Origin of the sequence: Maribacter litoralis, from assembly GCF_902506355.1 — a bacterium.
Lineage (GTDB): Bacteria > Bacteroidota > Bacteroidia > Flavobacteriales > Flavobacteriaceae > Maribacter > Maribacter litoralis.
In genome coordinates this window covers 1,414,044-1,529,386 of the sequence record NZ_LR733271.1, presented here as the reverse complement: position 1 = coordinate 1,529,386, position 115,343 = coordinate 1,414,044, and the positions used below count along the sequence as shown (strand labels likewise).

The window sequence follows — 115,343 nt, the reverse complement described above, 5'->3', positions numbered from 1 at the left end:
GTGCCCAAGCAAACCTTTACCGAAGACGGTTTTGAAAGTCAGTTAGGGGTAAACCACTACGGTAATTTCTTATTGCAGGCATTGTTATATCCGCGTATAGAGGAATCTAAGGGGCGTATTGTTACCGTGGGCAGTATGGGGTATAATTTAGGAATCAAGACCATACAGTTCGATGATATGAACTGGGACAAGAACTATAGTCCAAACGGAGTTTATAGCCAAAGTAAATTGGCGCAGATCATGACGGTTTACGAATTACAGGATAGATTGAAAAAGGCGGGTAAAACAAGTGTAAAAGCATATGCCTGTCACCCAGGTGCTTCATCTACATCGCTCATTAAAACCAGTGGAAGTTTGTTGACCAGGTTCATTTGGCAGATCATGAAACTGACACCCATGGTACAATCTGCAGAAAAGGGGGCGTACCCAGAAATTATGTGTGCTACAGAACCAGATTTGGATCAAGAGGCTTTTTACGGACCAACAGGTAAAAATTATTGGACAGGTCCGGTTGGGGAATGCAAATTAGAACCTCACGCCAAGGACAAACCCGTCATGGAAAAACTGTGGGAAGTTTCAGAAGAAGCCGTTGGTTATGAATGGGAGGTGTAGTATTTAACTAATAATGAAATAGGAATAAAATGAAGAGGATAAAAATTATAGGTATAGTTGCACTGTGGTTAACATCGATCAATGTTTTTACACAAAGCCGAAACTGGAAAACAGAAACCGCTAAAGACGGAAAAACGACGGTAAAATATGAATTGGTAAAAGAGGATGAAGGCACCCACTTTTATTACATTGCCCAAACCACGGCCAACGTTACCCTAGATGAACTGGACAGCTATTTTTCTAATACGAACAATCACAAAAATTTCTTGGAGAGAACACCGATTACTCAGGAAATTGAGAAAATATCGGAACAAGCGTGGTTGGCATATTATTATTTTGATGCCCCATGGCCAATGGCCGACAGCGATATTGTGATAAAGATTGATCGAGTAAAAAAAGAGGACAAACTAGTGTTTACGGCAACGGCAGCATCAAGTGACTATAAACAAGATGATGTAAAAAGAATGTCTAACTACAAGGTGGTTTATGAATTTGAGAAGGTGGATCAAAACACCACAAAGATCACCTACAATGCAGATTACATTCCGGTAGGGTCCGTACCCAATTTTTTGGCAAAAACGTGGTTTCCAGAAGGACCTGCAACTATTGTAAAGAATATAGGATCAACGAAATAAGTGTATTGATCAGGTATTAATTTTAATTTAGTAGAATAGATTAGTTAAAACATAAAGCTATGGATATATTAAAAGCAGCAACAGACTGGGCAAAGGCCGAACTTTTTTCAACGCCGTTTTTCATGCTCTTCGGTATGGCATTTTTAGTAGCAAGCGTTGGCTTTTGGCAATTGGGAAAAACAGATATGGCAAGAGCCTACATTATACCAACATTGGTTGCGGGCAGTTTACTTTTAATCATTGGTCTGGGATTGTTTTTCACAAACAAAGCAAGGATCACCCAATTTGAAAATGCATATCATGCAGATGCCGTTGCATTTGTAGACAGTGAATTAGAGCGTGCCGAGGCTACCTTAAAGGAATATGATACTATTGTTTTTAAAGTAATTCCTTTACTTATCATAGCATGTGCATTGGTGATCCTATTTGTGAGCGCCCCAATTTGGAGGGCAAGTACCATAACCGCAATTGCCATGTTGATAGTAATTTTGTTGGTAGACGGTACGGCATATGCAAGAATAGACGGGTATAATAAACAGTTATTGGCAGCGGAAAAAGAATTGAAGAAGTAGTTATGCAGCATTTTAAAACCTTATCGGAATACTTGGCTTATTTAGAGCTCCCAAGACCCGAGCACCCTATGTTGAGTGTATTTTCAGCCACGGGTGACGGATTCTTACCTTGCCCAAAAGAAAGTTCGCCACCAATTACCAACGATTGCTATACCATTAGCTTCAAAAAGATAGTAGATGGCAATTTAAACTATGGTCGTACCAATTACGATTTTAATAACGGAGCCTTATTTTTTATAGCGCCTAGGCAGGTATTGCAATGGACTAAGGCGGTGGTATTTGAACAAAAAGGTTTTTCGATCAATTTTCATGAGGACTTTTTAAAGGGAACGGATTTGGCGCATCAGATCAAGAAGTATGGATTCTTTTCGTATTCGGTCAATGAAGCCTTGCACCTATCGCCCAAAGAGGAAAAGCAGATAGAATCCATTGTAGAGAATATAGAAATAGAATATCAAAACAATCAAGATGAATTCAGCAAAGACATTATCATCTCGCAGTTAAGTACCTTGTTGAAATATGCGAATCGTTTTTATGAAAGGCAGTTCATTAACAGAAAGGAGCTTTCTACGAGTTTATTGGAGCGGTTTAATGAGCAATTGTCGCAGTATGTTGCATCTGGTGAATTACAGGAAAACGGTATTCCCAGTATTGAGAAAATAGCAAATAATATGTCCGTTTCTCAACGCTACCTTAGTGACACCTTAAAAAAGGAAACAGGTAAGACCACAACCGAGCATTTGCAGTTGTTGTTAATAGACGAAGCCAAGAATATGTTGCTGCAACCTCATAAAAGTATTGCTGAGGTAGCTTATGAATTGGGTTTTGAATATCCGCACTATTTCTCAAGGTTGTTCAAGAAGAAAGAAGGTGTTAGCCCAACGGAGTACAGAGAAAAATATAAAATGAACTAAACAGGTTTTAGTATTTATTTAGGTTGTAAACAGCCCTTATTACGCAGGTAATAAGGGCTGTTATATTTTAACCTGATGAGCTTATTCCTTCACCAGTTCCTTACTCAATTCCTCTAAAGAAACCCCTTTGGTTTCCGGCATTTTGGTAAGTGCCCAAATAAGCTGCAATACCATCATAGCACAGAAGAAGTAGTAGATATACCATACTTGGTCTTTTAATACTCCCTCGGTTGCATCCAAGAAAAACGGAGTGATCAATGTAATCATCGCTGCAAAAACCCAGTGCACGCTTACTCCCCAAGATTGCCCATATGCACGAACACTGTTCGGGAATATCTCTGAGATAAACACCCAGATTACGGCACCTTGCCCAATGGCATGAGAAGCAACAAAAGTACAGATAAAGGTTAGTGTTAGGGTAGACCCTAAATCCATCTGAAAACAGAGTCCCACCATTACCAAACTTATAATATAGCCAATAGACCCTATAATGATCAGTTGTCGTCTTCCTAACTTATCCAATAAACGAATACCAATAAATGTAAAGACAAGATTGACAATACCAATGGCGATGGAATTGAATAGTGATTCTTTGCCACCCAGTCCTGCTTGTTCTAAAATTTCGGGTGCGTAGTACAGAACAAAATTTATACCCGATAGCTGATTGAAAAAAGCGATAAAGAAAGCCAGCCACAACACTTTAGAATATTTCTTTTGAAAAAGGCTTTCACTTTGTGTGTTGTGCTTTAAGTCGGTTTTTATCTCTAGAAGTTGTTGTTCCGCTTTTTCTTTGGAGTGAATGATCTCCAATATTTTCAATGCACCTACATCGTCCTTTTTGTGCAAAGCCAACCATCTGGGGCTTTTAGGAACGGTAAATACCATGGCGGTATAAATAAAGGCGGGTATAGCTTCTATACCAAGCATCCAACGCCAGTCGTTCGCTCCGTCAAATCCTTTTAATAACCAATTGGAAACAAAAGCGATCAGAATACCGAATACCAACCAGAATTGGTAGAGTCCGCCAAGCTTTCCACGATTTTCTTTTGAGGTAATTTCGGAGATATAAATAGGAGCGGCAACAGAAGAGATACCCACACCAACGCCACCAATAAATCGAAATAATGAGAACGAGTAGGGGTCTTGTGCCAAGGCAGAGCCAAGGGCAGAAACCAAAAACAAGATACCTACCCATAACAACGTTGTTTTACGCCCTAAATTTTTAGTGGGAATGCCACCAAAGAGAGAGCCGATTACGGTTCCCCAGAGTGCCATACTCATGATAAAGGTACCATGAAATAAAGGTGATGTGTTCCAAATTTGTTTAATAGGTTCATTGGCACCGCTGATGACCACGGTATCAAAACCAAATAAAAATCCTGCTAGGGCCACGGTAATGGACCATACGATAATTCTGTTCATTGTTGAGTATTAAGTTGTAGTTAAATATAATCAATGAAAACCGTTAAATCTTAATCTTTACGAACAAGAAAAAAATGAAAGAATTGGTAACTTGTGATAATTTAAAAATTGAACGATGAAAGATTTGAAAAATAAAGTAGCCTACATTACAGGAGGCACCAAGGGTATTGGATTTGCCGTAGCACAAACACTATTGGATCAAGGTATGAAAGTTGCCGTTAGCGGTAGGTCTCAAGAAAGTGTGGATAAGGCTTTAAAGGATTTTGACAACGATGCAGTTTTAGGAGTTGTTTCTAACGTAGCTAAAATTGCTGATGAAAAGGATGCGGTAGCCAAGATTATTGATAAGTGGGGACAGCTAGATGTTGTTTTGGCAAATGCCGGTGTAGGTAATTTTGCACCCGTAGACGAGATGACAGATGAGCAATGGCATCAAATGATAGATACCAACTTAAGCGGAGCGTTTCACTCTCTAAAAGCATCTGTAGAAGCCTTGAAAAAGTCGAAAGGATATTATATCACCTTGGCGAGTTTGGCGGGTACTAATTTCTTTGCAAAAGGAGCTGGGTACAATGCCTCTAAATTTGGTGTAGTTGGATTTACACAAGCGGCAATGTTAGATTTAAGACAGTATGATATTAAGGTGTCGACCATAATGCCAGGATCGGTATCTACCCAATTTAATAACAACGAACCGGGAGATAAAGATGCATGGAAAATACAACCGGAAGATATTGGCGAATTGGTATTAGATCTATTAAAAATGAACGAAAGAACCTTACCTAGTAAAATAGAGGTAAGGCCAACAAGACCGGATAAGAAGTAGTATTACACTTCTTTCTCTGTAAATGGAAGGTCGGCATTACAGATTTCTGTAATCAACTGACCAAGTATCTGCTCGAAATCTAAAATTACCTCGTTGTTTATGATGTGATTTTTAGGTCCTCGGGCAGATTCTTTTTGTGCGAAAAGCAAGGTGCCATCTGCAAAATTCTTCAATGAGATAATACCGGCTTGTATAGATAGGTTTTCTGCGGGATGGGTTTTGAAAAACATCAATGCGTAGCACAGTAATTGAAAAGCCTTACTAAACTGATATTCTTCGGTGAGCACGTCCCAATCCATTAGTTCAACATTACGGCGCTCTACTTTTCCTGTTTTATAATCTATGATACGGGTAATGCCATCAAATTCATCAACACGATCTAGTTTACCTTTTAAGATTATAGGAAAATCTAAGCCAGGAACTTCCAAGGGCACGGATAGCGATTGTTCAAGCGCAATAATTTTAATCCTATGGTCTTTTAATGCCGTTACTTCAGCATCAATAAAGGTTTGTATGTATTTTAAGATTACATGAAAAGAAATATAGTTTTTGCCTGAACTTATGTTTCCTTCCTTATATGTTTTCTCAAAATTTCGGGCAACCGAAGAAGTTACATTTTTACGAATATCGTTTAACAAATCTTCGGTAAGGGTTTTGCCGACCAGTGGAGTGTATAGTTCTTCTAAACTATCATGAACAATGGTGCCAAAGGTATTAGGGGCCAAGGTTTCTTCCACCTGCATAACCTCGTTGATGTTCAATAGGTTCTGCTTGTAAAAATCAATAGGGTTTCTAATGTAATTACTCAATGAACTTGGTGAGAACCCTTTTCTAGCTTTCTCCTGGATAAGAGCTACTAAGCTTTTTGTCTTTTCAACCTGTTCTATTTCTTTGGAAATGGGTTGTATTGTCGGTGTGGCTATCACCGATTTTATGTCGGTTCTATTGTCATCGGTAAGTAGTTGGGTTATTAACCTACTACGTTCACCACCTTCTAGAGCATCGGGTTCTGTATTGTAAAGTATATATACGTTTTTTGCACGTTGTAAAAGACGATAGAAGTGGTAGGTATACACGGCGTCTTTCTCTTTGTAAGTTGGTAATCCGTTTTTTGTTTTTAAGTCGAACGGAATAAAGGAGTTATTGGATTTCCCCGATGGTAAAACACCTTCGTTTACAGAGGTGATAATAATCGTTTCAAAATCTAACAGCCTGCTTTCCAACATACCCATAATCTGTATTCCTTCAATTGGGTTCCCTTGAAAATCTAAGGTTTCTGAGCTCAGTAATTGTTTAAAAAGGTGCTTGAGACTTTTTAGATTATTGATATAGGTAAAGTTGTTACAAAGGTCTTTTAACTGATTGAACAATGTAAAGAATTTATATAGCTGTTCTAGTAATAATGGATTTTGTTTAACCGCTTCAATGCTTCTCATGGAAGATATTAGGGCTAGAAAATTCTCAATCAATCTATTTGGATCGTTCTTAATGTCTTCAAACAATAGAGAGACCGTGGCATTTTTAGGTAATAGCGTACTGATTTGATCATTGTTGATATAGCTCCAATTATTCAGCTTTATTTTTGATATCAATTGGTTGGTAGAGACATCATTGGCTTCGAACAACAATACTGCATAAGAATGGGTCAACAGATTCAACAGGTGTTTGTAAAACCAACCCTTATCGGTTTTTTGTTCATGAAATTCAATGAGGTTGATAAAAAAACTGGCTAATGTGGTCGATTCCAGTTTTTGCCCCATGGTTATATTCGTCGCCGGAATACTTTCAGGAATAGAGTTTAGCAGTGGATTCAATAATTCTTCATTACCCAAAACTATAGCGGCATTACGTAATGTTTCTGGTGCGTTGTTCTGTATGTTATTTAGAATATCGCCAACGTAATTTACTTGAGATACGTTTTTTGGAACCCCAATAATTTCAATGTGCTTTTCTGTATTGTAGTAATTGGTGAGTCCGGCAAGGGGTTTGTCTTTTAAAACTTTCCATGTTTTTTGATACTGACGTATAAAGTAACCCGCATCGTGAATATTGTCTTTTAGAAAGTAAGGATCAATATCCCAATATATAGCTGCATTGGTCTGTTCAAGTATGGTTTGTATAAGAATACTTTCAGCAGTATTCAGGGCATTAAAACCTAAAAAAATATGTTGTTTGTTAGCGGAAGCTATATAGTTGTTAAGCTCAGAAACCGAAGTTTTGTAAATAAGACCTTGATGCCCTAGTCCCTGCTTTAGTAAGTTATCGCTGAATTTGTTATAGATAGCTTCAAGGTGTCGCCAAAAATGAAGATAGTTTTCTATCATTTCAGAGTTATCACTATTTACAGACCAGTGATTTACTTCTTGTATGGCAGCTACGTTTTGGTATAGACTATTGGCATCTACCAAATAACGGTCTACTTCGTTAAAATCCTGCAAAAGGATCTGTCCCCATTTTAAAAAAGAATCGAACGATTCTTTATCATAATCACCAACGTTGAGGTAGGCATTATAAAGCTCAAACAGTTGCGTTGTGGTATTGGCGGTAACAAGATTGGATACTTTCTCGATAAAATCTTCAATACTGTAGATTTCAGGGGCAAGTATTGTTTTGGTCAAAGAACTGGAGAGTGCTTTCTTAAGAAAGACACCAGCTCTTTTACTGGGTAAGATAAAAATTGTTTTTCCTAGGTCGGAGTTATTTTTTAAAACATCCTGTACTACATCTTGTATAAAGCTCTGCATTGTGTAAAAATAAAAAAGCTCCGCAATATTGCGGAGCTTTTATTTTATTAAAACACTTAGGTTTATTTATACTTATTTTACTAAGTTAATTTCTACCCTTCTGTTTTGAGTTCTACCAGCTCTTGTGTTGTTAGTAGCGATAGGCTTAGACTCACCGTATCCAACAGCAGATAATCTAAACTCTTCGATTCCTTTGTCAACTAAGAATTCTTTTACAGAAAGAGCTCTTGACTCAGAAAGACTTTGGTTTAATTTTTCGCTACCTACGCTATCAGTGTGACCTTCAACAGTAAACTTAGCGTTAGGGTATTCTTTAAGGATAGTGATAATGTCAACCATTACTGAAGTAGACTCAGCTTTGATAGAAGATTTACCAGTATCGAATAAGATAGTTCTAGCGTAATCGTTTAATTGCTTCTGAACTTCTTCAGTTACTTCAGGACAACCAGCGTTAGCTACTGTACCAGCAACCTCAGGACATTGATCATCTTTGTCTAATACACCGTCACCGTCAGTATCAGGCCATGGGCAACCTTTGTTTTCAGCAGGACCTGCTTCAGAAGGACAAGCGTCATCTTTATCAGCAACACCGTCACCGTCAGCATCTGGACAACCAGCTAAAGCGGCAACACCAGCTTCGTTAGGACAAGCGTCATCTTTATCGGCTACACCGTCACCATCAGCATCTGGGCAACCGTTCATTTCTTTAGAACCAGCTTCGTTAGGACAAGCATCTTTGCTATCTTCGATACCATCACCGTCAGAATCAGGACAACCGTTGAATGCTTCAAGACCAGCAACTTCTGGACAAGCATCATCTTTATCGTAGATACCGTCACCGTCAGTGTCAGTACCACCAAACTTAACTGAAATACCAGCTAAATGTTGGAAATGAGGAGCTAAGTAATCTTCGAAAGCATGCTTGTAAGAAGATTGTAAAGTAAGACCTAAGTTCTCAGAGAACCAGATGTTAAGACCAATACCACCGTTTGCAGTACCAGCACCGATTTCATCGATCCAAGTATAACCACCACCTATTTCGATGAATGGATCAAGAACAGTTTGTCTTTTTATGATATCATATTTAATTGTACCATCTATAGCGTAGTGAGAAAGATCGTCAACACTAACGTCACCTAATTTGCTAATTTTGTTAAGAGAACCTCTTGCTCCAACAGAGAAACCGTCTCCTATTGACTTAGATACTCCTACATAAGAAATAGAAGGTAAGATATTCCAGTGATCGTTTGCATTGAAGAATTCATTACCGAAAGAACTTACATCCGAAGTTGGATATACGTCAATGGCATTAACCCCAAATTGCACTTGCCAAGGGTTATTCTCGTCTTGCGCTTGTATGTTGTTGATACCTACTACAAGTAGTACAACAACCAATAATTTGCTAAGATGTTTCATGTTCAAATTTTTAAGTTTAAGTGTTTATTAGCTGCAAATGTAACTTGTTAAATATTATTAACAAAATCAATTTCCTATTTTTTTTAATGCGTTTAATAGATTAAATAGTGCATTTAAACGATTTTTAGTTCTTTCCCTACCTCTGTAAAAGCGGCGATGGCAGCGTCTAAATGTTCTTGAGAATGCGCGGCAGAAAGTTGTACTCTAATTCTCGCCTTACCTTTTGGAACTACAGGGTAGAAAAACCCGATAACATAAATGCCTTTTTCAAGTAACTTATTTGCCATGTCTTGTGATAATTTTGCATCGTACAACATTACAGGTACAATTGCCGAATCGCCATCAACTATGTCGAAACCTGCCGCTATCATGCCTTTTTTAAAGTATGCAGTATTTTCCTGCAACTTATCTCGTAGCGTTGTGTCGTTTTCAAGCATATCAAAAACCTTTATAGATGCCCCAACGATGGCCGGTGCCAAAGAATTGGAGAACAAATATGGTCTTGAGCGTTGTCTTAATAGGGTTATGATTTCTTTTTTACCCGTAGTATAACCACCCATGGCACCGCCCAAGGCTTTACCTAGGGTACCGGTAATTATGTCAATACGTCCCATTACCCCTTTTTCTTCAAGGGTTCCTCTTCCTTTTTCGCCTATGAAACCTGTTGCGTGACATTCGTCTATCATAACTAAGGCATCATATTTATCCGCTAGGTCACAGATTTTATCCAACGGTGCAACGATACCGTCCATAGAGAATACGCCATCAGTAACTATGATCTTGAAACGTGCACCATCTTCGTTCGCTTTAATCAATTGCGCTTCTAGATCGGCCATGTCGCTATTTGCATATCTATAGCGTTTAGCTTTGCACAAACGTACTCCGTCAATAATAGAAGCATGGTTTAACGAATCTGATATAATGGCATCTTCTGCAGTAAGCAAAGGCTCAAACACTCCGCCATTGGCATCAAATGCAGCAGCATACAGAATAGTGTCTTCGGTACCGTAGAAGTGAGCTATTTTTTGCTCAAGTTCTTTATGGATGTCTTGTGTACCGCAAATGAACCGTACTGACGACATACCAAACCCGTGGGTGTCCATGGCATCTTTTGCCGCTTGAATAACATCTGGGTGAGATGATAGTCCTAAATAGTTATTGGCACAGAAGTTGATCACCTCTTGCCCGGTATTTATTTTGATGACCGCATCTTGTGGAGAAACAATTATTCTTTCCTCTTTAAAGAGTCCGTCATTCTTAATATTCTCAATTTCTTGCTGTAAATGTTCTTTGATTTTTCCGTACATATTACTTCTATATATAATCTAGTTCTATTTCGGTATTAATATACACAATGATCTTGTGATCGATCGTGTAGCCCATATTTGAAAAACATTGGGCATAAGTATTCACCTGGTGGTGATATTTTTTATTGCGTTCACCGGTCTTGTAATCTAAAATGGTGGCATGGTTGTCTATGAGTACAACCCTATCCGGTCTTTGGGTAGATCCATCAGGCATCAATAGATCACGTTCGTTCAAAACTTCTATTCCCTGGGTGTAAAATTGAGACAAATCTTTATGATAGATGACCTTTTTTACAACTTCCTTTATCTCATTAACCTCTTGTTCTTTGATCAAACCCTTTTGTAAAGCAAGTTGCATTGCCCTTTCAAGATCGCTATCCAAATAAATGGCACTAAGTATAAAGTGAATTACATTACCTTGGTTAATGGCAACATCAAGACCTTCGTCCCAAAGTGTTCCTGCCAAAGCGAGTATTTTAAAATCTGCCCTATCTTTATTGGTATATATATAAGGTATGGTCAATTGATCCTGCTCTATTTCCTTTTTGGCACTGTTTAGGCTGAACGTACCGAAATCATAAGACAACTTATTTTGTTCGTAAGCACCAATACTTTTGAGGAAATGAATAAAGAGACCGGAGTAATAGTTGGTATTATGTTCTCCTTTTTTGTCTAGCTTGTTTTCGCTGATAATGAATAGTGCTTTTACCGCTCTGGTTAAAACAACATACAATAGGTTGTAAGCATCTAGCTGTAATTTTTGGTGATCAAGGGAATATAATAAAGCTTCTGTTTCTCCATATTCTTGTACTTCTTGTTTTTTATTGATGAGTACTTCGGAAAAACCAAGGAATTCTTCTTTATCAACCGGAAGCCACAGTTTGGGATCGATTTCTTCAAATATGTTTGAATTTGCATAAGGGAAGATTACCACCGGAAACTCCAATCCTTTAGATTTATGGATGGTCATTATCTGTACCGATTCAATGTTTTCGGGTGTACTGATGCTTGCCGAATTGCCCTTTTTGTCCCAATAGTCCAAAAACGACTGCATATCTGAACCATACTTTTGCTCTACATCAAAAACCAAATCCATAAAGGCGGTTAAATGGGCATCGGAGACAGGTATAAGATCAAAACTTTTAATGGCATACGACAGTCCGTCGTACACAGAGGTTTGCCTTAACCTTATGGGCTCAAAACGGTATTCGTTAAAAAAATGCTCTTGGAGGTTACCTAAATTTTCATAGATATAGGCATGCTTGTCGGCTTTGTCTTGCGATAGAAAATTAAGTAGTTCGTATTGAATTTCCAATTCTGTGGGCTGCACCAAATGCCTAATAAGCTGTACTAAAAAATTGACCTTGTTGCTTTCGCTTAACAATAAGGAATCTGAAGATACAACGGGTATTTGATGCTTCATGAGGTGATCGGCAAGCAATAGTCCGTGTTTCTTTTTTCGAATGATAATACAAATATCATTATAGGTGTAACCTTGTGCTATACATTTTTGAATGGTTGCCAAAGTGTTTTCGGCATAAAGCTCATCGTCGCCCTCTTCTAATAGTGATATATGAACATAACCACCTTCTTTATGGTTGATTTCCTGTTGATTACCGATTCTAAAAAAATCTTGATAAACCTCATTCTCTAAAAACGGACTTATACTTTGAAAGAAGTTGTTGTTGAAATTAATGACTTCGGCATAACTTCTATAGTTTTTTGGCAAGGTAACCAAGTCTGAGGGTACGGTAAATGGGTGTGTTTTATGTGTTGCCAATTCTAAAAATTGCTCGGCCTTACCACCACGCCATCTGTAAATAGCTTGTTTGGGATCACCAACAAGAAAAAGGGAACCGGTATTGCCCAACTCATCTTCACCCTCCATCGCATTCCCAATAAGCGGTATTAAATTTTCCCACTGCATTTGGGAGGTGTCTTGAAATTCATCAATAAAATAATGACGGTATTTTTCTCCAAGGCGCTCATAAATAAAGGGAGCGGGTTGGTCTTTGACCTCTTTTGCGATAAGGGTATTAAATTCTGATATGGATAATTGGTCTTTCTCCTCTTGAATAATTTTCAATTCTTTTTGAATAGCGTTCAAAAGGGCAAAAGGCACAATGTTTCTGTTGATGTTGGCGAACAAGCCCCTTTTGTAAATATGCCTTTTAATGTTCTGGTAATATGTTAACAATTGTGGCGCTAAATCTATTGGAGCATCTTTTACCGATGCCTTTAAGATTTTGCCTTCGAGTAAATTGTCTTCTAACTTATTGTTGTATAACTGGGTCGGTGTAAAATTACCGGCGGCAATTTTTTTAAAATGATTGGGTAAAGTCTCCCTTGGAAAATCTTTAAAATCCAATCCAGAATTCGTAATAACCTCTAGGGATGTCGTTGCAAGTTCTACAATTCTTTTTTCTATGCTTTTGGTTTGTTTTTTAAGGTGATTTTGCAATTTTAGAAAATCGCCTAGAATAATATGCTGTAGGCTCTTTAAATGCTCGGCATTGTTTTCATCAAAAATAAGTTTACCAATTTTTAGTAGATCAAAACCAATATCCCAACTTCTATCATCTTCAATTTTTTCAAGAGCAAAAACTAAAAGTACTTTAGTAAATTCAGGGTCTTCACCGGCTTTACCGATTACGCGTTCTACAGCCTCTTGTAAAAGCAAATCAACATCTAAAACCACTTCAAAATTTTGAGGAATTTTTAGATCCTTTGCAAATGTTCTAATAAGTCGGTGGGTAAACTTATCTATGGTAGAAATATCAAAAAAGGCGTAATTATGTAAAATTTGCTTTAATCGTAATTTGCTTAAAGCGGGCAATTCTTCAAAAGTATAATCGGTTTCATTGAGTATATCTATGAACAATGGTGCTGCATTGTCAATAGATGTAGTTTTAGAAAATTCGAAAAGGCTGTTGAGAATACGGTGTTTCATTTCATTTACCGCTTTGTTGGTAAATGTGATAGCCAATATTTTTCTAAAATTTTGTGGAGAAGCCAGTATGATTTTTAAGTATACCTTGGCAAGAGCATACGTTTTGCCAGATCCGGCAGAAGCATTATATATGGTAAAAGGATTATTGGACACTGATTTTTACTGCAAATTAAGGATTACTGTGTAGTTCTTAACAAATTATTACGTGAATATAAATGTTAAAATCCGTAACTTTGAAATACAATTAATATAAATCTAAAAACACATAAATTATGGCTTTTGAATTACCAAAATTGCCTTACGCGTATGATGCTCTTGAGCCTCATATAGATGCAAGGACGATGGAAATACATCATACAAAACATCATAACGGATATACAACGAAGTTAAATGCTGCTATTGAAGGTACCGATCTTGAAGGAAAATCAATAGAGGATATTTTAGGAGGTTTGGATATGAGTAATGGTGCGGTTAGAAATAACGGTGGTGGTTTTTACAATCACTCATTATTCTGGACAATCTTATCACCTAACGGTGGCGGAAAACCAACTGGAGAATTAGCGGAAGCTATTGATGCTGCTTTTGGTTCTTTTGAAGAGTTTAAAAGTAAATTTACTTCAGCTGCAGGAACTAGATTTGGTTCTGGTTGGGCATGGTTATGTGTTCATAAAGGTGGTAAAGTAGAAGTATGTTCTACACCAAATCAAGACAACCCTTTAATGCCAGGAGTAGAATGTGGAGGGCAACCAATCTTAGGATTAGATGTTTGGGAACATGCATATTACCTAAATTATCAAAACAAGAGACCAGATTATATAGAGGCATTTTTCAATATAATCAATTGGGATGAAGTTTCTAAGCTTTACGCTGATAACAAATAAGAAAGAGTAGAAATATTCTTAACTAACTTGTAGGAAACCACTTATGAAATATTCATGGGTGGTTTTTTTGGTTTTAAAATAGAAAAGGGCGGAGAAGTCTCCACCCTTTTCGTCCCAAATCTTACCATAAACTTAACCTACTTATGCTATGGCGATACTAAATTACTGGTATTGAGTAAATAAAAAAAGGATTTTTAATAAAAAAATTCACTTTTATTTAAGGTAAGTAAGAATTCTACTAGTGAATTATATGGTATAACAGTCTGAAAGTAAACCTGGTTGACCTAAAATAAAAAGACGGAGCATAGCCCCGTCTTTTCCCCAAATCTTACCATGAACTTAACCTACTTATGCTATGGTTCTGTAAATATATAGGTGAGTGGTATTCTATAAAAAGCTATTCGTTGTACGTCACAAACTTAGGTTGTACTACTAGAATTAAAAAATTAGAAAGCTTTTGTGGTATCGAGAGTTTAGAAATAGACGTAAAATAAAAAGACGGAGCAATGCTCCGCCTTTTTCCCCAAATCTTACCATGAACTTAACCTACTTATGCTATGGTTCTGTAAATGTAATGGTGTAATGTATAATTGAAAATTGTAATGGTTAAACGTACCGTTAAAACGTTAAAGGGGGCTTTGTGCAGAATTGTATTACAAAATATACTATCGTGAAATCTATAAAATAAAAAAGGTGGAGAAGTCTCCACCTTTTTTGCCCCAAATCTTACCATGAACTTAACCTACTTATGCTATGGTAGCTTTAAAAGTAAACAGGGTTAAGTCAAAACGACCATCCAGTCGTTAAAATGCTATATTCGTCGATGAACTACACAAAAAGTGTGCATTTCATCGAATTATTATTTAATAAGCACGTTCATTATTTCCTTCGTAGAAGTTAATGAATGCTCTGTTAACCACTCTGTTTCCGCCTGGTGTTGGGTAGTTACCGGTAAAATACCAATCGCCCAAATTCTTTGGACAGGCCTCATGAAGGCTTGAAATAGTTTGGTATATAATCGAAACTTCAGCATTGATCCCTTCTGGACTTAAAAGTTCCCCTGTTTTTTTAGAAATTTCTTTAGCGGTAAACGGAGCATAGAATTCTTTTACATAGTTAATGACATCTTTATCTCGGCTCTCCACTTGTGTTAAACACTTTTTATAGATTTCTTCTACCACATGCATTGTATTATTATCCTGGTGTAAGGCCAATGCAGCTCTAAAGGCTATAAAATCTTCTAGCTTGGCCATGTCAATACCATAACAATCGGGATACCTAATTTGCGGTGCAGATGATACCACTATTATTTTCTTGGGAGACAAACGGTCTAATATTCTAAGAATACTCTTTTTTAAGGTTGTACCTCTTACAATACTATCATCTATAATTACAAGGTTGTCACCTTTTTTTACAGATCCATACGATATATCATAAACGTGTGCCACTAGATCATCTCTACTACTATCTTGAGTAATAAAAGTTCTAAGCTTAGCATCTTTAATGGCAACTTTTTCAATTCTTGGACGTACCTCTAGTATTTCATGAAGTTGTTCTCCGGTTATTCCTGTGCCTAAAGCCAATATTTGCTCCTCCTTTTTCTTGTTTAGGTAATTTTGTGCCTCTTTTACCATACCGTAAAAAGAAGTTTCTGCCGTATTTGGAATATAAGAGAAAACGGTGTTTTTGATATCCTCGTTTATAGATTCCAATATCTGCGGGAATACTAATTTACCCAAGGCTTTACGTTCTTGGTAAATTTCTTTATCGCTGCCTCTGGAAAAATAGATGCGTTCAAAAGAACAGGCTTTACGTTCTTTTGGTTCTTGAATTTGGTGTATGGCGCTAGAACCGTTCTTTTTAATGATGATCGCTGCACCAGGGTCTAATTCTTTTACCTCATCGTATGGTACATTGAATACCGTTTGTATGGCAGGCCTTTCAGAGGCTACAACAACAACTTCATCATCCCTGTAATAATATGCAGGTCTTATACCGCTTGGATCTCTTAGAACAAAGGCATCACCATGACCTAATAAACCGGCCATAGCATAACCGCCGTCAAAATTCTTTGCTGCTCTTTTTAATATTTTGTACACCTTTAAGCGTTCTGCAATAAGAGGCGAAGCTTGCTGTTTGGTGTATCCTTCTTTTTTGATCTGCTTATAAAGCTTGGCAACTGCATCATCAAGAAAATGACCAATTTTCTCCATCACCGTTACGGTGTCGGCCATTTCTTTTGGATGTTGACCTAACTGAACCAAATTGTCAAAAAGCTCATGAACATTGGTCATGTTAAAATTACCGGCAACAATTAAGTTACGGTGCATCCAGTTATTCTGTCTTAAAAACGGATGAACGCTCTCAATACTATTTTTACCAAAGGTACCATAGCGAACATGCCCTAAAAGCAGTTCTCCTATATATGGTATATGTTTCTTTTGTAATGCAACATCATGCTCATATTCCGGATGTTCTTTCATCTCGGTATTGATACGATCATTTATCTGTGCAAAAATGTCTTGTATTGGCTGTTGTTGGCAAGAACGAACACGGCTCATGTAGCGTTCCCCCGCCTTTACATCTAATTTAATACTGGCAAAACCTGCACCATCTTGACCACGGTTGTGCTGCTTTTCCATCATTAGGTACATTTTATTTACACCATAAAATGCTGTTCCATACTTTTCCTTGTAATACTCTAAAGGTTTTAACAACCGTATTACAGAAATACCACACTCATGCTTAATTGCGTCACTCATTGTTTTTGGTATTAAAAAAACCCCAAAATATTTTGGGGCTAGGGGATTATTGTAATTCTATGTCAAACTGCGTCAATTTTTTAAACTGATGCAGTCTTTCTCTAATTTCTTTTCGATCTAATTGCAGCATTCTTTCGGCTCCAAATTTCTCTACACTAAAGGATGCCAAGTTAGAACCGTGTATGATCGCTTTTTTCATATTCTCAAAAGAGCTATCTGCGCTTGCTGCCAAATAACCTGCAAAACCACCGGCAAAAGTGTCTCCTGCACCCGTTGGGTCAAATACTTCTTCCAGCGGTAGGGCCGGTGCAAAAAAGATTTGATCTTCATTGAACAATAGGGCGCCGTGCTCTCCTTTTTTGATCACTACATACTTCGGGCCCATGGTGAAAATCTTTTGTGCCGCTTTTACCAAAGAATACTCGCCGGTCAATTGTCTGGCTTCCTCATCATTAATTGTTATGACATCTATATGTCGAATAACATTCGTTAAATCTTCTAAAGCATTGTCCATCCAAAAATTCATGGTATCCAAAATGATAAGTTTTGGTCGCTTTTTCATCTGGTTAATTACACCCATTTGTACAATAGGGTGAAGATTACCAAGCATAACCACATCTGCATCATTATAGTTTTCTGGAACAACAGGGTTAAAATCCTCTAACGTATTCAACTCGGTAACTAAAGTGTCTCTTGTATTTAAATCGTTATGGTATTTACCTTTCCAAAAGAAGGTTTTGCCACCTTTAACTATTTCCAAGGCAGAAATATCAATGCCACGATCGGTCAATAAGTCTAAATATTCTTTAGGCATGTCGTCGCCTACGATAGAAATGATAGCAGAATCAACATCAAATTGAGATGCTGCTAAGCCAATATAGGTAGCTGCGCCGCCCAATATTTTATCCGTTTTACCAAAAGGAGTTTCTATTGCATCAAAAGCGACAGTTCCTACTATTAAAAGCTTGCCCATAAAAGTGAAAAAATTTAAGCTGCAAATATACGATTTTGAAAAGCTAATTAAAATGGTTTATCGAATACAAATTGCAATAGTTATTAAAGGCGAATTGTTGATATAAAAAGCCGTTTATTTCCTACCGAAATCTGCAGGAATTTCTCCCCATGCTTTTGTTTCCCATTTAACGATAATGGTGTTATATTCATTTTTGTTCAACCAATCTACAGCTCTATCAATAAATTCGAAAAGTGTTTTGTTCTTTGCATTTGGGGCAAGTTTGGTATTGCACTTTTTTTTACGCACCCAACTCATGGCAGTTCTAGAATCTGTATAAATAATACGATCGCTATTATGTTTTTTGAGAAAAGCTAAACCATGAACAATGGCTAAAAATTCACCAATATTATTAGTTCCATTTGGAAAAGGACCTTGTTTAAATAATTTCTTGCCTGTTTTTGTATCTACTCCTTGGTATTCCATAATACCAGGATTGCCACTAGATGCGGCATCAACAGAAATGGAATGATAATTAGGTTGTCCTATTTTTAATAGCTCTTGTTTAGATAAGGTAGGAGCCGATTTTTTCTTTCCTTTAAAATCTGCGTAAGAGCCGTCATAAGCTTTTTTGGCAACATCAAAAGATTCAAAAGACTTGTACTCAGCGCCGGCATAACCGTCTATAGATTTTTTACAATCTTTCCATGACTCGTATATACCTGGTTTTTTTCCTTTCCAAACAACATAGAATTTTTTCTTTTTAGCCATTACTGTTTTGATAATAGTTCGTCTATGACCTTTGGAAAAAATTCATATTCCAACACGTGTACTTTTGAGGCGATGTCCTCAGCGGAATCTTTTGGGTTGACAACGGTTTTTACCTGTTGTATTATAGCGCCCTCATCATAATGCGCATTTACATAGTGTATAGTAATACCGGTTTCGGTCTCTTTAGCCTCTTTGATCGCTTTATGAACATTCATGCCGTACATGCCTTTGCCTCCGTATTTTGGTAGCAGGGCCGGGTGTATGTTTATAATTTGATTTGGAAATGCATTGGTGATGGCTTCAGGAATTTTCCATAGAAATCCTGCCAACACTATAAGGTCTGGTTCTAAAGAACGTAACAGGTTTAAGATAAAATCGCTCTTTGCAAATGCTTGTCGGTTAAAAAATAAGGCGTTGATTTCAAGTCTATTGCACCGATCAATGACTTTGGCATCGCTTTTGTTAGTTAATACACAGCATATAGTAACATCTTTGCGAAGCTTAAAATAGTTGGCGATGTTTTCTACATTAGATCCTGAACCTGAGGCAAAAAGAATAATTTTCTTGGTTTTCAATAGAAATGGTCTTTATAAGAGAGCGAACAATGAAATTAAGTTTGGCAAATAAAGCAAATTTAAAGCTTGTCAGTACTTAGAAAAAAACGATTACACATTATAGTTCTAAAATCTCACTACTTTTCAATACCTTTTATCAACGTTACCGAAACAAAATATTAATACGGTAAAATTACAGCACGTGTCTTTAATTTTATTAAATTACAATACATTTTAACGACAATTAGTGTATTTAAACCAAAGTTTTTTATTTTTGCCTTCAATTTAAATTTTTAAAACAAATATTATTATGTCAGACATTGCATCAAGAGTTAAAGCTATCATCGTTGATAAATTAGGAGTTGATGAGAACGAAGTGGTAACCGAGGCTAGCTTTACTAACGATTTAGGCGCAGATTCATTAGACACAGTAGAGTTGATAATGGAGTTCGAAAAAGAATTTGATATCCAAATTCCAGACGATCAAGCTGAGAATATCGCAACTGTTGGTCAAGCCATCAGCTATATAGAAGAAGCTAAGTAAAACATGTTTTCTTAAATAGAATTCAAATTATCCATGTGGTAAATGCTCCGCATGGATAATTTTTTTTAATTTACGCTTGGTTTAGATTTAAACAAATACAAAGTTAAATGCAGTTAAAGCGAGTTGTAGTTACAGGTTTGGGGGCACTTACCCCAATTGGTAATAATATTGAAGAGTATTGGGATGCATTGGTCAACGGTAAAAGTGGATCAGCGCCCATCACCTATTATGATACGGAAAAATTCAAGGTTAAATTCGCTTGTGAGCTTAAGAATTACAAGACCGAAGACCACTTTGATAGAAAGGAAGGCCGTAAGCTAGATAGATTTGCACAGTACGCACTTGTATCTTCAGATGAGGCTATTCGTGATTCTAAATTAGATTTAGAGAAAATAGATAAATTTCGTGTAGGCGTTATTTGGGGTGCAGGAATTGGAGGTTTGGAAACTTTTCAAAACGAGGTAATGAATTTTGCCAATGGTGATGGTACACCAAGGTTCAATCCGTTCTTTATTCCAAAAATGATTGCCGATATAGCACCGGGTAACATATCTATAAAACATGGTTTTATGGGGCCTAACTATACCACGGTATCAGCTTGTGCATCATCTGCGAATGCAATGATAGATGCCTTGAACTATATACGATTAGGTCATTGCGATGTAATTGTAACAGGTGGTAGTGAAGCAGCGGTAACCATTGCAGGTATGGGTGGTTTTGGAGCAATGCACGCATTATCCACAAGAAATGATAGTCCTGAAACGGCTTCAAGGCCTTTTGATGCTACCAGAGATGGTTTCGTATTAGGAGAGGGAGCAGGGGCATTGGTTCTTGAAGAATATGAACATGCAGTTGCACGTGGAGCAAAAATATATGCAGAAGTTGCCGGTGGCGGTATGTCTAGTGATGCTTACCATATGACCGCACCACACCCAGAAGGTATTGGGGTGGTACGAGTTATGGAAAACTGTCTAAGAGATGCAGGTTTGTCTATTGAAGATGTAGATGCTATAAATACGCACGGTACTTCGACACCATTAGGAGATGTTGCCGAGCTAAAGGCGATTACCCAAGTATTTGGGGAGCATGCCAAAGACATCAACATTAATTCAACAAAATCTATGACCGGGCACTTATTGGGTGCAGCAGGTGCCATTGAAGCAATTGCATCTATTCTGGCGATGGAAAATGGTATGGTTCCACCAACAATAAACCATACTACGGTAGATGAAAATATTGATCCTAGTTTAAACCTTACATTGAACAAAGCGCAAAAACGAGATGTAAAAGTTGCTATGAGCAACACATTTGGTTTTGGCGGGCACAATGCATGTGTGGTTTTTAAGAAAATCGATTAATTAATTTTATGTCATTTCCCACAAACTTATTTAATTCCCATCCTAAAGAGGATGGGGATTTTTTTTGGGGAATCACTAAAATTTTAGGTTTCAAGCCTAAGACCTTATCGATATACAAGAAAGCCTTTCTTCATAGATCAATGAACAAAAAGGACGATAAGGGAAATGCAATGAATTATGAGCGCCTAGAATTTTTGGGAGACTCCATGCTTGGTACCATTATATCTAAACATTTGTATAGTGAGGTGCCTGCAGGTGATGAAGGTTACCTTACCAAAATGCGATCTAAAATAGTAAGTAGAGAGCATTTAAATGAACTGGGTAAAGATTTAGGTCTAATTAATTTTGTTGAAAGTAGAATACCTAAATCCCATTTCGGCCAGAACATTCACGGCAATGTCTTTGAGGCATTGGTTGGGGCTATTTATTTAGATCGTGGCTATAAATATTGTGAAAAATTCATTCAGAAAAGGGTTGTAGAGCCTTATGTGGATATTGAACAATTAGAGGGTAGGGTCATTAGCTATAAGAGTTTGGTGATAGAGTGGTGTCAAAAACAAAAAAAATCGTTTGATTTTGATGTTTATGAAGATACCGGTAATGATCCTCTAAAGCATTTTGCCGTAAAGCTTTCAATTGGGGGCGATGTTATTGCAAAGGCTAGGGCTACATCAAAAAAGAAAGCAGAAGAAAGGGCTGCAAAAAGAGCTTTTTTTGCCCTTCAGGATAAAATGGATAACTGATCATTTCGCCAAATGGTAAAATGCTAACATTTTAATAACTTTTAAAGTGTTTTTATCAATTTATGTAACTAGGCATTATAGCTTAGAAGTTCTATATTTACCCTTTTGTTGAGGAATGGCTGCAACTTATAAAATAAATGATGATTTTTACGATGAATCCTTTTGCCTTATAGCTTTACACACTACCTTAGAAGATTTTGCTTTGGCCTATGGTTTAAACCAAAGTATGAAGGCAAAATTTGTAAGGGCAAAAAAGAATTTCAATCTTGCTGAAAATAAATCGTTTCCAATCTTTGAATGGGAAGACGAGTACAATGATATGTACTGGGTGTTGATCGCCAATCATAGCAGTGAAAAAGAACTCATTGTACATGACGATTTATTTAAGAACGAAACAACATTTAAAACGCCAAGGTTACTTCCTGAGTATAAAGATGTTGACTATCTTTTAAAGATTGAAACAGAAAAGGATTTTGATATAAATTCTATAATTAAGAAAATACAAACGTTGCCCAGAATTATGGCGGCGTACGAAATAAGTACAGAAAAACTAAAATCAAAGAACAATCTAATTTTTTAAATATGCCAACTGTAAAAAAGACGAAAATTGTAGCGACCCTTGGGCCTGCAACTAGCAAGAAAGAGGTACTCAGGAGCATGATAGATGCAGGAGTAGACGTATTCAGAATAAACTTCTCACATGCTGATTATGAAGATGTAAAAGAACGTGTGAACATGATCCGCGAGTTAAATGCCGAAATGGAAACAAACACTTCTATTTTAGCGGATTTACAAGGTCCTAAATTACGTGTAGGCGTAATGGCGGGTGATGTTGTTGTTAGTCCTGGTGATGAGATAACCTTTGTAACCGGAGAACCTTTTGAAGGTAGTGCAGAACGTGTTTATATGAATTATAAAGAGTTTCCTAGAGATGTAAAAGCTGGGGAACGTATTCTATTGGACGATGGTAAACTAATGTTCGAAGTAGTAAAAACTAATGGCGAAGATGAAGTTTTGGCCAAGGTTATACAAGGCGGACCGTTAAAGTCCAAGAAAGGGGTAAATTTACCGAATACCAATATCTCTTTACCTGCACTTACAACAAAGGATATTAAAGATGCTGAATTCGCAATCTCGTTAGAGGTGGATTGGATCGCACTTTCTTTTGTAAGATTTAGCCAAGACCTTATTGACTTACAGAATATAATCAATAAACATTCTGACCATAAAATTCCGATTATTGCAAAAATTGAGAAGCCGGAAGCTGTTGAGAATATTGACAAGATCGTCGCCTATTGTGACGGTTTAATGGTGGCTCGTGGAGATTTAGGTGTAGAGGTTCCTGCACAGGAAGTTCCATTAATTCAAAAGCAATTGGTATTACGTGCTAAAAAAGCAAGAATACCGGTAATTATTGCTACACAAATGATGGAGACTATGATAACTAGTCTTACACCAACTAGAGCAGAGGTAAATGATGTTGCCAACTCTGTTATGGATGGTGCTGATGCAGTAATGCTATCTGGCGAAACTTCTGTAGGTAACTACCCTGTTCAGGTAATTGAAAAAATGTCAAGTATTTTAGAGAGTGTTGAAGGATCAGATTTGATTCAGGTTCCACAAAACCCTCCACACATACGTACAAAAAGATTTATCACAAAGTCTATATGTTACCATGCTGCCTTAATGGCAAATGATATCAAGGCCAAAGCAATTTCAACCTTAACAAATAGTGGGTATACTGCATTTCAGATTTCTGCATGGAGACCTAGTGCGTACATTTTAGTCTTTACCTCTAACAAGCGTATATTGACACAGTTGAACTTATTGTGGGGAGTTAAAGCATTCTATTACGATAAATTTGTATCTACAGATGACACTATAGAAGATGTTAACCACATTGCTTTTAATAAAGGACATTTACAAGTAGGCGATATGGTGATCAGTCTTGCGGCAATGCCTATAAAAGAAAAAGGAATGGTAAATACCTTAAGGGTAACTGAAATAGAATCTAAGGATATTTAGTAGATCTAGTATTTTAATTTAAAAAGGACCGCTTGTAATCGGTCCTTTTTTTATGTATTGTAATCGGAGAGTTTATGCTACTTCTTTTTCATAGGCTATAAAATTGACAACATTGCCATTACGGTCAAAAATAGGTTCGCCTTGTATACAACAATTATATGTAGAACCATCTTTTCTGTAATTGACGACAGTAACTTCAAATGAATTCTTTTCCTTAATTGCATTTGAAACTATTTTTAATGTAGATTTTGAGGTTAATTCACCTTGAAACATTTTTGGACTTTTACCTAAAATTTCCTCTGGTCTGTATTGACTCATATTCCACATATTCTTTGTGGCAAAAACAATATTTAATTGAGTATCGGTTACTACAATAATATTTTTGTCAGTCCTTAATTTCTTATCTATAATACTTGGGTCAATATTCCATGAATTTGAAGAAACCAATGATAAGAGGGAATTATAATCCTCTTCTAAATGCTTAATATCCTCATAGTTTGGAGCATAAAAATCCCAAGAAAGTACAGGTAGCATTGTAAATTTTAAACTTTTTCTAAACTTGATATTTGCATTATCATAATCTCTTAGCTCATTCATTTTGTGAAGTTTAGATTGAAAAATATTTTTGTTTTCATTACGCTTGGCGTTAAAGCTAAGAAAATTACCTACTATGATAATAACTTTAATAATGGATTAATATAAATGTTTAAGTAATCATATAAGTTTAGGTATTACAGGCATTAAAACGTTGAACAATTAAAAGAGTAATAATCCTTAAATATGGGCAATTCATTAAAAATCCCCAATAATGTTTTACCACTATTGAGGATTTTCTTTAATTGAAATTAACTACGGTGTAGTTAGTTCCATCCACCACCTAAGGCTTGATAAACATTTATATTTGCCAATAGTTGATCTTTTTTGGTTTCAACCAACTCCATTTTAGACTCCAGTGCTTCACGCTGTGTTAAAAGTACCTCAATGTATTCTATTCTTGCCGATTGAAATAGCCTTGTAGACAAATCAATAGATGCCGTTAAAGCTTCCACTTGTTCCTCTTTTAGAACGTAGCTTTTTTTAAGGTTTTCTATTTTAGATAGCATGTTCACTACTTCTATATATCCACTTAAAATTGCTTTTTCATACTCATAAACTGCCTGAATCTGCTTAGAATTTGCAGTGTTATAATCAGCTTTAATAGCATTTCTATTGATTAATGGACCTACAATATCCCCAACGGCACTATAGAGTAAAGATTCTGGAGTTTGTGTTAGGTACTTAGGTTTAAACGCTTGTAAACCTACACCTGCCTTAAGCCCAATAGAAGGGTAAAAGTTAGCTCTTGCAACCTTAATATTCAGTTTTGCGGCTTCCAGTTCAAATTCCGCTTGTCTAATATCGGGTCTATTTAAAAGTATCTGCGAAGGAATACCGGCATTTATTGCATTGATTTTGGTTTCAATGAAATCTTCAGCATTTCTATTAATGGGTTGTGGCTGTCTACCGACCAAAAAATTCAACTTGTTTTCCATTTCAACAATTTCTTGTTGAACTTCAAATTTGTGACTTTTGTTCTTGGCTACCTCCGCCTCAAACCTTTTAACTGCCAATTCTGTGGCTCTGGCAGCTTCTTTTTGTAATCGAACCATTTTTAAAGCGTTGCCCTGTAGTTCTAGATTTTGTTCAATAATTGCCAATTGATTATCTAATGCGATCAATTCATAATATGACTGGGCAATTTCTGCTATTAACCTTGTCACCATAAAGTTTTTTCCCTCAATGGTAGACAAGTACTCTAATGCCGCCGCCTTTTTAGAATTGCGAAGTTTTTTCCAAACATCAAGTTCCCATGTAGCAAATAATCCTGCGGAATAATCGGTTAACGGTTCTGGAAATTCTTCTCCCTCTTTTACATCCAGGTTTTTTTCAACAGCACCGTTACGCGTGTATTCGCCAACCTTTTCTACCTCTGCGCTAACACCGTAATCAATAAAAGGAAGGTATTCTCCTTTTCTGGCTTTTACTTCATTTTGTGCTACATCAATCTGCTGCATCATAATGCGTAACTCTTGGTTGTTGGCCAATGCCGTATCTATTAAGGCCACCAGGTATTCGTCTTCAAAGAAATCTTTCCATTTTAATTGTGCACTATTAACGCTATCCGTTAATTGTTGTGCATAATTCTCTGGAAGATCTTTATTGGCTACTATCAATTCTTTAGTGGGTACACAAGAATAGAAAAAGCCTATTTGAATTAGAAGCACGAAAAGCAATTTTCCATGCTTCAAGGGTTTAATAACTTTAATCATTATCTTCTCTTTTGGTTAGTTTTTTAATCATTTGTTTTAACTCACGAAGCTTTTGACGGGTTTTGCTTTCGCCCTCACTGATTCGTACAAATTCTTCTGAAATTGGCTCGTCAGATTCTCCTTTTATGAGTCCGCGACCATCTGCCATTCTTGCAAAAATGTAGTACAGACCAGGAATTATAAGTACTCCTATTAGGGTACCCATAAGCATACCTCCCATGGCAGATCCACCTATGGTTCTATTTCCGATTGCACCTGCGCCATGTGCAATTACCAACGGAATCAATCCTGCTATAAAAGCAAAAGAAGTCATTAAAATTGGTCTAAAACGTACTTTTGCACCCTCAATGGCGGCTTCTAGAATGGTGCTGCCCTGTCTTCTTTTCTGTACCGCAAATTCTACGATAAGCACAGCATTTTTACCTAAGAGACCAACAAGCATTATGAGTCCGATTTGTGCATAAACATCGTTTGCCAGCCCCATAGCCTTTAGCATAAAGAAAGACCCTAAAACACCTACCGGTAATGACAAGATGATGGTCAACGGAAGTAAGAAACTTTCATACTGAGCGGCAAGAACAAAGTAAACGAAGATTAAAACTACCATGAAAATGTAAATGGATTCATTACCTCTTTGTGCCTCATCATACGATAATCCTTCCCAAGCTACATCAAAACCCCTGGGCAGTGTTTGTTCTGCAACTTCGTTTATGGCCTCAATAGCATCTCCACTAGTAAATCCAATTGCCGGAAGCCCTCTTATGGAAGCTGAATTGTACAGATTGTAACGGGTAATTTCATTCGGACCCAGTTTCTTTTCCATGGACATAAATGCAGAATATGGCACCATTTCGCCTTCTTCGTTCTTTACGAACAATTTCTCCAGGTCAGAAGGCAAGGCCCTATATTCTGGAGCTGCCTGGGTATACACTTTAAAGAATCTACCAAAACGTATAAAACCTTGCTCGTAAGTACTACCAATAAGAATATTTAGGTTTTCCATGGCTTTATCTATGGAAACCCCTTTTTGCATGGCTATTTTATTATTGATTTTCAATTCGTACTGCGGATAGTTGGCCGAGTAAAAAGTAAATAGCCCAGTTAGTTCTCCACGCTCGGACAATGCAGCCATAAAATCATTGTTGATTTTTTCAAATTCGTGATAATCGGTTCCATCGGTTTTGTCAAGAAGACGCATGGAAAATCCCCCGGAAGAACCAAAACCAGGTACCGCAGGTGGCTCAAAATATTCAATTACGGCTCCAAGATCTTTGGTTTCCTCTTCCAGTTCTTCCATAATTTCATGAACAGAATGGTGGCGGTCTCCCCAAGGTTTAAGGTTAATTAAAACCGTACCGGCATTAGATCCACGACCTTCTGTCATAATTTCGTAACCAGCTAATGAAGAAGCAGATTCAACACCCTCGGTTTCCTCACAGATCAATTGCAGTTTTCTTGCTACATCATTGGTACGTTCTAGCGTAGAACCCGGTGGAGTCTGAATAATGGCATAAATCATACCTTGGTCTTCATTTGGTATAAACCCTGCAGGTAAAGATTCATTTGTAAAGAAAATACCAACGCAAAATGCCGCTAGAATACCAAAGGTAAGTACTCGTCTAGCCACAATTTTATTCAGCACCTTAACATAGCTACCGGTTAGTTTCTCAAAACCTTTATTGAACCAATCAACGAATTTATCAATAGGTGATTTTTTACGTTTTTTACCGTTATCCTTCTTAAGGATCATGGCACAAAGCACCGGTGTCAATGTCAATGCAACAATGGCAGATAAAATAATGGATCCCGCCATGGTTATGGAAAACTGTCTGTAGAAAACACCAACGGGCCCCGTCATAAAAGCAATGGGAATAAATACGGAAACCATTACCAATGTAATGGCAATAATTGCCCCTCCAATTTCATTTACCACTAGTTTTACCGCTTCATAGGGGCTCAAGTGTTTTTCTTCCATTTTGGCATGCACTGCTTCTACCACCACAATGGCATCATCGACCACTATACCAATAGCGAGTACCAAAGCAAATAGCGTAATTAAGTTTATGGAGAGACCGAACAATTGCATTATAAAAAATGCCCCGATCAAAGAAACAGGTACGGCTATAATGGGTATTAAGGTAGAACGCCAATCGCCCAAAAAGAGGAAAACTACAATGGCAACCAATATAAATGCATCTCTTAATGTATGTATAACTTGATCTATGGATGCGTTTAAAAAGTTAGATACATCATAGCTAATTTTATAATCTAAACCTGTGGGCAATTCTGTTTTTAACTCTGCCAGTTTCTCTTTGACTTCGGCAATTACATCGCTGGCATTACTACCAAAAGTTTGTTTTAATACAATAGAGGCAGAGGGCTTACCATCTAGATTAGAGTAGATATCAAAGAACTCACTGCCTAATTCAACATCGGCAACATCGCCCAAGGTTAGTATTTCTCCTTCTGGGTTCGCCTTAAGAATTATGTCTTTGTACTGTTGTGGCTCATCATACCTATCTTGGTATAAGAGCACATATTCTAGTGACTGCGATGTTTTACCTGAACTTTGCCCAATTCTACCTGGTCGAGCCAAAATACTCTGCTCCTCCATAGCTTGAAGAATCTCTTCTGCAGAAATATTATAGGCACGCATACGGTCTGGTTTCAACCATACGCGCATAGCAAACTTTCGGCTACCTAAAATTTGAGCACTTGCAATACCGTCTATTCGCTGAATTTCAGGAATCATTTTAGTATAGGCATAGTTATAAAGAAACAACTCATGGTCGTCACTATTGTCGCTATATAGATTTACGTACATTAACATACTTGGCTGTACGGGAGTTATGATAACCCCTTCTCGTTGCACCAGTTCTGGTAATAAGGGCATAACTTGATCTACCCTTGTTTTTACCCTAACCACGGCTTGATTTGGATCTGTGCCGGGTTCAAAAATAATACGGAGCGTACCTTCACCTGCACTAGTTGCATCAGAGGCAATATAGCGCATACCTTGAACACCGTTTATAGCGGTTTCTAAAGGGATAAGCGTGGATTTCACCAATACATCTGCGCTAGAACCAGGGTAGGCAATAAAGATATTGACCGTCGTAGGTGCAATATCAGGGAATTGTGAAATAGGCAATTGCTTAATGGAAAGCAACCCTACGAATACTATGATTACCGATATGACGATGGCCAATACCGGTCTTTTTATAAACTTACTGAACATGTTCTTTGTTTTTTAGTTACTCGGCGTAAACTGCCAATTTTGACATTACTTCGGCAGGTTCGGCAAATACGGTTTCTATCTTTTCGTTGTTTTTAACCATTCTAATACCGTCTACTAAAATTCTGTCCGTTGGCTGTAATCCCTTGCTTATCACAAAAAGGTGAGGAAGTTCTGCGGAAACGGAAATTTCGGTTTGGTGAACAACATCGTCTTGATCCAAAACAAAAACGTAGCGTTTGTCCAATATTTCAAAAGTTGCTTTTTGAGGTATGATCAATGCAGATTTAAAAGGAATGGTCATAAGAACACTACCGGTTTCACCATGCCTTAGAATTTGATCTGGATTTGGGAAGGTGGCCCTAAAGGCAATATTACCGGTTTCATTGTTGAATTCACCTTCAATAGTTTCAACAATACCCTTTTGGTTGAACTTTTTGTTGTTCGCCATTAAGAGTTGTACCTCTTTTTTGGCATCTTTATCAGTACTCATTATGTAGTCTAGATACTCTGCTTCGGGCACATTGAAATACACCCACATTTTAGAATTATCCGATAATGTGGTCAATAGTTCACCCTCATCTAAAAGGCTTCCTTCCCTAACGTGTAAATGGTCCATAATACCATCAAAAGGTGCACGAATATTGGTGAAACCTAAATGGGTCTGTGCTAACGATACTTCGGCATTGGCTTTGTCATAATTGGCTTTTGCCATGGCAAGTTCGTTTTTAGAAACGACATTACCATCGGTTAAAAGTTGGGTGTTTTGTAATTCTATTTCGGCAACTTTTGCCTCTGCTTTTGCTTTTTGTAGATCGGCTTCATAGATGTTCGGCATAATGTTGAACATTTTTTGCCCTTTTTTCACAATCTGACCTTCGTCAACGTGAATTTCCTTCAAATACCCTTTCTCTAAGGCTCTTAGTTCAATATGTTTAAAGGAGTTAATTTGACACACATAGTCTTTTGTAATTGAAGTATCTTTTTTAATGGGACTAGTGACTAAAAATTTGGTGTGCTCTTCTTTTTTTTCTTTTTTAGAATTACAGCTTGCCGCAATAAACAATGTGCATGCGGTAGCGATCAGGAGTACGCTCTTGGTCATAAAAATGAATATTTAATTGATTGGAAAATGTAATTTGAAAATGTGGAGACATACAACATTAAAGCACAAGATGATACATCTTAAATTGGCTGTTGCTTAATAATGTTGTGATGTTCGGGTCAAGTTGAGTACTTGACCTAGGGAAATTTTAAATGCGAAATACCTGGTATAGGACAAAGCGCCTATTTGCTACAGGTAGAAAAGTAAATAGCTTGTGTAGTGTGCTGTTATTTGTAAAATAGCTGAATAAGAATAAAACAGCTAATAAATAAAAAGAAGCAGAGGCTTGTTGGTACTCCACCACTTTTTTAACATGAGATTGCTCATTCTCTTCTTCTTCAATTTCAATAGCTTCAATCTCAAGAAGCTTGTTGAGGTTGCCAAATGAGTTTTTAAGAACTGCTTTATGAAAAGAAGCCGCCTCTGGGGTATTTGAAATTGAATTTGAGAGTTTTTGAACCGAATGAAAAGAAGTACCCTCTATATTGTAGTTAGCAAATAGGGGGCTGTATATACCCGTAAGTAGTATACAGAGGGAAAGAAGAAATTTTAATAAACTCTTTTTCATTTAAAGCAACCAAAATTATCTTAGCAATTATTGCTGTACAACTATAAGCCGTTAATTTTTGTTAACTTTTTTAATTATTGGACAAAAGGTTAAAAAAAGGGTGCAATATTTAAAAATCAAACTTTAATTGCACTAAAATTGATTTATCGTCAGTTTTTTTGGCTTTTTTATCCTCTGTATTTAGGTTAGATAAAGAAATACCTAATAGCCTAACGGAATTTTGCAGCTCTTCTTGGTATAAAAGATCTTTTGCAGTCTCTAAAATGAGGTCTTTATCAGCTATAAAATAAGGCATTGTTTTACTTCTGGTATTTAAAGTAAAATCGCTGTATTTTATCTTCAGGGTGATTGTTTTACCGGCAACTTTTGATTTCGTTAGTCTTCTTTCTAATTCTTGGGCAATGTGCTCTAATCGCTCTAGCATAAAAACCTCACTGCTAAGATTTTCATTGAAAGTACGCTCTGCACCAACTGATTTTGGAATGCGGTGTGGTTTAACTTCGCTGTTGTGTATACCACGTACCACGTGGTAATAGTAGGGACCGCTCTTGCCAAAATTATCAGCTAGAAATTCGATTGATTTTCCTTTTAAGTCCTTGCCGGTAAAAATGCCCAGCTTATACATTTTTTCAGCGGTGACTTTACCCACTCCATAAAACTTACGTATGTCTAAATTTTCCAAAAAAGGAATCACTTCTTCTGGGTTTACGGTTTTTTGTCCGTTAGGTTTATTTATATCACTAGCAACTTTGGCTATGAATTTGTTGATGGAGATGCCTGCAGAAGCATTTAAGCCTGTTTTTTCTAGAATGCGTTGACGAATTTCAGTGGCAAGCATGGTAGCAGAAGGATTCCCTTTTTTGTTGACGGTAACATCAAGATAAGCTTCGTCAAGAGACAGCGGTTCTACAAGATCAGTGTATTCAAAGAAAATTGCCCGTATTTGCTTTGAGATTTCTTTGTAACGGTCAAACCGCGGTTTTACAAAAGTTAGGTGTGGACAGTTTTTTTTGGCTTGAAATCCGCTCATTGCACTGCGTACCCCAAATTTACGGGCTTCATAATTGGCGGCAGAAACAACACCTCTTTTTTCACTTCCGCCTACTGCCAGAGGTTTCCCTTTTAAATCAGGGTTATCCAATTCTTCTACAGAGGCATAAAATGCATCCATATCAACATGAATAATTTTTCGCAAGGGCATTTCATTGGGCATAAGCAAATTTAAGACTTATCTTAGTTTTTGGATAGTAGTTTTAACCATTCATATGATAGAAATAGAGCGTAAATTTTTGGTGAAATCTGACGATTATAAATCGGTAGCAAGTTCTAAAACCAGAATTGTTCAAGGTTTTTTAAACACCGATCCCAATAGAACGGTAAGGGTAAGGATTAAGGGAGAGCTAGGCTTTATTACCGTAAAGGGGAAATCCAATACTTCCGGCACATCTAGATTTGAATGGGAAAAAGAAATTTCTGTAGAAGATGCAGAAAATCTATTGAAGTTGTGTGAAAAAGGAATTCTAGATAAATACAGGTATGAAGTACCGATAGGAAACCATGTTTATGAGGTTGATGAATTTTATGATGAAAATGAAGGACTAACAGTGGCTGAAATCGAATTGAACCATGAAAATGAATCTTTTGATAAACCCGCTTGGCTTGGAATTGAAGTAACAGGAGAAGTAAAATACTATAACTCTCAATTAAGCAAAACACCCTTTAATTTATGGTAAGTAATAGAAACATTTGTTGGGTATTAATAGCGTTAATCTTTATACAGGCCTGTAAAGAAAATACAACGGAAGTCGCCAACGTTGAACCTAAAGCGCAAAAGAAATCGGCGGCAAAGTTGAAGACAGAGCTTACTGACAAAGGTTTTCAAATTTTTGAATATGTAGATGAAAAAACCAAGGACACCGTACTTATGCAAGAGTACTATATTGCTTTTTTAAAAAGTGGACCAAACCGTAAGCAAACCAAATCTGAGGCAGATAGCCTACAACGTCTGCACATGGCGCATTTGAGTAAGATGTATGAATTAGGGTATGCCGATATTTCGGGTCCTTTTGGAGATGATGGAGATATTAAGGGAATCACAATTTACAATACACCAAATATTGAAATGGCCGATAGTTTGGCAAATGCAGATCCTATGGTAAAGGCAGGAAGGTTACAAATAGAAATTCACCCATGGTGGGCTGCAAAAGGTTTTGGACTACGTTAACACGTTTTTATTTTTTAATGCCATGTAACGGCACTATAATTAAATGTTCCAAAAGTTCATCTGTAGTATAGCTATCAAAAAAATCTCTATTTGGTACTATTACCTCATTTATTCTAAGAAGAAATAGCTCGCATATGAGCTTAATGTTTATGTTATCTCTTAAGAGTCCTTTAGTCTTTGCTTCTTCCAATAAATCCAAAACGTAGGTCCAGACTACCGCTTTGGTAAAATTGTCATAAAGTCTATAGGATTGAAGGTAATATTTCTTTAAGCTATATAAAAAAGTAGGACTTAGGTTTCTTAGCTCCTTAAGTCCTACTCTATAAATATGAATAATATTATTAAATGGATTTGGCGTTTGATCAGAAGTTTGAAAAAACCTACTCATTTTATCATGCGTTCTATTCAGTAAAAGTGTAACACTTTCGTGTACAAGATCACTCTTGTTTTCAAAAACTTCATATAATGTTTTTTTAGAGATGCCAAGGGTCTCAGCCACATCATCCATTCCGACCCTTTTGCATCCATATTTAGAGAAAAGCACTAATGCCTGTTCAATATATTCAGTTTTTTTCTGCATTTTTTTAAAGCATAGATCTATTGCCATCCGCCACCAAGTGAGCGATATAACTCTACGGTAGCCGATAGTTGAGAAAATTTGTTGTCCACTAAATTGAGTTCGGCGTTCAATGAATTTTCTCTTGCCGTTAATAGATCTAAATACGTTAGGTAACCACTGTTCAATAGTTCTTCAGAATTGGTTTCAGCTCTTTTTAGGGCAACCACTTGTTTACTCACGAATACTTCTTTTTCAACAGCAATATTGTAATCGTATAAAGCTTCTGACACTTCTTTGCCAGCTGTTAAAAGTGCTTGTTTAAAGCTTAGCAACGACTGCTCTTGCTCTATTTTTGCAACTTCATAAGCAGTTCTAATTTTTCGCCCATTAAAAATAGGTTGTGTAAGTCCGCCAACTAGGTTTGCAAAGATGGAGCTAGAATCTATCCAGTTATCAATTTCTAAACTTTGCAGTCCACCTTGGGCAGATAGCGTAATAGAAGGGTAAAAGTTACTTCTAGCAACATTTGTTAGCTCAAAGCTGTTCACCAATCCATATTCTGCCTGCATAATATCTGGTCTGTTGCGTAATAAAAGGGCAGGTACACCAAGTTTTAAATCACTAGGTAGTGTTTGCTCATCTAGTGTACTACGCGCATAATCCTGTGGTGGTTCACTTAGCAAAATACTCAAGGTATTTTCAGCTTGATATTGTAGGTTCTTAAGGTCTAATAATTGACTTTGAGCACTATATAGTTGTGCCGCGGTCTGATCTACACCTACTTGGTTTTCTTGACCAGCTTCTTTTAACGCTTCAATGGTCTCCAAACTTTTAGAACGTGTTTCTATGGTTTTCTCGGTAACCGCAATCTGTTTGTCCAAAGCCAATAATTGGTAATACGTAGTCGCAATTTGTGCAACTAAACTTGTTTTTACCGCTTTGTGGGCAGCTACGGTTTGTAGGTAGCTGGCATCACTGGCACGTTTAGTACTTCTAATTTTGCCCCATATATCGGCTTCCCAAGAAACGGTACCAGACATTTCAAATTGATTGTATGGTTGGGTAAAAAGTGTACCAAACTGTCCGTTTTCACTGTTCTTTGCCGTTCTTGTAGCGCTTGCGGCACCGTTCAAGGTAGGCAAATAACCTGCCTTACCTTGTTTAACATATGCCTCTGCAGCAGCAATATTCTGCAATGCAATTCTAATATCAAGATTGTTTTGCAATCCCCTTTCTATATATGTCTTTAAATAAGAATCTGTAAAAAGGTCTTTATATGAAACCGTTGCAAAAGAGATACTGTCTTGTGGCAGATTATCTGTTCTATAAAGGTTTTCTGTTTCTACACTGGGGCGTTCATACGTTTTTGCTGTAAAACAAGACTGCAACAAAAGCGGTAATAATGCAACCAGTATTAGTTTATTAGTGACTAATTTATTCATGATTTCTATAGTTCTTTATTTTCAATAACTTCTTGTGGTGCGCCCGAAATACGCTCTTGCATGGTTTGGAAAATGACATATAATGCCGGTATAACAAACAAACCGAATATGGTACCTATTAACATACCACCAACGGCACTCATACCAATAGATCTATTACCTACTGCACCAATACCGCTAGACAGAGCCAATGGCATTAATCCAAGAATAAAGGCGAACGAAGTCATTAAAATAGGTCTAAGTCTCGCTTTTGCACCATCTATGGCAGAATCGATTATTGACATGCCATGTTTTCTACGTTGCAAAGCAAACTCTACAATAAGAATGGCATTCTTAGAAAGAAGACCAATAAGCATGATCAAAGCTATCTGAAAATAGATGTTGTTTTCAAGTCCGGCCATACTTACAAATCCAATAGCACCGGCAATACCTATTGGTAATGATAGTATTATCGATAATGGTAAGATGTACGACTCGTACTGTGCACTTAATAAGAAGTATACGAATACCAAACTCAGCATAAATATGATGATGGTTTGGCTGCCCGCACTATTTTCTTCTTTGGTAAGGCCAGAATACTCATAGGTGTAGTTATTAGGTAAAACCTGTGCTGTTACCTCTTCAATAGCCGCAATAGCATCACCCGTTGAGTACCCAGGGTTCATTGCACCGTTAATTTTTACCGAACTTAAAAGGTTAAATCTACTAACCACTTCCGGACCGTATATTTTCTTCAATGAAACAAATTGTGATACCGCAACAGATTCTCCGTTGGCATTCGTTACAAAAATGTGGTTCAATGAATTTTCATCTGCTCTATCCTCAGGTTTAGCCTGTATCATTACACGGTATTGCTTACCGAATTTGTTGAAATCTGTTGTGTAAAGACCACCATAGTAACCCTGCATTGCACTAAAAACATCTGTTACTGCCAAGCCGGCCATTTTGGTTTTTTCCACATCTACCTGTAACTCGTATTGAGGGAAGTTAGAGTTAAAGTTCGTAATGGCATATTGTACCTCTGGCCTAGCGTTCAGTGCCGCTAAGAATTCATTGGTAACATCATTTACAGAAGACCAATCATCGGCATCTTTACTCTGTAAGTTCATTTCAAAACCTGTAGAGTTACCAAAACCTCTAACACTTGGCGGAGTAAAGAAGAATATTTTAGCATCTTTTAAACCAGCTGTTTTAGCGAATAGACTACCTAGAACCGCTTTAACAGATTCGCCTTCACCTTCTCTTTCTGCCCAGTTTTTAAGTCGTAGTACAGAGAATCCGTAAGAACCACCATTAACACTGTTCAAAATACTGAAACCCGTAATGTTCATTCTCGCTTCAATGATATCCATAGATTGATAAATGGAATCAAGTTTTTTCACTGTCTTTTGCGTTTGTTCCAAAGTAGTGCCCGGTGGCATGGTAACATCGGCAAAAATTAGTCCTTGATCCTCATTGGGTATAAATCCTGTTGGGGTAGACCTAAATAGCATAACCGCAATTAGGGAGAATATTATAAGCGATCCCCACGTCAACCATTTTCTTTTGGCAAAGAGTTTAACAGAACCAACATATTTATCTGTCATGGCATCAAACCCAGTGTTGAAAGCAGAGAAGAAACGTTTGGTAAATCCTTTTTTATGTTCTTCGGATGGGTTATGAGGCTTCAATAAAAGTGCAGCCAATGCCGGACTCAAGGTTAATGCATTCACCGCAGAAATAAGAATGGCGATGGCCAAGGTAATACCAAATTGTTGGTAGAACACACCCGATGATCCACTAATGAAAGACACCGGAATAAATACTGCTGACATCACCAAGGTAATCGAGATAATTGCTCCTGAAATTTCGGACATGGCAGATTTTGTAGCCACTTTAGCATTCGTTGCCCCTTCTTCCATTTTCGCATGCACCGCTTCGACTACCACAATGGCATCATCCACTACAATACCAATGGCGAGAATCATCGCGAACAAAGTCAGCATGTTAATGGAATATCCAAATAGGGATAAGAAGAAGAACGTACCTACAATGGCCACTGGAACGGCAATAGCGGGTATTAATGTAGATCTAAAATCTTGTAAGAAGATGAATACTACCAAGAAAACCAATAAGAAGGCTTCAATTAATGTTTGTATTACATGGTCAATAGAAGCACTTAAGAAATCTTTTGAGTTAAATGGAATTACATAATCCAATCCTTTTGGAAAATCTTTTTGGCTCTCTTGTAAAATGCTTTCAATTTCGTCAATAATGGCATTTGCATTAGATCCAGAGGTTTGAAAGACCCCAACGGCAGTACCGGGTTTACCCATACCTTCGTTCTTTGTACCGTAGTTGAAAGCTCCTAATTCAATCTCGGCTACATCCTTTAATCTTAAAAACTGTCCGTTTTCCTGTGCTCTAATAATAATGTCTTCATATTCCGCTTCTTCAGAAAGACGACCTTTATATTTTAATACATACTCATAAACACCATCAGCATTTTCACCGATCTTACCGGTTGCCGCTTCAAGGTTTTGCTCGTTTAACGCTGCTTGAATATCAGATGGCATTAAATTATATGCTGCCATTTTTTCTGGATTTAACCAGATACGCATTGAGTAATCTTTAGAACCAAATACGGTTACATTACCTACACCTTCAATACGTTGTAACTTGGGTACGATATTAATTCTTGCATAGTTTTCAACGAATGTAGCGTCATACTCATCACTATCTGAGAATAATGAGAAGAACAGCAATGCACTGGTTTGTGATTTCTGTGTAATTACACCGGTTTGAACCACGGTCTGTGGTAATACACTATTTGCTCTCGCAACCCTGTTCTGTACGTTAACCGCTGCAATATCTGGGTCAGTACCAAGTTTAAAAAATACATTGATGGTAGATGCACCGTCGTTACTCGCGTTAGAGGTCATGTACAGCATGTCTTCAACACCATTAATCTGTTCCTCTAACGGAATAACAACACTGTTCAATACGGTTTCAGCATTTGCCCCGGTATAGGTACTTGTTACCTGAACTGTTGGTGGGGCAATTTCTGGATATTGTTCTACTGGCAAGGTTGATAAACCCAAAATACCAAGTATGACGATGATGATCGATATCACCGTAGAAAGTACGGGACGATCTATAAATCTTTGAAACATTGTTCTTTATTTATATGTTATAATGAATTTCGGATTGTTATTTGACCGGGTTTATGGTCATTCCGTCTTTTAATTTTGACACACCTTCAAGCACAATGGTTGTACCTTTTTCCAAACCATTCTGAACTATGAATCCTTTTTGGGTAGTTGTAATAATATTTAAAGGCTTTGTGGTTACCGTATTGTCATCTTTTACAACATAAACCAGTTTTTTACCTTGTAAATCGATAGTGGCAGATTGTGGAACTTCAAAGGCATCTTGGTATATAGCAGGAAGTTTAATTTTACCTGTACTACCACTGCTTAACAAATTGTTTTCGTTTTCAAAATCTGCTCTAGCCGTAACGCTACCTGTAGTACTGTTAATAATGTTGTTTATCATGGCTATTTTACCGGGTTGTGGATATTCTTCACCATTGACCATTATAAGGGTTACCTTTGGAGCTTTCTCTAGATCCATTTGGTTATTATCGTTTTTAGGCATAGACTCTTTTAGCTCTAAAAGTTCTTTTTCGTTTAAAGAAAAATAGGCACGTACCTCACTAATATCTGAAACAGTAGTTAAAGGTCGTGTCATACTAGAGCTAACCAATGTTCCAACTTTAAATGGAATTTCTCCAATATAGCCGTCAACCGGGCTAGTAATTCTAGAATAGTTAATGTTAGAGGTAACACTCTCGTAATTAGCTTTTGCTTGTTCTAATTGAGCTTTTGCGGTCTCTAATTGCACTTCACTGATAATATTCTTTTCTACCAGGGGCTTTAGCTTATTGACTTCTACCTGAGCAACATTGACGGAAGCTTTGGCAGCATTCGCATCTTGGTTCAAGGTTTGGGTCTCTAGTTTAAAAAGTAATTGACCCTTTTTAATTTTCTGACCTTCTTCAACATAAATCTCTTGAACAAAGCCCGATACTTTTGGCCATATTTCAACATTTTGCTTTCCTTGCAAGGTGGTTGAAAATTCGTTGTAAATGGTAATAGTTTCTGGATTAAGAGTACCTACTTCCAAACTTGGTGGAGGTGGTGCTGCAGCACCTTGTGCCGGTTTTTCAGATGAACCAAAGCATGAGCTTAAAAGTAAAGCTGAACTTAATATTCCTATAATTGATAACTTTTTCATTTTAGATGGGTCTTGTTTTTATGATTGTTGTTTCCTTGTTAAGGTTTTGTTAATTCTGATAGTTCGGTAAAAAACGAACTAAATGTGTAAAAAAATTATTCTTGAAAGTTTTTTAGATCATTGATTGTTTGCTTAAAAATTCTCTTGGTTTCTTCTAAACAATTAAGATAGATTTCTTTCTTTTCCTTGTTTTCCTCATATTTTGATGCATTGTATTTTTGATTGTATGTAGCTACTTTATCAATCATTTTACATTCTGTTTCCAACTTTTTTAATGATTGCTTAAGCTTATTGCTAAAAATTGCATCTTTTCGAGATACTTTAAAATAACGCTTACGATCTCCAGATTTAGTGAAATAGTTGATAAAACCAATTTGTTGTAATAGGTTTAAAGATGTGGAAATAGAACTTTTACTAGCACCTCTTTTTTCAAGGCAATCTTCAAAAGTTAATCCGTCCTCATCGGTAACAACTAAATTTGCAAAGATTCTGGCAGCAAGCGGAGGTAGGTCATACTCTGTCTCAAAGTATACTCCTAACTCTTCTATTAATACTTGTTTGCTCTCTTCTTTACTCATTTTTTTAATTTGAAAGCACAAAGGTATGATTAGTTCGGTAGCAAACAAACCAAAAGAACTTAAAAAATGTTAAAGTATTGAAATTTAGAAGAATCGAAGATGCTGTTGAGTCTCGTTACAGCTATTTAGCCCAATATAACTACTATTTATAGGAGTTTAGAAATGGAATAATTTAATTACTTGACTACAGTAATTTTAAAAAAATCATCATTCTCGTTAGCCAGTATCTCATGATCGGTACCATTATAAGTAGCACTTTGAACTGCATAATAGGGGCCGCAGCAAACAGAAGTTTGGTTCAATTCAACCAAATTGAGATTTAACGTATCAATTTCAGATTCTGAAAATCGTATGGTATAAATGCTTTCACCACTTTTATTTTCAACTATAAAATTTAGAAAATCGTTAGAATTAAAGGGTATTAAATCTATTTCAGATTCATTAGTGGTTATTGATATTTCTGAAATGGCATAGGTGCCGTTGGTAATCAAATTATTACCGTCATTATCGATCAACTCAACAGAAAATAATTGTCCAACTGCACAATCAACTAAAGCACAATCTGTTCCTTCCTGAGAAACGTCACAGGCATTGTTTAAAATAATGATGAATAATAAGATTGCAATTTTAAGCTTCATGTTTTATTTATTAGATAGCCGCATGATGCATTGGTTGCTTTTAAAATCTTACTTAGCCAAAATGCCCTCTTTATCGATCAATTGAATATTAACCAAGTTATTTTCTGTCACGGTATTCTTTTCGAACACAAAGCGTTTTTCGTACAACTTATTATCCGCATAGAATGTGACAAAAAACTCATTGTTCAACCCCAAAACATCTTCTTGTACTACCTCTATTTTTCTAAAAGACTTAGGTTCCATGTCGCCGATACCGTGCCTCATCGTAGAAGATTTACGATCTTGATCATACCCTTTAGAGACTACCATAGTCATTTCAATAGGTGTTTTACGATCGTTAATGATATAGGCATTCCAATCTTTGTCCAAAAATTCTTCGTTCCATTCACGAATCATGGCTACATAAACATCTTTGGCAACTGGTATTTCAATATCTTTTTTCACTGTACTACTTTAAAGTGCGCTCTTAAACTGCTCTAAAAACCGTAAATCATTTTCGCTTAATAAACGAATATCAGAAATTTGGTGTAGTAATAAAGCAATACGATCTATACCCATACCGAAGGCAAAGCCAGAATAGACTTCTGGGTCTATACCACAATTTTTTAAAACGTTGGGATCTACCATACCACAACCCATTATTTCTAACCAACCGGTACCTTTGGTCATCTTATAATCTGTTTCGGTTTCCAATCCCCAATACACGTCTACCTCTGCACTTGGCTCAGTAAATGGAAAATAAGAAGGTCTAAGCCTAATTTTAGATTTTCCAAAAAGCTCGGTAGTAAAATACTGCAGGGTTTGTTTTAGATCTGCAAAGGAAACATCTTTGTCAATGTATAAACCTTCTACTTGATGAAAGAAGCAGTGTGATCTAGCGGAAATTGCTTCGTTTCTATAAACTCTACCAGGAGAAATAGTTCTAATTGGCGGTTTGTTGTTTTCCATATAGCGTACTTGTACCGATGAGGTATGTGTACGTAAAAGAATATCTGGATCTGTTTGAACAAAGAAAGTGTCTTGCATATCTCTTGCCGGATGGTATTCTGGTAAGTTCAATGCGGTAAAGTTGTGCCAATCATCTTCAATCTCTGGACCTTCGGAAACATTGAAACCTATTCTTGAGAAAATATCGATGATCCTATTTTTTACGATAGAGATTGGATGACGGGTTCCTAGCTCAATAGGATTTCCAGGTCTGGTTAAATCGCCATATACCTGTTCTTCGGTTTGTGTATTCTCTAAAGCTTCTTTTAGAGACTCAACCTTTGCGGTAGCAGCTTGCTTAAGCTCATTAATAGTTTGCCCAAATTCCTTTTTTTGTTCATTGGGTACATTTTTAAATTCAGCAAAAAAGTCATTAAGAATTCCTTTCTTACCTAGATACTTAATTCTAAACGTTTCAACGGCCTCAATGTTATCGGCTGTAAACGAAGCTACTGTTGCAATTTCTTTCTTTATATTATCAATCATGAATGTTGATTAAAGCCGCAAATTTAAAACTTTTAAAAGAGGTTTAATATGTTTTTGGCGGTTTATATAGACGCTAGAATACTTAAAAAGCGAAAATGCTCTTTTAATATCGATGTAAAAGTGAGATGAGAAATAAAAAAACCGATGTAAGCACATCGGTTTTTTTTAAGTATTTCTATACAAATCTATGTTTACTCATAGAATGATACTGCTCCAGAAGCAATATCGTACATAGCGCCAACAATTTTAATTTCTCCATTTTCTTCCATTTCTGCAAGAACCGGACTTTGCTTTCTAATGTTCGCAATGGTCAATTCTACGTTTTTAGAAGCCACTTCATCTACGAATTTTAAATTCTTGGAATTTCTAAGACTTTCATCCGTAGGTTCTTTTACAGCGTCTACTGCTGGTTCAATTTTATTTATCAATGCGGTTAAGTTCCCTAACCTTGCGTGATCACATGCACCTTTAATGGCACCACAACTAGTATGGCCCAAAACAACAATTAGTTTTGTTCCGGCTAATTTGCAACCGAACTCCATACTACCAAGTATATCTTCGTTAACAAAATTTCCTGCTATTCTAACACTGAAGATGTCACCAAGACCTTGATCAAAAACTAGCTCTGCAGATACTCTAGAATCAATACAACTTAAAATTGTAGCAAATGGAAATTGCCCTTCGCTAGTATCATTAACTTGCTCTAAGAGATTACGGTTTGCTTTTAGGTTATTTTGAAATCTTTCATTGCCCTCCTTTAAAAAAGTCAACGACTTTTCTGGAGTCATTGTGGCTTGTGTTTCTTTAGTATGTGCTTTCATAATGTTTTATAATATATTTTTAATATGTTCTTTATCTGTTTTCCCTATAAACTTACACGTTTATATAGATTAGGTGAGCACAAAAGAACATTATTTTAATTGCGTATTAAATAATCTGTTAGCTAAGGCTTAATTTAGATTTTGGTCTTTTCTCAAAGAACTCAATATAACTTGGAGGATTTTCTACCACTCCACGTTTTGATATCAGCTTAATATCAATATTTCTTTCTTTGGCCTTTAAACTGAAATCTTCTAAGATCTCTACAATATCATGATCCAAATATCTAGTCTTTAATATGTCAATTTCTAGATAGGTGTTTTTAGGTAGATTGTCCAATTCTTTCAAAATTGCTCCTTTGTTGAAAAAAGTAACTTCTTCTGCCAAGGTCATTTTTATTTTGTGCTTTCCATCACTATTATCCTCAATATGTAGAAAATGTGAATTCTGGTAACTTTTAAGCAGTATTACAACAATACCAACGGCTAGCCCTAAGCTGATACCGATAAGTAAATCTGTAAATACAATACCTAAAACGGTAACAAAAAACGGAATCGATTGTTTCCAACCTAACTTATACATTTTCATGAATAGCGAAGGTTTGGCTAGTTTAAACCCAACAATGAATAAAATTGCCGCTAAAACCGATAGTGGAATCATATTCAACAACGTTGGAATTAGAATCACCGAAATCAACAGTAAAAAACCGTGAATGATAGCCGATAATTTCGTTCTACCACCAGATTGAATGTTTGCAGAACTACGAACAATTACCTGTGTAATAGGAAGACCACCGATCATACCAGAGATGATGTTACCAGTACCTTGGGCAAGTAATTCTCTGTTTGTAGGAGTTACATTTTTATGCGGATCCAACTTATCTGTTGCTTCAACACAAAGTAAGGTTTCTAAACTAGCGACTAGAGCAATGGTAAAACCTGTTATCCATACCTGTGGATTAGAGATAGCACTAAAGTTCGGAAAACTAAACTGCCCTAAAAATGATGCAGCATCCTCCGGTACTGGTACGCTCACTAAATGCTCATTTGAAATGGCAAGTGTTTCACTGTTCTGCGTTAGAATATAAAAAATAATACCCACGGCTACAGCTACCAACGGTCCTTGTACTATCTGAAATATTTTTCCTTTTTTAGATAAAACTTTGTCCCACAGTAACAATATAGATAATCCAATAATAGCTACTAAGGTAGCACCGGGACTGATATTGTTGATAGTGTTGAGTATCTCTGAAAAGGTATTCTCTCCATCAACTTGAAAAAAGGCCCAGTCACCTTCAGGATCTGGGTCATAACCAAAAAAGTGAGGAATCTGTTTCAGTATAATAATAATACCAATACCGGTAAGCATTCCTTTAATTACTGAAGAGGGAAAATAATAGCCGATAACACCAGCCTTTAAAACACCAAATACTATTTGGATAATACCACCTAAAACTACGGCGACCAAAAAGTTTTGATACCCGCCTAAGGTACCGATTGCAGTAAGAACAATCGCTGCCAAACCTGCAGCAGGTCCACTAACTCCGATTTTGGAGCCACTAAGTCCGCCAACAACGACACCACCAATAATACCGGCAATTAAACCTGAAAATAGTGGGGCTCCACTAGCTAATGCAATACCTAAACATAAAGGCAGCGCAACAAAAAATACAACGATACTCGCTGGAATATCACTTTTAATATGTTTGAACATGAAGTAAAATAATTAAGTCCTAAATTAAGGACTGATTAGTTAATATAAAAAATACGGAATATTAACTAATGTAATCTGGCGGAGGAGAAAAGACTTCTAAATATAGGTCTAGATAACCTATGGTATTCATGTTTCCGATTATAGAGTTTTCATGAATGGATATAAATGAAAAATGGATAGAATTATCTTTTACAAATTTTTCTTCACCCATTGATTTCTTACCGCTTTCTTGCTCTTCCTCGTTTAAATTGGTAATAACAATTGGGTTATCAACATCGCACAGGGTAATAATGCTAGGTGCAGTTATTGCAAATAGCCAAAAAAATAAGAGTGTAAAACGTGCGATAAATTGCATATACAAAAATAAGAAGCGTAAAGATAGTACGCAAACTGTCAAAAACTGTTAACAATTTTCTAAAAATCCTTTAACATTTTTATATCATCATTTGGTAACCATCCTGTTTTACCGTCGGCAAGTTTTATTTTCTTCCAATCGTCTAATTGATCAAGAACGTTCACTTTAGTGCCAGCGTGTAAAATAAATACTTCGGCACTACTGTTATTAGGTTCAGCTTTTACCAGACTTTCTTCAGAAAAAACAATAGCAGGTTGGTCTTTGTCAAAATCACTTCGTTGAACATAAGCGAATATTACAGAGATAATGCAGAAAAACATTGCAAGTAGACTACCAATAAAGGTTAATCTTTTTCTTGTGGAATAATTAGAGTAATAGAAAAGAATGTATAACACTACAAAAAGCATCATAAACCCTATAGCCAAATATGCCCACTGATCAAAAGTTAACTTACCCGTTATATTCTTGTAAAGTCTAGATAAACCGGTTTCGGGCATTGTATCAATAGCATCTATAGTCATGTTTTGAGCATAGCTGAGATTGGTTTTTATTTCTTCGTCATTTGGGGATAATAACAGGGCTTTTTCGTAGAAATATATGCTTTCTGCAATTTTATTCTGTTTGTAATAGGCATTGCCCAAATTATAATATACAGCAGCTGAATGTTTGCCATTTTCAAGGATGCTATTATAAAAATCTGCCGCTTTTGCGTAATCTCCTGCATTATATGCTTCTGTAGCCTGCTCAAACAATTGATTGTTCTGAGCGGTGCACAGTAAAACCATAAATAGGCCAATAAGAGTAACTAGCTTTTTGAACATGTTTATAATTGTTTATCCATTATAGAAATAACTTCGCTCGCCTTATCATAATCTGCCTGCATCTGAACATTAGAAAATGGGCTGTATCTCGCAGCCTCGCAGTTTTCAAGAAGGGAAATAAAGCTATTTACAGAAGCGTCGTCTATATTTTTTTCGGTCAGTAAGTGGGTGATTTTATCTTTACTGAACTCCGAGGTTTCTATCTTCAACTTGGCCTTTAAATAATTGTGTAATGCGCGCTCTAAGGCCACGTAAAAAGAATCTTTATTACCCAATTCTTTTCTAGCGGCAGATAAATATTTACGAGCCAATTTATTTGCCTTTCTAATTTTATTACCCACAATATCTCCCGCCATTTCATCTCTTTTCTTTCTAAGTATAATTGCTATGGGTATCAATAATAATGGGAATAACAACCATAGATAGAATGATGTAGATCCAAAGAAATAAGAGAAGCCTTTTCCTGTTAAATTTGGATTTAGTTTAATAAAATTAAATTGGTTTCCGCTAGCAATAACCGATTGCTTTTGGTTATTTGGGCTAACAGTAGAATTAGAAGATGCGCTCAACGGACCTTCTAATACATTGATCACTATTTCATCTGAAGTTAAAGTTGCATATTTTCCTGTGGATGGATTAAAGTAACTAAAGCTTAATGGTGATATAGGATATTTTCCCCTAAAGGATGGCACAATGGTGTACTGGTTACTTACCTTACCTTGCATGCCCGCCAAAGTGGTTCTAACCCCTTCGGTAAATTCGGGCTCATAAACTTCTAAAGCACTCGGTAATTCAAGTTCCGGAAGTTTGAATAATTTTAGATTTCCTTTTCCGCTGACCTCTACCGTTGCTTGTAAAGATTCTGATGCATTTAAGCTCGTCTTACTTGTAGTCACTGAAAAATCAAAATCACCAACTGCACCATTAAAATCGGCTGGCTGATTATCTAATGGTAAAGGTTTTACATTAATGGTTCTATTTCCGGCAGATACGGTTTTGTTGGTTTGGGCATACATTCGTTGTCCAAAGAAATCTCTTCTGCCTGTTGGTACATCTACGGTAACATCTAGTGATAATGGTTCTATGTCTAGCTTGCCCGATTTTTGAGGGTACAGAACTACACGCTTCAATATTACGTAGCGATAAGGTTTTCCTTTGTACGTGCCATTTTGAGCGCTTAGGGCATTTACTTTAATATCTTGACTCCAAAAATTATTATATGTTGGGTTGTCTAATGGTTGATAGTTAGAAACACTGATGTTTCTACTAACGTATAGTTTATAGATTACTGTAATTGCCTCGTTTAAATACGGGTTTGATTTTGAGACTTCAGCAACCAAATGCAAATTTTCATCGGCAATATCATCGGCCGTCATTTGATCGCTAGGTTTGTCTACTGCAGCGGTAACTTCTACATCTTGCGCCAATGATTTATAGGTTTCGCCTCCAATGACGATTGATGCTTGTTTTATGGTGAACTTACCTCTGGCAGTTGGGGCCAAGGTATATGAGTATGATTTTGAATAACTTCTAACACCGTTGATCCAAGAAGAGCTAATAGATTGTGACGGACCCATAATGACTTTAAAACCGGTAAAATCTGGCGGATTGAAATTATCACCATCCCGATTCATTACAAAGTCTACCCTTAGTCGTTCATTGATACCAAGCTTAGGTTTACTTAACTTCATTTCAAAAGTAACCTCATCATTGCCCTGGGCCATCATCAAGACAGATGATAGAAATACGGTTATTACCAACCCTAGCTTAGTTATGGACTTAAAGTCTACCAATCTTTTTCGTTTTTAATTTTAGCACCTTTTACCTTCTTGGCATCAATTTTATCTTGAACCTTTTTCTCGGCATTTTGCATTGCTCTTAATAGATTTTCAACTTGCTGTTTTGAAAGCTGATTAGGTCTGGGTTGTTGTTGCTCTTGTTCGTTATTTCCGTCACCTTGTTCAGGTTTCTTCTTTTGATCAGATTCATTTTCCCCTTCACCCTCTTTGTTATCGTCTTTTTTCTCTTCGTCTTTATCTCCTTCATCACCCTTATCGCCGTCTTCACCTTGATCTTTTTTGTCCTCGTTTTCTCCTTCGTCTTTTTTATCTTGATCTTTGTTTTCGTCTTGATCTTTTTTGTCCTCGTCCTTATCGTCTTGGTCTTGCTTATTTTCGTCCTGTTCTTTTTTAAGAAGCTCCTTTGCTAAGGCAAGATTATAACGGGTTTCTTCATCTTTTGGGTTGTTTCGCAAAGCCTCTTTGTAAGCTTCAACAGCCTTGGCGTAGTCTTTATTTTTCATAAATACATTACCCATGTTGTGGTATGCTTTATGCTTATCTTCTTTTGATGTTGATGCCTCACCAGCTTCTTTAAATCGGCTAAAGGCTTCATTATAAGTTTCGTTATTGTAATACGCGTTTCCTAAGTTGTAGGGAGCGGCGCTATTCTCTGAACTTTTGGCAATTGCTTTTCTATAATCTACCTCTGCGGCTATAAAATTATCTTCCGATAGGGCCTTGTTTCCGTCCCAAGTAAGATTAGTAGATGATCTTAACGCCTTTTCTTTTTCCTTCTCGTCTACTTCTTGAGCAAAAGATGAAAAGCAAACAAAAAGTAATACTAAAATTGTGCTTATGTTATTCATTTCTTTTCTCATTGAACAAATTGAGTTTCATTAACCAGCTTGTCTTGCGGTCCAAGATAAAAATATCTAAAAAGAGAAGCAATAGTGCCCCGCCAATAAACCATTGAAACTGATCTTTATATTCTGCAAATTGCTTGGCTTCAAATTCTTTTTTATCCATTTTCAGCAATTCTTCCTTAATGAATTCTACGGCCGTTTCGGTATTAGACCCATCAATATATTGTCCGTCGCCTTCATTTGCAATATCCACGAGAACACTCTCGTTTAACTTTGTAATTACGGTTTCACCTTGACTATCTTTCTTCAGGCTTTCTAGTATTCCGTTTCTTTTTATAGGTATTGGAGCTCCTTTTTCCTTACCGACCCCTATGGTGTAGATAATAATGCCTTCATCTGCAGCATCTTCAACAGCATCTATAGTTGAGCCTTCTGAGTGATCTTCACCATCGGAAATAATAAATAGAACCCTATTGGTTTGCTCTGCATCGTCATAATAGGTAGTAGCTAATTCAATAGCTTGGTCAATGGCCGTACCTTGCGATGTTAGCATATCGGTATTCATACTTTGCAAAAACATTTTTGCTGCACCATAGTCGGTTGTTATCGGTAATTGTGGATATGCTTGGCCGGCGTAGGCGATAATACCTATTCTATCGCTTGCCAATTGGTTTATGATTTCAGAAACCAATCGTTTTGCCTTTTCTAATCTGTTTGGTGCTATGTCTTCTGCGAGCATACTCTTACTAACATCGACCGCAAATACTATGTCTACACCTTCTCGTTTAACGGTTTCAAGTTTTGTGCCAATTTTTGGGTTGACCAACCCGATGACCAATAGGGCTACAGCTAAAACGAATACAACCAATTTAATCCCTCCTTTATTATAGGAGCGGTTAGGGGTAAGCCTTTTTAAAAGTTCAGTGTCAGCAAATTTTTTCTGAGTTCTTTTTTTCCACACCAATAATAAAAGGAACAGCACCACTACCACCGGAATGATAAATAGCAAATAGAAATATATTTTTTCGTCGTACTGTATCATATTATACAAAGCTTCTAAATAGTGTATTTCTTAATATCCATTCTAACAAAAGCAATCCTAGTGCCAACAGTGCCCAAAATCTAAATTTTTCCTCGTAGCGATAGTATTTGAATTCTTCTACTTCGGTTTTTTCCAGTTTGTTAATCTCATCGTAGATTTCCTCTAAAGATTCGTTGTCCGTTGCCCTAAAGTATCTACCGCCTGTAGCACCAGCGATATCTTTTAGTAGATTTTCATCGATTTCTACCTGTCGCATGCCATACCTAAAAGAGCCATCAGCATTATAGGCGATAGGAGAAAGGGCATTTCCATTGGTACCTAAACCAATAGTGTATGTTTTTATGTCGAATTCAATAGCCAAGTCCGCCGCGGTTTGCGGTTCAATAAAGCCGGAATTGTTTACACCATCTGTCAATAATATGATAATTTTACTTTTTGCCGTACTCTCTTTTAGGCGGTTTACCGATGTTGCCAGCCCCATACCAATGGCAGTACCATCATCTAGTTGTCCGTATGTAATTTCAGATAATGCGTTTAGCACAATAGACTTATCTGTGGTTATAGGAGTTTTTGTATATCCTTCACCGGCATATACGACAAGGCCTATGCGGTCATTTGGTCTTTCTTTGATAAAATCTGCAGCGACTTTCTTCAAAGCCGATAATCTATTTGGTTTTAGATCACGTGCCAACATACTTGAAGATACATCTATTGCCATAACAATATCAATACCCTTGGTCGTTTTGGTTCGGGTAGATATATCTTCGGTTTGTGGTCTTGCTATTGCTACAATTATGGCACTCAATGCTAAAAGACGTAATACGAACAGTATTGGTTTTAATTTTGGTAAAATACTGTTGTAGCTAAATCCTTTGGCGCTAGAAATTCGCAAAGATGCAGTTTGTTCTTTTTGTTTAAAGATATACCACACAATTGCCAATGGCAGTAATAGGAACAGCCAAAAGAAATCAGGATTTGCAAATGATATATTTTCGAACATTTATGCTTCTGTTTTTACTTCTACCGATGCTAAAATACGGTCTACTATTTCTTTTGCGTATGTATCATCTTCTAACCAGGTTAGAATAACATATTGTTGAAAGCCTTTGCCTCCAAAAAGTAACACGGCATATTCGCCATCAATTAATTCTTCCGATCCGGGTAATGGAAACTGGCCACTGCCAAAAACCTTTACTCCTTTAACACCACTAATGGTACTAAACTCCTCTTGTTTAGTAATGATGTTCTTTGCGCCTTGACCTTCAAAATTTGAAAGAATTTGTTCAATTGTCTTGTCAAATTCCGGTTCCACATCTTGTTGTGCTAGAGTAATACTAGTAGTGCCTATATTAAATAATGAAATAGGGCTCCTGTACTCAAAAGCTTGTATATCTGCAATGGCGGCCTTGGCTTCGGCCGGTAATTTTATCTTTTGACGCACCAATACTTGGGGGGTCTCTAATTGTATAGGAGGAAAACCATAGCTGCTGCGCACCCATTCACCTTCTAAAAGTTCTTTGGTTGGATGACCTAAAACGGTATCTTTTAAGTAACCAAAACCTAATTTTACTCCGGCAATGGTAATACCAACCAAAACTACGGCGACAGCGGATATTACTGCAATTCTTATCTTTTTCTTTTTTGCCCTACGCTCCAATTCTTCTTGATACTCGGCTTGTTCCAGCAACTCTTCTTCTGTAGGTTCTGGTATGGCTTCATGTGTTTTTTCAACTATTTGCTCAACCAGTTTTCTGTCTTGCTCGGCTACGGATGTAGAAGGTTTGTTCTTTGCGAACTTTACTAAATCTGCCGTTTGTAATATTTGTTGAAACTGCTTAATGGTATCGTCGTCTAACTTTAACTCACCCGCATCTTTTAGCAGTTCTAATTTCTCTATAAGTTGACCCGTGGTGCTTTCCAAAGCTGTTATATGGGCATCTTCTTCTAGATAGGAGCGAACAATAGTGGTCAACTCAGAATAATATTGTTTGTACTCGTCTTGTATCAAGTACTTAGAGTTTTCTAACTGTTTAAGTTCTAGTAAAGCTCTATCATATGGAGGAAGTAAGGCTACTTTTTCTTCTTCGGTAAGTGGTTTTTTACGAAACACGAACCAGTATAATAATCCGCCTAAAATCAATAGAATAAGCAAACCGATCAGCAAGTATTTCCAGAATGCGTAATTGCTTTTTTCAACATTGATAAGTGGCTTTATATCGTACATTTTCTGATTCAAAGTATCTACAGGAACAGTAGCTACATTGATCATAGAAGAATCGGTCATATAACCGGTGCCATTGATATCAATACGTTGAGACGGTAATTTGTACGCACCCGAATCAAACTGGGTAAGTGCATATATTTTTTGTAGCGTTAGCCTATCTTTATTTCTAGTGGTGTCCGTTGCAAATGCTTCAACGGTTTCTAAAGGAGAGAACGTTTGCCCCTCAGGAAAAATAACAAAATCGGTAGAGTCAATATTCACGGTAACCTTCCATTGAACCTGCTCTCCAATTTTTATAAAAGTAGTGTCTACCTCTGTAGTTATCTTCGGATTTTCTTGAGCGCTCAATGTAATGGAGCATAGTAAAAATACGAATACAGGCAAAACTCGTACTAGGTACGGTAAACCTGTTGTAATTGCTTTTTTAATATAACTCATTCGTATCAACCTCTTCTTTTAAAATAGCCTAATAATTTTTTTACATAGCTTTCATCGACCCTACAGTCCAATACACCGCATCCCGATTTTGTAAAAGACTCTTTAAAGTAGGTAACACGCTCTTGGTGAAATTGGGCATATGCGTTACGTACTTTTTTAGATTTGGTATTTACCAACTGCAGTTTGCCTGTTTCTGCATCTTCTACTTGCACCATTCCCAAGTTTGGTATAGACTCTTCGCGCTCGTCATAAATACGAATACCTGTTACGTCATGCTTGCTACCGGTAATCTTAAGGGTTTTTTCATATCCTTCATCAATAAAATCAGAAAGCACAAAAACAATGGCTTTCTTTTTCATGACACTGCTCAAGAATTTTAAAGCTTGGGCTATGTCGGTTTTATTGCTTTTTGGTTTAAACTCCAATAGTTCCCTTATGATTCGAAGAACATGTGTTTTTCCTTTTTTTGGTGGGATAAAAAGTTCTATTTGATCAGAGAACAATATAATACCTACTTTGTCATTATTTTGTAATGCGCTAAAAGCTAAAGTGGCAGATATTTCTGTGACTATTTCATTTTTGAATTGATTAGTGGTTCCAAATAATTCGGAGCCACTAATATCTACCATTAACATCATGGTCAATTCTCGCTCTTCTTCAAAGACCTTTATGTAAGGTTCGTTGTAACGGGCGGTAACGTTCCAGTCAATGTTTCTAACATCATCTCCAAATTGATACTGTCGTACTTCACTAAATGTCATACCACGACCCTTAAAGGTAGAGTGGTATTCCCCACCAAATATATGGTCGGAAAGACGTCTCGTCTTTATTTCAATTTTACGTACTTTTTTGAGTAGCTCTTTGGTATCCATTCTTTAGTAAACAGTTTACAGTATCCGTTTTAGTAAAATTACTTCAGCATAAAATTAAAATCGGTATAAAGAATTTAAATGCTGAATATGGTGTACTGTATTTAAGGAACCTCTATCTCGTTTACAATTTTGTTGATGATATCAACAGAAGTTATGTTTTCGGCTTCCGCCTCATACGTTATACCAATTCTATGTCTTAGTACATCGTGTACAACGGCACGTACATCTTCTGGTACAACATATCCTCTTCTTTTAATGAAGGCATAACATTTTGCCGCTGTCCCTAAATTGATACTACCCCTTGGAGATGCTCCAAAACTGATCAAAGGTTTTAAGCTTTCTAGGTTGTATTTTTCTGGATATCTAGTTGCGAAAACAAGATCAAGAATATATTTCTCTATTTTTTCGTCCATATATACTTCACGAACAGCTTTCTGTGCGCTAAGTATTTGCTCTATGGACACAACTGGATTTACCGTTTCATAATTACCCTTTAAATTTTGGCGCATGATCAACTGTTCCTCATTGATTTTTGGATAGTCGATAACCGTTTTCAACATAAATCTATCCACTTGTGCTTCTGGTAGTGGATAAGTACCTTCTTGCTCTACAGGGTTTTGCGTTGCCATTACCAAAAATGGTTTGTCAAGAACAAAGGTTTCATCACCAATGGTTACCTGTTTCTCTTGCATAGCCTCTAAAAGAGCTGATTGTACTTTCGCCGGTGCACGGTTAATTTCATCTGCAAGCACAAAATTTGCAAAAATAGGACCCTTCTTAATAGAAAAATCGTTCAGTTTCATGTTGTAGATCAATGTACCTACAACATCTGCAGGTAAAAGATCTGGTGTAAATTGAATTCTGCTAAAACTACCTTTAACAGCTTTTGAAAGCGTGTTGATCGCCAAGGTTTTTGCCAACCCCGGTACACCTTCCAATAATATATGGCCTTGTCCTAAAAGTCCGATTAGCAATCGTTCTACCATGTATTTCTGGCCAACGATCACTTTATTCATTTCAAGCATCAATAAATCGATAAAAGCGCTTTCTTGAGCAATTTTCTCATTTACCGCACTAATGTCAATTGAGGTATTTTCTTCCATTTAAAATATTATATTATTGATTGTTAAGGCTTCTAATTTTAACAGTTATGCAAATTGAAAATTTATTCAGTCAGTCGCTGTTAATGATAGGTTAAAAAATTGGAAAAGCCCTTATTTTTATGAACGTTTTAAGGTATTTCTTTTTAATTTCATTAAACAAAATACAATATATTGAAATATTCAAGAATAATTGCAGGAACTATGACCTGGGGCAAATGGGGAAAACAACTTTCCACTGCTGAAATGATAGAGTTAATGAACCATTGCGTAGAAAATAACATAACTACTTTTGACCATGCAGATATATACGGCGATTATACGAACGAAGAGGATTTTGGTAAAGCATTTGCTAAAAGTGGTATAGATCGAGATAATATTCAATTGATCAGCAAATGCGGAATTCAGTTCAACGTAAAAGAACGTAGCAATAGGGTTAAGCATTATGATTACAATAGAGATTATATTATTAAATCGGTAGAACGGTCTCTAAAAATGCTGCAAACCGATTATTTGGATTTGCTGCTGTTACATAGACCCAGCCCATTAATGGATCCTTCAGAAATAGCCGAAGCTATCGACCAACTTAAAAGTGAAGGAAAGATCAAGCAATTTGGGGTGTCTAATTTCTCACCATCACAAATACAATTAATTGAAAAAAATAATAAGGTAGAAGCTAATCAAGTAGAATTTTCACTTACTTCTAACGGTGTAATGAACGATGGTTCTTTAGACGATTGCATTGCAAATGATAGGCTTGCTATGAGTTGGAGTCCATTAGGCAGCTATTTTAGGGAAGAATCCAAGGCGAATTTTAGAGTTAAGGAAGTATTGACCAAGCTAACTAAGAAATACGATGCAACAGAGGATCAATTACTGTTGGCGTGGATTTTAAAGCACCCGTCTAAAATTCATCCTGTCGTAGGTACTGCTACTCCCCAACGTTTAAAATTGGCTATGGATGCCGTTGCTATAGCTATGGATTTACAAGATTGGTTTATTTTACTTGAGGCCAATGAGGGTCATGAGGTTGCATAATTAAAATTGAACATGAAAAAAACAGCATTTATTACAGGCGCTACAAGTGGAATAGGTAAATCTACCGCCATACATTTTGCTCTAAAAGGAATTAGGTTGGTATTGTGTGGTAGAAGACAAGATAGGTTAGATGCCTTGAAGGAAGAATTAGGAAAGGAAGTAGACGTGCATACCTTAAATTTTGATATAAGGAATAAAGAAGCCGTTACAGTGGCAATAGATACATTGCCAAAAGATTTCTCTCAAATAGATATTTTGGTGAATAATGCGGGTAATGCCCATGGTTTAGATACCATACAAGATGGTAGCGTAGACGATTGGGACGCCATGCTAGATATCAATGTAAAGGGATTGCTTTATGTTACAAAGGCATTGATTCCGCAGATGGTGGCTCGTAAATCTGGTCACATCATCAATATTGGTTCAACTGCAGGTAAAGAAGTATACCCCAAGGGAAATGTGTACTGTGCCAGTAAGCATGCGGTAGATGCTATCAACCAAGGTATGCGTATTGATCTGAACGGTACAGGTGTTCGTGTTGGTGCGGTAAATCCTGGTTTGGTGGAAACCGAATTCAGTAATGTACGTTTTAAGGGAGATGAAGAAAGGGCAGATAATGTATATAAAGGTTTTCAGCCCTTGAAACCAGAGGATATAGCAGATATTATTTACTTTGTAGTTACAAGGTCATACCACGTAAATATTGCCGATTTAGTAGTTATGCCCACAGCACAGGCATCTTCAACAATCGTAGATAAATCATAAGCCTCTCATATAGAAAAATAGCTCAACATGATCAATAAACGGCTTTTGGTAAAAAACCTGCTCGCACATAATGATGAGAACAGTTTTTACGATAAAAAGCGATTTATTGCGATAGGAGAAAAAGAAGGAAAAGGGAAGTTTCTAAAGCATGTATGTGCTTTGGCCAACAGTAACCCGTCTAACAATTCATTTATTGTTGTTGGTGTAGAAGATGAGGATAATCGAATAGTTGGTGTGGACTTTTTTGATGACAGTAAGATTCAAAATTTAGTGAATGCCTATTTAGATAACCCACCGTTGATTTCTTATGAAAATATTCCTTTCCCACATTTGCCAGAAGGAAAAGTGGTAGGATTGGTTACCATAAAATCAATTGGAAAAATTTGCTCTCTCAGAAAAAACATCTGGAAATATTATGGTGGGTCTGTATTTTTTAGGGAAGGCAGTATTAGCTTGCCAAAAGTGTTCGATATAGAATTAAAGGATACTAATTCTGAGGCAGTAGCAACCATTGAACAGCATGCCACTAATAATATTGAACTTACTTTAGATGGTGTAATCGATTTTTTAAATCACCGTCATAAGGATTTGGATAGTGATTACAAAGTATTTAAAGAGCAATTTGTAGTTTGTTGGGCTGGGAACAAAAAGGTGGTCAATGGTGTTACGTATTATTATCGGGTAGATATTGAGTTGATCAATGAGCAAGTAAAATTGTTTTATTCAAATTTAGATGAGGTCACCATAACCTATGATAACGATTCCTTTTCGACCATAGAATTTGTTCAACTAGGTTTAGGTGCTAAACAAAGATATTATCCATTGGAAAAAGTGGTAATTAATTTTAGTGAAAATGGCACCTATCAAATTAAGAGCGATTTACTGTTCGAACCCCCGGTTCATGATAAAAATGAATTGAAGAAGATATATGAAAACAACAATGCTTTGGTAGCCAAGGCAAAGAAGAATATAGAGTTGACGATTGCCGAAGTGAAGCAATTAAGATACTTGGCAGATTCTTATTTAATATGCTTTTTAAACGGATTTGAAGAGGCAAAGGAGCGTATGGAAAAAGCCAGACAAATATTGAAACCGAAATACCCTAAGGTGAATGCCTCGCTAAAAGAAGCGCTTCGTGTATTAAGGAAGGTTAAATATTCTTAATCCAAAGTTGCTCGTAAGGCTTCAATGCCAATTCGTTTTGTATAAATTCAATAGATTTCCCTGTAAGTAAATCAATAGAGTTTTTACCAGTTAAAATACCTATAGAAAGTAACCATCCTATATTGATAGTCTCGGTAACTTCATTGAAATTAGAAAACACCCAAACACTTTCGTCTTCATGTGATCTTTGAAAAACGAATATATGTTCGTTGGGGCAACCGTGTATTTTAATGTTGTTTGTATCTGCGAATACGGTATGCTCTTTTCGTAAGCGGATCATTTTTTTTAATCCGTTGTATACAATTGTAGAAGGGTTGTCTTTTTCTGTTTTTATTTTCGCCACAACATTCCAATTCTGCATTGGTCTGTTAACCCAGCGGTTATCATTTATATGATCTTCGTTCTGTTCGTAAGAATAATCGTTTAAGGTGGCAATTTCATCACCGGCATAGATCATGGGTATGCCGCCATACGTTAAAATAATACCGTGCATCATTAAAATTTTAGTGATGGCATAGTCAACAATTTTATCATTCTTTTGTTCAAGAGCAGTTTCTAAACCTAATAGTGACGCAGCACTTCCGGTAATTCTGCCATCACCATTTTTTGGGTTGTACATGAACATTAGCCCTTTTGCCGGTGACCATTCTAATTTTCCGCAGTAATAGTTTAAAATGAACTTTTTATGTGCTGTGGGATCATAACCCATGGCCCTAACAAAATCGTCATCGTAGCCAAGACCAATGTCGTCATGACATCGTATGTAGTTGACCCATGTGGCATCTTGAGGTTTTGTTGGTATTTCTGAAACACTTTTTACCAGTAAAGATGCTTTTTTAGTGGCTATTGAATTCCACAAAAGTGCCATTAAAGAAGCGTTGTAGGCAACTTCGCATTCATTGCCCGTTAAAGTACCTTCCCCAAAATATTTTATGATGTTTCTTGGGGCTACAATTGCTTCCGCTAAAAGAATAACACCAGGAGCTACTACTTGAAGGCACAATCTAAAAAGTGAGATTAAGGTATGCGCTTCCGGTAAGTTTTGTGAAAGTGTACCAAGTTTTTTCCAAAGAAAAGCCAGCGCGTCAAAACGGATAACGTCTACCCCTAAATTGGCAAGCCCAACTAAATTACTTAGCATTTCAATGAATACTTCCGGGTTTCTATAATTTAAATCCCACTGATATGTATTAAAACAGGTCATTACCCATTTCTCCATTTCGTCATTGTAAGTAAAGTTGCCGGGTGCCGATTGCGGAAATATTTCCGGCAATGTCTTTTCGAACTCATCGGGTATATGGCGGTCAGAATAAGTGTAGTAATAATTTTGATAATGTAGATTGCCTTCTTTTGCTTTTTGTGCCCACTCAAATTCATCTGAAGTGTGGTTTACAACAAAATCAAGCATTATAAACATATTGTTTTTACGTGCTTTTTTGGTAAAATCTAAAAAATCTGTCTTAGTACCGTATTTACTATCGATTTCATGATAGCTGTTTACCGCATACCCGCCATCATTTTCACCTGATGGTCTTGTGGTAATGGGCATTAGGTGAAGAAAGTTAATACCAAGGTCTTCAAAATAAGGAAGTTTTTCTTTAAGTCCGTTAATGTCTTTATTAAATCTATCAACGTACATCTGCATGCCTACCATTTGCTCGCTTTGATACCAGTTTCCTTCATTTAAACGGTCTATATCTTGGTTTTGAAGCTCTTTTGGTCGGGTTTTAAAAAGCGTTTCCAAGGTTTCTAAAAGAGTAAGAAAGTAGGTCTTATGCTCTTTTTCTTGGTATAACGAAAAAAACTGGATCTTAATAAGGGAAAGGTTGGTAGCCAACCTTTGTTCAAATAAAGATTGCGTACTTTTTTTCTTTTGGTCTCTAGAGGCCAATATTCTTAATAATTCCGCTTGGTTCATGCTAAGAATCTAATAGTTGTACTGTAGGTAATGATTCTATGGCTCCAAAATTCTCTGTAGTAATGGCGCCGGCTTTGTTAGCTCTGGCCACCATGTTAGAAAGTAGATATTCATTCTCTAGAACATCTTCGATTTTAGAATTTTCGGCAAGCTGTTGCAAAAGGCAACCAATAAAGGCATCGCCAGCACCAGTAGTGTCCTTAGGCGTCACCTTAATACTTGGTATTGTTTTATAGAAATTAGATGTGCTAAGTAATGTACCTTCACTGCCTAGGGTGACTACGATAATTTGCGTTCCCATTTCATGGAAAAATTTGCAGGCATCTTCAAGATTTTCCTTACCAGAAAGAAGTTGAGCTTCCTCTAGACTAAATTTGCATAAATGAGATTTTTCAATGAAAGAATGGCATTTGCGTATAAAAACGTCCTCTTTGTTTTTCCAAAGATCCACTCGGTAATTAGGGTCGAAACTAATAAAGGCATTCTTTGTAAGTCCGTCGAACAAATACCTACTGTAGGTTTCTTCTAAAGTACCACCTAATAGCGCAGTTGCTGCACCAAAGTGCAAAATGCTATTTTCGAATTTAGACTTTAGCGATGAGTCGTATGTAAGTTCTTTATCTGCACCACGGCTAAATACAAAATCGCGCTCACCATCTTCATCAATAGAAACGAATGCCAAAGTGGTAAACGTATCACATTTTTGTGCTAAAGAAATATCTACCTTTTCGTTTTCAAGAATACGAAGAAGAAAAGTACCAAAAGGATCATCACCAACAGCACCAACAAAAAAACTGTCTCCACCAAGCTTACTTATTGCACAAGCAACGTTTGCCGGTGCTCCACCTGCCTTTTTAGAAAACTCTTTTGCTTTTGATAGATCTTTACCTTGGTTTTCGGCAACAAAATCAATCAGCAATTCTCCGATACAAAATACCTTTTTCATAATTCAAATAGAAAATTAGGAGGTCTAAGTTAATTAGAAAAGACCGCTACATCCTAAATAATCTTAAATAAATATTAAATTACGGTAGTGTGAAGATTATTTTTATGATTTAATACCCACCGTATTTTGGGTCTGTTACTGAATTGCATATCTTGAATTACACTTTATAAAACACATACTGACCATGAGCATATTTGATGAAATTAAGAAAAAACTAAGTCACGAATTTATTGACATTGTAGAGTGGATAGACTCTAGCAACGATACCATTGTACATAGGTTTGAGCGCTACCAGAACGAAATTAAAAACAACGCCAAGTTAATTGTAAGGGAAGGGCAAACAGCGGTTTTTATCAACGAAGGGCAATTGGCAGATGTCTTTACCCCTGGCACATACACTTTAAATACTCAAAATTTACCCATTCTTACCACATTAAAAGGGTGGAAATATGGATTCGATAGTCCGTTCAAAGCTGAGGTGTATTTTGTTAATACCCGCTTGTTTACAGATGAAAAATGGGGAACTAAAAATCCGTTCATGCTTAGCGATGACAGGTTTGGTTTGGTAGAAATACGAGCTTTTGGAACTTATAGTTTTAGGATCAACGACCCAGGCAAGTTTGTAGTCGACGTGGTAGGTACTGATGGTAATTTTACCAATTATGAAGTAAACGAACATTTAAAAAGTTTAATAGTAACACGTTTTACCGATACCGTTGGTGAAGCCAATTTACCAATTGAGCTGTATGCGGCCAATACAAGCGAACTTTCGGAAACGTGCCAAGAGGTTATGCAACCAGAATTCAATAGAGTAGGTATTGAATTAGAGAGATTCTATATTGAAAATGTATCTATGCCCGAAGAGCTTAAAAAAGAAATTTTTGAGTATAGCCGTTTAGATAAATTGGACATGGGCAAATTGGCACAGTTCAAAGCTGCCAAGGCAATGGAGTTGGCGGCTAAGAATGAAGGCGGCACAGCAGGTGCAGGTATGGGCATGGGCATGGGCTTTGTACTGGCACAACAAATGGGCGGTCTAATGGGGCAACCTGCTGCACAACCACTTGGCGGCCAGGTGGCACAACAACCACAGGCACCACCGCCAATACCTGTACAGGTAAGTTATTTTTATGCAGTAAACGGTCAGCAATTGGGTCCTGTAAGCTTTGAAAAGTTAAAAGAACTTTTTGCAAGTAGAACAATTAATAGAGATTCCCTTATATGGAAACAGGGAATGGAAAGTTGGTCGGCACTTAAAGAAATTGAGGAGTTAAAGTCATTCCTGGGCGGTAATACACCACCACCTTTACCAACAGCATAATAGAACTTATCAACTACATTACAATTCAACCTTTTTAGATAAGGGATACTTTCTATGAACGATATTCAACAATCGGAATATAAAAAAGCATGCGCCAATTGTGGGGCAGAACTTAAATTTAAGCCAGGTTCTCACCAACTTACATGTGAATATTGTGGTTATGAAGAATTTATAGAGCAATCTAAAAGTAGTTTTGAAGAGCTTGAGCTAGAACACTATTTAAAGATTGTAGGCGAAAATGCTTATACCGATACCATTGAATTGCTGCATTGTAAAAATTGTGGCGCTAACCAGCATGTAGAAGAAAACTATAAATCTCTGAATTGTGTTTATTGTAGTGAACCTTTAATTCGAGAAGATATTGAAAAAGAAGGTTGGATCCTGCCTGGAGCGTTGGTACCTTTTCAGTTAGATGCTAAAAAGGCTCGGTCTATATTCAAATCTTGGGTTGGTAAAATATGGTTTGCACCTAATAATTTAAAAAAAGCTGCGCTAGACCCAGAAGGTTTGCATGGTCTCTATATACCATATTGGACTTTTGACGCCAATCTTTTTGCCTCCTATCAAGGGCAAAGAGGAGATTATTATTATGAAAATCAAACCTATAATAGCGATAAAGGCAAAAGAACTAGAAGGGTTCGTAAAACCAGATGGACTTATGCTTCTGGTAAGGTAGATGGCTTCGTAGACGATATCTTAATTAGTGCATCAGAGAAAAAAAGAAAAGAAATACCATCAAAGGTTGCCTTCTGGAACCTTAAAGATTTGGTGGTGTTTAACTCTAAATACCTATCGGGCTTTGTAACTGAAAAATATACCATTTCGTTAAAAGAAGGGCATCACAAATCTTTTCAAGAAGCGAAGAATATAGCCTATAATTGGATCAGAAGAGATATTGGTGGCGATACGCAACGTATTGCAAATGCCGATATTAAATTATCAGATGAGAAATTCAAACATATTTTGCTTCCTATTTATATAAGTTCTTATAGCTATGAGGGTAAAGAATACAATTTTTACATTAATGGACAAACTGGAGAGTTGAGCGGAAATAGACCATATTCCTTTTGGAAAATCTTTTTTTTAGTACTTTTTATACTTGTCATAATAACCATAATTGCGATTTTTGCTAAATGAATAAAAATAGAACACTGGTTGTAGGTGACATTCATTCGGGCTTACAGGCATTAAAACAAGTGCTTGACAAAGCGGCTATAACAGAACATGATACTTTAATTTTTTTGGGGGATTATATTGATGGATGGAGCGAAGCGGTAGAAACTATTGATTACCTCTTAGAATTAAAGAAAAAATACAATTGTATTTACCTTAGGGGAAACCATGATGAACTTTGTTATGAATGGTTAACGGGAAACGCCGACAACCCAACTTGGTTTATGCATGGTGGCGAGGCTACTTCAAATTCTTATGCGAAAGTATCTGAAAAAACGAAGGAAATTCATGTTGGGTTTTATGAAAGCCTAGTGAATTACCATTTAGATTCGGAAAACCGGTTGTATTTGCATGCAGGATTTACTAACTTAAAGGGAATTGAACATGAATATTTTCAAAAAACCTTTTATTGGGACCGTACCCTTTGGGAATTAGCTCTTTCATTGAACAAAGATTTAGAAGAAGAGCACATACATTACCCAAAACGTTTAAAGAATTATTCTGAAATCTATATTGGTCATACACCGGTAACAAGAATAGGTGAAACCACACCACAGAAGGCAGCCAATGTTTGGAATATTGATACCGGTGCGGCATTTAAAGGTCCTTTGACCATTTTTAATGTAGAAACTAAAGAATATTGGCAGAGCGAACCTGTTTATACGTTTTATCCTAATGAAAAGGGCAGAAACTAAGAAAACCGTTAACTTTACTAAAAATGGATTGTTTAAATGACGATCTTTGATAAAAAATATACTATGTCTACTAAAAATATAAGATTAGAAGTGATGCAGGCTTTAGAGCCTCAGGTAGAAGGATTTATGGATTCTTTCCTTATTAAACCAGAGGATATATGGCAACCTACCGATTTTTTACCAAATTCTGAAAAGGATACGTTTTTGCAGGAGGTAAAAGATATTCGTGAAGAATCTAAAGAGCTTGGATATGATTTTTGGGTAACCATGGTTGCAGATACTATTACAGAAGAGGCATTGCCTACTTATGAGTCTTGGTTGATGGATGTTGTAGGTATAGACCAGCACGGTGACCATAAAACAAATGGTTGGGCAAAATGGGTAAGAGCTTGGACAGCAGAAGAGAATAGACACGGAGATGTGTTGAACAAGTATCTTTATTTATCTGGAAGGGTAAATATGAGAGAAATAGAGTTAACCACCCAACATTTAATATCTGATGGATTTGATATCGGTACAGACCGTGATCCATATAAGAATTTTGTATATACTTCATTTCAAGAATTAGCTACCAATATTTCGCATAAACGTGTTGGACAAATGGCAAAGAAAAAAGGTAATGCTTTATTAGGTAAAATGTGTACCATAATCGCGGGAGATGAAATGAGACACCATTTGGCGTATAGAGAATTCGTTAAAACTATTTTTGGCGAAGACCCATCTGGTATGATGATCGCCTTTGCAGATATGATGAAGAAAAAGATTGTGATGCCTGCTCATTTCTTACGTGAATCTGGCGGAACAATTGGATCGGCATTTGAAAACTTTTCTAATTGTGCACAACGTTTAGGGGTGTATACAGCACAAGATTATGTTGATATTCTTAGAAAGTTAAATGCTTATTGGCAGTTAGATACCGTGCGCTCTTTAAACGAGGAAGCAGAAAAAGCACGTGATTATTTAATTAAATTACCGGCAAGATTAGAGCGTATATCTGAAAGAATGAAATTTCCCGAAGATCAGTATCACTTTAAGTGGGTTGAAGCAAACGGAGCATTATAAAATAAAAAAATCCCGATCGGTAACGATCGGGATTTTTTTGTATTCAACGGTTTGTAACGTTATAGTTTACCGTGTTTGTGTTCATCTTGCCATTTCATGAGTTCTGTCCATTTACCTTCATAACACATTTTGGCTTGCATTGGCCAAGATGCAGGGTCATGAATTTTATATCGGGTACCACCGGTATCCAATATTTTCTGACAATCTTCAAGGCTAGCTTCAGAAAGGGCTTTCCATGTTTTAATACCGTGGTCTTTAAACATACCTTCAATTTTTGGTCCAATACCTTCAACAAGTTTTAAGTCGTCTTGCTTAACGGTTTTTCCAAAAGCGGCTTTTGCGGCAGCACCATCAAAAGCTAAGGCACTACTTGTAGCGGCACCTGCGGCAAATGATGCGGCAGTAGCAGAAGTGCCAACATTGGTACTTGATGCAGGAGGAACAGCTTTGCTGGCAGCAATTACTTTTTGGTTACAGGCATCTAAATCGGCTTTTAATTTTGTATTGCTCGCTTTAAGATTGTTTAATTCTGCCAAGTCGGTCTTTAGCTTAGTATTACTAGCTTTAAGACTATTGATTTCAGCAGAATTGTCAATTACTTTGGCAGAACTTTTGCCAAGCAAGTAACCAAGTATTCCACATATGATACCAACTAAAGCTGGAATTAGCCAGCACCAAATACTCATATTTTCAAAATTCATGATTTTACTTATTTATAGGATTAGTGTATGTTTATTTTAAGGTAATTACTGTTCTTCTGTTTTTTTCTCTACCTTCTTCTGTGGCGTTTGAAGCAATTGGTTGGGTTTGTCCTTTAGAGGTAGCAATGATTTTGCTTTCGGTAATACCGTTTTGCATTAGGTAGTTTTTGGCAAATTCTGCTCTGTCTTGCCCAAGTGCCATATTGGTACTTGCTTGTCCGGTAGCATCGGTATGACCAACAACGCTGACTGTAGCATCTGCAACCTTATCGATATATTTAGAGATATCGGCAACTTTTTGTCTTTGAGTCGCATCTAAATATATAGAGGCTTCAGCTGTATTGAAGTATAAAATTAAAGGGTCGGCTTTAATTTTCTCGTATAAAGCGTTTAAATCATCTTTTTCGCTTGCTGATCGTTCTTCGATACCAAATGATGCAGCGCCCCAATAGGTGCTATCCTTAGGTACCATTTCGTCCATTAATTTGCCCATGGTATTGATCTGGGCGGTAGAAATTCCTTTAGAAGCTAAATCATTTTTAATTGAGTTTGCTCTAGCAAGACCTAAATTAGGGAAGGCTGTAGTGTTCTCTTCTTCACTGGTGTAATAACCCGTTACATTAACAACATTGTTTTCATTTGTTTCTAAATGACTTTGTAGCCCATTAATACCTTTAGTGAGATCAGCACTTAAAGGCATTAGAATAGCATTGGATGAAATGTTGAAATTATAATTGTCATTGGTATTATAGGCAAATCCGTTTGCATCAATTGCAAAAGGATAAGATGTTGCCGAGGGTTCTTCTACGATTACTTTTTCTGTAGTGGGTTCTTCATGAATTGCCGATGCACCGCATTCGCTGCAACAGGTTATAAAGAAATAAGTACCTACTACAATGGTAATCAACATACCTAATAAATACGTTGTGGTTTTTGTCATTGTAAATAATGTTTAGTGTTTAGCCCACAATTTATTAAAAAAATCTTAAAAATGTTAAATCATTGTGGTCTAATTGCCTTACAATCAATCATTATCCTAATAACAGCTATGTATTATATTATACCAAGTATACGATCAATGGTGGAGATTGTAAAAAAAGTTGAGGATCGAACAACTATTAGTTGCAATTTTACGTAAGTATTTTAAATGGTATTTATCTCCCCACAAAGTTTGGGCATTGATCATACAATTTAAAGTTTTGAGTTAGTTGGTTAAAAAATCCTGTCTTCATAAGTCGACAGGATTTTTTTATGTATTTAATTTAAAATGAAAGTTTCCATCCATACAATTTTCACATGTATTTGTACAGATTTTATGCAATTTAAACACACAAATTGCTAGCTTGATACAGCTGAATTTGTATTGAAAATGAAGAAAAAAATAAAAAAGTGCTTTAATTTTCTTTGCATGTTTATTGTTCTTGGTGCTCAGACATTGCTACATGGAAGCTGGTCTCATGAGTCATCTAACGGAAAAGCCGCTTAGCCAATAAGCATGCAAAAGAAATTATAAATTGATTAGAGGTCAAATTTAATACCCTGTGCCAATGGTAGTTCAGTGGTAAAATTAATTGTATTGGTCTGTCTTCTCATATATACTTTCCAAGCATCAGACCCACTCTCTCTACCGCCACCGGTTTCTTTTTCTCCACCAAAAGCACCACCAATTTCTGCTCCCGAAGTACCAATGTTAACGTTGGCGATACCACAATCACTACCCCAAGCAGATAGAAAACGTTCTGCCTCTCTTAAGTTATTGGTCATAATTGCAGATGACAGCCCTTGTACTACCCCGTTTTGAATAGCAATGGCATTTCCAACATCTCCGGTATATTTTAATAAATAAAGAACAGGAGCAAAAGTTTCATGCTGAACAATTTCAAAATCATTTTCTGCTTCTGCAATAGCTGGTTTTACATAACAGCCACTTTCATAGCCTTCACCCTCTAGAACACCACCTTCAACAATTAGTTTGCCACCTTCTTTTACAACTTTTTCCAAGGCATTTTTATAATGAGCAACAGCATCGGTATCAATTAACGGACCAACGTGATTGTTCTCATCTAATGGGTTGCCAATTCGTAACTGTTGGTATGCGTCTACAACGGCATCTTTGACCTTGTCATACATAGATTCATGTATGATCAGTCTTCTAGTTGAAGTGCAACGTTGCCCAGCAGTACCAACGGCGCCGAAAACAGCACCGATCACGGTCATTTTTAAATCAGCATCCGGGGTAACTATAATTGCATTGTTACCACCCAATTCCAATAAAGATTTTCCTAATCTAGCAGCAACTGCCTGTGCAACTATTTTTCCCATTCTTATAGATCCCGTAGCAGATACCAATGGTATTCTATTATCGTGGGTCATTAGTTCCCCTATTTTGTAGTCACCATTTATTAAGCAAGAAATTCCTTCAGGAAGATTATTTGCCTTAAAAACTTCAGCTGCGATGTTTTGACAAGCTACCCCGCATAAAGGAGTTTTTTCTGATGGTTTCCAAACGCAAACATCACCACAGATCCATGCCAGGGCGGTATTCCATGCCCATACCGCAACTGGAAAGTTAAAAGCTGAAATAATACCTACAACACCGAGTGAGTGGTATTGCTCGTACATTCTATGTCCCGGTCTTTCTGAATGCATGGTTAAACCGTGCAATTGGCGCGAAAGTCCAACTGCAAAATCGCAGATGTCTATCATTTCTTGAACTTCACCTAAACCTTCTTGGTAGCTTTTTCCCATTTCATAAGAAACCAGTTTACCTAGTGGTTCTTTAAGTTCTCTAAGCTTATCGCCAAACTGTCTAACGATTTCTCCACGTTGAGGTGCAGGTTTTGTTCTCCAATCCTTGAATGCCGTGGTAGCAGTTGACATCACTTTTTCATAATCTTCTTTTGTAGTGGTTTTAACCTTTGCAATTAAAGAACCGTCTACCGGAGAATATGATGAAATAATTTCTCCTGATGAAAAACGATTTGATCCGGTGGAAGTACCTTCATTTATCTCTTTGATCCCAAGAGCTTTTAGGGCATCCTGTATTCCGAAATCTGCTGCTATTTTTGACATTTTATAACTTTTTACTCAATTAATGTTAGATATATTACAAAAATACAAAGAATTTTATCTCTAGAAAGAACTAATTACAACTAAGAAAATTTAAAGAATCGACCATAAAAGTATTCCTATAAGTGCAGGTATACTTTGAACTATTAATATCTTTTTACTGACCGAAATAGCGCCATAAATACCCGCAACGGTAACACAACCCAAAAAGAAAAGGGCAACATTACGTGACCAGTCCACATCAGAAATTAGTAATGACCAAATTAAACCTGCAGCAAGAAAACCATTGTATAGACCTTGGTTTGCTGCCATTTGTTTAGTGGGGATAAATAAATCTTTTGGAAAATTTCTAAAGACTTTTCTTCCAGTAGTAGTCCATGCAAACATTTCTATCCATAGAATATATACATGTATTAGGGCTACAAGTGCGGTTATTGTTTTTGCTGCTATTATCATTCTTCTTTAGCTATAAAACGTTCATCAACAGGCATTACCGTACCGCAATTGTCACAAGTTCTTAACTCTTTTGAACTATAAAAATGTTTAAAGTGTGATAGAAAATCCTTTTCGATATCATGAAGGGTAAAATAAGCTTCATAGAGTTTATGGTTACAATTATCGCAGAACCATAGCAAACCATCATCAACGTTCATACTGGCTCGTTTTCTTTCAATGACCAAACCAATAGATCCTTCTTTCCGCACCGGTGAGTGCGGTACTTTTGCAGGGTGTAGGTACATGTCTCCAGGTCCTAACTGCATAGTTCTTTTTTTACCGTCTTCTTGAATATGAACCTCAATATGGCCTTCTAGTTGATAAAACAACTCTTCGGTTTCATTATAATGGTAATCTTTTCGTGCGTTTGGTCCGGCAACGATCATAACAATATAATCGCCAGCGTCTTTATATAAGTTTTTATTACCAACAGGTGGCTTTAGTGAAGCTCTGTTTTCTTCTATCCATTTGTTGAGATTAAATGGTGCTTGTATACTCATTTCAGTGAAATTAATTGAAAGTTAAATAAACGATTATTTCTCACCCAAAAGTTAAGCATAAAAAAAGCCTTTGTATTACAAAGGCATCTTAAAAATAGATTCTGCGTTTTTTTATCTAAAAAATAGTTGTGTAAAATAGAGGTCGCCATTATTGTTTTCATTGATGCTTATGGCAGAGTAATTATAGTCTCCTTCAATATTTACCCTATGCCCTGGGCTATCTAACCAAGCTTCAAAAGCTTCATTAATAGTATCGTAGTTACGTGCTACATTTTCTGCAACAAATACTGCCCCGGTTCTTTTTGCGATATTCTCAGCTCTTTGGGTAAAGTTGTCATGGCTTGTTTTTCCTTGAGATATCATATAATCGGTATGAAGCGTTGCGTAATAGTACGTAGCACTTTCAAATTCCATTGCATTTAAACCAATACTGGCTCTATAGGAATTTATCATCTGAAAAAGCTCTGCTTCTAAGGTGCTGTGACTATTTGAAGTGGCTAAAGTATATTGCTCTAGGGAGTCTTCAGAAGTGCTCTCGTAACCTGCGAAATTCTCATAATTTGAACAAGATGATAATGTGATGACTAATACTATTAAGAAAGGAAATTTAATTTTCATAGGGGGAATAGTTGTTGTCTTATTGAGTGCCAAAAGTAGTTTAGTGAGTAAGCTTAAAAAGAAGAACATCTATAGATAGGGTAAAATATTCGATAAGCTGCATCTAATTGAAATAGAAGTGCTCATCGGTAAAATACATTTATAATTATATCGTAAAAAAGTGCGTTTAATATGATTTTTCCCACTTTATCTACAAAACCGAACATGTCATCCCGAAGCAGTCATGATCGAGCGTTGGATATTCCTGAATAAGGAGTTGAAAAAAATATTATTACTGTTTATAGAAGAGTTGAGTAAAGTAATAATTACCCAATTCATCTTTTTTTACACTAATTGCTGTATGGCTAAAATCGCCCTCCATAGTTTTTTTATGACTGCTGCTATTATACCAACCTTCAAAAGCTTCTAGGGCGGTATTATAATCTTTGGCAACATTCTCCGCTACCATTTCTACAGATATTTCAGAATCTATCTGTGCAGCACGTGAACTAAAGTTATCGTGGCTAATGCTACCTTTTGAAATCATGTAATCGGTATGTAGGTTCGCATATTTATAAGCCACATCGCTAAATTGTAGTGTATTGGCATTTAGGCTTAAACGATGGTCGTTAACAATATCAAGAAGGTCCTGTTCTATAATTAAAACATTTTCAGCTTCCAATACAGGCGTTTCGTCAATAGATTCGCTGGTACAAGAACCAAGAAATAGTAATAAAAAGACAGGGACCGCATAAAGCAATCTCATTTTCATATAGGTGTCTTTTAATTAAATAGCCTCTCGGCGTAGCGAAGTAGGTAAGATAATACGAGAATGTTCTAAGTTCTCTTTTTTCTCGATTTGGGTTATCGATATAGTAATATTAAATAAAAATTAATTGCAGGGCATCAACCAAATCGCTTATTCGATAAAGTGTGCAATATGTAAGATTATTGAACGATGAAAATTATATAGTCATCGATTCGTCAGATGACTCTTCTGGTAGTACTTCGGTCTTTAGAACTGTATCGAAAATTAAAGCCCCAATATCTTTTATTGGTTGGTAAAGAATAGATTCTTCTTTAGTTTCTACGGATAGAATGCTAAAGGTAGCATCCATTCGATCAAAAAATATAAATGCTGCCCCTAAAAGAATAGCCACTTTCAAGGTGCCAAAAATTCCACCTGCAATTTTGTTCAACCATCCTAGCATGGCAAAATTGGCAACTTTGGTCAATAATTTACCGGCTAAGTTCACCACTATAATTATAAGGACCAAAGTGATAATAAAAGCAATGATACTCATATTTCGCTCATTCCAATTTAAGTGCTCAGACAAATAATTACCAGTGATATATGAAAAATGAATAGCTCCGAAAATACCCGCTATTAAAGCAACAATAGAGGCGATTTCCATAAAAAGACCATTTTTATACCCTTTCCACAGACCCCATATTAAAGGTAATCCCAGTAAAATATCTAAAAGTCCCATTCACAAAGTGTTTTAACAAATATAGAACTTTGATTTGTACCTTTGCAAAGTCTAAATTATAGTAGATTGTAGGATGTTATGGCAAGGGATACACAATTAAAAGAACGTTGGGATTATTTGGTTGAAAAACTATCTGAAAAATTTTCTGATGGCGACCCTTTAGAGCTAGATGCTATTATTTATTTAGTAGGCGTTCAAGAGTTAGGTCAATATCATAGAAAGTATAAGAAAGACGATAAGTTAGACCTTATGCATATTGCCATTTGCCGTTTGTTAGAACCTTACGGTTTTTATGAATTTAGCTTTTTTGATGAAGATGGCTGGCCGCATTATAATGTGTTAGAGGAACTACCTTCTCTAAAAGCTGGTGAGCAAACTGTACTCATGAAAGAAGCCATTGTCTCTTACTTCTTGGAAAAAGAATTTATAAAGTAATTACAACGCAATTCTATTAGGTAGAAGAGCTTCCTAAGGTGTACAGCTAGAGAAATTATCTTGAATAGAAATATACTTGGTCCATTAGATTTTTGATGTTTGAATTGGGTTTTAAATCTGCTATATTTAAAGAAAACTCAAGCACATGTCAAGGCAATTTATAATATCGTTAGATCAAGGTACTACAAGCTCTAGGGCTTTATTGGTAGACCATGATGGAACCATTAATGGAATGGTTCAGAAAGAATTTAAACAAATTTTTCCAAAATCGGGGTGGGTAGAACATGATCCAAAAGAGATTTTGTCGACTCAAATGGAAGTTTTGGAAGAGCTTCTTAAAAAAGAGAAGGTAAAGCCTTCGGAAATTGTTGGTATTGGAATCACCAACCAAAGGGAAACCACTGTGGTTTGGGACAAAAATACTGGCGAACCCGTTTATAATGCCATTGTCTGGCAAGATAAACGTACAGCGGATATTTGCCAACATCTTAAAAAGAGCGGACTTTCAGAGCATGTAAAGAAAACTACAGGGTTGGTTATAGATTCCTATTTTTCTGGGACTAAGGTAAAATGGATATTGGACAATGTAGAAGGTGCAAAACAGAAGGCAGAGGCAGGCGATCTCTTAATGGGAACCATAGATACCTGGTTGGTTTGGAATATGACCAATGACCATAAGCACGTAACGGATTATACCAATGCATCGCGTACCATGATCTATGACATCGTAAACCTTGTATGGGACGATAAAATGTTAAAGGTGTTGGGCATACCTAAAACTATGCTACCAGAAGTAAAGCCGTCATCGGCACATTTTGGGGATTTTGAAATAGAGGGAGTAAAAATACCCATAGCTGGTATTGCAGGTGATCAACAAGCGGCGTTGTTCGGTCAGGCATGCTTCAAAAAAGGGTCTGCGAAAAACACATATGGTACCGGTTGTTTCATGCTGATGAATACGGGCGAGAACCCTCAATTTTCAAAAAATGGTCTTTTAACCACAATAGCCTATGGATTGGACGGTAAAGTGTATTACGCACTTGAAGGCAGTATATTTATTGCCGGTGCCGCTATACAGTGGCTACGCGATGGTTTAGAACTTATTGAAGAAGCAAAGGAGACCGAAGAATTGGCAAATTCTATCGAAGGTGAAAACCCGGTGTATGTAGTACCCGCATTTGCAGGACTTGGAGCACCATATTGGGATATGTATGCCAGGGGAGCCGTATTTGGCTTAACAAGGGATACCGGTAAAGCACATTTGGCAAAGGCAACTTTAGAGGCACTCGCATACCAAACAAAAGATATCTTAAAGGCAATGGAAGATGATTCTGGTATTCAACTCAAAAATTTAAGAGTAGATGGTGGTGCTTGTGCAAATGATCATTTAATGCAATTTCAAGCCGATATTCTAGATTCTGAAGTACACCGTCCAGAAATAATCGAATCTACCGCAATGGGTGCGGCATTCTTAGCCGGAATACATGTTGGGTTCTGGAAACAATCCGATATTGATGAAACCCGACCCATGAATAAAATTTTTAAGCCAACGTTTGATCGCGTAAAAAGAAAGCGCTTGTACAAAAAGTGGCAAAAAGCTGTAGAACGTACAAAGGGCTGGGAAGACGAAGAGTAAATACACATTGATTTTACAATTAATTAATTCTTTAGAGCATAAAATAGGATTCCCGTCATACTATCTTTGATTTTTTGTCATGGCTTTTTAAAGTAAGTCCGGTCTACTAATTCAAATACATACTACCTATGGAAAATATAAAATTCACAAATTTAGAACGTCAAAAGACAATAGGTAATCTAGCATCTGAAGAATTTGATCTAGTAGTGATCGGTGGTGGTATTACAGGCGGTGGTATAGCATTAGATGCCGCATCGCGTGGTTTAAAGGTGGTACTTTTAGAAAAAGGAGATTTTGCTTCGGGCACCAGTAGTAAATCTACTAAATTGATACATGGCGGACTCCGATATTTGAAACAGTTCGATTTTTGGTTGGTAAAAGAAGTGGGCTCTGAGCGTGCCATAGTACATAAATTGGCTCCTCATTTGGTCTTGCCCGAGAAAATGTTATTGCCTTTAATTGAAAATGGTTCTTACGGTAAATGGTTAACATCTATAGGGCTTAAGGTTTATGATATTCTAGCACAAGTATCTGGCGATGATAAGCGAAAAATGTTGGAGAAAAAGGAAGCCATGAAATTGGAGCCTTTACTGCCAAAAAAAATATTGAACGGAGCAGGTTATTATGCTGAATATAGAACGGATGATGCCCGTTTAACCATTGAAAATATCAAAACGAGTTTATTGTTCGGCGCACAGGCACTCAATTATGCAAAGGTTAAAGACTTTGTGTACGATAATGAAAAAGTTGCCGGGGTAAAAGCTATTGACGCACTTACCGGAAATGAATTTACAATTAAATCTAAATACGTCATTAGTGCTGCCGGACCTTGGGTAGATGAGCTTAGAAGTTTAAATAATTCTAAAAAGGGAAAACAACTTCATTTAACAAAAGGAGTGCATTTGGTATTTCCATTTGAAAAACTACCAGTAAAACAATCAGTCTATTTTGATATACCGGATGGTAGAATGATGTTCGCCATTCCTAGAGGAAAAATTACGTATGTAGGTACTACCGATACCAATTATAATGATAATAAGGACCATGTAAGAACAGATCTTGCAGATGCAATTTATTTGATTTCTGCGGTAAATAATATGTTTCCTGATATTCATTTAGAATTAGATGATATTGTTTCATCATGGGCCGGTTTACGACCACTGATTCATGAGGAAGGTAAGTCGGCATCAGAACTATCTAGAAAAGACGAAATCTTTGTTTCGGATACGGGTTTAATAAGCATTGCAGGCGGTAAGTTAACAGGTTACCGAAAAATGGCGGAAAGAGTCGTAGATCGTATTTCCAAAAGAATGGAAGAAGACTATAATACGCAATTAAAAGAATGCTTTACCGAGAAAATTTTTCTATGCGGAAATGTTGATTTTAAAAAATTCAAGCACGTAAAAAAATATATCAACGAGATATATGATCGAATAAAAATAGACGGTTTCACAAAACATGATGCCTGGTTTTTGGTTACCAATTATGGGAAACAGACAGAAAAGATCTTAGAAACATACGCTACTATCGTTGAAGCGGATAAATACATTCGTTTGGCAAAGGCAGAATTGTCATTTGCTATTGATTATGAAATGGTACAGACCCCAATGGATTTCTTTATAAGAAGAACCGGTAGGTTATATTTTGATATCGATAGTGTAAAAATACTAATGGAACCTTTGCTAAAAGAGTTCAAAAACAAGTTTGGCACCTCAGACCTAATAGTAGAAGAATGGCGGGCTACATTACTAGCGGAAATCAAAGAACACTCAGATTTCTCTTTAGAAAGAGGTTAATCGAGCTTTTCGGTTAGGTCTAGAAAAACCTTTTTTGGATTCTTGTTTTCGTAAAGCACCTTGTAAACGGCATCAATTATAGGGGTTTTTACCTTTTTGGTAAAGTTCTCCTTTATGTTATAGGCACTTTTGGCGGCGTAATATCCTTCGGCTATCATACTCATTTCCATTTGTGCACTTTTTACTGTGTACCCTTTTCCTATCATATTACCGAACATTCTATTACGGCTAAAAATGGAATATCCCGTTACTAATAAATCGCCTAAATAGGCAGATTTGTTAATGTTTCGGTCTAGGTTATGAATACGCTTGGTGTAGCGCTTCATTTCACGAATGGCATTACTCATTAGAACACTCTGAAAGTTGTCGCCATATCCCAACCCATGGGCAATACCAGCTGCAATGGCATAAATATTTTTAAGCATGGCAGCATATTCAGTTCCTATTATGTCTTTACTGATGCTCGTTTTAATGTATGCGCATGCCAAATTTTGGGCAACCAATTCTGCTTTTTCGGTATCTGCACAGGCAATGGTCAAATAAGAAAGTCGTTCCATAGCAACTTCTTCAGCATGGCAAGGACCGGTTATTACTCCAATATTTTCAAAAGGTATTGCATGTAATTCATTAAAATGTTCACCAACGATTAGTCCAGATTCCGGTACAATACCTTTAATCGCAGAGAAAATGGTTTTCTCCTGTAAAGACGCTGTAAGGTGCTTCAATTCAGTTACTAAAAAAGCGGAAGGGATCGCAAAAATTAAAACATCGGCATAGTTAACAGCTTCATTTATATCATTGGTCAAAACCAATTGTTCTGGTTTAAATTCTACCGAGGTAAGATAATTAGGGTTGTGTTTTTGAGATTTTATATGTTCGATTGCATCGGCATTTCTCATATACCAGCCTACCTGTTCTTGGTTGTTGGTCAGCATTTTAACAATCGCCGTCGCCCAACTTCCACCACCTAATACCGCAAATTTAGCATCCTTGTTCATACTGCAAATTTACCAATAATTTATATGAGGGTTAAACACTTGGTATGAGTCTTAAGTAAATTTTGGCATAGAGATTGTTTCTAGGTAAATAATCAATTAAACGAAATCATATGAAAACGATAAAACTACTTACAGGATATTTTCTTTTGGCCACATTGTTGGTCTCTTGTTACGCAGAGGTAATTATTGAAGATGATTTCATAGAGGAATCTGCCTTCAATACAGATCAAGTATTACAAAGCTATGATCTATGGTATGTAGATATTAATGCAACCCGTGGTAATGGTGAAGTACCTTTTTTACAAAGGGCGTTTACTGTTTCTTTTGATAGAGGAGTTTTGTATGCGAACAATAATATAGTTGGCATTGGTAAAACTGGAGGTGGTTATGGTATAGATGTAGGAACATATGGTACCCTAAGGGGTACGGTAGATATTGATCATGATATTGATGGGTCTTGGTTTTTAGAGGTGTATGCCGTAAATAATAATACCATTGAGTTGTACGATGCCAGTACCGATACTTCTTATTATTTAAAAGGATACAGAATCAATAACTTTGATTATGATATGGTTTTCTATGACAATATCAATTACTTCTTACAGGAATATGACGCTTGGGAGAAAATATATACAAGTAATGCCGGAGCTATAAACGATTTTGATAATGAGAATTATTTGCAGTTTTTGCCCAATTACTTTAGGTCATCACTAGATGCACCTAATACCAATGTCTCCAATTTACGTTGGGACTTTGAAGGAGATTACCAAGTGTATAATGTGCAGGGAGATAACTCTTTAAAAACCCTGACTTTAGATTATGACTTTTTTGGTAATGATTACTTTGAGTTATATGTAATTAATGATAGCACAATAGAATTATATCACCCAGATAGTGGTACTACCTATGAGTTTAAAGGAAGAGGTTATATTGAATATTTAAAATCCGATAGCGGATATGATGAAAGTAAAAAAAGAAGTAAAACTTCTAACCCTACCATGAATGTAGAACGAAAGAAAGCAAAATAGTTTTTAGGTTGATTGTCTTAAGAATGCCCAATTCATATGAAGAGGGCATTTTTTATGCTTCGGTTTTAACATCTTCCATAATTACAGAATCAATAGCAATTGCTTTGTTGGTGTGTAATACAGAAATATCTCCTGTTGTTTCAAATATTACAGCCTTTACTTGAGATAACTGCAGAACGTTTGCTTCTCGTAATTTTCCCATTAAATCCGCTTGGCTTACTAGTGCTTTCTTTAAATTTTCTTTTAAGATATTTCCGTTTTCCATAAGAAGAATAGGAGTGTTGGTAACCACTTTTTGTGTAGCATCAGAGCTTGATAATAATTTGGCGAACAAGGCTTGTAGCCCAGCCAATATAGCTAAAGAAACTAATGCGGGCATTAAACTATCTACGGGTTTATTAACGGCATCTGCCAATATAGAACCCATGGCAATGGTTACTGCAAAATCAAAACTGGTCATTTTTGCAAATGTTCTCTTGCCGGTAACTCGGGTAATGAACATCATGTATAAATAAACAAAAACTGCTGCAACACAAATTTGTAATACGGTTTTAACTGAAAGTGGATCGAATATTTCCATTTAATTGGTTTTAGAGGTTAACACTATACACTTTAATTTGCGTATGTATTATGTACCACTAAAGGTAATGGGTCAATGATCCATATGTTTACTCTTTACGGTAGAATACTACTTCATTTAATTGCGCTGCAGTCTCTTTTTGAACGCCGATGGATTCTCGCCTGTAACCTTCTTAAAAGTTCTGTTGAAATAAGACAAACTTTCAAATCCGCATTCAAAACATGTTTCGCTAACATTTTTACCTGTTAATAATAAGCGTTTAGATTGGCTTATTCTATATTGATTTAAAAATTCTATAAACGTGCTTCCAGTCGCTTTTTTAAAATAACGGCAAAAAGCGGGCTTTGTTAAATTGCAAAATTTAGCGACTTCGTCAACAGATATTTTACCTTGATAACGGTCATCTATTAAAGCGTAAATATCACGAATTCTACTTTGTTCCTTTTTACTATATCTATTTTTGTATGGCTTTTTATGAAGTAATTCAAATTCATTACTTTGAGATAATCTTTTAAGAATACTCATGATCGCCATAAAATATTCAAAAGGTTTTAGTGTGTGCAGTTCTTTTAATAAAGTACCCACCACTTTTTTTGTTTCACCGTGAAAAGCAATACCGTATCTAGATAAATCCAATAATCTGTTCAGACTCTGTAATTCAGGTAAAGGGTCTACAAAAGTGTTCTTAAAACTGGGTTTTATATGTAGAACTTCTTCACGGTAATCTGTTTTTACACCATAATCAAAATTAAGATGGGGAATGTTGGAGCCTATCAATACAAGATCGGTTTCTTCGTACTCCGAAATATGATCGCCAACATGCCTAGTGCCATTTGCTCCTTCAATATAAACCAACTCATACTCTGGGTGAAAATGCCAATAAAATAAATGGCTCAACTTGGGGTCATGTAATAATCTGAACGGACTTTTAGATGCGGGGTCAATGGTTTCTAATTCAATCTTCATGGTTTAAATGTAACAAAATTGCGTAATAATTGAATGCTAAGTAGCTGTGAAATCAATATTGTTCAAATTTAGGTCAATATTACGGTAGCTCAAATTGCTTATCCTCAGTAGTTTTATCTCATACAACAACTTAAATTTAGATATCATGCAACAAGTAAATGAAAAAGTAGAACAAGGTTATACGGCTCATAAAGAAATACCGGGCAACCCATCAACTGCAACAAGTAGTAAACATAAATTGAATGATCGATCTAATGGGGAACCACTTCGTGTACTCAGCGAAGAAGATTGGAATTTTTGGGTAGAAAATGGTTATATCGTCATTAAAAATGCAGTGCCTTTAGAGCAGGCAAAAGCCACGGCCGATTTTCTTTGGGAGTTTGATGAAAAGGACCCTAAAGATAAGTCAACATGGTATGCACCCGCCCGGGCAGAAATGCAAATGAAAGAACTTACCGGCACCGGTATGGTTGAGGTGTATAATAACCAACATTTATGGAACAACAGACAAACTCAAAAAGTGTACGATGCTTTTGTTGATGTTTGGGGTACAGAAAAATTATGGGTAACCATTGATCGAGCCAACCTGAATTTTCCATTACCAGAAGGGTCTAATAAAAAAGGCTTTATCCATTGGGATTATGACCCTGAGACCAAGCCGCAAAATGTACAGGGAGTATTGGCGTTGGCAGATCAAGATGATGAGGATATGGGCGGATTTCAATGTATACCATGGTTATATAGAAATTATGATTCTTGGAAATTGACGCAACCGGATGACCGTGATCGTTTTCAGCCATCTTTAGATGGATTGGAAGATAAAATTGTAAAAGTGAAAATGAAGGCTGGCGATTTATTGATTTTCGATAGTACCGAACCTCATGGCATAAGACCCAATAAATCAAAGGATAAAGTTAGGATTGCGCAGTACATTTCAATGATGCCTGCCGAACCAGAAAATGAAGCGCTTAAAAATTGGAGAATAAACTCTTGGAAGAATAGAATTGCACCAGAAGGTTATGCATTTCCCGGAGATCCAAGAAAATGGGAGCAATCAAAATATGATACTGCTAAATTAACACCGTTAGGAGAGAAGTTATTGGGATTAAAGGGCTGGTAAACAGATAATTTGGTAATATTTAGCCGGATTTTGGTGAGGGCGGTAAATATGACTTATTTTTGCGCCCTTTAAATCACGGAGCATGCAGAAGTACCTCAATATTTTCGATTTTAAACAGAAAGTAGATTACAAGAATGAAATTTTAGCAGGGTTAACGGTTGCAATGACAATGATACCAGAATCATTGATGTTCGCAATTTTAGCAGGCTTTTCACCATTAGTTGGGTTATATGGTGCTTTTATCATGGGCTTGGTTACCTCTATTTTTGGTGGTAGACCAGGTTTAATTTCTGGTGGGGCTGGGGCAACTGTGGTTGTATTAATGGCGTTAATGAGCTCTCACGGTCTAGAATATGTTTTTGCGGCAGTTGCTTTGGCAGGTGTTATTCAAATGATAATAGGGTTTTTAAAGCTCGGTAAATTTATACGTTTGGTTCCGCAGCCTGTAATGTTCGGCTTTGTAAATGGTTTGGCCATTATTATTTTTATGGCTCAAATGGACCAGTTTAAGGTCGGAGTGGGAGATGCTGCCGTTTGGCTTACAGGTCCTGCAATGTATACCATGCTAGGCTTGGTGTTGTTTACGGTGGCAATAATCGTTTTTGTACCTAAAGTAACTAAAGCGGTACCAGCTTCTTTAATAGGCATAATCGTAGTTTTTTTAATTGTATATATTTTTAATATCGACACCAAACAAGTAGTAGATATTATTAATCAAGATACCTTACCAGGTGAAGAACTTAAATCACTTAGTGGTACTTTACCTTCTTTTCATATTCCACAAATACCCTTCACTTTTGAAGACTTTAAGGTTATTTTGCCTTATGGTTTAATTATGGCAGCTGTTGGTTTAACAGAAGGGCTGCTTACGTTGAACTTGGTAGATGAAATTACCGGTACAAAAGGAAATAGTAACAGAGAGTGTGTAGCACAAGGGGGAGCCAATATATTGAACGGTTTCTTCGGCGGTATGGGTGGTTGCCCAATGATCGCACAAACTTTAGTAAACCTATCTGCCGGTTCAAGGGCTAGGTTATCTGGTATAATCGCTTCACTGACCATATTGATGATCATACTGTTCGGTGCACCTGTAATTGAACTTGTTCCCATAGCTGCATTGGTTGGGGTTATGGTAATGGTTTCCGTAGGTACTTTTGAGTGGGCTAGTTTTAAGGCATTAAGAAGAATGCCCAAACCAGATATTTTCGTAATGATATTGGTTACGCTTATTACTGTGTTTTTACACAATTTGGCTTTAGCTGTATTAATAGGGGTTATAATTTCAGCTTTGGTATTTGCTTGGGAAAGTGCCAAAAGAATTAGAGCAAGAAAACATATAGATGAGAACGGAGTTAAGCATTATGAGATTTACGGACCTTTGTTTTTTGGTTCTACCACACTATTTAATGAGAAATTTGATGTTCAAGGCGATCCAGAAGAAGTTATTATTGATTTCAAGGAAAGCCGAGTTGCCGATATGAGTGGTATTGAAGCTTTAAACAAAATTACGGAGCGTTATGCAACAGTGGGTAAAAAAGTACATTTACGTCATTTAAGTAAAGATAGTATTAGCTTACTTGAAAATGCAGATGATATTATTGAAGTAAATGTAATGGAAGATCCAACTTACAAGGTTATGGTAGATAAATCTCGTACTAAATCAAAAGATAAGGATCCTGAAACTAAAAACCCTTTTAAATTGTGGGGCTTATAACTGGCTTCATTTTGTATTAGGTTTTACCCATAATAGTAAATGGCATAAAATGTACCCAAAACTATTGCAAAAGAAATGATGTAGATTATTATTTCTTGTATGCTATCTTTTTTTGCTTGTGCTCTAATTTTATCACGTACAATTTTACGCTCAACATCGGTGAGTTCCTTAAAATATAATTTGGTAGCTTTTGTATAGTCCAAATAATCTTTACGTAATTCTTTAAAGCTTCTACTTTTCTTAAGTAATGCCCTGTTCGCTTTAATTACCTTCATTGGTTGTCCTCCGTATCCCATCATCTTTTCTTTCTTATATGTAGTGAATATTCCGTTTTTGTTACATATAATTGAATTTATTTTAATGTTTTGTCTATTCTTTTATATTTTTGATAATTTTAAATAGGGTTTTACTCTTTGTCTTTTTAGAGGTAAGAATAGTAGTGTATGAAATATAGATTTGGGTTTTTATTAGTGATTATAGGGTTGATTTTTATGAATAGCTGTAAGATGGAAGACGTTAAAAAGAAAGAAGTGCTCTTTGTGGGTACCTATACGGATAACGGAAGTGAAGGAATATATAAGTTCGATTTTAATACCGATACCGGTGAATTGGAGGGAAGAACTGTAGCCGCTAAAATTAAAAATCCGTCATATTTAGCGTTTTCGCCAGATGGGAGGTCATTGTATGCGGTAAGTGAAATTGATAATTATAAAAATGACGATGGTTCAATTACCACTTATAGAATAAAAGATACCTCTTTAGTCAAGCTAAGTGAGCAATCTACATATGGTGCCAACCCATGTTATGTTGGTGTTAGTGATAACGGTAATTTGGTAGCCGTAGCAAATTATACAGGAGGTAATATTGCTGTTTATAATACAGAAGAAAATGGAAATCTAAATGCAAAGCCTCAAGTCATAGACCATAAAATTCTGGATTCTACCAAACAAGCACATGCCCATATGGCATCCTTTCTAAATGGGGAATTGTTAGTTTCTGATTTAGGGTTGGATAGAATTAAAAAATACAGTGAATTAGAGGAGAGTTTTACACCTAACAAGCAAAAGGAGTTGGTACTAGCTGAAGGGGCTGGGCCAAGGCACTTTGTAACTGCACAAAATGGTAATTTTCTTTATGTAATCAATGAGTTGAATTCAACCATAACTGTGTTTAATAAAGATGAAGGGCAATACGTTGAATTAGAAACCTATAAAACGGTAGATAGCGATTTTGAAGGAGAAAGTTATTGTGCAGATATTCATTTGTCACCCGATGGTAAATTTCTTTACGGCACAAATAGAGGTGAAAATACTGTAGTAATTTTTAAAGTGGACGATTCTAATGGAAAATTAGAATTGGTGGGTAGAGAATCGGTTAAAGGCGATTGGCCAAGGAACTTCACTATAGACCCTACGGGAAATTATGTACTGGTAGCAAATCAACGTAGCAACAACATTGTTGTTTTTAAAAGAGATGGGCGTAATGGTACGCTACATTTTGTAAGCCAGGTTGATTTGCCCAGTCCTGTGTGTTTAAAATTCTATTAGTGAGATTTTATAACCTGTAGTATATCATTCTTTGGTACTACTCCAGATTGCCTCCAAACTTGTTTTCCGTCTTTGAATAGAATCATGGTGGGCACACCCCTAACTTGAAATTGAGATGCTAAAGTTTGATTTTTATCCACATCGATTTTTACAACTTTGATTGCATCGCCCAAATCGCCCTTTACATCTTTTAAAATAGGGGCAAGTGTTTTACATGGACCACACCAATCGGCAAAAAAATCTACTAATACGGGAGTTTCCCCTTTTATAATATCAGAAAATGATGCTTTCATAGCTTTTAGTTTAATTTTTAAATAATAACGTATGTGTTCATTTAATTAGCAAATTCCGGTAGTAGGGTCGCAACTATCGCCATTGGCTATTATTTTTAAAGGAGCTACTTGTTTAAACGCTTCTAAAAATGCCTCTGGAGGTTGCGCGCCACTTATGCCATATTTATCATTGATGATAAAGAAAGGTACGCTATTTACACCGCGCTGTTGGTAATGTGCAATTTCTTGTTTAACTGCATAAGCAATACGGTCATCATTAATTATTTTTTGTGTTTTCTCAGCAGACCAATCGTACTCTGCCATAATGGTTTGTAATACAGTGACATCGTTTAGGTGTAGATTTTCATCAAAATAAGCCTTCATTAAACGTTCTTTTAAGGCATCTTTGAAACCCTCCTCTCCTGCAACATGTAAAAGTTGGTGTAGTGGCAAGGTGTTAACTGCCAACCACTCTTTTCCAAAGTTGAAATTAATACCTTCTTCTTTACCACTTTCTTCTAATCGCTTTGTCATTTCTAGTGGTCTGTCTACGCTTCCAAATTTATTGGTGAGATATGTATCTCTGTCCAACCCTTCCTTTGGTATATTTGGGTCTAATTGAAATGGATGCCATTCAATTTCTATTTCGATGCCGTCCCATGCACCTATGGCTTTTTCCAATCTTTTCTTACCGACATAACACCATGGACAAGCAACATCAGAAACTATATCTATTTTTATTTTATCGTTTTGCATTTATCAATCTTTAAAATTCTATAGTTATTTGGTCGTAAAAAGAACAAAAAATTTACAAATGAACCTCTATTGAAAGTATGTTCAAAAACGAAGACCCTTTCATAATTATGAAAGGGTCTTCGATATAAATAAGGTTGGCGTTTTAAGTTACAGCGTACGTAAGTATTCTGCTAAGTTACGAGCCTCTTCTTCTTTTAAATTTTGATTAAGCATAATTGCATTGTTGTATTCTTTCAATAATGCTTTGGCAATTGGGTCTTCCTTTAACATCTTATCAGGATTTAAAATCATGTTCATAACCCATTCTGGACTTCTACGTTCGTAAACCCCTTTAAGTGCAGGACCGATCATACGTTGCTCTGCCATATGGCAAGCCGTACAAATAGCCTCAAATTTTTCTTTACCTGCAGCAGCCATTTCTTCGTTTACAGTATCGTCAAAAGTAACACTGGTTATAGGGCCAACTCCTTTATTGTCTAAATCAACAGGCACGCCTTCACTTGCTGTTTCTTTTTTCGTTTCTTTTTTGGTTCTGTTCATTTCAAAACCTTCTTTTTTCTCTTCCTTCTTTTCACCACAACTCATTATCATGGAGCCAAGAACTAATAAAGTGAATAATTTGCGCATACGTTTACTAAGTTTTAAGTGTTGTCTGTAATTTGAGCGACTAATATATGAATTTTTACGTGTCTCAGTACCTTTTACGACAGATGTATGCTTGTTTTTAATCAATAAATTTAACGGGATAACAATTTAATATAGTCTTATGATATTTTGAGGTATTAGACAATGTTATCTAAGAATTCTAAAGTGCGTTTTTCTGTGTAGGTAAAATTATTCTCACCATAAAAACCAACATGTCCGCCATATTTTGGTAACTCTAGATATAGGTTTTTATGCTTCTGTGCTATATCAACAGGGTAACATTCTTTACCTAGAAAAGAATCGTTAAGGGCATTGATTATAAGCGTAGGTACTTTAATATATTCTAAAAATTGCAAGCTGCTGCTTTGTGAATAATAGTCCATAGCATCTTTGAAACCATGTGCTCGACTAGTATAGATATCATCAAAATCTTTAAGTGTATTGATATTTTCGATATCGTTATCTAAAATAAACTCGGGGTAGAGCTGTTGTTTCAATCTTAATTTTTCAATCAGATTACCTTTAAACCTTTTCGCGTATAATGCATTCTTGAACTGTAGTAATTGTTCAAGAGAATCTGCCAATTGGCATGGTACCGATATTGCTACGGCACCTTTAATTTCGCTAGGGATCTCTCTTTGTTCTCCCAGGTACTTTAGTAAAAGATTGCCACCAAGGCTAAAGCCATGAAGATAGATGTCTTCATATTTAGCCAATTGTAAAATATACGTTATAACCGAAGCTAAATCATCTGTAGCACCAGAATGGTAAGAACGATACAATTTGTTTGCTTCGCCACTACAACCTCTTAAATTAATAGCGCATACATCATAACCGGCTTCAGATAAAATTTTGGAACTACCTCTTATGTACGCTCTTTTAGAGCTGCCTTCCAAACCATGTATTATAATAACCAGTTTTTTTGAAGCGGTGGAGGCATAACTCCAGTCGAGATCTAAGAAATCAGAATCGGCTAATGTAATGCGTGTTCGTATTTGCTTTACGCCATGTACTTTTCTAATTAACCCTGCATATATTGTCGATAGGTGTCCGTTCTTAAAAAATAATGGCGGATTATATGAAGAATCTACTAAGGGCATTTTAAGCTAAGATTTTACTTAGGGTAGGTTTCCAAAACTTTTATCTGCTCTTCAATAGCTTCTCTAAATTCTGTTTTAAGATCGCTCACCAATTCAGAAACAGAAGTTGTACTATCAATAAGCGCAGAACCTTGACCTGCGGACCATATAGTTTTCCATGCCTTTGCCTCTGTATCCAATTCTTTGCCAAAATCGATTTTCACATCTTTTTTAAGGTCCTCTTCGGTAATACCTGCAGCTTTTAAACTTGCCGCTAAAAAATTGGCATGTACACCAGAGATAGAAGCAGTATACACGACATCGCTTGCACCGGCTTCAATAATCATTTTACGATATTCCGGTGTTGCTTTACTTTCGTCGGTATTAATAAAACGAGTACCCATATAGGCAAGATCTGCACCCATTTGTAAGGCAGATGCGATATCTCTACCGGTACTAATACAACCGGAAAGAAGAATGGTTTTATGGAAGAATTTCTTTATTTCGGCAACGAAAGGCATTGGGTTTAAAGTACCGGCATGTCCACCTGCACCAGCAGCTACCAGTATTAAGCCATCTACACCGGCTTGGGCTGCTTTTTGTGCGTGTCGTTTTTTAATAACATCATGAAATACCAAACCACCATAACTATGAATAGCATCTACAACTTGCGAAACAGCACCTAAGGAAGTTATGATCAATGGAACCTGATGTTTTACACATAGTTTAATATCGGCTTCTAATCTAGGGTTTGTAGGATGTACAATTAAGTTGACGCCAAAAGGAGCAGCTTTTTTTCCTGTTTCCTCTTCAAAAGATTTTAAAGCAGATTTAATTTCTATTAGCCACTCTTCAAAACCTTCACTTGTTCTTTGGTTTAATGCGGGGAAAGTACCAACTATTCCGTTTTTACAACATTCAATGACCAATTGAGGTCCAGAAATTAAAAACATTGGTGCTGCAATCGCAGGTAATGACAATTCTTTTATGAAACCGGGCTTATTAGACATATCTATATGATTTAGAACGTGATTTAAAAATAACGATAAAAAACGGTGTTCTTTATTTCTTAGGAATCAAAACTATGTTATTTTTATGAAGTATTATGCATGCATAGCAAAAAATATAGATATGTACTTTAAAGATTTTGAAATTAGGTGGAGTGATGTAGATGCAAACAGGCATTTAGCAAATTCGGCATATATTAATTTTATGAGTCATACTCGTATGGCTTTTTTAATTGAGCAAGGCTTTGATCACAAGACCATGGCAACCCACGAAATAGGACCGGTAGTATTTTATGAGCACGTGTATTATTTTAAGGAAGCTTTTCCGGGGAAGCCTATAAAAGTATCTTTAGAAATAATGGGTTTAAGCGAAGATGGCAAGTTCTTTGAATTTCATCATAATTTTTATAATCACAAAGGTGAGAATATAGCAAGGTGTGAAATGATGGGTGCATGGATAGACTTGAAAACAAGAAAACTTACTGGATTAACCGAAGAGTTGTTAAATCGATTCAGTGAGATAGAAAAAGGAGAACATTTTAAAGTACTAACAAAAGAAGATTCAAGGAGGTTCTTGAAAATTCCTAAAAATTTATAGGATTTTCAAGGTTAAATACCTTATTTTTAATTGACCAAAACAATTACAGTGAAGTCCCCCCTTATGAGCTGTAGTTTTATAAATGAACCAATAATTACCTATTTTACTTTATGGTTAGCCTACCAGAAGAAATATTTCAAGAAACATACGGGAGGGTAAAAAAGTTGATCGTTACCAAAAAGCTAATACCTGGTCAATTAATAACCGAGCATAGGCTATCTCATACTTTAAATATTAAAGACGATACTATACCGGTAGTGTTGTTACAATTACAGCAAGAGAGTTTGTTGGTGGGGAATTTAGACAACGGTCTCTCCGTTAGAGAGTTGTGTGAGCAAGAAATTGCAGAAATGTTCGATTGCCGAATAGCAATAGAAACTATGACCGTAAAACTTTTTACACAAAATGCCCCGCAATCTAAAATTGATGATTTAAGAAATTTGTTGGTTCCCTTTGAAAAAGGACCGCAAAATGCATACGTTTTTTATAAAATTGATAGGTATTTTCATGAGTTTATTGCTAAAAATTGTGGTAATAGAACCTTGTATCAGTTGTTTAAATCTGCCAAAATTCTACCTTTTATGGATTTAGTAGGGTTAAATAGACCCTTAAATTCAATCATGCAAGAGCATTTAGATATTGTATCTGCCATGCATCAAAGAGATGAGGAAAGAGCGGTAAAGAAAATAACCATTCACTTAGAAAATGCTAAGAGGTCACACCTTTAATTCTCCTGAAGTTGTTTTAGGTTTTTTACTAGAAAGGTAAACCCCAAGTAAAACAAAACAAGCAGCTACTATTTTTACAGTGGTAATGGTGTCTTGCCCAGTAAGAACTGCATAGGCAATACCTACCAATGGTTGTACGTAAACAAAAGCACTTAGGGTCGATGCTTTTAGCTGTGTTAATGCAAAAATATTGAAAAGGTAAGTGCAAAAAGTTGTACCTAAAATCACAAATCCTATACCAAAATAAGCTTCAAAAGGTAATGTGCTCCATGAAATTTCCATGAACTCTTCATATCCAAAAGGTAGGCAAATTAGTACGCCTAACGAGAACAACCATTTCATAAAAGTGAACGGATGATATTTGCCAATAAGTACTTTTACCAAAACAAGGTAAGACCCGTAAAACATCGAGTTCATAAAAATTAAAAAATTGCCTAAAGGTATATTAGGGGCATCTTGTCTAACTTCAGTAGCAAAGAGAATAAGGCCTAAGGCACCCAATAATCCTATTACGATACCAATAATTTTTCTAGCGGATATTTTTTCCTTTAAAATAACAGCCGATAAAATAAGAACTATGATAGGCGAAGTTGTAATCAATACCGAGCTATTGATCGGCGTAGAAAGTGATAGTCCCTTAAAAAAAACTAACATATTCATTGCCATGCCAAGCAGGGCACAGATCAGCATACGTACATAATCTTTAGGGTCTATTCGTTCTTTTGGACCTAAAGGGGAAATAAACCAAAATAGAATGGCGGCACCAAGAACTCTTAAGATAATAAAACCAAAAGGTTGCACATAATGGGGCATGACCCCTTTTGCAATAGTATGGTTCAATGCATAAATGGTCGTCGCGCCTATGGCTGCAAATATAGCTAGTAATCGCCTGCTCACGAATGTATTGCCTTTTTAGCGGCTTCAACCACTTTTTTACTGTTGCCAATAAAAATTTGATCATCTACAATAATCACAGGTCTTTTTAAAAAGGTGTATTGCTCAAGAATTAAATCTTTAAAATCATCTTCTGTAAGATTTTGTTCTTTGAGATTACGCTCACGGTACAAAACAGCCCTTTTGCTAAATAACGCTTCATAACTATTAGATAGGCTGTGCATTTCTTCTAATTGAGAAGTTGTAATAGGCTCGCTTTTAATATCCTGCAATTCAAAATCGGTAAGTGGTTGTAAATCTTTAATAATTCGTTGACAGGTAGAGCAAGAACTTAGGTGGTAAATTTTTTTCATCGGCATAGATACTTCAATAGGTACTGTTTCTCCATAATAGAGATAAAACACCTTTTTTAATGACGGCTTTAGTACTACAAAGAAACCTAAATAACATTAATTGTGCTATTTTTACAAGGCTTTAAATGTGAAAAGATGACAGAGAATATTTTTCAGGTAATGTTGCAGAATCGTCGAAACCTACATGCAATATTGACAAAAACATCAAAAGATAAATTATTAAAAATACCTCAGGGCTTTAATAACAATGTGTATTGGAATATAGCCCATACAATAATTACCCAACAGCTTTTAGTGTATAAATTCAGTGGGCTACAAATGCGTGTGCCAGATAATTTAGTGGATAAGTTTAAAAAAGGTACGGTGCCCGACGGTACAGCTTCTGATGAAGAAATGATGGTAATAGCCGATTTTTTGATATCTACTGCAGAATGGCTCATAGAAGATTATGAAACGAATCTTTTTCAAACATTTAACGAGTATACCACTAGCGCTAAGGTTACGCTTAAAAATGTTGATGATGCCATTGCTTTTAACCTATTTCACGAAGGTTTGCACATTGGGCAAATTGCATTGTTATTAAAACAATTAGCTTAAGGCTTCTTAGGATATTTTAGAAAAGGGTTTGCTTCTTTATATGGAATGGTCAAGGTAATAGGTCCATCTGCAAAAGAAGCAATTTCGTAGGGTTCATAAAACAATAGCAATCCGTTTTCATTATAACCAATATTACTAGGCAAATAAAATAGTTCGTTCTCGAACATAAAACCGGTACTGTTTATTGAGTGGTTTGCAGGTATGTTTTCTTGTTGACGAAATTGAGACTCCGCAAAAAGTGTAAAATCTTTTAAATTATTGAATAGGTTTTCTTGGTAGAGCTCAATCCCTTTAAGTTTATCGAAATTTAGAAATCTGTTGGTGCCATAACCATGTGCGCCACCCGTGAAAATGTAAGAAGCAAGTTTAATGGTTATTAGCTCATCGTTTTCAAAAGATATAGAGCCTTCAACAGATGCCTCCCATGGTATTGATTCTTCTAAAAATTTATTGCTGAGTACTTCATGATCATTTAAAAAAGCATCCTTTGCCTCCTCTAGATTTTTGGCGTTGCTTTCTTCATCAAAATTAAGAAGAGCTATAATTTCACCTTCCAAGGCAGAATTTATAGTTGCACTCAGTTTGGTTTTCCCCGTTGCCTTTGGAATATCTATTTGAACCGAAGTACAATTTTCGCAGGCTTCAGTTTGAACGGATAGCGGTTCAAATGATAATGAATTTTTATTGTTGCAGCCAATTAATAGAACGGTAAGGAATAAAAAGGTAAGCTTTGATTTCATGTATGGGATAGATTTAATGTAAAAATACATCATCATTGTATTCCCCAAAAGATAACAATACATTTGTATGGCAAATACTGTATTATGGCTGCCAAAGACTTAAAGTTTAACACCAAGACCATACACGGTGGTCAAAAACCAGATGAAGCTTACGGTGCTGTAATGCCTCCTATTTATCAAACCTCCACATATGCACAGACTACACCTGGTGGTCATATTGGGTATGAATATTCTAGAAGTGCAAACCCCACAAGAACAGCCTTAGAAGATTCATTGGCAAGTATTGAGTGTGGCACATACGGTTTGGCATTTGGTAGTGGTATGGCGGCAATAGACGCTGTTCTTAAATTATTGGAACCAGGTGATGAAGTCATTTCTACAAATGACCTATATGGTGGTTCATATAGAATTTTTAAACGGGTATTTGAGAAGTTTGGAATAGTTTTTCATTTTGTTGGAATGCAAGGAGCAGATGCCGTTAAGGAAAAAATCAATTCGAAAACCAAATTGATCTGGGTAGAGACACCTACCAATCCAATGATGAACATTATAGATATAAAGGCTATTTCGGCGTTAACTATAGGAAATGATATTTTATTGGCGGTAGATAACACCTTTGCGACACCTTATTTACAACAGCCATTAAATTTGGGTGTTGATATTGTAATGCATTCGGCAACAAAATATCTCGGAGGGCACAGTGATTCGGTTGTAGGAGGATTGGTTGTAAAGGATAGAGATTTGGCGAACAGATTGTACTTTATTCAAAATGCGAGCGGTGCCGTTTGTGGGCCAATGGACAGTTTTCTAGTTTTAAGAGGAATAAAAACATTACACGTTCGTATGCAGCGACATTGTGAAAATGGTAGGGTTATTGCCGAATATTTGAACAATAACCCAAAAATTGAAAAGGTGTATTGGCCAGGTTTTGAGGATCATCCTAACCACTTGGTGGCAAAAAAGCAGATGAAAGATTTTGGAGGTATGATTTCTTTTGTTCCTAAAGGAAGTACTTACGAAGAAGCTATCAAAATTGTGGAGAAGCTACGGGTATTTACTTTAGCAGAGTCATTAGGAGGTGTAGAAAGTCTAGTTGGGCACCCCGCAAGTATGTCGCATGCAAGTATTCCTAAAAAAGATCGACTTAAGAGTGGTATTGTAGACGAATTAATACGATTAAGCGTTGGTATAGAAGATATTGATGATTTGATTGCAGATTTAGATCAAGCGATAGCTTAATGGCCCAAATGTTAAATTAAATGTAGTAAGTAAGGGTGATTTGTTGTCAAAACAACAATTTTTATCAATTTTTAAAAAATTAAGCCATCAAATTACACAAATAGCATAATTTTGGCGTTATATTTTGAAATCAATAATTTAATAAGTTCAAATAGCTTTATGGAAAATAAAATTAAAGCATTTATGGATGAGGTAATTGCCAGAAATGGACATGAGCCAGAATTCATACAAGCGGTTCAAGAAGTTGCTGAAACTGTAATACCATATATTGCGAAGCACGAAATATATAATGGTAAGAACATTCTTTTAAGAATGGTAGAACCAGAGCGTTTAGTATCGTTTAGGGTGGCATGGGTAGATGATGATGGAGAGATTCATGTTAACCGTGGATATAGAATTCAGATGAATTCTGCAATTGGACCATATAAAGGTGGTTTACGTTTTCACCCAACGGTAAATGCTAGTATTCTTAAGTTCTTGGCATTTGAACAAGTATTTAAAAATAGCCTTACAACATTGCCGATGGGTGGTGGTAAAGGTGGTTCTGATTTTGACCCTAAAGGAAAATCTGATGACGAGGTAATGCGTTTTTGTCATGCCTTTATGTTAGAATTAAATAGGCACATTGGTCCAAATACCGATGTACCTGCCGGTGATATAGGTGTTGGTGCTCGTGAAATTGGTTTCCTTTTTGGCATGTACAAAAAAATACGTAACGAGTTTACCGGTGTATTAACAGGTAAAGGACTTTCTTGGGGTGGTTCTAAAATTAGACCGGAAGCTACAGGTTATGGTACCGTATATTTTGCACAAAGCATGTTAAAGACCAAAAATGAAAGTTTTGATGGTAAAACTGTTGTAATTTCTGGATCGGGTAACGTAGCTCAATATGCGGCTGAAAAAGCAATATTATTAGGCGCTAAAGTGGTAACACTTTCAGATTCTAGTGGGTACGTTTATGATAAAGATGGTTTAAACGACGAAAAACTAGCTTTTGTAATGGACCTTAAGAACAACAGAAGAGGGCGTATTTCTGAATACGTTAAGCAATACCCTTCGGCTGAATTTCACCAAGGCAAAACACCATGGGAAGTAAAATGTGACATCGCATTGCCTTGTGCTACCCAAAATGAATTGGATCAAAACGATGCAAAACTATTATTGAGAAATGGTTGTATGTGTGTTGCCGAAGGTGCAAACATGCCTTGTAACGCAGATGCCGTACATGAATTCAATAATGCAAAAATATTGTTTGCACCTGGTAAAGCTTCAAATGCTGGTGGTGTTGCAACATCTGGTTTAGAAATGTCACAGAATTCATTAAGAATAAGCTGGACACGTGAAGAGGTAGATGAGCGTTTAAAGGATATTATGGAAGACATTCATGATTCTTGTATAGAATTTGGTAAAGAAGAAGACGGTTTCTGTAACTACGTAAAGGGAGCAAATATTGCTGGTTTCGTAAAAGTAGCAGACGCCATGTTGGCTCAAGGGGTCATCTAATACTTTAGATTTTACCTAAAGCATATAGTTATATAATGCGAGGACCTATTTTTGGTTCTCGCATTTTTTTTTATCCCATAATCGCCAAAATACAATCAACTATCTTTGTTTAAATAGATTGTTCAATATGCAGGTAACCACCAAGGCAATAGTATTTTCTGCAATAAAATATGGCGATACCAGTCTTATCGTTAAAGCTTTTACTGCTTCCGACGGAATTAAATCATATTTATTAAGAGGTGTTCTTTCCTCTAAGAAGGGGAAATTAAAGACTGCTTATTTTCAACCTTTGACACAGCTTGAAATTGTTGCTAATCATAAAAATAAAGGTAGTTTAGAGACACTTAAAGAAGCTAAGGTTTTTTATCATTATCAAACGTTGTATGCAGACATGGCCAAAAATGCTATGACTTTATTTTTAGCTGAATTGTTGGGGAATAGTATACGAGAAGAAGAAAAGAACGAAGATTTGTTCGAATATTTAGAAGCCTCTTTGCAATGGTTGGATATGCACAAGAATGTGGCGAACTTTCATTTGTATTTTATGTTATCGCTTACCAGGTTTTTAGGTTTCTATCCAGATGTCTATCAAATAGATAAACCGTATTTTGATTTGTTGGAGGGTGAATTCGCCGAAAAAGAATCGCTAAACCCCAATCTTAAGGGTGAAAATATTTATTACTTAAAATGCTTCTTAGGCACAAATTTTGATGCAATTCATACCATAAAAATGAACAAAACCAATCGACAAGAACTACTAAAATCCTTAATACTTTACTTTGAATTACATTTACAGGGGTTTAGAAAACCGAAGTCGCTTGCCGTTTTAAATGAAGTATTTAATACGTATGTCTAAGTATCTAATTATTGCACTTTTATTGTTTAGTTGTTTTGGTAATGCACAAAATATAACCGTTTTAGATGGAGACAGTGCTGAAGAAGTTTCCAATGTTGCCGTATTTAATAAAGATAAGTCAAAGATTGCTTTGACCGATTTTGATGGGGTATTCAATGCTTCGGTATTTGGTTATAAAGAACGTATAACGTTAAAGCATGTTGGTTATCAAGAGTTCAACACCACAAAACAGCAGCTACAACGACAAGGGAATAAAGTGTACTTGGTTATGAAGGCCCAAGAATTAGATGAAGTGGTAATGTCCGTTTCTAAATGGGAGCAGCAAAAGAGGGATATTCCCAATAAAATTATCTCATTAGATGCAAGTTCCATTGCATTTACTACGCCGCAAACTTCTGCAGATTTACTTCAAAACAGCGGTAAGGTATTTGTACAAAAAAGTCAGTTAGGAGGTGGTAGCCCAATGATTAGGGGTTTTGCTACTAATAGATTGTTATTGTCTGTTGATGGTGTTAGAATGAACAATGCTATTTTTAGAGGAGGTAATGTGCAAAATGTAATTTCGATAGATCCCTACACCATTAAGAATACCGAAGTTATTTTTGGACCGGGTTCCGTTATTTATGGTAGTGACGCTATTGGAGGCGTAATGAATTTTTATACGAATAAGCCTATGTTGTCGCAAAACGATAGCCTTAGGGTCAACGGTAGTGCCAACTATAGATTCTCATCTGCAAATAATGAGAATACGGTTCATGCTGATGTTAATTTGGGAAAGAAAAAATGGGCATCGCTTACAAGTATGACATATAATAACTTTCAAGATCTAAGAATGGGTTCTCACGGACCGGATTCTTATTTGAGAAATAATTATGTGCAAACCGTTAACGGAGTTGATGAGGTGGTTGATAATGGCAATCCAAAAAAACAGGTGACCACAGGTTATGACCAAATAAACCTTATGCAAAAAATATTGTTCAAGCCTAATACTAAATGGGATTTGAACTTAGGAGCGTATTATAGTGAAACATCAAATTATTCTAGATATGACCGTTTAATTAGACCGTCGAGTGACGGTTTAGGGTTACGTTCTGCAGAATGGTACTATGGTCCCCAAAAGTGGTTTATGGGAAATGTACAATTGCTCAATAAGGGTAGTGGTAAGGTCTATGATGGTTTAAAATTAGGTATGGCATACCAATTTTTTGAAGAGAGTAGAATTAACAGGGATTTTCAAGATGAGATCCGAAATACCACAAAAGAAAAAGTAGACGCTTTCAATGTTAATTTGGATTTTGAGAACAAAAAAATTGGTGATTTTAAACTGTACTATGGTAGTGAATATATTTACAATAAGGTAAGGTCCAATGGTTATGATCTTAATATTAATACCAATGAAAAAACCGATGCAGCATCGAGATACCCAAATGGGTCGTCATGGCAAAGTTTGGCGGGCTATGTAAATGGTGAATATAAGGCAAAACCCAATTTCACTTTAATGTCCGGTTTACGATACAGTCATGTTTGGGTAGATGCTGTTTTTGACGATACATTTTACGATTTTCCTTTCGACAAGGCAGATTTAAGCACAGGTGCATTGACCGGTAGTATTGGTTTCAGTTGGTTTCCAAGAGCGAATCTTCAGGTAACCTTAAATGGCTCCACAGGTTTTAGGGCTCCTAATATTGATGATGTTGGTAAAATATTTGATTCTGAACCGGGTTCTGTGGTGGTGCCTAATCCAGATTTAGAACCAGAATATGCGTATAATGGGGAAATAGGTGTTCAGCGAAATATTAATGACAGGGTTATTCTGAAAGGAGCCGCCTATTATACGTATTTGGTTGATGCTTTGGTGAGAAGAGATTTTAGTTATAACGGTGTTTCAGAAATTGAATACGGTGGGGAGTTGAGTAACGTACAGGCGATTCAAAATGCGGCTAAAGCTTATGTATATGGTTTTGAGTTTGGTTTGGAGGCATACTTGACCGATCATTGGGCATTATCTTCTAATCTGACCTTAACGGAAGGTATAGAAGAGGAAGATGATGGTACTGAAACTGCTGCAAGACACGCTGCACCAACTTTTGGAGATTTTCATTTGGTATGGAAAAACCAGAAAATCAAAACGGACCTATTCGTCAATTATAACGGTGAGGTGGGCTATGATGATTTGGCAATGTCTGAACAGGAAAAGGATTATATATATGCAGTCGACGAAAATGGGAATCCGTTTTCACCATCATGGTACACGTTAAATTTTCGTTCGCAGTATGATGTTTCTAGAAGTATTAAACTCACGGGTAACGTAGAGAATCTTACAGACCAACGGTATAGAACATATTCGTCGGGTATAGTGGCACCTGGTATTAACGTTATTCTTGGTCTAGGCTATTATTTTTAAATAAAAAAAGACCCGTAGAAAACGGGTCTTTTAAAATTATATAAAAAGGATATGGTTAGTGTTTAACCGCCTTTTCTACTTCTGCAGCTTTTTGAGCAGCTTTATCTGCCGCGTCGTTTGCAGCATCTTTTACATCATTACCAGCTTTTTTAGCAGCATCTATACCGTCTTGTCCTGCTTTCTTAGCGGCATCCATACCTTCTTGACCAGCTTCTTTTACTGATTCAGCAGCATCTTCGGCAGCTTCCATTGCATTTTCGCTTGCTTCTTTAGCAGCGTCCATGGCACCTTCACCAGCTTCTTCTAAATCTTCACCTGCCTCTTTAAGTTCTTCTCCTGCAGTTTCTAAAGCTTCACCGGCTTCTTCGGTTGCAGATTTTGCTTTGTCGGCAGCATCTCTACAAGAAACAGACATACTAAGTGCTAAAATTGCTAATGATCCTAAAATTACTTTTTTCATTGTGTAAACGTTTAATGGTTAATTGTTCGCAGTAATATACGTAGAAATTTAACTTTTGGATGTTCAAGTTGTTAATAAATCTTCTAAACCACGGTTTATAAGCATTTCATTGGGTTCAATACACTCCTTTTTGCTTAAAATTTTATAATTTTGCAGCCTTTAAAACCCAGTACTAGAAGCATTTTCTATGAAGTTTGCAGAATATAAAGGATTGAATTTACCAAAGGTCGCAGAAGAAATACTTGACTACTGGTCAGAACATGCCATTTTTGAAAAAAGTATATCTACTCGAGAGGGTAAGGATAGTTACGTATTCTATGAAGGTCCGCCTTCTGCTAACGGAATGCCCGGTATACATCACGTAATGGCACGAACTATTAAAGATATCTTTCCGAGGTACAAGACCATGAAAGGTTATCAGGTAAAACGTAAAGCAGGTTGGGACACCCATGGATTGCCTATTGAGCTAGGTGTTGAGAAAGAGCTTGGTATTACCAAAGAAGATATTGGGGTTAAAATTTCAGTAGAAGAATATAACGCTGCTTGTAAAAAAGCAGTGATGAGATATACCGATGTTTGGAACTCTATGACCGAACAAGTTGGGTATTGGGTAGATATGGAAGATCCGTACATCACCTATAAATCCAAATACATGGAGACGGTATGGTGGTTATTAAAGCAGATTTATTCTAAAGGTTTAATATATAAGGGTTATACGATACAGCCCTACTCTCCAAAAGCGGGAACAGGGTTAAGCTCGCATGAATTAAATCAGCCGGGCACCTATCAAGATGTGACAGATACTACGGTAACCGCACAATTTAAAGCGGTGGAGGAGACGCTGCCTGATTTCTTACAGAATGAAGGTACGGTATACTTTTTAGCATGGACCACAACACCTTGGACATTGCCATCCAATACGGCATTAACGGTCGGTTCAAAAATTGATTATGTTTTGGTAGAAACGTATAATCAGTATACGTTTAAACCAATGAATGTTGTGCTTGCTAAGAATTTAGTAGGAAAACAATTCTCGGGAAAATATAACGAGGTATCAGAAAAATCAGAATTGTTATCCTATGCATCCGGAGATAAAAAAATTCCTTTTTATGTTGTAAAAGAGTTTAAGGGAAAAGATTTACTTGGGGTCAGGTATGAGCAATTGTTAGATTATGTTCTTCCTTATGAAAATGCAGAAAATGCGTTTAGAATAATAGCGGGTGATTTCGTTACAACAGAAGATGGTACGGGTATAGTGCATACTGCTCCAACCTTTGGTGCAGATGATGCTTTTGTGGCTAAGCAGGCAGTTCCGGAAATTCCGCCAATGCTTGTGTTAGACGAGAACAGCAATCTAGTGCCTTTGGTAGATTTACAAGGGAAATTTAGACCAGAGCTAAAAGAGTTGGGTGGTAAATACGTTAAAAACGAGTATTACGAAGATGGTAAAGCACCTGAGCGATCGGTAGATGTTGAGATAGCGATTAAATTAAAGGAGGAAAATAAAGCGTTTAAAGTAGAGAAGTATGTGCACAGTTACCCAAACTGCTGGCGTACGGATAAACCAATTTTATATTACCCATTAGATTCTTGGTTTATAAAAGTAACCGATGTAAAAGATCAAATGTTCCAATTGAACCAAACGGTCAACTGGAAACCAAAAGCAACTGGTGAAGGTAGATTTGGAAATTGGTTGGCGAACGCCAATGATTGGAACCTTTCAAGATCAAGATATTGGGGAATACCATTACCAATTTGGAGAACAGAAGATGGTAAGGAAGAAATAATTATAGGTTCGGTTGCCGAGTTAAAATCGGAAATGGCAAAAGCTGTTGAAGCCGGAGTGTTAGAGAAGGATATTTATGCAGATTTTGTTGTGGATGACATGTCTGAAGAGAACTATGATAAAATAGACCTGCATAAAAATATTGTAGATCAAATTACATTGGTTTCTGCTTCTGGTAAACCTATGAAGCGTGAAAGTGATTTAATTGATGTTTGGTTCGATAGTGGTTCAATGCCTTATGCACAGTGGCACTACCCGTTTGAAAACAAAGAACTGATTGATGAAGGAAAAACATTTCCGGCAGATTTTATAGCTGAAGGTGTAGATCAAACTCGTGGTTGGTTCTATACCTTGCATGCAATAGCTACTATGGTTTTTGATTCAGTAGCGTATAAGAATGTTGTTTCTAACGGATTGGTGTTAGATAAGGAAGGTAAAAAGATGTCCAAGCGATTGGGTAATGCCGTAGATCCTTTTGAGACTATGAACGAACATGGTGCCGATGCAACGCGTTGGTATATGATCAGCAATGCCAACCCTTGGGATAACCTAAAATTCGATACCGAAGGTATTGTAGAGGTTAAGCGTAAATTCTTTGGTACACTTTATAATACATATTCCTTTTTCGGCTTGTATGCAAACTTAGATGAGTTTACGTATTCAGAAGAAGATGTGCCAATGGAACAGCGAACAGAAATTGATCGTTGGATCCTTTCTGAATTAAATTCATTGATAAAGGTTGTGGACAGCGCTTATGCCGAGTATGAGCCAACACGTGCCGCAAGGGCAATATCTGAATTTGTTCAAGAAAACTTGAGTAACTGGTACGTTCGTTTGTGTAGAAGACGTTTTTGGAAAGGCGAATATGCAACAGATAAAATTGCAGCATATCAAACCTTATATACTTGTTTAGATGTTGTCGCTAAGCTGTCTGCACCTATTGCTCCATTTTTTATGGATCGCTTGTATTTAGATTTAAATAAGGCGACGGTGAAAGACGGATTTGAAAGTGTGCATTTGGCGGATTTTCCAAAGGCAGACGAATCGCTTATAGACGAAAGTTTAGAAGTGAAGATGCACAAGGCACAAATAATTTCTTCTTTGGTGTTGTCCATCCGTCAGAAAGAGAAGATTAAAGTACGTCAACCACTTCAAAAAATCATGATTCCGGTTCTAGATGCCAAGGATCGAGAAGAAATTGAAGCAGTTTCAGAATTAATTAAATCTGAAGTTAATGTTAAGGAAATTCAGCTCTTAGATGATGCATCTGGTATATTGGTAAAACGTATTAAGCCTAATTTCAAGACTTTAGGACCTAAATTTGGCAAGGAAATGAAACAAATTGCCCAAGTGGTCAATGCTTTTGAGCAAAATGATATCCAAAAAATTGAGCAAGATGGCGAATTAACAATCCAATTAGAAAATAAAAGTATTACTTTACAGTTACAAGATGTAGAAATTACCTCTCAAGATATTGAAGGGTGGATGGTGGCAACATCTGGTAAATTAACCGTGGCTCTAGATGTTACAATTGATGACAAGTTGAAAAATGAAGGTGTAGCTAGAGAACTTGTAAATAGAATCCAGAATATTAGAAAAGATTCAGGATTTGAGGTAACGGATAAAATTGCGGTTAAAATTTTAAAAGATGGTTTTGTTGAAGTAGCTGTAGAAGATAATATTGAGTATATTAAAACGGAAACTTTAACGGCCGAATTAATTTTTGAAGAAAAATTGGACAAAGGCGTTGAAATTGCTTTTGACGAGGTGAACACTAAATTGTTTATTGAAAAACATTAAAAGATGGCAGAAGATTTAAAAGTAAGGTATTCTGACAAAGATTTGGCAGAATTCAAAGAATTGATCGAAGAGAAAATTGAAAAGGCTAAAAGTCATTTAGAGTTACTAAAGAGTGCTTATATGAATGATGGTAATAATGGTACAGATGATACATCGCCAACCTTTAAAGCTTTTGAAGAAGGTTCTGAAACTATGAGTAAAGAGGCGAATACCCAATTGGCCATACGTCAAGAAAAATTTATTCGTGACCTTAAGAACGCTATTTTACGCATTGAAAATAAAACCTATGGCATTTGTCGTGTCACCGGAAAATTGATCAATAAAGAGCGATTGAAACTGGTGCCGCATGCTACGTTAAGCATAGAAGCTAAAAATATGCAGTCATAATGAAAACGCCTTTAGGGGCGTTTTTTAATAACTATAGTTTTGAAAGGTTCTTTAATATATTGCTTACTACTATTCTCTTTAGGGCTTAACGCTCAAAAGAAGATGTATAAAAATGTACTGGGCGATCACATTGAACTAATTCAGGTAGATGCCACCAATTCCTATATTGTTGAAGTAGAAACCAGTAATAATAATGAAATAAGTATTCTGGCAGAGATGGAAGGTGAATACAGTCAAGATCTAGGTTTAGATGTGTTGACCAATGGTAATACCCTTTTGGTAGAAACGGGTTTTACACCTAATTTTGAAAATCCGAACGATAAATTAAGCGCACATAAGGTGATTTCTATAGCTATTAGAATAAAAATGCCACGTCAAAAAAAATTGGAAGTATTTGGTACCAATGCAAGAGTAGTTGTTGAGGGTACATATAAAAACGTTGATGTTTCTTTATCCGATGGGGCGTGTTTGTTAAAAAATCTAAAAGCAGATGCGAAAGTTAAAACGCAAAGTGGTAACATTACTATTCTTGCAAAATCTGCAGAGATAAAAACCCATAACAAGTATGGTAGCGTATCTACTAACCCTATTCCACTTGGTATATCTTCTTTTATGTTAGAAACCATTACCGGAAATATAGTTCTCAGTAAAACCGAATAATATTTATATTTTTGCGCTCATTGATGATAGCCCATGAACATTAAAAAATCCGTATTGTTTATTCTCTTGATCCTAGTAATCGATCAATGGAGTAAAATTTATATTAAGACCCATTTTGTGTTGGGCGAATCTGTAGAAGTCTTCAGTTGGTTCAAAATTTTATTTATTGAAAATGAAGGTGCTGCCTGGGGAGCAAAACTTAGCGATGTACTACCTATTTCAGATAATATAGGGAAATTGGTGTTGACTATATTTAGGTTGTTCGCCATTTTTGGTATAGGTTATTGGCTGTTTGATGTTATTAAGAAAAAAGCCTCCAATACTTTGATTTGGGCGGTTTCTTTAATTTTTGCGGGAGCATTGGGTAATATACTTGACTCAGTATTTTATGGTGCCATATTCAATGAAAGTTATAATGAGGTAGCTACTTTATTTTCAGATGAGCCTTACGGTAAATTATTTTATGGTAAAGTGGTAGATATGCTGTACTTTCCAATGATAGATTCAACTTGGCCATCTTGGATGCCAATGGTTGGAGGGCAGAATTTTAGGTTCTTTGAACCGGTATTCAATATTGCCGATACGGCAATAAGTACAGGAGTTGGTATTCTTTTAGTTTTTAATAAGAGAGCCTTTAGTAAAGAAGAACCCGTTTCAAAAGATGTTGAAAGCACTACAGAAAATCAAGATTCTGTAAACGAGTAAGTTTTTTTTGGGGTAATGCAATAATCTAATGGTATATCGGTAATATCTATATCATCTATTAAGGGTTCCGCTTCAAAAAAAGATAGTCCTATTTTAATGACATCCTCTCTGCAATCGTTTAAGAATCGGTCATAGTATCCTTTTCCATACCCTATTCTATTTCCTTTTTCGTCAAAAGCTAAAAGAGGAATAAATACAACATCAAGTTTTTTAGGTTCGATGGTAATACCATCTACTGGCTCGGGAATATTGAGTTTGTTGATGATGAATTTGGTATTGTCGGTAAGTAAGTAGTGTTCAAGCTGGGTTGAAGAAATAATTTTAGGTACAATAACATTTTTATCCAATCCTAAGAGTATGGATATAATGCCTTCCGTATCTATTTCAGCTTTTTGTTGAATGGGCAAAAAAATATGGAAGTATTCTTTTTTCCATATGGGCAATTGCAAAACTGAGTTCGCAATGGCTATACTTTGAAGCGATAATTGTGAGGGTGTTAGGGAACTACGTAATTTTGAATATTTTAAGCGTAAATCTCTCTTCAGCATAGTGAAGTGATTGTAACCTCGTTAAGTTCAATTTATTCCTTTCCTGCAACCGCAAAAAATACCTTAAAAAATAACATTAAAATAAGGTATGTTCCTAATGTGATGATATAACTATCCATAATCCTAGATTTGTAAATGAGCTAATAATTGTTGTTGTTGAGTTAAAAATAGGTAAAATAATTTATATGATCTCCGTGAAGTGCACATTTTTATCGTTGAAATGCACATTTTTATATTAAAATTAACATTCTGGCGCATATTTCTAAACATTTTAATATATAATTAACTGAAAATCAAATATTTGACTTTTTAATAAATTTTTTGTGTTGTTGTTTTTTTAATTAAAGATTTAAAAAATAGTGTATTCGCAATTATAATGTATGAATTTTATTAAAGTCGCAATAGGTATTTTCAATTGTATAATCTGGATTATTGCCTAAATGTATATTATAAAGTGCGTATTAAAGATTAATTTAGTGGTGTTGAATTATGACGGAAATTCCTTTAAACATACAGTTAAGTGCATTACCTACCGGACCGGGAGTATATCAATTTTATGATAGTAATGACAGTATATTATATGTAGGTAAAGCAAAGAATCTGAAAAAACGTGTTTCTTCCTACTTTAATAAGAATCATGAATACGGTAAAACACGGGTTTTAGTTAAAAAGATCAGGGCTATAAAGCATATTGTAGTGCCCACAGAGTCAGATGCCCTTTTGTTGGAGAATAATTTAATTAAAGAGCTAAGGCCAAGGTATAATGTATTGTTGAAAGATGATAAGTCGTATCCGTGGTTATGTTTAAAAAATGAACGGTTTCCGAGGTTTTTTCCTACTAGAAGGGTAATTAAAGATGGTTCTGAATATTTTGGTCCGTATACGAGCATGAAGACAGTAAGGGTGCTTTTAGATTTAATTAAAAGTGTTTACCCTTTAAGAACATGTAATTATGATTTATCGGCAGAAAAAATTAATGCTGGTAAGTATAAGGTTTGTTTAGAATACCATTTGGGAAATTGTAAGGGTCCTTGCGAAGGGTATCAATCAATTTCTGAATATGACAGGCAAATAGAAGATATACGAGAAATAGTAAAAGGAAATTTTAAATCTTCATTAGCGTATTTCAAAGGTCAAATGAAAGCTTTGGCAGAAGAAATGAAGTTTGAGGAGGCTCAAAAGATCAAGGACAAAATTGATGTTTTAGAAAATTACCAATCCAAATCAACAATAGTAAATCCTAAGATCAGCAATGTTGATGTTTTTAGTATAGTATCTGATAATGCATATGCCTATGTAAATTTTCTACAATTGTCACATGGTTCAATAATACGATCTCATACAATGGAGATCAAGAAAAAATTAGAGGAGCAAGATGAAAATTTGTTAGAATTGGCAATTGTTGAAATAAGAGATCGATTCAAATCAGAATCTAAAGAGCTTTATGTGCCATTTAAGATTGCAGTTTCACCAGGACTTAAAGTTACCGTGCCTAAATTAGGGGATAAAAAACGTATTCTTGATCTTTCTGAACGAAATGCCAAGTTCTTTAGACAAGAAAAATTCAATCAGATTAAGATTATTGATCCAGATCGCCATACGAATAGAATTATGGCGCAAATGAAGAAAGATTTAAGGTTATCTTCCGAGCCAAGGCATATAGAATGTTTTGACAATAGTAATATACAAGGTAGCAATCCTGTAGCTGCATGTGTTGTTTTTAAAGATGGTAAGCCTTCTAAAAAAGAATATAGACATTACAATATAAAGACAGTAACCGGCCCTGATGATTTTGCGTCAATGGAAGAGGTGGTTTTTCGTAGATATAAAAGACTTCAAGAGGAGATGCAACCTTTGCCGCAATTAATTGTCATTGATGGTGGTAAAGGTCAGTTGTCTTCAGCGCTAAAAAGTCTTGACCTTTTAGGTTTAAGGGGTAAGATCGCCATTGTAGGTATTGCAAAAAGACTAGAGGAAATTTATTTTCCAGAAGACCCTATACCTTTATACTTGGACAAGAAGTCTGAGAGTTTAAAAATTATTCAGTATTTAAGGAATGAAGCGCACAGGTTTGGTATCACTTTTCACAGAAATAAAAGAAGTAAGGGGGCGATCAATTCTGAGCTTGAAGGGATAAATGGTGTGGGAGAAAAAACTGCTCAACAATTATTGAAAAAATTTAAATCGGTCAAGCGAATAAAAGAAGCATCGGTAGAAAGTTTAAGTCAAGAAGTTGGTGCATCAAAAGCAAAGAAAATATATGAGTCTTTCCGTCAAAAATAAATTGTTTTCAAGATATGTCTTGGTTGTAGCCTCATTAATGATTGCTACAACACTATTTGCGCAAAGTACAGATGTAAAGAAAGCTCCAAAAATTGGTTTGGTGTTAAGTGGCGGTGGTGCAAAAGGTATGGCGCATATTGGTGCGTTAAAGGTCATTGAAGAGGCAGGTATAGAAATAGATTATATTGGCGGATCTAGTATGGGTGCCATTGTTGGTGCCTTATACGCTTCGGGGTATACGGCCAATGAGCTTGATTCCCTTTTTACGGTTACCAATGTTGGGGCATTAATACAAGATAATCTGCCTAGAAGCGCAAAGACCTTTTATGAAAAAGAAGACTCGGAAAGGTATGCTTTAACATTGCCCTTTAAAAACTTTAAGGTTACAGTGCCCCCTGCATTTTCTGGTGGGCAGAATATTTATAATGAATTTGTTCGGCTTTTATATCACGTTAAGGATGTAGATGATTTTAATAAACTGCCTATTCCGTTTGTGTGTATTGCAACCGATATAGAAACTGGTAAACAAGTGGTTTTAGATTCGGGTTACTTACCAGAGGCAATATTGGCAAGTGGTACTCTGCCTTCGCTTTTTGAACCTACGACTATTAATGATAAGGTGTTGATCGATGGTGGTGTGGTAAATAATTATCCAATAGACGAAGTTAGGGCTATGGGGGCTGATTTGATTATTGGGGTTGATGTACAGCATGGGCTATCTGATCGTGATGCACTATTGTCCGCTACAGAAATTTTACTTCAAATCAACAACTATAGAACAGTTGCCGATATGCAAATTAAATCAGCCAAAACCGATATTTACATTAAGCCACAAATAGAGGAATTCTCGGTAATAGACTTTAATAGATTGGCTGAAATTGTTAAAAAAGGGGAAGATGCGGCTAATTTAAAGTTAGAGGAGTTGAAAAAAATCGGCTCTAAAGACGTTCCTGAAAAAAGAGCCATACCCGTGGTAGGTGCAAAAGAAGAGCTAACGGTCAATAGGTTGCTTATTGAGGGAAATACAGATCATACAAGAGGGTATGTAAAAGGGAAATTAAGGTTTAGCCTAGATGAGCCTATAGATTTTAAAAAACTACAGCAAGGCATCAGTAATCTATCGGCAACGGGCAATTTTAGAACTATAAAGTATAAATTATTAAATAATTTAAATGGAGGCGAAGATCTAATTTTGCCATTAGATGAAACCAGAAACACTTCCTTTTTAAGACTGGGTGCTCATTATGATGATCTATACAAGAGCGGGGCAATTATAAATCTTACCAAAAAAAGAATACTTTCAAAAGATGATGTAGCATCTTTTGATTTTATACTGGGCGATAATATTAGGTATAATTTCGAATATTATGTAGATAAAGGTAGTTACTGGAGCTTTGGAATAAATTCTAGATTCAATGATTTTGAACAAGAAATCGATTTTGATTTAATACAGGGTAATTTTGATGTCGGTAATGGTACCCAATTAAATTCTATAAACTTGAACGTATCAGACTTTACCAATCAACTATATGTTCAAACCGTAGTTAAAGAAGAGTTTTCCTTTACACTTGGCGGGGAGTTTAAGCATTTACAGTTTAGTACTAGAACCTTTGGTGATATTGATGATGATAGTCTGCCCGGTAATACAGATAGTAACGGACGAACCTATTTTGAAAGAAGTAACTACATCAGTGCTTTTGGCGCGCTTAAATTAGATACTTATGATGATAAATATTTTCCATCAAGAGGACTGTATTTTAATGGGGATATGCATTATTATATTTTGTCTTCCGATTATAACAACAATTTTAAGGATTTCTCCATATCCAAAGCTAGAATGGGAATGGCATTGCCATTGGTGAAGAATCTTTCCTTGAATATAGAGGCAGAAGGAGGTTTTAAATTAGGTACTTCTAATGTTACCTCTTTTGATTTTATTTTAGGGGGCTATGGTACTGACCTCATAAATAGTTTGGTGCCGTTTGTAGGTTATGATTTTATAAGTTTGGTAGGTAATAGTTTTGTAAAAGCCTATGCCAGGCTCGATTATGAATTTGCAAAAAAAAATCATGCTTTGTTTACTGCCAATTTTGCAAATGTAGATGATGACCTCTTTAGAACGGGAGAATGGTTTGATGCGCCAGCCTATTCTGGCTATGGTGTAGGGTATGGCTGGGAGTCTTTTCTTGGTCCTGTAAACCTTATGTATTCTTGGACCCCAGAAGAAGGTCGTTCTCAATTTTTTGTGAGTATCGGTTATTGGTTTTAAGTTAAGATTGTTGCTGTTAATGCCGAGCGAAAATCGATTAATTCGACCTTAAATTCTTAAGAGATTCCCAATTATTTATTAGAAGTGTGAATAACTGTTAAGTTTATCGTTAAAGTAAGTTAAACCGTACTTTGGGTAGCGTAAAGTGCCTTAAATTTACACCAGCTAAGGGGTGGTTCCCTTACAACTTTAAGTAGTGGTTTTTCATAATTTAAAGTTTGGTTGGTTATTTAGGAAAAGCCCAGTTTTAAAACTGGGCTTTTTTTATACAACAATACTTTGGAATAAATTTTGTTTAAGATATTGTAACTATAGATATAGAAAATTATCTATTGCTATTTTTACAATAAACTGCGAACTATGAAAAAATTGATTTTACTTGCTCTTATAGGAACCTGTTTTGGCGTGCAAGCTCAAAGTTCTCAATCAGCCTTTAAAACTGGAGAATGGTTAAAGTTTAGAATGCACTATGGGTTTTTAAATGCCAGCTTTGCAACATTGCAAGTAAATTCTGCAACTATAGACGACAAGCCAGTTTACCATGTGGTTGGTCATGGAGAAACAACAGGTGTCGCCAGTTGGTTTTTTAAAGTAGATGACACGTATGAAAGCTATTTTGATAAAGAAGATGGTAAACCATATAGATTTATTCGTAAAATTGATGAAGGTGGTTATACCAAAGATGTAGAAATAAACTTTGATCATAATGCGTCTAAAGCAGAACTTAATGATAAGAAAAACCAGAAAAAGCTTAATTTTACACTAGAGGACAATATACAGGATTTAATATCCGCTTTTTATTTTTTAAGGAACAACTATAAAACGGAAGACCTTGAAATAGGAAAAGCTATTACTCTTAAAATGCTTTATGATGATGATGGTATTTTTAACTTTAAGCTTAAATATTTAGGTAAAGAAGTGTTGAATACTAAATACGGTAAAGTAGAATGCTTAAAATTTAGACCACTGGTTCAATCTGGTCGAGTTTTTAAAGAGCAGGAAAGTTTGTCGTTATGGGTTTCTAATGATGATAATAGAATACCTATTAGAATAAAGGCAGATTTAGCAGTAGGCGCTATCAAAGCAGATTTAGATGGGTATAATGGTCTAAAACATCAGTTTAAAATTATAATGGATTAACCCATAGATGAAAGATAAAGAGAAGATTAAATCCCAAATCTCTAAACTAGAAGAAAAATATAAAGATTCAGGGCAAGATCTTAGCTCTTATTTAGATGGCTTATTGCATCAGCGTTATTTAACGTATTGGGATTATATACATTTAGACACTTTGTTAAGTTTGCAAGTGCCAAGAACTCATTTCCCCGATGAGGAGATTTTTATCATGTATCATCAAATTACCGAGTTGTATTTTAAATTGATTTTGCATGAGCAAAAACAATTGGTAGATGATAAAAGCGGTAATCTTGATTTCTTTGTAGAAAAAATTAGAAGAATAAATAGTTATTATAAGGTATTGATTTCATCATTTAGTGTGATGATAAAGGGTATGGAACGCGAGCAGTTTTTACAGTATCGTATGGCTCTGCTTCCTGCGAGTGGTTTTCAATCGGCTCAGTTTAGAATGATAGAGTTGTATGCAACCCCATTAGAAAATTTAGTTCATGTTTCTGATCGAGAACAGTTTACTTCAGATAATAGCATAGAAGAATTATACGAACATATCTATTGGAAAAAAGGGGCTACCGATCTTTCAACCGGAGAAAAAACCTTAACCTTAAAACAATTTGAGTATAGGTATACACCAAGGCTGATCAGAATTGCAAAACAGGTGAAGAATGCAACAATATATCATAAATACTTAAGTTTACCCAAAGAGCAAAGAGAAGACCCTTCATTGATTGAAGCATTGAAAACTTTAGATATGAACGCCAATATTAATTGGCAATTGATGCACATGGGGTCTGCTCATAGATATTTAAGAAAAGATACTGGAGATATAGATGCTACCGGTGGTACTAATTGGAAAGAATATTTACCGCCAAGTTTTCAGAAAATCGTCTTTTTTCCAGAGTTATATACAGAATTAGAATTAAACAATTGGGGTAAGCAATGGGTAGACCATATGTTGAATCCAGATAAATCAAGAGGAGAGTAATGCAGAAATTTTGGGGCGTAATTTTGGCTTTGACCACAATGATATCGTGTAAAGAAGGTGAAGTACAAAAGAAAGATATCGCACAAGATATCGGTAAAATAGAAAAGCCGGTATTAAATGAAAGGTTTGGTTTTAATTTAGATGAATTTCATGTCAAGTTAGACACCATTAAATATGGCGACAGTTTTGGCGAATTAATGCAGCAGCATAAAGTCGACTATCTTAAGGTAGCCGCTATTTCAGAAAATTTCAGGGATACTTTTGATGTTCGTAAAATTCGTGTAGGGAAACCTTATGTTATTTTACAGTCTAAAGACACCATGGCACAGGCCCAAGTATTCATTTATGAAAATGATCCTATTAATTATACGGTGGTAGATTTGCGAGATACCGTTAAAGTATACAAGGAAAAGAATAAGGTAAAATATGTACAAAGAGAAGTTTCCGGTATAATTGAATCAAGTTTGTCTGAAGCTATCTTACAGCAAGGTGTAGATTATAATGTTACCCATAATTTGGCAAATGTATATGCGTGGACAATTGATTTTTCCAGATTACAAAAAAATGACAAGTTCAAGATCATTTATAATGAGAAATATATTAATGATACGGTATATGCTGGTGCAGAACCAATAGAAGCTGCATACTTTCAGCATAACGGCAAACCCATTTATGCTTTCGCATATGAAAATGACTCGCTAAGAAGTTTGGTAGATTATTTTGATGAAAATGCGAACAACTTAAGAAGAACATTTTTAAGAATGCCCGTTGAGTATGGTAGATTATCTTCTAGATATAACCTTAAACGTAGAATTAAATATTACGGCTACAAAATACGCCCTCATAAAGGAACCGATTACGCCGCGCCAATTGGAACCCCTATTATGGCAACTGCAGATGGTACCGTGGTAGAATCTACTAGAAGAGGCGGTAATGGTAAATATGTAAAAATTAGGCATAACGGTACTTATTCTACACAGTATTTACATATGAAAGCCCAAAAAGTTAAAAAGGGGGAGTTTGTACGCCAAGGAGATGTAATTGGTTGGATCGGTATGACGGGTAATACCGGTGGGCCACATGTGTGTTATCGTTTTTGGAAAAATGGCAGGCAAGTAGATCCGTTAAAAGAAGAGCTTCCACAAGCAGAACCGTTGCACGATTCATTAAAAGAAGAATATTTCGCATACATTTCAACATATAAAGAACAATTAGATTGTATTATTTATCCTAAAGTTTTATTAGAGGACGAAGAGGACTTACTAACACTAAATCAAGAAAATGGCACCAGATAAAATAAATCCACAGCAAACAGATATTTGGAAAAAACTAAACGCACATTATGAAGAGACTAAAGGCACGCATTTAAGGTCTATGTTTTCTTCTGATGCAGATAGAGCAGAGAAATTTACATTGCAGTGGAACGATTTTTTGTTCGATTATTCAAAGAACAGAATTTCTGAAGAAACAATGCAGTTGCTACTGAAGTTGGCAGAAGAAGTTAATTTAAAAGGAGCTATTAAGGATTATTTTGATGGCGAATTAATTAACGAGACCGAAGGCAGGGCAGTATTACATACAGCCTTAAGGGCAAAGAAAGATGATGAGGTATTGGTTGACGGTGTAAATGTTATGCCCGAAGTATTTCAAGTTAAGGAGCATATAAAAGAATTTACCAATGCTGTAATAAGTGGGGAGCTAAAAGGATACACGGGCAAACCATTTACCGATGTGGTAAATATAGGTATTGGAGGTTCAGACCTAGGTCCGGCAATGGTAACCGAAGCTTTAAAGTTTTATAAGAATCATTTATCCGTTCATTTTGTAAGTAATGTAGATGGTGATCATGTTCATGAAGTTTTAAAGACATTAGATCCTGAGACAACTCTGTTCGTGGTAGTTTCTAAAACCTTTACAACTCAAGAAACATTGAGTAATGCTACAACTATTAAAAAGTGGTTTTTAAAGCATGGCACACAAGAAGATATTGCAAAACATTTTGCGGCGGTTTCTACTAACAGTGAAAAAATAGCCGAGTTCGGTATAGATGCTGCAAACGTATTCCCAATGTGGGACTGGGTTGGTGGTAGGTTTTCATTGTGGAGTGCTGTTGGTCTAACAATTGCATTGGCCGTTGGGTATGATAATTTTGATGCGCTGTTAGAAGGTGCTCATGAAACCGATGAGCATTTTAGGGAAAGTGATTTTTCTGAAAATGTACCGGTGGTGATGGCATTACTAAGTGTATGGTATAATAATTTTTATGGTGCTGAGACAGAAGCTATAATACCTTATGCACAGTATTTAAGTAGATTTTCTGCGTATTTACAACAAGGTATCATGGAAAGTAATGGTAAAAGTGTAGATAGAGCAGGAAATACAGTTGGTTATGAAACTGGTACCATTATTTGGGGAGAACCCGGCACAAATTCTCAACACGCCTTTTTTCAATTAATTCACCAAGGCACTAAAATAATACCGACCGATTTTATAGGTTTTAAGTATTCTTTACATGGAGATAAGGATCATCACGATAAATTGATGGCAAATTATTTTGCACAGACCGAGGCTTTAATGAATGGTAAAACAAAAGAAGAAGTTGTTAAAGAGTTAAAGGAAAAGGATATGTCGGAAACGGATATTGACAAGCTTGCTCCGTTTAAAGTCTTTGCTGGCAATAAGCCAACAAATACTATATTGATTGATAAGTTAACGCCGAAAAGCCTAGGTTCATTGATAGCGCTGTATGAGCATAAAATTTTTGTGCAAGGTATTATTTGGAACATCTTTAGTTATGACCAATGGGGTGTAGAGCTAGGAAAACAGTTGGCGGGCACCATTCTTAGTGATATTAAAAATTCAGATATTTCTAATCATGACAGCTCCACATTGCGACTTTTGCAATATTTTAAGAAATAATTTTCAATACGATAAAGATTCTTTTAAAAGGGTAACTATTTCATTTTCAAGTGAATCATGTTAAGTTTTTGGGTACTTTTGAAGTGCTGATTTAACGTTGTCTTAACGTTGAAGGTTTAAAAATAATTGACTTTTGCAGCAAGTTAAAAAACTAACAAATACTTGAAAAAAATGAAAAAAATGTATTTTGCATTAGCGGCATTTTTAATGACCGTAACTGCTTTTTCACAAGGACCAATTACAGGTACTGTATTAGATGGCGATACAAATACTCCATTGCCAGGTGCTACAGTAATGGTAAAAGGTACAACCAATGGAACATCAACGGATTTTGATGGAAATTTTACAATTAACGCAAGCGCCGAGTCTGGAACTTTAGTAGTTTCTTACATCGGTTTTAATTCTAAACAAGTTGCCTTTACTTCTACGGGTAGTATTGGTTCTATCGTATTGGAGCCAAATGCTGAGGAGTTAGAGGGTGTTGTAGTAGTTGGTAGGGGTCTTATTGACCTTGCTAGCGACAGACAAACGCCAATTGCAGTATCATCAATTCCTGTAAAGACGATTCAGGAAAAAATAGGTACTCAAGATATTACAATGACAATGGTTAATACGCCATCTGTTTATGTATCTGGTCAAGCTGGTGGTTACGGTGATTCTAACATTAGAGTTCGTGGTTTTGAGCAAGATAATACAGCCTTCCTTTTAAATGGGCAACCAATTAATGGTATGGAAGACGGTAAAATGTACTGGTCTAACTGGTCTGGATTAAATGATATCTCTAGTGGTGTACAAATTCAACGTGGTTTGGGTTCCTCTAAGTTAGCTATCTCTTCTGTGGGTGGTACAGTTAACTTTGTAACCAAAGCTACAGAAATGAATCAAGGTGGATTTGCATATTCTACCATAGCAAATGACAATTACATTAAGACTACAGCAGGTTATAATACTGGTATTTCTGAAAAAGGTTGGGGATTAAGTGTAATGCTTTCTCACTGGCAAGGTGATGGTTACAACGAAGGTAACTTTGGTGAAGGTCAAACATACTTTATCTCTGCAGGATATAGACCAAATGACCAACACGGTTTTAACTTTTTAATTACTGGGGCTCCACAATTTCATGATCAAAACTTTACAAAACCTATATCTGATTATTTGGAATATGGACTACGTTACAACAATAACTGGGGTACATATAATGGTGAATACAAAACTGAAAGAAGAAACTTCTATCATAAGCCAGTTGCTAACTTAAACTGGGACTGGACAATTAGCGACAAATCTAGCCTTTCTACAGTTGCGTATGCATCATGGGGTAACGGTGGTGGAACCGGTGATCGTGGTAATAGAATAAGAACTGCGGAAGGTCGTATTGATTATGATGCTATTTATGCCCAGAATGCACAAGTTACTGATGGTGCTGGTGAGTATTTTGGTCCAGAGGACAACTACATTACTAGAGCATCTATGAACTTACATAGCTGGTATGGTTTAATTTCAAATTTTGAAACTAAACTTACCGATAACTTATCTTGGAATGTTGGTTTTGATTTAAGAACATATTACGGTAAACACTTTAGAGTAGTTTCTGATTTCCACGGTTTAAATTCTTGGACAGAGCAAATTCGTCTTAGAGATCAAAATAACAACCATGAAACATATGGTGGTTTTGGAACATATAAATTTGTAACAGCAACTGAAAGTTACCGACCTTCTGGTTGGGAAGCAGCGTTTGATTCTTATGACGAAGATCAAAAAATTGCATATAGCAATGATGAGCGCATCTCTTACGGAGGTTTGTTTACGCAGTTAGAATATGCAAACGATAATTTATCAGCTTTCTTTCAAGGTTCTGTTTCTAATCAGTACCACCAAAGATTTGATCATTTCCAGTACGCAGATCAATCATTAATCGATGGTACTTCTTCTCAGGCTACAGGTGAGCCTCTACCAGCTGGAATTACAGATGGTGTTGATTCTGAAAAAGTTGATAATTTTGGTTACAATGCAAAAGCTGGTTTAAGTTACAAAGCATCTGATGCTCATAGCTTTTATGTAAACGCTGGTTACTATAACCGTCAACCATACCATGATAATATTTACTTGAACTTTACAAACCAAGTTAACCCTTTAACTGAGAACGAAAAGATATTAGGATTAGAGGCAGGTTATGGTTTTAAAACTTCAATATTCTCAGCAAATGTTAACTTATACAGAACGTCTTGGAAAGATAGAGTTGTTTCTAGTTCAGATGTTGTTGATGATGTACTTACGTTCACAACTAATTTCGGTACAGAGCAATTGCACTCAGGTGTAGAATTTGATTTCAAAGTAAGACCTGCAACTGGTCTTGCAATAAACGGTTTCCTTTCTGTAGGTGACTGGGTATATCAAGGTGAAGCTACTACACAGGTTACAGATGAAGATCGTAACTTAATTAGTCAAGAAACAGTTGACTATGACGGTGGTAAAGTTGGTGGTGCTGCACAGTTTACAGGTGGTTTAGGTTTTGCTTATAAGATTAACCAAAACTTCGCTATTGACTCTGATTGGAGATACTACG

103 protein-coding genes (2 of these 103 cut by a window edge) are annotated in these 115,343 nt (G+C 36.2%); 45 read left to right on the top strand and 58 right to left on the bottom strand.

Translation table 11 applies throughout. The annotated features are described in order from the left end of the window. The 4 genes in view from EXIGUO8A_RS06395 to EXIGUO8A_RS06380 are tightly spaced (at most 59 nt apart) and all read left to right on the top strand, a layout consistent with a single transcriptional unit that may run on beyond the window. Window positions 1-612: the 3' portion of an SDR family oxidoreductase gene (locus EXIGUO8A_RS06395; protein WP_159302454.1), read on the top strand. Its footprint begins 339 nt before the window's first position; 612 of the gene's 951 nt are visible here — the last part of the coding sequence; the start codon falls outside the window, past its left edge; the stop codon is at window positions 610-612. A gap of 29 nt (window positions 613-641) precedes the next feature. Next, window positions 642-1,247, top strand: a complete 606-nt coding sequence (locus tag EXIGUO8A_RS06390; protein WP_159302453.1) for an SRPBCC family protein — start codon at window positions 642-644, stop codon at window positions 1,245-1,247. Between the two features lie 59 nt (window positions 1,248-1,306). Continuing rightward, a complete protein-coding gene (locus EXIGUO8A_RS06385) occupies window positions 1,307-1,819 on the top strand; it encodes a hypothetical protein (protein WP_159302452.1) in 513 nt (170 codons plus the stop codon). Between the two features lie 2 nt (window positions 1,820-1,821). Then, window positions 1,822-2,733 (top strand): helix-turn-helix domain-containing protein, encoded by a 912-nt coding sequence (locus tag EXIGUO8A_RS06380; protein WP_159302451.1) that lies wholly within the window; start codon window positions 1,822-1,824, stop codon window positions 2,731-2,733. Between the two features lie 81 nt (window positions 2,734-2,814). On the opposite strand, the gene EXIGUO8A_RS06375 is transcribed toward EXIGUO8A_RS06380, so the two are convergent. Continuing rightward, complete coding sequence (locus tag EXIGUO8A_RS06375; protein ID WP_159302450.1) at window positions 2,815-4,155, bottom strand: sugar porter family MFS transporter; 1,341 nt, start codon at window positions 4,153-4,155, stop codon at window positions 2,815-2,817. 115 nt (window positions 4,156-4,270) lie between these two features. Between EXIGUO8A_RS06375 and EXIGUO8A_RS06370 the strand changes: the two genes are divergently transcribed. Continuing rightward, a complete protein-coding gene (locus EXIGUO8A_RS06370) occupies window positions 4,271-4,981 on the top strand; it encodes an SDR family oxidoreductase (RefSeq protein ID WP_116771427.1) in 711 nt (236 codons plus the stop codon). 2 nt (window positions 4,982-4,983) lie between these two features. Here EXIGUO8A_RS06370 and EXIGUO8A_RS06365 read toward each other — a convergent pair whose 3' ends face one another. The 4 genes from EXIGUO8A_RS06365 to EXIGUO8A_RS06350 form a co-directional block, all read right to left on the bottom strand. Next, window positions 4,984-7,725 carry a PD-(D/E)XK nuclease family protein gene (locus EXIGUO8A_RS06365; RefSeq protein ID WP_159302449.1) on the bottom strand — a complete coding sequence of 914 codons (2,742 nt, stop codon included), beginning with the start codon at window positions 7,723-7,725 and terminating at the stop codon, window positions 4,984-4,986. A gap of 72 nt (window positions 7,726-7,797) precedes the next feature. After that, complete coding sequence (locus tag EXIGUO8A_RS06360; RefSeq protein WP_116771425.1) at window positions 7,798-9,141, bottom strand: OmpA family protein; 1,344 nt, start codon at window positions 9,139-9,141, stop codon at window positions 7,798-7,800. A gap of 113 nt (window positions 9,142-9,254) precedes the next feature. Further along, window positions 9,255-10,448 carry a glycine C-acetyltransferase gene (gene kbl / locus EXIGUO8A_RS06355; protein WP_159302448.1) on the bottom strand — a complete coding sequence of 398 codons (1,194 nt, stop codon included), beginning with the start codon at window positions 10,446-10,448 and terminating at the stop codon, window positions 9,255-9,257. A 7-nt stretch (window positions 10,449-10,455) separates the two neighbouring features. After that, window positions 10,456-13,551, bottom strand: coding sequence for a UvrD-helicase domain-containing protein (locus EXIGUO8A_RS06350; protein WP_159302447.1), 3,096 nt, complete (start codon window positions 13,549-13,551; stop codon window positions 10,456-10,458). A 119-nt stretch (window positions 13,552-13,670) separates the two neighbouring features. Here EXIGUO8A_RS06350 and EXIGUO8A_RS06345 point away from each other — a divergent pair, with 119 nt between their 5' ends. Next, window positions 13,671-14,279, top strand: a complete 609-nt coding sequence (locus EXIGUO8A_RS06345; RefSeq protein WP_116771422.1) for a superoxide dismutase — start codon at window positions 13,671-13,673, stop codon at window positions 14,277-14,279. Window positions 14,280-15,142: 863 nt separating this feature from the next. Here EXIGUO8A_RS06345 and EXIGUO8A_RS06340 read toward each other — a convergent pair. From EXIGUO8A_RS06340 to purN, 4 genes are all read right to left on the bottom strand, one after another. Then, window positions 15,143-17,041 carry an amidophosphoribosyltransferase gene (locus EXIGUO8A_RS06340; RefSeq protein ID WP_116771421.1) on the bottom strand — a complete coding sequence of 633 codons (1,899 nt, stop codon included), beginning with the start codon at window positions 17,039-17,041 and terminating at the stop codon, window positions 15,143-15,145. A gap of 46 nt (window positions 17,042-17,087) precedes the next feature. Beyond that, window positions 17,088-18,014 (bottom strand): PfkB family carbohydrate kinase, encoded by a 927-nt coding sequence (locus tag EXIGUO8A_RS06335; protein WP_116771420.1) that lies wholly within the window; start codon window positions 18,012-18,014, stop codon window positions 17,088-17,090. Between the two features lie 114 nt (window positions 18,015-18,128). Next, on the bottom strand, window positions 18,129-18,764 hold the full coding sequence (locus EXIGUO8A_RS06330) for a ribonuclease H1 domain-containing protein (RefSeq protein WP_116771419.1): 636 nt from the start codon (window positions 18,762-18,764) through the stop codon (window positions 18,129-18,131). Beyond that, window positions 18,764-19,339, bottom strand: coding sequence for a phosphoribosylglycinamide formyltransferase (purN, locus tag EXIGUO8A_RS06325; protein WP_159302446.1), 576 nt, complete (start codon window positions 19,337-19,339; stop codon window positions 18,764-18,766). Before purN ends, EXIGUO8A_RS06330 begins: the two co-directional genes overlap by 1 nt. Before the next feature lie 289 nt (window positions 19,340-19,628). On the opposite strand from purN, the gene EXIGUO8A_RS06320 reads away from it, so the two are divergent. The 5 genes from EXIGUO8A_RS06320 (at window position 19,629) to pyk (ending at window position 23,988) form a co-directional block, all read left to right on the top strand. Continuing rightward, window positions 19,629-19,862 carry an acyl carrier protein gene (locus EXIGUO8A_RS06320; protein ID WP_008269813.1) on the top strand — a complete coding sequence of 78 codons (234 nt, stop codon included), beginning with the start codon at window positions 19,629-19,631 and terminating at the stop codon, window positions 19,860-19,862. 107 nt (window positions 19,863-19,969) lie between these two features. Next, window positions 19,970-21,220, top strand: a complete 1,251-nt coding sequence (gene fabF / locus EXIGUO8A_RS06315; RefSeq protein WP_116771417.1) for a beta-ketoacyl-ACP synthase II — start codon at window positions 19,970-19,972, stop codon at window positions 21,218-21,220. 8 nt (window positions 21,221-21,228) lie between these two features. Further along, entirely contained in the window at window positions 21,229-21,963 is a 735-nt protein-coding gene (rnc, locus tag EXIGUO8A_RS06310; RefSeq protein WP_116771416.1) for a ribonuclease III, read from the top strand. Between the two features lie 115 nt (window positions 21,964-22,078). After that, window positions 22,079-22,543 carry an IPExxxVDY family protein gene (locus EXIGUO8A_RS06305; RefSeq protein ID WP_116771415.1) on the top strand — a complete coding sequence of 155 codons (465 nt, stop codon included), beginning with the start codon at window positions 22,079-22,081 and terminating at the stop codon, window positions 22,541-22,543. A gap of 2 nt (window positions 22,544-22,545) precedes the next feature. Next, entirely contained in the window at window positions 22,546-23,988 is a 1,443-nt protein-coding gene (gene pyk, locus EXIGUO8A_RS06300; RefSeq protein ID WP_116771414.1) for a pyruvate kinase, read from the top strand. A gap of 72 nt (window positions 23,989-24,060) precedes the next feature. On the opposite strand, the gene EXIGUO8A_RS06295 is transcribed toward pyk, so the two are convergent. The 6 genes from EXIGUO8A_RS06295 to dinB all read right to left on the bottom strand — a co-directional run bounded on the left by EXIGUO8A_RS06295 (window position 24,061) and on the right by dinB (window position 32,415). Continuing rightward, window positions 24,061-24,585, bottom strand: coding sequence for a PAS domain-containing protein (locus EXIGUO8A_RS06295; protein WP_159302445.1), 525 nt, complete (start codon window positions 24,583-24,585; stop codon window positions 24,061-24,063). 263 nt (window positions 24,586-24,848) lie between these two features. Next, window positions 24,849-26,297, bottom strand: a complete 1,449-nt coding sequence (locus EXIGUO8A_RS06290) for a TolC family protein (protein ID WP_159302444.1) — start codon at window positions 26,295-26,297, stop codon at window positions 24,849-24,851. Then, the gene (locus EXIGUO8A_RS06285; RefSeq protein ID WP_159302443.1) at window positions 26,290-29,532 is read right to left on the bottom strand and encodes an efflux RND transporter permease subunit; all 3,243 of its coding nucleotides are present in this window, start codon (window positions 29,530-29,532) and stop codon (window positions 26,290-26,292) included. Before EXIGUO8A_RS06285 ends, EXIGUO8A_RS06290 begins: the two co-directional genes overlap by 8 nt. Window positions 29,533-29,548: 16 nt before the next feature. Next, window positions 29,549-30,634 carry an efflux RND transporter periplasmic adaptor subunit gene (locus EXIGUO8A_RS06280; RefSeq protein ID WP_159302442.1) on the bottom strand — a complete coding sequence of 362 codons (1,086 nt, stop codon included), beginning with the start codon at window positions 30,632-30,634 and terminating at the stop codon, window positions 29,549-29,551. 148 nt (window positions 30,635-30,782) lie between these two features. Then, window positions 30,783-31,202, bottom strand: a complete 420-nt coding sequence (locus tag EXIGUO8A_RS06275; protein ID WP_159302441.1) for a hypothetical protein — start codon at window positions 31,200-31,202, stop codon at window positions 30,783-30,785. Between the two features lie 109 nt (window positions 31,203-31,311). Further along, complete coding sequence (gene dinB, locus EXIGUO8A_RS06270) at window positions 31,312-32,415, bottom strand: DNA polymerase IV (RefSeq protein WP_159302440.1); 1,104 nt, start codon at window positions 32,413-32,415, stop codon at window positions 31,312-31,314. Between the two features lie 52 nt (window positions 32,416-32,467). Here dinB and EXIGUO8A_RS06265 point away from each other — a divergent pair, with 52 nt between their 5' ends. Together EXIGUO8A_RS06265 and EXIGUO8A_RS06260 are read left to right on the top strand one after the other, a co-directional pair. Then, complete coding sequence (locus tag EXIGUO8A_RS06265) at window positions 32,468-32,935, top strand: CYTH domain-containing protein (protein ID WP_159302439.1); 468 nt, start codon at window positions 32,468-32,470, stop codon at window positions 32,933-32,935. Beyond that, window positions 32,929-33,426, top strand: coding sequence for a YciI family protein (locus tag EXIGUO8A_RS06260; RefSeq protein WP_159302438.1), 498 nt, complete (start codon window positions 32,929-32,931; stop codon window positions 33,424-33,426). Before EXIGUO8A_RS06265 ends, EXIGUO8A_RS06260 begins: the two co-directional genes overlap by 7 nt. Window positions 33,427-33,433: 7 nt before the next feature. Here the strand turns inward: EXIGUO8A_RS06260 and EXIGUO8A_RS06255 are convergent, their stop codons facing one another. From EXIGUO8A_RS06255 to EXIGUO8A_RS06165, 19 genes are all read right to left on the bottom strand, one after another. After that, complete coding sequence (locus EXIGUO8A_RS06255) at window positions 33,434-34,006, bottom strand: TetR/AcrR family transcriptional regulator (RefSeq protein ID WP_159302437.1); 573 nt, start codon at window positions 34,004-34,006, stop codon at window positions 33,434-33,436. Between the two features lie 17 nt (window positions 34,007-34,023). Continuing rightward, window positions 34,024-35,427 carry a TolC family protein gene (locus EXIGUO8A_RS06250; RefSeq protein ID WP_159302436.1) on the bottom strand — a complete coding sequence of 468 codons (1,404 nt, stop codon included), beginning with the start codon at window positions 35,425-35,427 and terminating at the stop codon, window positions 34,024-34,026. 5 nt (window positions 35,428-35,432) lie between these two features. Then, a complete protein-coding gene (locus EXIGUO8A_RS06245) occupies window positions 35,433-38,579 on the bottom strand; it encodes an efflux RND transporter permease subunit (protein WP_159302435.1) in 3,147 nt (1,048 codons plus the stop codon). A 37-nt stretch (window positions 38,580-38,616) separates the two neighbouring features. Beyond that, a complete protein-coding gene (locus EXIGUO8A_RS06240) occupies window positions 38,617-39,702 on the bottom strand; it encodes an efflux RND transporter periplasmic adaptor subunit (RefSeq protein WP_159302434.1) in 1,086 nt (361 codons plus the stop codon). Between the two features lie 95 nt (window positions 39,703-39,797). Beyond that, window positions 39,798-40,280: a GbsR/MarR family transcriptional regulator gene (locus tag EXIGUO8A_RS06235; protein ID WP_159302433.1), complete on the bottom strand. Its 483-nt coding sequence runs from the start codon at window positions 40,278-40,280 to the stop codon at window positions 39,798-39,800. A 176-nt stretch (window positions 40,281-40,456) separates the two neighbouring features. After that, window positions 40,457-40,918 carry a hypothetical protein gene (locus EXIGUO8A_RS06230; RefSeq protein ID WP_159302432.1) on the bottom strand — a complete coding sequence of 154 codons (462 nt, stop codon included), beginning with the start codon at window positions 40,916-40,918 and terminating at the stop codon, window positions 40,457-40,459. 48 nt (window positions 40,919-40,966) lie between these two features. Continuing rightward, the gene (locus EXIGUO8A_RS06225; protein ID WP_116771399.1) at window positions 40,967-41,362 is read right to left on the bottom strand and encodes a hypothetical protein; all 396 of its coding nucleotides are present in this window, start codon (window positions 41,360-41,362) and stop codon (window positions 40,967-40,969) included. A 9-nt stretch (window positions 41,363-41,371) separates the two neighbouring features. Then, on the bottom strand, window positions 41,372-42,391 hold the full coding sequence (pheS, locus tag EXIGUO8A_RS06220) for a phenylalanine--tRNA ligase subunit alpha (protein ID WP_116771398.1): 1,020 nt from the start codon (window positions 42,389-42,391) through the stop codon (window positions 41,372-41,374). A gap of 191 nt (window positions 42,392-42,582) precedes the next feature. Beyond that, a complete protein-coding gene (locus EXIGUO8A_RS06215; RefSeq protein ID WP_116771397.1) occupies window positions 42,583-43,212 on the bottom strand; it encodes a carbonic anhydrase family protein in 630 nt (209 codons plus the stop codon). A 118-nt stretch (window positions 43,213-43,330) separates the two neighbouring features. Further along, complete coding sequence (locus EXIGUO8A_RS06210) at window positions 43,331-44,923, bottom strand: SulP family inorganic anion transporter (protein WP_159302431.1); 1,593 nt, start codon at window positions 44,921-44,923, stop codon at window positions 43,331-43,333. Between the two features lie 61 nt (window positions 44,924-44,984). Continuing rightward, entirely contained in the window at window positions 44,985-45,278 is a 294-nt protein-coding gene (locus EXIGUO8A_RS06205; protein ID WP_116771395.1) for a hypothetical protein, read from the bottom strand. Between the two features lie 59 nt (window positions 45,279-45,337). After that, complete coding sequence (locus tag EXIGUO8A_RS06200) at window positions 45,338-46,099, bottom strand: tetratricopeptide repeat protein (protein WP_159302430.1); 762 nt, start codon at window positions 46,097-46,099, stop codon at window positions 45,338-45,340. A gap of 2 nt (window positions 46,100-46,101) precedes the next feature. Next, entirely contained in the window at window positions 46,102-47,826 is a 1,725-nt protein-coding gene (locus EXIGUO8A_RS06195) for a BatD family protein (RefSeq protein ID WP_159304406.1), read from the bottom strand. Between the two features lie 59 nt (window positions 47,827-47,885). Continuing rightward, complete coding sequence (locus EXIGUO8A_RS06190) at window positions 47,886-48,758, bottom strand: tetratricopeptide repeat protein (RefSeq protein WP_236564443.1); 873 nt, start codon at window positions 48,756-48,758, stop codon at window positions 47,886-47,888. Then, window positions 48,739-49,785 (bottom strand): VWA domain-containing protein, encoded by a 1,047-nt coding sequence (locus EXIGUO8A_RS06185; RefSeq protein WP_159302429.1) that lies wholly within the window; start codon window positions 49,783-49,785, stop codon window positions 48,739-48,741. Before EXIGUO8A_RS06185 ends, EXIGUO8A_RS06190 begins: the two co-directional genes overlap by 20 nt. 1 nt (window position 49,786) lies before the next feature. After that, entirely contained in the window at window positions 49,787-50,785 is a 999-nt protein-coding gene (locus EXIGUO8A_RS06180) for a vWA domain-containing protein (protein WP_159302428.1), read from the bottom strand. Beyond that, window positions 50,786-52,447 (bottom strand): hypothetical protein, encoded by a 1,662-nt coding sequence (locus EXIGUO8A_RS06175; RefSeq protein ID WP_236564442.1) that lies wholly within the window; start codon window positions 52,445-52,447, stop codon window positions 50,786-50,788. Window positions 52,448-52,452: 5 nt separating this feature from the next. Then, the gene (locus EXIGUO8A_RS06170) at window positions 52,453-53,319 is read right to left on the bottom strand and encodes a DUF58 domain-containing protein (protein WP_159302427.1); all 867 of its coding nucleotides are present in this window, start codon (window positions 53,317-53,319) and stop codon (window positions 52,453-52,455) included. Window positions 53,320-53,420: 101 nt separating this feature from the next. Further along, a complete protein-coding gene (locus EXIGUO8A_RS06165; protein ID WP_159302426.1) occupies window positions 53,421-54,422 on the bottom strand; it encodes an AAA family ATPase in 1,002 nt (333 codons plus the stop codon). A gap of 171 nt (window positions 54,423-54,593) precedes the next feature. Here EXIGUO8A_RS06165 and EXIGUO8A_RS06160 point away from each other — a divergent pair, with 171 nt between their 5' ends. From EXIGUO8A_RS06160 to EXIGUO8A_RS06150, 3 genes are read left to right on the top strand one after another with little or no spacing between them, the layout of a single operon-like run. Then, window positions 54,594-55,457 carry an aldo/keto reductase gene (locus EXIGUO8A_RS06160; protein ID WP_236564441.1) on the top strand — a complete coding sequence of 288 codons (864 nt, stop codon included), beginning with the start codon at window positions 54,594-54,596 and terminating at the stop codon, window positions 55,455-55,457. Between the two features lie 12 nt (window positions 55,458-55,469). Next, window positions 55,470-56,222, top strand: coding sequence for an SDR family NAD(P)-dependent oxidoreductase (locus EXIGUO8A_RS06155; protein WP_159302425.1), 753 nt, complete (start codon window positions 55,470-55,472; stop codon window positions 56,220-56,222). Between the two features lie 27 nt (window positions 56,223-56,249). Next, window positions 56,250-57,386: an ATP-binding protein gene (locus tag EXIGUO8A_RS06150; protein ID WP_116771386.1), complete on the top strand. Its 1,137-nt coding sequence runs from the start codon at window positions 56,250-56,252 to the stop codon at window positions 57,384-57,386. On the opposite strand, the gene EXIGUO8A_RS06145 is transcribed toward EXIGUO8A_RS06150, so the two are convergent. Together EXIGUO8A_RS06145 and EXIGUO8A_RS06140 are read right to left on the bottom strand one after the other, a co-directional pair. Then, window positions 57,373-59,304, bottom strand: coding sequence for an alpha-amylase family protein (locus EXIGUO8A_RS06145; protein ID WP_159302424.1), 1,932 nt, complete (start codon window positions 59,302-59,304; stop codon window positions 57,373-57,375). The two genes, EXIGUO8A_RS06150 and EXIGUO8A_RS06145, sit on opposite strands and share 14 nt — an antisense overlap. 1 nt (window position 59,305) lies before the next feature. Further along, entirely contained in the window at window positions 59,306-60,250 is a 945-nt protein-coding gene (locus EXIGUO8A_RS06140; RefSeq protein WP_159302423.1) for a carbohydrate kinase family protein, read from the bottom strand. Between the two features lie 184 nt (window positions 60,251-60,434). Between EXIGUO8A_RS06140 and EXIGUO8A_RS06135 the strand changes: the two genes are divergently transcribed. The 4 genes from EXIGUO8A_RS06135 to EXIGUO8A_RS06120 all read left to right on the top strand — a co-directional run bounded on the left by EXIGUO8A_RS06135 (window position 60,435) and on the right by EXIGUO8A_RS06120 (window position 64,501). Beyond that, entirely contained in the window at window positions 60,435-61,571 is a 1,137-nt protein-coding gene (locus EXIGUO8A_RS06135) for an SPFH domain-containing protein (protein ID WP_159302422.1), read from the top strand. Between the two features lie 54 nt (window positions 61,572-61,625). Beyond that, complete coding sequence (locus EXIGUO8A_RS06130) at window positions 61,626-62,708, top strand: DNA helicase PriA (protein ID WP_159302421.1); 1,083 nt, start codon at window positions 61,626-61,628, stop codon at window positions 62,706-62,708. After that, window positions 62,705-63,439: a metallophosphoesterase family protein gene (locus tag EXIGUO8A_RS06125; protein ID WP_159302420.1), complete on the top strand. Its 735-nt coding sequence runs from the start codon at window positions 62,705-62,707 to the stop codon at window positions 63,437-63,439. Before EXIGUO8A_RS06130 ends, EXIGUO8A_RS06125 begins: the two co-directional genes overlap by 4 nt. Before the next feature lie 63 nt (window positions 63,440-63,502). Then, window positions 63,503-64,501 carry an acyl-ACP desaturase gene (locus tag EXIGUO8A_RS06120; RefSeq protein WP_116771722.1) on the top strand — a complete coding sequence of 333 codons (999 nt, stop codon included), beginning with the start codon at window positions 63,503-63,505 and terminating at the stop codon, window positions 64,499-64,501. Window positions 64,502-64,560: 59 nt separating this feature from the next. On the opposite strand, the gene EXIGUO8A_RS06115 is transcribed toward EXIGUO8A_RS06120, so the two are convergent. The 8 genes from EXIGUO8A_RS06115 to EXIGUO8A_RS06080 all read right to left on the bottom strand — a co-directional run bounded on the left by EXIGUO8A_RS06115 (window position 64,561) and on the right by EXIGUO8A_RS06080 (window position 71,353). Beyond that, window positions 64,561-65,202, bottom strand: coding sequence for a hypothetical protein (locus tag EXIGUO8A_RS06115; protein WP_116771380.1), 642 nt, complete (start codon window positions 65,200-65,202; stop codon window positions 64,561-64,563). Between the two features lie 31 nt (window positions 65,203-65,233). Then, on the bottom strand, window positions 65,234-66,142 hold the full coding sequence (locus EXIGUO8A_RS06110; protein WP_116771379.1) for an OmpA family protein: 909 nt from the start codon (window positions 66,140-66,142) through the stop codon (window positions 65,234-65,236). Between the two features lie 578 nt (window positions 66,143-66,720). Next, window positions 66,721-68,274, bottom strand: a complete 1,554-nt coding sequence (gene amaB, locus EXIGUO8A_RS06105) for an L-piperidine-6-carboxylate dehydrogenase (protein ID WP_159302419.1) — start codon at window positions 68,272-68,274, stop codon at window positions 66,721-66,723. A gap of 90 nt (window positions 68,275-68,364) precedes the next feature. Next, window positions 68,365-68,727, bottom strand: a complete 363-nt coding sequence (locus EXIGUO8A_RS06100; RefSeq protein ID WP_159302418.1) for a DUF1304 domain-containing protein — start codon at window positions 68,725-68,727, stop codon at window positions 68,365-68,367. Further along, on the bottom strand, window positions 68,724-69,266 hold the full coding sequence (locus EXIGUO8A_RS06095) for a 3-hydroxyanthranilate 3,4-dioxygenase (protein WP_159302417.1): 543 nt from the start codon (window positions 69,264-69,266) through the stop codon (window positions 68,724-68,726). Before EXIGUO8A_RS06095 ends, EXIGUO8A_RS06100 begins: the two co-directional genes overlap by 4 nt. 111 nt (window positions 69,267-69,377) lie before the next feature. Next, window positions 69,378-69,884 carry a CAP domain-containing protein gene (locus EXIGUO8A_RS06090; RefSeq protein WP_159302416.1) on the bottom strand — a complete coding sequence of 169 codons (507 nt, stop codon included), beginning with the start codon at window positions 69,882-69,884 and terminating at the stop codon, window positions 69,378-69,380. Between the two features lie 271 nt (window positions 69,885-70,155). Then, window positions 70,156-70,635 (bottom strand): CAP domain-containing protein, encoded by a 480-nt coding sequence (locus EXIGUO8A_RS06085; RefSeq protein ID WP_159302415.1) that lies wholly within the window; start codon window positions 70,633-70,635, stop codon window positions 70,156-70,158. 193 nt (window positions 70,636-70,828) lie between these two features. Beyond that, window positions 70,829-71,353 (bottom strand): CvpA family protein, encoded by a 525-nt coding sequence (locus EXIGUO8A_RS06080; RefSeq protein WP_159302414.1) that lies wholly within the window; start codon window positions 71,351-71,353, stop codon window positions 70,829-70,831. A gap of 78 nt (window positions 71,354-71,431) precedes the next feature. Here EXIGUO8A_RS06080 and EXIGUO8A_RS06075 point away from each other — a divergent pair, with 78 nt between their 5' ends. The 3 genes from EXIGUO8A_RS06075 to EXIGUO8A_RS06065 all read left to right on the top strand — a co-directional run bounded on the left by EXIGUO8A_RS06075 (window position 71,432) and on the right by EXIGUO8A_RS06065 (window position 75,220). Continuing rightward, the gene (locus EXIGUO8A_RS06075) at window positions 71,432-71,788 is read left to right on the top strand and encodes a hypothetical protein (protein ID WP_116771372.1); all 357 of its coding nucleotides are present in this window, start codon (window positions 71,432-71,434) and stop codon (window positions 71,786-71,788) included. Window positions 71,789-71,933: 145 nt separating this feature from the next. Then, on the top strand, window positions 71,934-73,424 hold the full coding sequence (gene glpK / locus EXIGUO8A_RS06070) for a glycerol kinase GlpK (RefSeq protein ID WP_159302413.1): 1,491 nt from the start codon (window positions 71,934-71,936) through the stop codon (window positions 73,422-73,424). Window positions 73,425-73,552: 128 nt separating this feature from the next. After that, the gene (locus EXIGUO8A_RS06065; protein WP_116771370.1) at window positions 73,553-75,220 is read left to right on the top strand and encodes a glycerol-3-phosphate dehydrogenase/oxidase; all 1,668 of its coding nucleotides are present in this window, start codon (window positions 73,553-73,555) and stop codon (window positions 75,218-75,220) included. On the opposite strand, the gene EXIGUO8A_RS06060 is transcribed toward EXIGUO8A_RS06065, so the two are convergent. Beyond that, window positions 75,217-76,218 (bottom strand): NAD(P)H-dependent glycerol-3-phosphate dehydrogenase, encoded by a 1,002-nt coding sequence (locus EXIGUO8A_RS06060; protein ID WP_116771369.1) that lies wholly within the window; start codon window positions 76,216-76,218, stop codon window positions 75,217-75,219. The genes EXIGUO8A_RS06065 and EXIGUO8A_RS06060 overlap by 4 nt on opposite strands. A gap of 110 nt (window positions 76,219-76,328) precedes the next feature. On the opposite strand from EXIGUO8A_RS06060, the gene EXIGUO8A_RS06055 reads away from it, so the two are divergent. After that, window positions 76,329-77,246 (top strand): nicotinic acid mononucleotide adenyltransferase, encoded by a 918-nt coding sequence (locus EXIGUO8A_RS06055; RefSeq protein WP_159302412.1) that lies wholly within the window; start codon window positions 76,329-76,331, stop codon window positions 77,244-77,246. Between the two features lie 52 nt (window positions 77,247-77,298). Here the strand turns inward: EXIGUO8A_RS06055 and EXIGUO8A_RS06050 are convergent, their stop codons facing one another. Beyond that, window positions 77,299-77,826, bottom strand: coding sequence for a DUF421 domain-containing protein (locus EXIGUO8A_RS06050; protein WP_159302411.1), 528 nt, complete (start codon window positions 77,824-77,826; stop codon window positions 77,299-77,301). Window positions 77,827-77,943: 117 nt separating this feature from the next. Next, a complete protein-coding gene (locus EXIGUO8A_RS06045; protein ID WP_116771366.1) occupies window positions 77,944-78,792 on the bottom strand; it encodes a helix-turn-helix domain-containing protein in 849 nt (282 codons plus the stop codon). 145 nt (window positions 78,793-78,937) lie between these two features. Here EXIGUO8A_RS06045 and EXIGUO8A_RS06040 point away from each other — a divergent pair, with 145 nt between their 5' ends. Both EXIGUO8A_RS06040 and EXIGUO8A_RS06035 read left to right on the top strand, forming a co-directional pair. Then, complete coding sequence (locus EXIGUO8A_RS06040) at window positions 78,938-79,912, top strand: phytanoyl-CoA dioxygenase family protein (protein ID WP_159302410.1); 975 nt, start codon at window positions 78,938-78,940, stop codon at window positions 79,910-79,912. An 82-nt stretch (window positions 79,913-79,994) separates the two neighbouring features. Then, complete coding sequence (locus EXIGUO8A_RS06035; RefSeq protein ID WP_159302409.1) at window positions 79,995-81,626, top strand: SulP family inorganic anion transporter; 1,632 nt, start codon at window positions 79,995-79,997, stop codon at window positions 81,624-81,626. 23 nt (window positions 81,627-81,649) lie between these two features. Here the strand turns inward: EXIGUO8A_RS06035 and EXIGUO8A_RS06030 are convergent, their stop codons facing one another. Beyond that, on the bottom strand, window positions 81,650-81,925 hold the full coding sequence (locus EXIGUO8A_RS06030; protein WP_159302408.1) for a hypothetical protein: 276 nt from the start codon (window positions 81,923-81,925) through the stop codon (window positions 81,650-81,652). 144 nt (window positions 81,926-82,069) lie between these two features. On the opposite strand from EXIGUO8A_RS06030, the gene EXIGUO8A_RS06025 reads away from it, so the two are divergent. After that, entirely contained in the window at window positions 82,070-83,173 is a 1,104-nt protein-coding gene (locus tag EXIGUO8A_RS06025; protein ID WP_159302407.1) for a lactonase family protein, read from the top strand. Here the strand turns inward: EXIGUO8A_RS06025 and trxA are convergent. The 5 genes from trxA to EXIGUO8A_RS06000 form a co-directional block, all read right to left on the bottom strand. Next, window positions 83,170-83,466: a thioredoxin gene (gene trxA, locus EXIGUO8A_RS06020; protein ID WP_116771361.1), complete on the bottom strand. Its 297-nt coding sequence runs from the start codon at window positions 83,464-83,466 to the stop codon at window positions 83,170-83,172. The genes EXIGUO8A_RS06025 and trxA overlap by 4 nt on opposite strands. A 45-nt stretch (window positions 83,467-83,511) precedes the next feature. After that, window positions 83,512-84,201 carry a DsbA family oxidoreductase gene (locus tag EXIGUO8A_RS06015; protein WP_159302405.1) on the bottom strand — a complete coding sequence of 230 codons (690 nt, stop codon included), beginning with the start codon at window positions 84,199-84,201 and terminating at the stop codon, window positions 83,512-83,514. Window positions 84,202-84,348: 147 nt separating this feature from the next. Further along, window positions 84,349-84,828 (bottom strand): c-type cytochrome, encoded by a 480-nt coding sequence (locus EXIGUO8A_RS06010; protein ID WP_116771359.1) that lies wholly within the window; start codon window positions 84,826-84,828, stop codon window positions 84,349-84,351. A 155-nt stretch (window positions 84,829-84,983) separates the two neighbouring features. Next, complete coding sequence (locus EXIGUO8A_RS06005) at window positions 84,984-85,946, bottom strand: YheT family hydrolase (RefSeq protein ID WP_159302404.1); 963 nt, start codon at window positions 85,944-85,946, stop codon at window positions 84,984-84,986. A gap of 14 nt (window positions 85,947-85,960) precedes the next feature. Next, entirely contained in the window at window positions 85,961-86,935 is a 975-nt protein-coding gene (locus EXIGUO8A_RS06000; protein WP_159302402.1) for an NAD(P)H-dependent flavin oxidoreductase, read from the bottom strand. Window positions 86,936-87,056: 121 nt separating this feature from the next. Here EXIGUO8A_RS06000 and EXIGUO8A_RS05995 point away from each other — a divergent pair, with 121 nt between their 5' ends. Both EXIGUO8A_RS05995 and EXIGUO8A_RS05990 read left to right on the top strand, forming a co-directional pair. Further along, complete coding sequence (locus EXIGUO8A_RS05995) at window positions 87,057-87,530, top strand: acyl-CoA thioesterase (RefSeq protein WP_116771721.1); 474 nt, start codon at window positions 87,057-87,059, stop codon at window positions 87,528-87,530. A 110-nt stretch (window positions 87,531-87,640) separates the two neighbouring features. Continuing rightward, window positions 87,641-88,258 (top strand): GntR family transcriptional regulator, encoded by a 618-nt coding sequence (locus tag EXIGUO8A_RS05990; protein WP_159302400.1) that lies wholly within the window; start codon window positions 87,641-87,643, stop codon window positions 88,256-88,258. On the opposite strand, the gene EXIGUO8A_RS05985 is transcribed toward EXIGUO8A_RS05990, so the two are convergent. Beyond that, the gene (locus EXIGUO8A_RS05985) at window positions 88,247-89,155 is read right to left on the bottom strand and encodes a DMT family transporter (protein ID WP_159302398.1); all 909 of its coding nucleotides are present in this window, start codon (window positions 89,153-89,155) and stop codon (window positions 88,247-88,249) included. The two genes, EXIGUO8A_RS05990 and EXIGUO8A_RS05985, sit on opposite strands and share 12 nt — an antisense overlap. Next, the gene (locus tag EXIGUO8A_RS05980; protein WP_159302396.1) at window positions 89,152-89,505 is read right to left on the bottom strand and encodes an arsenate reductase family protein; all 354 of its coding nucleotides are present in this window, start codon (window positions 89,503-89,505) and stop codon (window positions 89,152-89,154) included. Before EXIGUO8A_RS05980 ends, EXIGUO8A_RS05985 begins: the two co-directional genes overlap by 4 nt. Window positions 89,506-89,640: 135 nt before the next feature. On the opposite strand from EXIGUO8A_RS05980, the gene EXIGUO8A_RS05975 reads away from it, so the two are divergent. Continuing rightward, a complete protein-coding gene (locus EXIGUO8A_RS05975; RefSeq protein ID WP_116771354.1) occupies window positions 89,641-90,102 on the top strand; it encodes a DinB family protein in 462 nt (153 codons plus the stop codon). Here EXIGUO8A_RS05975 and EXIGUO8A_RS05970 read toward each other — a convergent pair. Beyond that, entirely contained in the window at window positions 90,099-90,842 is a 744-nt protein-coding gene (locus EXIGUO8A_RS05970) for a DUF3298 and DUF4163 domain-containing protein (RefSeq protein ID WP_159302394.1), read from the bottom strand. The genes EXIGUO8A_RS05975 and EXIGUO8A_RS05970 overlap by 4 nt on opposite strands. Before the next feature lie 84 nt (window positions 90,843-90,926). Between EXIGUO8A_RS05970 and EXIGUO8A_RS05965 the strand changes: the two genes are divergently transcribed. From EXIGUO8A_RS05965 to EXIGUO8A_RS05950, 4 genes are all read left to right on the top strand, one after another. Further along, complete coding sequence (locus EXIGUO8A_RS05965) at window positions 90,927-92,081, top strand: cystathionine gamma-synthase (RefSeq protein WP_159302392.1); 1,155 nt, start codon at window positions 90,927-90,929, stop codon at window positions 92,079-92,081. A 159-nt stretch (window positions 92,082-92,240) separates the two neighbouring features. Continuing rightward, window positions 92,241-93,584 (top strand): NADP-specific glutamate dehydrogenase, encoded by a 1,344-nt coding sequence (gdhA, locus tag EXIGUO8A_RS05960; protein WP_116771351.1) that lies wholly within the window; start codon window positions 92,241-92,243, stop codon window positions 93,582-93,584. Between the two features lie 127 nt (window positions 93,585-93,711). Then, complete coding sequence (recO, locus tag EXIGUO8A_RS05955) at window positions 93,712-94,440, top strand: DNA repair protein RecO (protein WP_116771350.1); 729 nt, start codon at window positions 93,712-93,714, stop codon at window positions 94,438-94,440. Next, window positions 94,433-96,844: a TonB-dependent receptor gene (locus EXIGUO8A_RS05950; RefSeq protein WP_236564440.1), complete on the top strand. Its 2,412-nt coding sequence runs from the start codon at window positions 94,433-94,435 to the stop codon at window positions 96,842-96,844. The genes recO and EXIGUO8A_RS05950 overlap by 8 nt, the downstream gene beginning before the upstream one ends. Window positions 96,845-96,899: 55 nt before the next feature. On the opposite strand, the gene EXIGUO8A_RS05945 is transcribed toward EXIGUO8A_RS05950, so the two are convergent. Further along, complete coding sequence (locus tag EXIGUO8A_RS05945; protein WP_159302389.1) at window positions 96,900-97,304, bottom strand: hypothetical protein; 405 nt, start codon at window positions 97,302-97,304, stop codon at window positions 96,900-96,902. Window positions 97,305-97,491: 187 nt separating this feature from the next. Between EXIGUO8A_RS05945 and ileS the strand changes: the two genes are divergently transcribed. The 4 genes from ileS (at window position 97,492) to EXIGUO8A_RS05925 (ending at window position 102,642) form a co-directional block, all read left to right on the top strand. Beyond that, the gene (gene ileS, locus EXIGUO8A_RS05940; RefSeq protein ID WP_159302387.1) at window positions 97,492-100,890 is read left to right on the top strand and encodes an isoleucine--tRNA ligase; all 3,399 of its coding nucleotides are present in this window, start codon (window positions 97,492-97,494) and stop codon (window positions 100,888-100,890) included. 3 nt (window positions 100,891-100,893) lie between these two features. Beyond that, on the top strand, window positions 100,894-101,277 hold the full coding sequence (locus EXIGUO8A_RS05935; protein ID WP_058104814.1) for a TraR/DksA family transcriptional regulator: 384 nt from the start codon (window positions 100,894-100,896) through the stop codon (window positions 101,275-101,277). A 102-nt stretch (window positions 101,278-101,379) separates the two neighbouring features. Next, on the top strand, window positions 101,380-101,937 hold the full coding sequence (locus EXIGUO8A_RS05930; RefSeq protein ID WP_159302386.1) for a DUF4097 family beta strand repeat-containing protein: 558 nt from the start codon (window positions 101,380-101,382) through the stop codon (window positions 101,935-101,937). A gap of 33 nt (window positions 101,938-101,970) precedes the next feature. After that, window positions 101,971-102,642, top strand: a complete 672-nt coding sequence (locus EXIGUO8A_RS05925) for a lipoprotein signal peptidase (protein ID WP_116771345.1) — start codon at window positions 101,971-101,973, stop codon at window positions 102,640-102,642. Here the strand turns inward: EXIGUO8A_RS05925 and EXIGUO8A_RS05920 are convergent. Beyond that, window positions 102,621-103,190, bottom strand: a complete 570-nt coding sequence (locus tag EXIGUO8A_RS05920; RefSeq protein WP_159302384.1) for a 5-formyltetrahydrofolate cyclo-ligase — start codon at window positions 103,188-103,190, stop codon at window positions 102,621-102,623. The two genes, EXIGUO8A_RS05925 and EXIGUO8A_RS05920, sit on opposite strands and share 22 nt — an antisense overlap. Window positions 103,191-103,679: 489 nt before the next feature. Between EXIGUO8A_RS05920 and uvrC the strand changes: the two genes are divergently transcribed. From uvrC to EXIGUO8A_RS05885, 7 genes are all read left to right on the top strand, one after another. Further along, window positions 103,680-105,473 (top strand): excinuclease ABC subunit UvrC, encoded by a 1,794-nt coding sequence (uvrC, locus tag EXIGUO8A_RS05915; protein ID WP_159302383.1) that lies wholly within the window; start codon window positions 103,680-103,682, stop codon window positions 105,471-105,473. Then, a complete protein-coding gene (locus tag EXIGUO8A_RS05910; protein ID WP_236564439.1) occupies window positions 105,451-107,742 on the top strand; it encodes a patatin-like phospholipase family protein in 2,292 nt (763 codons plus the stop codon). Before uvrC ends, EXIGUO8A_RS05910 begins: the two co-directional genes overlap by 23 nt. Before the next feature lie 360 nt (window positions 107,743-108,102). Beyond that, the gene (locus tag EXIGUO8A_RS05905; protein ID WP_116771341.1) at window positions 108,103-108,882 is read left to right on the top strand and encodes a DUF3108 domain-containing protein; all 780 of its coding nucleotides are present in this window, start codon (window positions 108,103-108,105) and stop codon (window positions 108,880-108,882) included. A 7-nt stretch (window positions 108,883-108,889) separates the two neighbouring features. Then, entirely contained in the window at window positions 108,890-109,861 is a 972-nt protein-coding gene (locus tag EXIGUO8A_RS05900) for a tryptophan 2,3-dioxygenase family protein (protein WP_159302381.1), read from the top strand. Continuing rightward, complete coding sequence (locus tag EXIGUO8A_RS05895; protein WP_159302379.1) at window positions 109,861-111,156, top strand: M23 family metallopeptidase; 1,296 nt, start codon at window positions 109,861-109,863, stop codon at window positions 111,154-111,156. Before EXIGUO8A_RS05900 ends, EXIGUO8A_RS05895 begins: the two co-directional genes overlap by 1 nt. Further along, complete coding sequence (gene pgi, locus EXIGUO8A_RS05890; RefSeq protein ID WP_159302377.1) at window positions 111,143-112,780, top strand: glucose-6-phosphate isomerase; 1,638 nt, start codon at window positions 111,143-111,145, stop codon at window positions 112,778-112,780. Before EXIGUO8A_RS05895 ends, pgi begins: the two co-directional genes overlap by 14 nt. A gap of 171 nt (window positions 112,781-112,951) precedes the next feature. Then, a protein-coding gene (locus tag EXIGUO8A_RS05885) for a TonB-dependent receptor (RefSeq protein WP_159302376.1) crosses the window boundary here: on the top strand, window positions 112,952-115,343 show its 5' portion. It continues 290 nt past the right edge of the window; the window shows 2,392 of its 2,682 coding nt (coding positions 1-2,392); the start codon lies at window positions 112,952-112,954; its stop codon lies beyond the right edge, outside the window.

Bases quoted from the DNA above. Each gene is read 5' to 3' on its own strand.
- EXIGUO8A_RS06390 (WP_159302453.1), top strand. From the start codon at position 642: ATGAAGAGGATAAAAATTATAGGTATAGTTGCACTGTGGTTAACATCG.
- EXIGUO8A_RS06385 (WP_159302452.1), top strand. From the start codon at position 1,307: ATGGATATATTAAAAGCAGCAACAGACTGGGCAAAGGCCGAACTTTTT.
- EXIGUO8A_RS06380 (WP_159302451.1), top strand. From the start codon at position 1,822: ATGCAGCATTTTAAAACCTTATCGGAATACTTGGCTTATTTAGAGCTC.
- EXIGUO8A_RS06375 (WP_159302450.1), bottom strand. From the start codon at position 4,155: ATGAACAGAATTATCGTATGGTCCATTACCGTGGCCCTAGCAGGATTT.
- EXIGUO8A_RS06370 (WP_116771427.1), top strand. From the start codon at position 4,271: ATGAAAGATTTGAAAAATAAAGTAGCCTACATTACAGGAGGCACCAAG.
- EXIGUO8A_RS06365 (WP_159302449.1), bottom strand. From the start codon at position 7,725: ATGCAGAGCTTTATACAAGATGTAGTACAGGATGTTTTAAAAAATAAC.
- EXIGUO8A_RS06360 (WP_116771425.1), bottom strand. From the start codon at position 9,141: ATGAAACATCTTAGCAAATTATTGGTTGTTGTACTACTTGTAGTAGGT.
- kbl (WP_159302448.1), bottom strand. From the start codon at position 10,448: ATGTACGGAAAAATCAAAGAACATTTACAGCAAGAAATTGAGAATATT.
- EXIGUO8A_RS06345 (WP_116771422.1), top strand. From the start codon at position 13,671: ATGGCTTTTGAATTACCAAAATTGCCTTACGCGTATGATGCTCTTGAG.
- EXIGUO8A_RS06340 (WP_116771421.1), bottom strand. From the start codon at position 17,041: ATGAGTGACGCAATTAAGCATGAGTGTGGTATTTCTGTAATACGGTTG.
- EXIGUO8A_RS06335 (WP_116771420.1), bottom strand. From the start codon at position 18,014: ATGGGCAAGCTTTTAATAGTAGGAACTGTCGCTTTTGATGCAATAGAA.
- EXIGUO8A_RS06330 (WP_116771419.1), bottom strand. From the start codon at position 18,764: ATGGCTAAAAAGAAAAAATTCTATGTTGTTTGGAAAGGAAAAAAACCA.
- EXIGUO8A_RS06320 (WP_008269813.1), top strand. From the start codon at position 19,629: ATGTCAGACATTGCATCAAGAGTTAAAGCTATCATCGTTGATAAATTA.
- fabF (WP_116771417.1), top strand. From the start codon at position 19,970: ATGCAGTTAAAGCGAGTTGTAGTTACAGGTTTGGGGGCACTTACCCCA.
- rnc (WP_116771416.1), top strand. From the start codon at position 21,229: ATGTCATTTCCCACAAACTTATTTAATTCCCATCCTAAAGAGGATGGG.
- EXIGUO8A_RS06305 (WP_116771415.1), top strand. From the start codon at position 22,079: ATGGCTGCAACTTATAAAATAAATGATGATTTTTACGATGAATCCTTT.
- pyk (WP_116771414.1), top strand. From the start codon at position 22,546: ATGCCAACTGTAAAAAAGACGAAAATTGTAGCGACCCTTGGGCCTGCA.
- EXIGUO8A_RS06295 (WP_159302445.1), bottom strand. From the start codon at position 24,585: ATGAATGAGCTAAGAGATTATGATAATGCAAATATCAAGTTTAGAAAA.
- EXIGUO8A_RS06290 (WP_159302444.1), bottom strand. From the start codon at position 26,297: ATGATTAAAGTTATTAAACCCTTGAAGCATGGAAAATTGCTTTTCGTG.
- EXIGUO8A_RS06285 (WP_159302443.1), bottom strand. From the start codon at position 29,532: ATGTTCAGTAAGTTTATAAAAAGACCGGTATTGGCCATCGTCATATCG.
- EXIGUO8A_RS06280 (WP_159302442.1), bottom strand. From the start codon at position 30,634: ATGACCAAGAGCGTACTCCTGATCGCTACCGCATGCACATTGTTTATT.
- EXIGUO8A_RS06275 (WP_159302441.1), bottom strand. From the start codon at position 31,202: ATGAAAAAGAGTTTATTAAAATTTCTTCTTTCCCTCTGTATACTACTT.
- dinB (WP_159302440.1), bottom strand. From the start codon at position 32,415: ATGCCCAATGAAATGCCCTTGCGAAAAATTATTCATGTTGATATGGAT.
- EXIGUO8A_RS06265 (WP_159302439.1), top strand. From the start codon at position 32,468: ATGATAGAAATAGAGCGTAAATTTTTGGTGAAATCTGACGATTATAAA.
- EXIGUO8A_RS06260 (WP_159302438.1), top strand. From the start codon at position 32,929: ATGGTAAGTAATAGAAACATTTGTTGGGTATTAATAGCGTTAATCTTT.
- EXIGUO8A_RS06255 (WP_159302437.1), bottom strand. From the start codon at position 34,006: ATGCAGAAAAAAACTGAATATATTGAACAGGCATTAGTGCTTTTCTCT.
- EXIGUO8A_RS06250 (WP_159302436.1), bottom strand. From the start codon at position 35,427: ATGAATAAATTAGTCACTAATAAACTAATACTGGTTGCATTATTACCG.
- EXIGUO8A_RS06245 (WP_159302435.1), bottom strand. From the start codon at position 38,579: ATGTTTCAAAGATTTATAGATCGTCCCGTACTTTCTACGGTGATATCG.
- EXIGUO8A_RS06240 (WP_159302434.1), bottom strand. From the start codon at position 39,702: ATGAAAAAGTTATCAATTATAGGAATATTAAGTTCAGCTTTACTTTTA.
- EXIGUO8A_RS06235 (WP_159302433.1), bottom strand. From the start codon at position 40,280: ATGAGTAAAGAAGAGAGCAAACAAGTATTAATAGAAGAGTTAGGAGTA.
- EXIGUO8A_RS06230 (WP_159302432.1), bottom strand. From the start codon at position 40,918: ATGAAGCTTAAAATTGCAATCTTATTATTCATCATTATTTTAAACAAT.
- pheS (WP_116771398.1), bottom strand. From the start codon at position 42,391: ATGATTGATAATATAAAGAAAGAAATTGCAACAGTAGCTTCGTTTACA.
- EXIGUO8A_RS06215 (WP_116771397.1), bottom strand. From the start codon at position 43,212: ATGAAAGCACATACTAAAGAAACACAAGCCACAATGACTCCAGAAAAG.
- EXIGUO8A_RS06210 (WP_159302431.1), bottom strand. From the start codon at position 44,923: ATGTTCAAACATATTAAAAGTGATATTCCAGCGAGTATCGTTGTATTT.
- EXIGUO8A_RS06205 (WP_116771395.1), bottom strand. From the start codon at position 45,278: ATGCAATTTATCGCACGTTTTACACTCTTATTTTTTTGGCTATTTGCA.
- EXIGUO8A_RS06200 (WP_159302430.1), bottom strand. From the start codon at position 46,099: ATGTTCAAAAAGCTAGTTACTCTTATTGGCCTATTTATGGTTTTACTG.
- EXIGUO8A_RS06195 (WP_159304406.1), bottom strand. From the start codon at position 47,826: ATGATGGCCCAGGGCAATGATGAGGTTACTTTTGAAATGAAGTTAAGT.
- EXIGUO8A_RS06190 (WP_236564443.1), bottom strand. From the start codon at position 48,758: ATGAGAAAAGAAATGAATAACATAAGCACAATTTTAGTATTACTTTTT.
- EXIGUO8A_RS06185 (WP_159302429.1), bottom strand. From the start codon at position 49,785: ATGATACAGTACGACGAAAAAATATATTTCTATTTGCTATTTATCATT.
- EXIGUO8A_RS06180 (WP_159302428.1), bottom strand. From the start codon at position 50,785: ATGTTCGAAAATATATCATTTGCAAATCCTGATTTCTTTTGGCTGTTC.
- EXIGUO8A_RS06175 (WP_236564442.1), bottom strand. From the start codon at position 52,447: ATGAGTTATATTAAAAAAGCAATTACAACAGGTTTACCGTACCTAGTA.
- EXIGUO8A_RS06170 (WP_159302427.1), bottom strand. From the start codon at position 53,319: ATGGATACCAAAGAGCTACTCAAAAAAGTACGTAAAATTGAAATAAAG.
- EXIGUO8A_RS06165 (WP_159302426.1), bottom strand. From the start codon at position 54,422: ATGGAAGAAAATACCTCAATTGACATTAGTGCGGTAAATGAGAAAATT.
- EXIGUO8A_RS06155 (WP_159302425.1), top strand. From the start codon at position 55,470: ATGAAAAAAACAGCATTTATTACAGGCGCTACAAGTGGAATAGGTAAA.
- EXIGUO8A_RS06150 (WP_116771386.1), top strand. From the start codon at position 56,250: ATGATCAATAAACGGCTTTTGGTAAAAAACCTGCTCGCACATAATGAT.
- EXIGUO8A_RS06145 (WP_159302424.1), bottom strand. From the start codon at position 59,304: ATGAACCAAGCGGAATTATTAAGAATATTGGCCTCTAGAGACCAAAAG.
- EXIGUO8A_RS06140 (WP_159302423.1), bottom strand. From the start codon at position 60,250: ATGAAAAAGGTATTTTGTATCGGAGAATTGCTGATTGATTTTGTTGCC.
- EXIGUO8A_RS06135 (WP_159302422.1), top strand. From the start codon at position 60,435: ATGAGCATATTTGATGAAATTAAGAAAAAACTAAGTCACGAATTTATT.
- EXIGUO8A_RS06130 (WP_159302421.1), top strand. From the start codon at position 61,626: ATGAACGATATTCAACAATCGGAATATAAAAAAGCATGCGCCAATTGT.
- EXIGUO8A_RS06125 (WP_159302420.1), top strand. From the start codon at position 62,705: ATGAATAAAAATAGAACACTGGTTGTAGGTGACATTCATTCGGGCTTA.
- EXIGUO8A_RS06120 (WP_116771722.1), top strand. From the start codon at position 63,503: ATGTCTACTAAAAATATAAGATTAGAAGTGATGCAGGCTTTAGAGCCT.
- EXIGUO8A_RS06115 (WP_116771380.1), bottom strand. From the start codon at position 65,202: ATGAATTTTGAAAATATGAGTATTTGGTGCTGGCTAATTCCAGCTTTA.
- EXIGUO8A_RS06110 (WP_116771379.1), bottom strand. From the start codon at position 66,142: ATGACAAAAACCACAACGTATTTATTAGGTATGTTGATTACCATTGTA.
- amaB (WP_159302419.1), bottom strand. From the start codon at position 68,274: ATGTCAAAAATAGCAGCAGATTTCGGAATACAGGATGCCCTAAAAGCT.
- EXIGUO8A_RS06100 (WP_159302418.1), bottom strand. From the start codon at position 68,727: ATGATAATAGCAGCAAAAACAATAACCGCACTTGTAGCCCTAATACAT.
- EXIGUO8A_RS06095 (WP_159302417.1), bottom strand. From the start codon at position 69,266: ATGAGTATACAAGCACCATTTAATCTCAACAAATGGATAGAAGAAAAC.
- EXIGUO8A_RS06090 (WP_159302416.1), bottom strand. From the start codon at position 69,884: ATGAAAATTAAATTTCCTTTCTTAATAGTATTAGTCATCACATTATCA.
- EXIGUO8A_RS06085 (WP_159302415.1), bottom strand. From the start codon at position 70,635: ATGAAAATGAGATTGCTTTATGCGGTCCCTGTCTTTTTATTACTATTT.
- EXIGUO8A_RS06080 (WP_159302414.1), bottom strand. From the start codon at position 71,353: ATGGGACTTTTAGATATTTTACTGGGATTACCTTTAATATGGGGTCTG.
- EXIGUO8A_RS06075 (WP_116771372.1), top strand. From the start codon at position 71,432: ATGGCAAGGGATACACAATTAAAAGAACGTTGGGATTATTTGGTTGAA.
- glpK (WP_159302413.1), top strand. From the start codon at position 71,934: ATGTCAAGGCAATTTATAATATCGTTAGATCAAGGTACTACAAGCTCT.
- EXIGUO8A_RS06065 (WP_116771370.1), top strand. From the start codon at position 73,553: ATGGAAAATATAAAATTCACAAATTTAGAACGTCAAAAGACAATAGGT.
- EXIGUO8A_RS06060 (WP_116771369.1), bottom strand. From the start codon at position 76,218: ATGAACAAGGATGCTAAATTTGCGGTATTAGGTGGTGGAAGTTGGGCG.
- EXIGUO8A_RS06055 (WP_159302412.1), top strand. From the start codon at position 76,329: ATGAAAACGATAAAACTACTTACAGGATATTTTCTTTTGGCCACATTG.
- EXIGUO8A_RS06050 (WP_159302411.1), bottom strand. From the start codon at position 77,826: ATGGAAATATTCGATCCACTTTCAGTTAAAACCGTATTACAAATTTGT.
- EXIGUO8A_RS06045 (WP_116771366.1), bottom strand. From the start codon at position 78,792: ATGAAGATTGAATTAGAAACCATTGACCCCGCATCTAAAAGTCCGTTC.
- EXIGUO8A_RS06040 (WP_159302410.1), top strand. From the start codon at position 78,938: ATGCAACAAGTAAATGAAAAAGTAGAACAAGGTTATACGGCTCATAAA.
- EXIGUO8A_RS06035 (WP_159302409.1), top strand. From the start codon at position 79,995: ATGCAGAAGTACCTCAATATTTTCGATTTTAAACAGAAAGTAGATTAC.
- EXIGUO8A_RS06030 (WP_159302408.1), bottom strand. From the start codon at position 81,925: ATGATGGGATACGGAGGACAACCAATGAAGGTAATTAAAGCGAACAGG.
- EXIGUO8A_RS06025 (WP_159302407.1), top strand. From the start codon at position 82,070: ATGAAATATAGATTTGGGTTTTTATTAGTGATTATAGGGTTGATTTTT.
- trxA (WP_116771361.1), bottom strand. From the start codon at position 83,466: ATGAAAGCATCATTTTCTGATATTATAAAAGGGGAAACTCCCGTATTA.
- EXIGUO8A_RS06015 (WP_159302405.1), bottom strand. From the start codon at position 84,201: ATGCAAAACGATAAAATAAAAATAGATATAGTTTCTGATGTTGCTTGT.
- EXIGUO8A_RS06010 (WP_116771359.1), bottom strand. From the start codon at position 84,828: ATGCGCAAATTATTCACTTTATTAGTTCTTGGCTCCATGATAATGAGT.
- EXIGUO8A_RS06005 (WP_159302404.1), bottom strand. From the start codon at position 85,946: ATGCCCTTAGTAGATTCTTCATATAATCCGCCATTATTTTTTAAGAAC.
- EXIGUO8A_RS06000 (WP_159302402.1), bottom strand. From the start codon at position 86,935: ATGTCTAATAAGCCCGGTTTCATAAAAGAATTGTCATTACCTGCGATT.
- EXIGUO8A_RS05995 (WP_116771721.1), top strand. From the start codon at position 87,057: ATGTACTTTAAAGATTTTGAAATTAGGTGGAGTGATGTAGATGCAAAC.
- EXIGUO8A_RS05990 (WP_159302400.1), top strand. From the start codon at position 87,641: ATGGTTAGCCTACCAGAAGAAATATTTCAAGAAACATACGGGAGGGTA.
- EXIGUO8A_RS05980 (WP_159302396.1), bottom strand. From the start codon at position 89,505: ATGAAAAAAATTTACCACCTAAGTTCTTGCTCTACCTGTCAACGAATT.
- EXIGUO8A_RS05975 (WP_116771354.1), top strand. From the start codon at position 89,641: ATGACAGAGAATATTTTTCAGGTAATGTTGCAGAATCGTCGAAACCTA.
- EXIGUO8A_RS05970 (WP_159302394.1), bottom strand. From the start codon at position 90,842: ATGAAATCAAAGCTTACCTTTTTATTCCTTACCGTTCTATTAATTGGC.
- EXIGUO8A_RS05965 (WP_159302392.1), top strand. From the start codon at position 90,927: ATGGCTGCCAAAGACTTAAAGTTTAACACCAAGACCATACACGGTGGT.
- gdhA (WP_116771351.1), top strand. From the start codon at position 92,241: ATGGAAAATAAAATTAAAGCATTTATGGATGAGGTAATTGCCAGAAAT.
- recO (WP_116771350.1), top strand. From the start codon at position 93,712: ATGCAGGTAACCACCAAGGCAATAGTATTTTCTGCAATAAAATATGGC.
- EXIGUO8A_RS05950 (WP_236564440.1), top strand. From the start codon at position 94,433: ATGTCTAAGTATCTAATTATTGCACTTTTATTGTTTAGTTGTTTTGGT.
- EXIGUO8A_RS05945 (WP_159302389.1), bottom strand. From the start codon at position 97,304: ATGAAAAAAGTAATTTTAGGATCATTAGCAATTTTAGCACTTAGTATG.
- ileS (WP_159302387.1), top strand. From the start codon at position 97,492: ATGAAGTTTGCAGAATATAAAGGATTGAATTTACCAAAGGTCGCAGAA.
- EXIGUO8A_RS05935 (WP_058104814.1), top strand. From the start codon at position 100,894: ATGGCAGAAGATTTAAAAGTAAGGTATTCTGACAAAGATTTGGCAGAA.
- EXIGUO8A_RS05930 (WP_159302386.1), top strand. From the start codon at position 101,380: ATGTATAAAAATGTACTGGGCGATCACATTGAACTAATTCAGGTAGAT.
- EXIGUO8A_RS05925 (WP_116771345.1), top strand. From the start codon at position 101,971: ATGAACATTAAAAAATCCGTATTGTTTATTCTCTTGATCCTAGTAATC.
- EXIGUO8A_RS05920 (WP_159302384.1), bottom strand. From the start codon at position 103,190: ATGCTGAAGAGAGATTTACGCTTAAAATATTCAAAATTACGTAGTTCC.
- uvrC (WP_159302383.1), top strand. From the start codon at position 103,680: ATGACGGAAATTCCTTTAAACATACAGTTAAGTGCATTACCTACCGGA.
- EXIGUO8A_RS05910 (WP_236564439.1), top strand. From the start codon at position 105,451: ATGAGTCTTTCCGTCAAAAATAAATTGTTTTCAAGATATGTCTTGGTT.
- EXIGUO8A_RS05905 (WP_116771341.1), top strand. From the start codon at position 108,103: ATGAAAAAATTGATTTTACTTGCTCTTATAGGAACCTGTTTTGGCGTG.
- EXIGUO8A_RS05900 (WP_159302381.1), top strand. From the start codon at position 108,890: ATGAAAGATAAAGAGAAGATTAAATCCCAAATCTCTAAACTAGAAGAA.
- EXIGUO8A_RS05895 (WP_159302379.1), top strand. From the start codon at position 109,861: ATGCAGAAATTTTGGGGCGTAATTTTGGCTTTGACCACAATGATATCG.
- pgi (WP_159302377.1), top strand. From the start codon at position 111,143: ATGGCACCAGATAAAATAAATCCACAGCAAACAGATATTTGGAAAAAA.